Consider the following 115,343-nt stretch of genomic DNA (forward strand, 5'->3'; position numbering starts at 1 on the left):
CATTAGCGGAACCGCAAACGCCGTCGAAGACAAACCCATGCCCGCCCCAGCGATAAGAGCTGCCTGCCAGCTAAGGCCAGCGAGCATGGCGAGCCCGGCCAATACAGCACCACATAAAAGCACCTGGCACAGCCCAAGGCCGGCGATGTCTCGACGCATCGCCCATAACTGGCTGGGCTTCAGTTCGAGGCCGATTATGAAGAGGAGCAGCACGACACCTAATTCGGCCAGCGTCAACACGGAAGCGGGATCTTCGATCAGACCGAGTCCTGATGGCCCTACCGCTATACCGGCCGCCAGATACCCAATTACGGCTCCCAGTTTGAACAAGCGGGAGATCGGAACGGCGAGAACCGCCGCACCCAAGAAAACAAGCGGAGTAGCTAGGCTAAGACCGTGATGCGCGGCTTCCGATTCCATCATTGGTTTTCTCCTCGCCAAACTTAATTCAGGCCATTTGCGCGACAGTCGAAGGCGTCGACCTGTCTCGGCAAATTTCGTCATCCAGGCCTGCGTTGGGGTGGGCCCCAACGTGATGGAAAAAACGTGCCCAGATATCCTCGTCGCTAGGTAGCGGCGGCGGCTCGTGCCGCCGCTACTGTCCATCCGAGCGTAAGACCGGGCTTAGTTGGCGACCTCAGCGGCGGCTTTCTCCGGGTTGAAACCGTCATAGCTTTGGAAAACTTCCATGAAGCCCGGGACGGTTTCCTTACGAGCCCAATCGCGTTGGAATTCGCAGTACAACTGAACGCGGCTGGTCATCTTGCCGCCAGCTTGCTCAATGCGTCGGAGACCAGCCTCGTGGGCCGCGACCGAGGTACCGCCGACTGCGTCCACGGGGACGTATACCTCATAGCCTTCCAGCAGCGCGTCAAGCGCAGGGAACGCTAAGCACACTTCCGTCCACAGGGCGGTAACGATCAGTTTGCGGCGCCCGAGCGCTTTGACCGCCTGTTTGAATTCGACATCTTCCCAGGCATTAACTGTAGTGCGGTCGTAGGTCGGCAGGTGACCGAGGACGTCCTGCAATTGCTGGATCGGTGGCTTGTTAAGGCCGGACGAGACGTTCACCGTCGTATGAATGACCGGAACGCCATAGTTCATTGCAGCCTTTGCAAGGCTTGTGATGTTGAAGACCAGCTCTTCGCGCGGCATCGAGCGAATTGAGGAGACCTGAATCGGCTGATAATCAATTATAAGAAGAGCTGAGTTCTCGGGAGTGATGAGATGGTCGGTATGTGGGTTACGGATCGTTTCGCTTGTCATGGATAGCTATCCTGGTTGGTTGAAATGGAAAAACAGCTCGTGCCGAATTTCTTCAGGCGAATTCGGTCCAGATCGACATACACATATCGAACGGCTTAAAGCATATTTGCTCTTTAATCGTCGGGCCGTGTTCGGGCCCGAGCGGCTAAGATGTCGCGATTAGGTAAAATGAGGCATCACACGGCGCCCACTGCTCGGCGTAGCCCCAGGCTCGACAGTGTGAGCCCCAGAGTCCAGAACAGTGGGCCCGCTAGGCCGGGCCACATTGGAACGTAGCCTGGAATTAGCACGTAAAAGATGAAGCCCAAGTCGACCACACTAATGACCACAAGGTTTATCCACCACCCGCGAATGTCGTTACGCCAATTCAGAAAGACTGCGACGATGAGCGCGATGATTGAAAGCCACAGAAGATTCCAAGCGTCCTGCAGTACGCGACCTCTTGGCATTCCTTCAGCCATCGACTGGCCTAGCTGGTAGACAGACCAAGCGGCATGGAGGTGAAGCAGCGCCCAAATAACGTAAGCCACAGCCCCAGCTTGGGCGAGTCGAGAGGCGACGCTCACGGCGACACTTGAATTTGGCATGACATTTCCCTTGAATGAGGCTTGCTTCTCTAGAGGCGACGCTGACTGCGCACTGACGAGCAACCGCTGAATCCTGGCTGTCGTATTTTTCTCCGCGGTCAGCCTCCCCAAAACTGCCGCCAAACTACGTCAGTTTTGGTTCTCGAGACACTACCATCGCGAGCACTCACTGTTCTCTCTTGGAGCACATACCTTATTCGGCGAAGGGCCCGGAAATGAGCTCGAACTGACAGCCGCCGGACTGCTCTTCAAGGGAGCCTCCCTTACGAGCTGCCGTCTGACCCCGCGGCACATGTCACCAGTTATCGGCATCCACACTTACTGTTAGCTTGATTAACGATCAACCGGCCTTCAGAATCCATAAATGGCCGACCGATTTGAAGATATGCGAGCGTTTGTTGCCGTCGTCTCTGCCGGCGGATTTGCTGCGGGCGCGGACCGCCTAGGAGTGGTCAAGTCAGCGGTAAGTCGTCGAGTTCGAGATCTCGAGGACAGACTTGGTGCGAGGCTTTTTGACCGAACGACTCGCCGAGTCGAGCTCACAGAAGCAGGACGTGAGTTCCATGATCGGGCCGTCGAGCTTTTGGCGGGACTCGAAGAAGCAGAGGAAGCGGCATCGAGCGCAAGTAAGGATTTGCGGGGGCGCATTCGCATTGCAGCCCCGGTCTCGTTCACCTCGCATTGCCTAGCCCCAGCAGTAGGTCGATTCCTGGAACGCCATCCTGCCGTCTCGCTCTCTATCGACACCGATGATCGGACGGTCGACCTCATACGCAATGGTTTCGATCTCGCCATCCGCATCGCGCATCTTCCAGACTCCTCGCTTGTGGCGCGGCGGCTCGTTACTGTCCGGCATGTTTGCGTCGCCAGTCCGGCGCTACTTGAGCGTCTCGGCACCCCACAACGGCCTGAAGAGCTTTCTCGCTTTCCAGGGGTAACCTACTCGAACGTCGAGGAAGCTCATTATTGGAAGTTCACCGGCGACGTTGTGCCTTCAGTTACCAGTCGGCTTGATTTCGCTAACGGCGATGCCATTCGGGAAGCGGCCGTCGCAGGCCTCGGTGTGGCGGTACTTCCCACCTTCATTGCCCACGAGGCGGTTCGGCGTGGAGAGCTTTCGGTCGTTCTCGCTCAGCATATGAGACCACCGATGGCAATGTATGCGGTGCATCCATCGAGGCGTAACCAAAGCGCGCGGGCTCGGGCATTCATCGACTTTCTCGTCGAGACGTTTGGAGGTGAGCCGTTTTGGGATCGAGGCCTGATTGGCAATAAAAACGCTGGTCAGACATTTAGATAGCCGCAGCGCCGTCACTGCGACGATCAAGATGGCCGTAGCGCTTCTTCACTCAGATTTAAGTAATAAAGAGACGGTTTCTCATAGTGGCACGACCAGATACGCATCAGTGATGGATATCTTCTCCCGATATCTGCCGTTGTTCCCACCCTCATCGGCACGCGCCGGTTTTTTTAAGGGAATATTCCAGCCATCCATTGATTCCCGTAGCCTAGACGCCTGAAATTATGCTCACGATCCAACGCGACGCGTGAGTCCTGAGCACGCTGAGCGCGAGCAAATGGTTTGCGCGGTGGCCGCGGCTACTTCAGTCTAAATTAACTCTTCATCGCGCATCGCTCGTTGGGCCCCGACCTCTGCGAGCATTCGATCATGATGGGCCTTCACCGCGAGCCAGTCGGCCAAACCGCCTGGCCGCACGGTCGATGCCCAGCGAATCATCGGTACCGAACAAGCGTCGATATAGGTTCGGCTGTTTCCAACGATGCACGTTCACCCGAGGAGATGCGCTTCGAGTGAATCGAGACGCTTTCGCACAAGCATGGAACCAGCTGCTCGCACTTATGCGAGTGAGCTCTCATCGTTCGCTTTTTGTAGCGCTGGGGGCATGAAAATGGGGGAAAAAGCGGGATGGACATCACCCGTGAGGAACGACGACCAGCGCCCTAGATGGGCCTGTGCGAGCGGCGTCTCGTCGTCAGCCAGTGCCATTTGAGTAGGTGTGTGCCAAATACGCGAGGATTGCTGAGCATTGCGTCAGCAACGTGCCGTCACCGGCGTCCAAAGCTGGCACAGAACCGCATGCTCCTTTGTTGTCGTAGCTGCTGTTGAGAATGGGTATCTTGGAATCGAGTCCGGCCACTGCCTGGCGGTGATAGCCAGACACGTAGACAGTCCATTGCCCCTTTCTCCTTGTCGGTTTTCTCAGGAACGTCAGAACGTCCTCTTCTGGCCGATAGCCCCATAATGACAGGCAGAGCTCGACCAAAAGAGCGCTAGCGCTCGAAGAAGATTCTAAAGGCTCCAACCGCTTACTCGTTTCCATACGCACATTGCGCAGGCACGGTTTCCAAGTATGACGCGTACAACGGCTCCGAAAAATAGCCGATCATAATCGAGCAACAGCGGGCGCCATTTGAGCTAATCACTGCTGCTGCCCATAAGAATCCATCGTTGCCCCAAAGTATGGATATCGAACGAAAACTCCCAAAACACTGGGTAGGCTGGGTGACCTTTTGCAAGCCAGAATGAGGCTACGTTTTCGGCCTGATCGAGATTCACTGATTGGAACAAGGCTTCGGCTAAAGACAGGATTTCCGAGCGCTTAGTCAACAGATCCAGTGGCCCATAACCGCCATCGCCCGTGTGAAGCAGCAGCTCCAGTACCTGGCTTCTGGCACCCTCCACAGACACTGAGGTCGTATTACCCACGACACAATCTTTGGAAACAGAACTACGAAGGGCCTCTTCGAGAGTTTGGTTTATACCAAGAGGGCCGTAGGTATTTATCCAGACGGTATAGTTGTATCCCTCCAAGAGATGTTCGAGCCTGAGAACATCATCTGGTCTGGTGTCTATCACTATGTTCATGCTGGAACCCCAGGGGCGGCCTTGGGTGAGTACGCAGTTTACTGGGACCAATCCGGCTTGTTTGTGGTTGGTCTCTCCTGGGCCGAAAGCCGTCGTTTAAAACGTTTGAGTTCAGCACCAAACAGGCTGCATGCCAAGTCTGGTATAGCCCCATACACGAGGCGTTTCGCCTTCGATCGAAAACGAGATGTTGTGTTTTCTTAGCGTGGACAGCAACCAATCGAGCGAAACCGCTCTGAGTTCGATCCACTCGATTTCCGCTACCGGATGGATGTGGTAATGCCAGTCGCCATCCCAGTTTGTGCAATAGCCGCTCGGCGCTAAAACACTGTGCAGTCTGAATTCTGGTTGCATTTGCGGTGAGCGAAGCATTGCCTCGATCAGCTCGGCCCATTTGGTCTTATTCATCACTGACAAAATTGTGCCTGCAGCCAACAGCTTGTGAAGCTTCACCTTAGCAGCATCGTCGGGCTCGGGAAGTTGCTGCTTAAAATTCGTGCCCCTCATTGACTCGGCGGTTCCTTCTGCAGTTTGTCGAACGTCTCCAGCGCTGCGCGGAACTCCTCAAGGGAAAAGCTTACCGGCTGGTTTTCCGCGTTCCAGCGAGTAGAAATACCCACTTCCAGCTTGCCGGAAGCGCTCCAGCCGAAACGCCGCCAATGCACGGTGTCGCCGTCGATAACCTGTTCGACCATCAGCACGGTGCAGTCGAAGTCCATATCATCGCTGCACACCAGCAGTGGTACAAGGGTGGAACTGCCGTCCTCGCCGGGAATGAAGCGACGCCTGGCGAGGGCATCTTCTTCCTCATCCATTAACCACATTAAGGAAAGCCCAAGCAGGGCGACACTGGCGTCATTCAGGTGGGAGGCCAACCATTGCTCGATGGCCACATCGTCAATGGTCAACCACGCGCAAGTGCTGCGGGAGAAGGCCGCTTGATGGTAAGCGGCGTGGATGCGGTGATGCATGAACGAATCCGTCTGTTAATAGAGGAAGCCTAGCGAGCTATTGTGCCTATTTTCAATGCGCTCATGGGTAGCAATAATTTGGTTTTGAGCAGCCATTAATTTCCAGAAGCGTCGGGCCAATCTCGCAGAGAGATCGGGGGCAGACCACGGTTATAAAATTGTGGTCTGGCCCCGATTTTCACAAAGAATTCGACCCAGAGGAACTGACATTATTTTTTACGGCAAAAGACTTTGTCGGCATTTGCCAGGGCTGGACCTTGTTTAACGAGTGACCGCTTAGCATTAGCCTTCTGAGAGGCAGTTTCTGGCCGATTCTGTTGAAAAAGTCGGTTCTTCCAGACTGACGGGCAGTAATTGGCCGAAAGTGGTCGCTGCTAGGGTTCCAACCCAGCCCGGAGGATGTTTCTTGTTATATCCCTCCCATCTCTATTTTTGTGATAAAGACTGTGTTTTTCAGGGTTGTTACGCCAGGGTTATCCTGGGCCGTCAGCGCAATCCCTTGCTTTCGAACAGCTCCACGAGCCACTCCACGAAGACCCTCAAGCTTAAGAATCATTTGAGCACATCCCTCGGAGTATTTTCTCTCAGCACAAGTGCTTCATCTTCCTTCCTGCAAACTCTGAGTAGAACGTCGCTGGAGCCCCGCTATCTGGGCTCAAGTTTTCTTTCTCGTGGCCGCGATTGGCGGAAGAAATAAATAATTCACACAACTGTAATTGAAGTCGTCTGGCAAATGCCTAGCATGCCTCTCTTGTCGTGATATCAAAAAGCCACGACACAGGGATGAACATGTGCTTACTTATTACTGCGGCGAGGTTGTGCCTGGCTTTGCTGTGCCTCTCTCCGCTTACCCTTGCTCTCGCCGCGCCGACGCCCGGTGACACCGACCTGATCCGCGAGCGCCAGAACCGCTTGCTCGAAGAGCAACGCCGGCGTCTCGAGGAACTCAAGGACTTGCCAGGCAAGGAGGCGCAACCGGCCCAGCCGACGGCGCCCGCCGAGACTCGCTGTTTCACGATCAAGACCATCGAACTCAAAGGCGCCGACAGCCTGTCCGCCAGCGAGCGCGAGCAGTTGCTCAAACCCTACATCGGCCAATGCCTGGGCGTGCCGCAGCTCAACGAACTGCTCAAAGTCATCACCGACCATTACATCGAAAAAGGCTTGGTCACCAGTCGCGCCTACCTGCCGCAACAGGATCTGTCCGCCGGGCATTTGAGTGTGTTGGTGGTGGAAGGGCGTCTGGAAGGCCTGAAGGGCGCCGAGAACAGCCGGTTATCACCGCTGGAGCTGGCGATGGCGTTTCCCGGCAAGACCGGCGAGTTGGTCAACCTGCGGGAAATCGAACAACTGGTGGACCAGCTCAATCGCCTGCCCTCGAACCAGGCAAAAATGGAGCTGACTCCCGGCCAGAACGTCGGTGGCAGTGAAGTACAGGTGACCAACGATCCGCAAAAGCCCTGGCGTGCCGGCCTGTCCCGCAGCAACGACGGCCAGCGCAGCACCGGCGAGCAACAGTGGGGCACCAGCTTTGAATGGGACAGCCCGCTGGGGTTGGCCGACCAGTTGATGTTGCGCGGCGGTCACGACGCGATGACCGACCACCAGCACACCTCCAACAACGCCATGCTTTATTACAACCTGCCCTGGGGCTGGTGGAACTTCAGCTACACCTACAGCCAGAGCGAGTATCGCTCGCAGATCCCGGCCAACGGCTTCAACTTCAAGCAGACCGGCGACAGCCAGAACCATCAGCTGCGCGTCGAACGGGTGATTCACCGTGACGCCGTCAGCAAGACCTCCCTCAACACGGGCCTGGCGTACCTGCGCACCAACAATTTCATCGAAGACAGCAAGCTCGATGTCAGCAGCAATCGCCTCAGCGAAGGCCAATTCGGCATCAACCATGGCCGCCGGATCGGCAGCGCCTTCGTCAACCTGGACCTGGGCGTGCAGCAAGGCATCGGTGCCTTCGATGCCCAGGGTGATAACGACCCGGGCCCCGGCCAGGCCGACGCGCGTTACCGAAAATACACGGCCACCGCCAGCTACCTGCAACCCTTCAAGTTGTGGGGCGAGTCGTTCAGCTTCAGCAGCCTGATGACCGGCCAGCGCAGCGAAGACGTGCTGTTCAGCCCGCAGCGCATGAGCCTGGGCGGGCAGTCGTCGATTCGTGGCTACAAGGACCAATCGTTGTCCGGTGACAGCGGCGGCTACTGGCGCAACGACCTGCGCTGGAGCCGCCCGGTGACGCTGGAGTGGCTGCGCCCGGTGTTCGCCGAATACGGCACCAGCCTCGGTTATGACCAAGGCGTGATCCGTGGCGATCGCTACAACGACGATCAGCACGGGCGCATGTCGAGCAACTCGCTGGAGTTGTTTGCCCGTGGCGAGCACCTGAGCGCCAGCGTCACCTTCGCCCATTCCCTGGAACGCCCGGATGCTCTGACCGAGCGCGAAGCGCCGATCTACTTCCGCGTAGACGTATCCATTTAATCTGCTGCAACGAGACCCGATCATGGACGACCGCCAACACGCCTTCCTGGCCCGCCAACCTTCCGCTGCCCTGAAAAACCGCGAGCGGTTTCTCGGCATGCCCAAGCGCGGCCTGGCGTTCCTCTTGGCCAACGTCATGTTCTGGCAACCGATGTGGGCCCAGGCCGACGGCATCGTGGTCAGCGCCCCGGGCACCGGTTTGGACCGGGCCGGCAACGGCGTGCCCATCGTCAACATCGCCAAGCCCAATGCCAACGGTCTGTCCCACAACCAGTTCAAGGACTACAACGTCGGCAGCAACGGCGTAATCCTCAACAACGCCACCTCGCGCACCCAGACCACGCAACTGGGCGGGATCATCGTCGGCAACCCGAACCTCCAAGGCGCGGCGGCCACGACCATCCTCAACGAAGTCAACGGCGGCAACCCGAGCCAGCTGCGCGGCTACACCGAAGTGGCCGGGCAATCGGCCCACGTCATCGTCGCCAACCCCTACGGCATCTCCTGCAACGGCTGCGGTTTCATCAACAGCCCGAAAGTGACCCTGAGCACCGGTAAACCAATCGTAGAAAACGGTCGGCTGGATCGTTATCAAGTGGACCAGGGCAGCGTCGCCATCGAAGGCGCCGGTCTTAACGCGAGCAATGTCGATCACTTCGAAATCATCACCCGCAGCGCGAAAATCAACGCTGAGATCCAGGCCAGGAACCTGACGATTGTCGCCGGGCGCAACGACGTCAATGCCGACACCTTGAGCGCCACGGCCCGCGCCGATGATGGCAGTGCCAAGCCGGAACTGGCGATTGACTCGTCGGCGCTGGGTGGGATGTACGCCGGGGCGATCAAATTGGTCGGCACCGAGGCCGGCGTCGGGGTGAAGCTGGACGGCAAGTTGATTGCCAGTGGGGGCGACATCCAGCTCGATGCCAATGGGCATTTGAGCATGGTCGATACCTCGGCCAGCGGGGCGGTCAACGTCAAGGCGGCGAGTCTTGACGCGAAGGGGCCGGTCTATGCCGGCACGACCCTGAGCGCCCAGACCCAGGGCAACCTGACTAACCAACAAACCCTCGCCGCTCGGGATAGCATCACGTTGAATGCCGGTGGGCAGCTAACCAACAACGGCATTATCGAAGCCGGGGTCAACGCCGACACCACGCGCAATGCCACGGGTGACGTAAGCCTCACGGCACAAAGCCTGAACAACAACGGCAAGAGTATTGTTGCCAGCCATAACCTGACGGCGAATGTTGCGCAGACGTTGACCAACCAGGGCGGGACGCTGAATGGTCACGCCGGCGTGCAGGTTTCCACCTCGACCCTGGATAATCGCCAGAAAGGCCGGGTGCTGAGCCAAGGCGGACTGGCTGTCACCGCTAACCAGGTTTCGAACGCTCAGGGCGGCTTGATTAGTAGCGCCGACAACCTGAGCGTGAATGCCGGGTCCCTCAATAACAGCGGCGGTGAGCTGTCCAGTTCAACTGTTGGTACGGTACGGGTAGCGTCTTTGGATAACGTCGCCGGTTTGATCGGTGCCGGACAGAACCTGAGCATTACAGCCAGTGGCCAGTGGAACAATCAGGGCGGGCGTGTACTGGCCCAGAGGGATTTGCAGATTGGCGCGGCTGCGCTGGATAACAGCCAGCAGGGGGCGATGGTCAGTCAGGGTACGTTGGCCTTGACTGCGGGCACGCTGGATAACCGTCAGCAAGGCAAGGTGCTCAGTGCGGGGGCACTTACTGCACAGATAGCGGGGCAGATGCTCAACCAAGCCGGGCTTTTCAATTCAGGCGGCAATCTTCGGTTGACCACCGCTGCGCTGGATAACCGCAACGGTGAAGTCTCCAGTCTCGCGAATCTGACCTTGAATGGCAGTCAGGCGGATAACAGCGGCAACGGCCGGATCCTGGCAAACGGCGACATTACCCTGTCGCTCGACAGCTTCGACAATCAGCGAAAAGGCCTGGTTGCCGGGCAGCGCGATCTACAACTCAATGTCGGGCAGTTGGATAACAGCGATGCCGGCAGCGTGTATGCCAAGCGCAACCTCAACCTGGTCGTGACCAAGCAACTGAACAACAACCAAGGCGCGCTACGCGGTGACGGCACACTCACTGCGCAGGCGGCGAGCCTGGGCAATAACGGCGGCAGTATTTCCAGCGTGGGTGGTTTGAGTGTCACCAGCAGCGGCGCCCTGGCCAATCAGGGGGGAGCCTTGCTCACCGACGCTGGATTGACCCTGACCAGTGGCAGTCTCGACAACAGCCAGCAGGGTCGTATCGCTGGTAATGGTGTAGCGCTCAAGACGGGGGCTCTCGCCAACCAGCAGGGCGGGCAACTGACCAGTACCGGCGCACTCCAGCTCATGGCGAGCGAGGTGGACAACAGCCGCGCAGGCCGTATCGCCAGCGCCATGGCATTGACTGCAACGGTCACTGGCCTCGATCAACACGCGGGCGGTCAATTGTTCAGCGCCACTGATGTCAGCCTTGACCTGAACAGAGGGCAACTGAATAACAACGGTGGTTTGATCACTGCACCGGGCCAGTTGCTGTTGAAAAATCTCAACACTGTCGGCAACCAGGGCGGCGAAATATCCAGTGCCAAGGCATTCATCCTGGCGGCGCAGAGCCTCGACAATACCGGCGGCAAACTGGTCAGTGATCAAGGACTGAGCGTACGCATCGATCAGGCGTTGGCTAACGTTCGCGGAGTCATCTCCGGGCATGGCGTCGACCTGCGCGCGGCTCAGTTGGACAACACTGACGCCAGCCTCAGCAGCGACGCTGACTTGAACCTGCAACTGAGCGGGGCATTGCTCAACCGCAATGGCGAGCTGTCCAGCGCCGGTAACAGCATGATCAGCGCCATGACCCTGGGCAACGGTGGCGGCCAGATCACCGCCGATCAACGTCTGAACCTGACAATCAGCGGTGCCCTGGATAACCAGGCCGGTACGCTGGGGGCTGGACAAGGCTTGAGCGTCAGGGCCGAGAGCCTGGATAACCGCCAGGCAGGCAGTCTGGTGACGGACGGTAACCTCGACGTCACCCTCGACGGGCTGCTGAGTAACCAGGGCGGCGGCGGCCTGTTGGCCAAGGGCTTGATGAGCGTGCAAGGCCTGAGCCTGGACAACCGTGGGGGCCGTCTCTCGGGGCAGAATCTGCTGACGTTGCGCACGACCACGACGGACAACCGTGGCGGTGTCATTCGCGCCGACAAGGACCTGCAACTCTTCGTCGATCGGATGGACAACCGCCAACAAGGCTTGCTCACCAGCAAGGTCGGCATCGGTTTCACCGGTCAACGTCTGGATAACCAGGGCGGCTTGCTGAGCGCCGTGGGGTTGGTGCACTTGCAAGCCGGCGTCGTGTTCAATAACGCCGGGCGTATTGCCAGTCAAGGCGACCTGGTCGCCAATGTTGATGCGCTGACCCAGCAGAGCGGTGAACTGGTCGCCAAAGGCACGCTGACATTGACCGGTGCCTCGCTGGATAACAGCCAGGGTGGTTTGGTCGGGGCAACAAAAGCGCTGGAACTCAATGTTGGCAGCGTCGACAACCGCGCTGGCGAAATATCCAGTCAGGTCGATGTCGGTCTCACCGGCGATCAACTGAATAACAGTGACGGCGGCAAGGTGCTGGCGGGCACCGCGTTGGGGCTGAAGGTCGCGCGCCTGATCAATCAAAACAAGGGCCTGCTGTTTGGCAGCACCCTCAACCTGACCGGCACGCGTCTGGACAATGGAGGGGGCACGCTTGCCGGCCAGCGTGACCTGTTGATCAACCTGACGGCCGATTTGGACAACCGTGCCGGCCTGCTCAGCAGCGAAGGAACCCTGACCCTCGACGCCGCCAGCCTGGACAACGCCATGGGCAGCCTGTCCAGCGCGGCGGCGCTGAAGGTTGCCACCATCGGGGCGCTGAAAAATCAGGGCGGCTCGATCAATACCGACGCAGGGCTGACGCTAAATAGCGCCACCCTCGATAACCAAAACGGCGGCGTGCTGTTCGGCAAGGGCGCAACGCGGGTCACCACCGGCGCCTTCGACAACAGTCATGGCGGTCGCCTGAGCAGTGCCAACACCCTGGACCTGACTGCCGCCCAAGTGACCAACCAGGACACCGGCCGCATCGCCAGCGCCATGGCCTTGACCGCCTCGCTCACGGGCCTCGACCAGCAGGGCGGGGAGTTGTTCAGCAACACGGCGCTGAGCCTCGACCTGAACCACGGCCAGTTGAATAACCAACATGGCTTGATCAATGCTCCCGGCGCGCTGCTACTGAAAAATCTCGACGGTGTCGTCAACCAGAATGGGGAAATTTCCAGCGCCCAAGCCTTCACCCTCGACGCCCGGACGCTGGACAACAGCGGTGGCAAGCTGCTCAGCAATCAGGCGCTGACGTTGCGCTTGGCGCAATCACTGAACAACATCAACGGCATCATTTCCGCAGCCGCGTTGAATACCCGCAGTGCCAGCCTGGACAACACTGACGGCTTGATCAGCAGCCGCGATGAGCTGGACCTGCAAGTCGACAACAACTTCACCAACCATCAGGGCACCGTAGTCGCCGACGGCGATCTGCTGCTCAGTGCCGCCACGGCGGACAACAGCCAGGGCCAGATCGCCGGTAAAAAAGACCTGAGTGCGACCCTTGGCAGCTTGCAGCAGCAAGGCGGGCAATTGGTCGCCCAAGGCGATCTGAGCCTGGCCGCCAACAGCTTGGACAACCGCGCCAATGGCCTGGTCGGTGCGACCGGCGCGCTGGCTATCAAGGTTGGCAACATCGACAACCGCGGTGGCGAACTGTCCAGTCAAGGGGCATTGCGCCTGGTTGGTCAACAACTGGACAACAGCGACAGCGGGCAGATTCTCGCCCAAGGCACGTTGGCGCTGAAGGTCGATCAAATCATCAACCGCAACAAAGGCCTGCTCTCGGGCAAGGCCGGCGTTAGCGTGATCGGCACGGGACTGGATAACACCTCCGGCGCCGTGCTCAGCGCGAAGAGCATCGACGTCGACCTCGGTGCCTCGCTGGACAACAACCTGGGGCTGTTCAGCAGCGAAGGTTCACTCGGCGTTCGGGTGGGGAGCTTGATCAACACGGCGGGCAGCCTTTCCAGCGCCGGCACGTTGAGCGTGAACAGCATCGGGGCGATCAGCAACCAGGGTGGACAACTGATCGCCGACGCCGACCTCACCCTGCACAGCGCCAGTCTCGATAACCAGCGGCAGGGCAGCATCAGCGGCAAGGGCGCCGTGAGCGTCACCACCGGTCAGTTCAACAACAGCCATGACGGACAACTGACCAGCGCCAGCACCCTGAATCTCGACGCAGGCAAGGTCACCAACCAGGGCAATGGCCGGATCGGCAGCACCGGCGCCCTGACTGCCAATGTCACTGGCCTGGATCAACAGGGTGGTCGTTTGTTCAGCAGCACCCGCCTGGACCTGGACCTGCACAACGGCCAGTTGAACAACCAGAATGGCCTGATCAATGCGCCGGTTCTGGTGCTGAAAAACCTCACGGAAGTGACCAACCGGAACGGTGAAATTTCCAGTGCCCAAGCCTTCTCCCTGACGGCGGACCGCCTCGACAACAGCAACGGGAAATTGCTGGGCAACCAGAGCGTCACGCTGCGCATCGCTCAAGCATTGAACAACGTCAAGGGCCTGATCGCCGCTGCCAGCCTGGATGTGAAGGCGGGCGCCCTGGATAACAGCGGCGGCATCCTGAACAGCCGTGGCGATCTATCGCTCAAGGTCGACGGTGTGTTGACCAACAAGGGCGATGGCCTGATCAATGCGGCGCAGGCACTGGACATCAGCTCCGCCGATCTCGAAAACCAGGGCGGCCAAGTGCTCGCCGTTACCGAGCTGACGCTCAACGCGACGGCCCTGGTCAACAGCGGCAACGGCCTGATCAACAGTCAGGGTACGTTGAGCCTGACCGCCAACAGCCTGGACTCCAGCGACGGCGGCGAAGTGTCGGCCAAAGGCGATATCGGCCTGAACCTGAGTGCATTGACCCAGAACGGCGGTCGCCTGCTCGGCAATGCCGGCATCTCCCTCGACCTGGGCGGTGGTGACCTGAACAACAGCAGCGGTTTGATGACTGCCAAAGGACCGCTGACCATCAGCCGGTTGCGCGACCTCAATAACCGCCGCGGCGAAATCTCCAGCAGCCAGAGCTTCACCCTGGCTGGACGCACCCTCGATAACACCGGCGGCAAGCTGATCAGCAGCAACCTGCTCAGCCTCGACGGCAACAGCCTGCTCAATCAGAACGGCCTGATCTCTGGATGGCAAGGACTGCTGGTCAACGGTTCCAGTCTCGACAACCGCAACAACGGCACGCTCTCCAGCCGCAATGGAGACGTCGGCGTCACCCTCAGCGGGGCACTGCTCAACAGCGCTGCCGGTGCGCTGGTCGGCCAGAATAAACTCACTGTCAGCGCCGCCAGCCTGGATAACCGTGGCGGGATTCTTTCCAGTGGCAGCGACCAGACCCTGACCGCCACCGGCGGTTTGCTGAACAACGCCCAAGGCGGCTTGATCGACAGCGGCGCCATTCTGGTCATGAACGCCATGACCCTTGGTAACGCCGACGGTACCGTGAACGCGCAAAAAGCCTTGAACTTCACCGGCACCTCCCTGGATAACAGCGATGGCAATCTGATCGGTAACGCTGCTGTGACCCTGGACTTGCTCGGTGCCCTGACCAACACCAGCGGCAAGATCGCCAGTGTCGGCCCACTGCGGGTGGAGCGCGCCACGCAGATCAATAACCAGGGCGGCCAGATCGCCAGCCAGGGCTTGTTGACCTTGCTCACCAATGGCCTGGACAACCGCAATCGCGGCACCGTCGCGGCCAATGATTTGTTGGTCTTGAATACCTCCGGCGTAGTCCAGAACGACGCCGATGGCTTGATCTACAGCCAGAGCGGCGGCGTGGACATCGACGCGGCCAGCCTTACCAACGGCAAGGGTGTGGTGCAAAGCCAAGGGGATCTGAAACTCACCGTCGATGCGGACATCGATAACCAGAGCGGTAGAATCCAAGCCAAGGCCGGCGAATTAACTGTGGTGGGTCGCCATTTCGATAACCGTGGCGGCGTGCTCGCCAGCCTGCAAGGTTTGCTCACCACGCAACTGACCGGTGTGCTGAAAAACGGCTACGACCTGAACAACAACCGCCAGGGCGGCATCACCCAGGCCCAGCGCCTGAACCTGACCGCTCGGGGCGGCCTCGACAACTATGGCGGACGCATCTCCGCACAAACCGGCGACGCCATCGTCGTCACCCGAAACTTCGACAACCGCAACGGCGGCCTGTACGCCAAAGGCAAGGTCAACGTCACCGGTAACGATTTTGATAACAGTGGCGACAACGACGGCCAGATCGCCGGCAGCCAGATCGACCTGGACCTGACCGGCGCGATGAACAACCGGCTGGGCATTATCGAAAGCGACAGCACCTTGGCGATCAAGGCGGCGAGCCTCGACAACCAGACGGGTAAGTTGCGTGCGTTGGGTACCAGCGGCAAAACCAACTTCCAGATTGGTGGGCTGTTCGATAACCGCAGCGGTACGTTGGAAAGTGCCAATACCGATTTGAACCTCGGTGTAGGCAACTTGCTCAATGCAGATGGCAGCATCCTCCACGTAGGGAGCGGCAACTTCGGCGTCGCCACTACCAATGTCATCAACGCCGGTGGAGGTTTCGTCACTCGTGGCGCTTTGACCCTTAATGCTGATAGCTGGACCAACACCAGCGTCTTGCAAGCTGGCACGCTGAACGTCAACGTCAATAACTTCACCCAGACCGCAACCGGACAGTTGCTGGCGACGACTTCCTTTGTAGGCAGTGGCGGTACCTGGCGCAACGACGGGCTGATCGCCAGTGACGGCAGCCTGAGCCTGAACTTGGGCGGGACCTATTCTGGCAATGGCCGGGTCAGTAGTTTAGGCACGCTAGGCTTAACCGCTGGGCAATTGAACCTGGCCAGCTTGGGCAGCATTGCAGGTGGCGGGACCACCTCGGTAAGTGCCTCTGGCCAGTTGAACAGCTACGGTCGGATCACTTCCAGTGGTGCATTGACGGCCAATGTCGGTGTTTTGAATAACTATGGGACGCTGGGTAGCGGGCAGAACCTGACGGTCAATGCGCCTTCATTGCTGAACGATCATGGCTTGATCTTCAGCGGTGGAAACATGGCATTGCGGGTGACTGACTTCAACAACCGGTATGCCGATGTCTACAGCCTGGGTGGGATCGATATCGCTGCCGATGCTGCAGGCGGCAGGGCACGATTGGTTTCCAATCGATCTTCGACCATGGAATCGGCCGGGGATTTTTCGCTTTCGGCCACGACGTTTGAAAACACCAAGGATCGTTTTACATATACCTCGAGCAAAGTATCGGGCGCATTGAGTGTGGCTTGCCTTCGCGATTGCTGGAGCGATGAAAACGGGGAGAGAACCTTCCAGGGATCGGGGACATACGTGCTGACGGAGAACTTTGAAGCGACCGCTAGTGAGGATAGCGCGAGTTCATCGTTGACCTCTGGGGGAAACATACGGATAGCAGGAAGCAGGGTTTCGAATCTTTACAGCACGATTTCGGCGTCGGGGAATATTTCGATTACGGCTGATGATTTTCAGAATCAGGCGGCTCAGGTCGGGCCGTACTCCGTGAAAAGTACTTATGACGCTCAGGGAAACATGGCGAGCGTCGTGACCGATGATTTCTTTTTCTACAACCAGCGAAACAACCCTGCCTTTCCCGCCGTTGAATACGAATGGCATGGGGAAAACTACGGAGGAAGGCCTCGTGAGGTTAAACATTATCAGATGGTGCCTGTAGCCCATCTGGTACCCCAATCAGACAGCGCCTCCGGCGGCTATGTCGAGGTGTTCTGGTTCGATAAAAACTATGAGATTGAGACAGAGGCCTCGCTAGGAAGCCAACCCTATCTGATGTACGCCCGCTCAGGGCTGAATAACGACGATACCTATTTCCACTCCGGTTCGCTGTATGACAGGAACAATCTCGCGGACGCTCCAGCTTGGCTTAACTCAACGGCTCTGATCAGCCGCGAAGTTACTGGCACCCTAAGCAGCTCACCAGCCGTCATCCAGGCTGGAGGACAGGTATCGATCAACGCTTCTTCTTCCATTAACAACAGTCTCATCACACCATTCACCGCAGTAACTCAAGGCCGCGACAAGACATCCAATACAACTGTCTCCTCAACGTCCCAAGCGGTGTTCATACCAGCCAGCCTGCTGCCCCCCGAATTGCGTCAATCCCAGGTCAACCCCTTGGCCTTACCAGGCTTCAGTCTACCCACCGGCCAAAATGGGATGTTCCGCCTGAGCGGGCAGGGTGTTAGCAGTACGCTGGCTACCCAAGCGAATGTCGCTGCGCCAAACTGGACCTTTACCGGCGCCAGTGTTGCACAAGCTCAACGCAACCAGAGCGTGCCGGACGTTCAGGCCCGTGATATCCAACTGGGTACCGGTACTCAGGTTGCGGCAGCCAACCGTCAAGCGATAGCCGACGTCCGTCAAAGTACGAGCATCAACGGTAACGCATCGACCATCAGCGTCAGTGCACCCGGCGACGCAGGGGCCAATGGCACCCTCGCACCGGGACACATACCGAACTCATCCGGTATCACAGTTGTTGGTGGCGTGGGCGGATCGAACCTTGCGGGCCAACCTGCTGTAGTCGGCGTACTCCCTGCCTCTCTGCTGTCAACCACGGTCCCATCGACCGTTCTCGCACAAATGACCACGCCGGGTAGCCAGACGATTACCCGCGTCCAAGGTGTGCCGAGCAACGCCAACCAATCCAAGCCACAAAAATACCTTATCGAAACCAACCCGGTGCTGACCGAACTCAAGCAGTTCATGAGCTCGGATTATTTGCTGGCGAACCTTGGCTACAACCCGGATGACAGCGCCAAACGCCTGGGGGACGGGTTGTATGAGCAACGACTGATCCAGCAGGCCGTCCTGGCTCGCACCGGTCAGCGTTACATCGACGGTCAGACGACAGACGAAGGCTTGTTCAAATACCTGATGAACAACGCCATAACCAGTAAGGACGCTTTGAACCTGAGCCTGGGCGTCACGCTGACGGCCGAGCAAGTCGCGGCCCTGACCCACGACATCGTCTGGCTTGAAGAGCATGAGGTCAACGGCGAGCTGGTGTTGGTGCCGGTGCTCTATCTGGCGAACGCGAATCAGCGCCTGGCCGCTAACGGCGCCCTGATCCAAGGCAAGGATGTTTCGCTGATCGCCGGCAAGGACCTGACCAACTCAGGCACCTTGCGTGCGACCGAAAATCTGGCCGCTATTGCCGGCACTGATCTGATCAACAGTGGTTTGATCGAGGCGGGCAATCGCCTCGACCTTTTGGCTGGTAACGATCTGGTAAACAAGGCGGGAGGGATTGTTTCGGGGCGCGATGTCAGCCTCACCGCATTGAAGGGCGACGTCATCAATGAGCGCAGCGTCCATGCCTACGACTCAGAGGCCGGCCGCTGGGATCAGCATCGCGAGTTCCTCGACAGCGCGGGCCGGATCGAGGCTGCGAATGACCTGACAATCAAGGCAGGGCGCGATGTCGCCAACATCGGCAATACCTTGCAAGCCGGTCGAGATATGTCTATCAGCGCCGGTCGGGATGTCATCATTACCTCAGCCACCGAGCACAACACCGAGGAAAAAGGCAAAAACGACACCAAGGAGCAAATTACCCAATTTGAGTCACGCCTCATCGCGGGTCGCGACATATCGATCGACACCGGTCGTGACCTTACCATCGTAGCCAGCCAGCTCGAGGCCAAGCGTGACATCGCCATGGCGGCTATCGAAAACGTCACAGTGAGTTCGACGGCGGACGAAGAGCACTCGTTCTACAAGACTAAAAGAGTCACCGATCAGAAAGATCATGCTAGTCAAGTGCAAAGCTCAATCACTGCTGGGGGAGATGTAGGTATCTCTGCTGGTAAGGACATGGCGTTGATTTCGAGTCGGATTACGGCGGGTGATGAGGCGTATCTGGTTGCTGGTGGGGATTTGGAATTACTGGCGGCGCAGGACCGCGATTACTCACTTTACAGCCGGAAGAATAAAACTGGTTTCGGTACACGCACTCAACGAGACGAAGTTACTAAAGTCACCCACGTTGGAAGCGAAATCCGTACAGGAGGTGATCTCACCCTGGTTAGCAAGGGCGATCAACGCTACCAAATAGCTCAGCTGTATAGCGGAAATGACTTGCTGTTGAAAAGTGACGGTTCGGTGACCTTTGAAGGTGTAAAGGATCTGGATCAAGAGAGTCATGAAAAGAGCAGCACTGGCCTCGATTGGAACTCCATGAAAGGCAAAGGGCACACCGACGAGACGCTGCGTCAAAGTCAGTTGATTGCAAATGGCGGTTTGGTCATCAAAGCCGTCGATGGCTTGAACATCGATATCAAAGACATTGACCGGAACACCGTCAGCCAGACCATCGACGCCATGGTCAAGGCCGATCCTAAACTGGCTTGGCTCAAGGAGGCCGAACAGCGTGGCGATGTGGATTGGCGGCTGGTCAAGGAGACTCATGAATCGTTCAAGTACGGCAGCTCAAGCCTGGGGCAGGGCGCCATGCTGGCGATCGTCATTATCGTGACCGTTCTAACAGCCGGAGCCGCCAGTGCAGCTGTGGGGAGTGCGGCCAGCGCTACGGCGGGTTCAGGTACCGTCATGGCGGCAGGAGGTGTGGCATCCGCCTCAGCTGTAGCTGGAGGAGCAGCAGTTGGTTCGACAGTGGGGGCGGGCCTGGGAAATATGATGGCTTCCGCCGTGCTGACCTCCATGGCCAGCAACGCAGCGGTGAGTGTTATCAATAACCAAGGCAATTTAGGGGCGACGTTCAAGGACATAACCTCTTCGGAAGCGATGAAAGGCTATCTGACGTCCGCCGCTATGATCGGGGTATCTCCAGGGTATAACCCGGCAGCGCTTGGTTTTAACCTGCCCAGTCTTCAAGCCGTGCTGCTGAAATCAGCTTCTGATGCGTTCGTTAATACAGTCATTAACGGGGGAAGCTACACCGATAACCTGGGCAATGCTTTAGCGAGTCAGGCGAGCAATGTGGGGATGGCTGTTGGCTTCAAGATGGTTGGCGACTATTCGTTAGGGAAATACGAGGATGGAAGCATTCAGAAGGTTTTGGCCCATGCGTTGATGGGGGGACTTCTGGCTGAAGCCACGGGCAGCGATTTCAAAACGGGAGCCATGGCCGCAGGCGCGAACGAAGCTCTCATCAATGTGCTCAGCACCATGGTAGGCGGAAATAAACAACTGGAGTCGATGGCTTCGCAGCTGACAGGTCTTGTCGCAGCCGCCGCGGTGGGTGGCGATTTATCGAAGGGCGCCGAGATTGCGCAGTACGCGACTGCTTACAACCGACAGTTGCATTACGACGAGCAGAAATGGCTCGAAGAAAACGCCAAAGCGTTCGCACAAGATCAAGGCATAACTGAGCAGTTGGCGATGGAACGCCTTAGCCAACAGGCACTGAAGAACACCGATTATCTTTGGCGATCGGTTTTGAGCGATGGCGATGACGGTGACGCATTGGCGTTCCTGTCCGGCGCTGGCAAGACATTCGTAAACGATTTGGGAGAAAAACAAGCGCTGTTTACCGCGTCGGGGCAACAACTCTTCCGTCCGGAAATGTTCGCCGATACGGCGGACCCGGCGTTTTACAAGAAATTTGTACAGAGCGGCATCAGTCGAGAGCTGAGCGCGGGCCTTACAAAGGAGCTCAAGGACTCGGGTATCGCGATCAAGGACGGTGCCATCAACCTCTATGATGCTGTTAGAGAACATCCTGCGGCTGTAATGGGTGGTCTTTGGGAGGGCGTGAAAGGCCTCCCCCAAAGCGTAGTCGACAGTTTTCGCGAAGGCGGTAACGCAATTGGAGAAGGTGCAGCCGTTGCGTTAGAACCGGAACTGAAGGCCAAACTTAACGCGATCTATGGGCAGGACGTATCGACTGCACAGCAGGCGCTTCTGCTCATTCGAACAATTAGCGCTGTTTCGCTGGCGGGTACGGGTGGCAAGGTCGGAGGGAAGCTGACAGGAGCGGCAGCTGAGGCTGTGGGTAAGAAGCTTGATGAGATTTTTGAAGAAGCGGCCGGAAAGGCTCTGGAAAAAAAAGGTGGTGCAAAAGCGATAGACGACGACTCTGTGTCCTATGCTAAATGGTGGGACGATCTAGCACAGCCAAAAAACCTAACTGATAGAGAGGCTAGAGCTTGGTATCTATCTAAGGAAGCAGAAATTCCAGCTCGCATTAACAGTAGCGCCTCCTTAGAAGAGCAGGCGAAGCAGGCTTTTAGTATGAGAAATGATTTGAGATCAATGGCAAGAGAATTAATGTCTAATAGGACATTGGCTGACTCCTTGAGCAAGACTGACCCAAATAGAACTTGGAGCGAGATTGTGAATAAATATTCGAGTCAAGGCCTATCAGGAGATAAGCTATGGTCGAAGATTATAGAAAAATCCCAGTCTTCTCGATCGTCTGTTAATGATGGGATGGGGATGTAGAGTTATGGTTCGAATTTCTGAGTCAAGTTCTGAAACTAATAATTTTATATTTTTCGATGAGTATGAGGAGGAAAGGTTTGAGGAATTTGTGAGTCTTGTCTTGAGAACTCTAAATGTCAAAGAGGGCTCTCGTGAGTCTGGCCCATATTCAGTATTGGTTTCAGCTTGTTATGAGGGTAATAATTTGATTTTGACCAGCGGATCCTTCGAAGGGTGTTTTATTTCCATAGAGAAGAATGGAGGTGATTTGTCAAAAAAATTAATCAAGAAATTTAATCTGTAAGTTGATTGGTCCAAAAGCAACTAGTGCAGCTGAAGTACCGGCTACGTCTGCAATCGCACGGGTAGGACTGCGGGGAGCCTTTGCAGCGCAAGCCGGAATCCCTTGTAGTATGGTCGAATGTTTGGGGGGATCCATTGATGATATTCAGCAGTCGTTCAAGATAGACGTGCCGATCCCACATATGTACCGCTGAAAACTGGAACATCTGGTACGCGCAGGCGTACAAAATTGAGGGTGGCACAACGGGTATTAAAGGGGTTCAATATAGTCCAGCTACTGATGATGTATCAGTCAGGTTTTGGTGGAAATAAAAGATGAAGATATGTATGTCCCGACCGCGTTTCCAGTGGGGGTATTGAAATGAAGTGGGGGCGACTGCCTGGAGACGATAGGGATTTGCTATTTTGGGTGCTTTGGTTCGCTATAGGACACTACTCTGATTTTGGCTTGGACGAACTTTTGAAACGGCTCTCTACTTTGTCCGAAGGACTCGTGGGGGATCCTGGGTGGGAGTTTGAGTATGTTAAGGATGAAGGGGGCGGAGAATACTATAGCTTTTCAGCTGATTATGAATTTAGTGGGATAGAACCTAGCCATAAAAATTATAGCGTTGCAGTAGTTAGAGAAGCGATAAAAGATTCGTTGCTTGCACTCGCTAGCAAGAATCAAGCTAAAGTTGTTGAAGTGGCGGAGTTGATTCGCAAATACAAGTTTGACTGTGCGTAAGTTTGTCGTAGCTTAGTTTTGGTAAGAAATTCTGTCTTTTGAATCCCATAAATGTTAGGTCGCTATACGTTCTTTTTTTTTTTTTTTGGGGTGTCGCTGGGTGTTGTATTGATATTGACGGATTGCAACACCACTCCATACGATACGTCCACTATCTATTACGAGGGTGCGCATTTTTCGGCGCAGCTCGTCAAGGATCTGAAGGTGACCTCGGGACGGATAAATTTTATTCAGAGAAAATGGTTTGTTCAAGTTGTAGCAATATTGTTACTTAGTTTCGCGAACGATATCCTAATATTCAATTGAATGTATTTATCGTGGAGAAGTAATAGTGGCGTCCGATTTGGCTGTGGAAGAAATTTATTCGATAGTCTCTAGGGTTTATGAACAAGCTATATCTCATATTCGTCTTCGGCCAGAGCAAGCCTTTGCATATGTTCAAGATGAAACCGACTCTCTTTGCACGTCTGCAGATGTGGGTGTATTTGCAGTGCTGCAAACTGCGATATTTAGGGAGGGTATGAAGTATGGGGTAGAGCTGTCTAGAGAGAGTCCGTATGCGGAGGATATGTTAGAGGGTTTGGCTAGAGCCTATGAAAAATGCGGCCTCGATGATTTGGCAGAGGTTGGGCTTAAAGGGGAGCCGCTGGCAGAAATAATCGATTGTATGGAGCAGGTTAGGAGAAAATATCTTCTGCCTGGGTAAGGTGGTGCAAAACATACAGCAAAGTTTTTTGAACTTGCTACTGCAAATAATTTGGCGTTAGCTAGAGCGAAGGATAAAAGGCCTATCAGGAGATAAGCTATGGTCGAAAATTATAGAAAAATCCCAGTTTTCTCGATTGTCTGTTAATGATTGGATGGGGATGAAGAGTTATGGTTTCAATTTCTGAGTCAAGTTCTGAAACTAATCATTTTATATTTTTCGATGAGTATGCGGAGGAAAGGTTTGAGGAGTTTGCGAGTCTTGTCCTGAGAGCTCTAAATGTCAAAGGGGACTCTCGTGAGGCTGGCCCATATTCAGTATTGGTTTCAGCTTGTTATGAGGGTTATAATTTGATTTTGACTGACGGATCCTTCGAAGGGTGTTTTATTTCCATAGAGAAGAATGGAGGCGATTTGTCAAAAAAGATAATCGAGAGATTTAATCATAAGCTGATTGGTCCAAAAGCAACTGGTGCAGCTGAAGTACCGGCTACGTCTGCAATCGCACGGGTAGGACTGCGGGGAGCCCTTGCAGCGCAAGCCGGAATCCCTCAGGGGCATGCCTTTATAAAGGGCTTGGAATTGAGTTTTTATTCGGGTTGCTGATATTAAGGCTTGGGGTGAGGGACGATAGAACAGTGGAGAATGAGAGGTTTAAGGAGGTTTGTGGTGGTTGCTCGGTTTATAAGTAATAGCGTTGTTCTCCTATCCATTTCTTATTGCGCCAATACGCATGAGATCAACTACGTTTTTTTGGTTGATAATATTGAGATAAGGCTGGGAGGGGAGTTGCATGAGGCTGTTGGCATAAAGGGCATTAAGTGTAGCGTCGAGTTGGAGCAGTTTTTATTGGCGCTAATGCCGTTTGATCGAAACGTGTCGAAAAGACTTTGTTCAATGTCTTGGGCTTACGCCGAAGGTGATAGAGTTGATCTTCCAGTCCCTCTGGTACTATTAGAGCTTTAAGTCTAATGCGTCCGTTGGTGAGGTAAGATATTGTTCTTTGGTATGTTTCGTTGGCTAAGTGGAGGATCCGGTCTGGCCGAGTGATCGGTTGATTAATTGTTGCAAAATGAAAGGGTTGTATTTGTTAACAAAGCGTGTTTTCCGTCTGGAGGTGGAAATATAGTATGCATAGAAAATGTGACTTGTATCTATGTGCTGAGGTAGATGTGTCTCAAATTGAGATGCTGAGCCTATTTGATAAGAGCCTCCTTTTAAAGGAAGGCACGGTGCGCAGTGGCTATCTCTCTGTAAATATTGATAGGGTTAAGCTTGTTGCTATAGTTTCTGATCTGCGTCGGCAAAATGTACCCTGTTTTAGCGTCCCTGTTGAGTATAGGGATAGCAATCTTTCGTTTGAAACGGCATTTGAAATCGCAAAAAAATCTGCGGTGGAGCAAAATGCGATTGTGGGGCGTCTGGATCAGACGCGGTCTCCGCCCCTGTTTTGGTCTTTTAGCTTGACGTTCGTATCTATCTCAGAGAAGAAAGCAGGCGGGATGCTTATGATCGATCGTTTGGACGGCCACATTTGGAGTCTGGAGGAGTATGAAGAATATATGTATGACTACAATAACGTATTTTAATAGGAGCTTGGAGTCCGCGAGCTTTGTCAAGCTAACGATGTGTGCTGTCCGAATTTTTCTTTTGTTAATCATGAAATTTAGGTGTCGTATGCGCTTTTTTTTCTTAGGGTTGTCGCTGGGCTCAGCATTGATTTTATCAGGTTGCAATACGACTCCATACGATAGGTCCACTATCTATTACGAACGAGAGCAGTTTGCGGCGCAGCTCTCCAAGGATTTAGGGGTGGCTGATCTTGTTCTCCAGCACGGTCGCTGCTCTCTGATCGTTTCTACTCCCGATTCGAATACTGGCACCTACTATTTTTGCACCTATGCGCTGACAGCCAATAGGCTTTACGTACAGGGGTGGGATGCTAAAACGTTGAAATATGTTGAACTCGTTCAGATAGACGTAACGAATCTTAAGAAAATGTCTCTCTACACTTTTATACGGACCAAGCAGCTTCAGTTGACCGAAGAGAGACGACAGATCGCGCTCAGCGCCTCTATAGACGATGGCGGATACGTAGATGCGGAGGCTACGGAGCGGTTGTTCGATGCGATTAAAGCGAAGGGTGTGCCGGTCGCGAAAAGCGAAGGCCTGATAACGCCACCTGCTGCACCGGTGCCCATGATTATTCCTATCGTCATGCCCAAGTCATATCGGTGAAAAGGGCGGTTTCGCTGATGGGGGAGCGATGTTGAGTTAAGAAGGGAGACCATTTGAGCGGAGATACTCAGCTGGATACCAATGGCTCTTGATTACCTCGTACAGGAAGCACTTTTTAGCTCTTGATACCTACCGGGAACAAGTCCAGAATCAAGTCTTTGCCTGCCCCGGCAAGAAAAGAAACCTCTTATATTTCAACGAGTCGGACACCAGATGCGAGTCTCGTTTCCCGCTCCAATTATTTTTCTATAGACTTCCATTGAAGTATGTAGAAACCAAAGAAAGAGACTTCGGTCTCTTTTTTTGTTCCAGTAAAATCCATCCTGATACATCAATATCCACGATTTTTTAGTACATTTTTTAGTACATCAATTCGACGCTTGGTAAGTCAGTTTTTAGAGCTGCAGGGCACTCTGAATACTTTACAACACTCCTTCATCCTGTGAGTGGAGTTAGTACGATGGTCCTTACCAATACGGCGGTCCGGCACGCTAAACCTCACGCCAAAAACTATACCCTCCCTGACTTTGATGGCCTTGCGCTTTTCGTGAATACGAACGGCACCAAGAGCTGGCGCTTCCGCTTTTCTTGGGCGGGCAAGCAGCCCCGTATCAGCGTTTTCCGGTCAGCGACAGACCCGCTACACGGATTTGAGCGGTGGAAAAACTGATCAGGCTCGCCTAATCAGGTAGCCCTCTTTGAGCTTTGCTGGCTATTGCACGTTTTAACCATTGACTCACCAGGGTGTGGGGCGTGATCAATTGAGACGGAGCTTCAATCACTCTTCCGACTGTAGGTGAGTTTGTCTCTGCGTTATTCGCAGCGGGTGGAAGGGCACGGTCGAGAACTTGGATTGAATCTCACTCTTGATTGCAGGAGATTTGGGTTTGCGTTGACGCTGCTTTTCCTGCTTTCCTGCTTTCCTGCTTTCCTGCTTTCCTGCTTTCCCTGGTGAAGCTCACTAATGTGTACATGCAGTCCGCCACTCCCAATCTAGCGCGTGCTTAGGTCAACATGGTCGGGGCGGAAGTTAGATTTCGGAGATTTTTTAGGCATAACCAGTCCACTGGGCGAGCATGTCCGCAAAATGCTCAAAAGGAGTCGACGACTCGGTCGGTGCGTGCTCGCTCGTAGCGAGATGAGCCCTGCCGGCCTCCACGGGCAACACGACGCGTCATCATTACAATGGTTAATCATCGCCTAGCTGCTCTTCGGAACAGGCGGCTAATAGCCGGTTAGGGGCGCCAACGACGCCTTCAGGTCCGAAGTTTTATTTCAGGCGTCCCCTACAACGATGGCTCGTGACACCAGTTTGCAACGATCCTTGCTGCCGGCGAACCCTCCTTCGAGCGGAACGGGTTACTAGCCAGAAATGATTGATTTCTCAATATTGAGGATTTGGTCATTTGAGGATAACCTGTTCCTGCTTCACGACATGTCCTTCGGGCGGTCGGCCTCTCCCCAATAAGAAGAGCTCGAGATGAACAATAAGAACCCACCCAAGCAGCCCCCCCTTTTGGTTGATGTGTTAGTGGTTGGTAATGGCCCGGTTGGTGCAACACTTGCCGCGCTACTGGGGCGATATGGCGTCAGGACGCTGGTACTGGATAAGACCCACGACGTCGTACTCATGCCCAGAGCCATCGTCTTGGATAACGAGGCTCTGCGCATTCTGCAGTTGGCTGGCCTGGCCGAGGACGCCTTCGAGAAGGTCCTGATTCCTGAAGTCCGTATGCATTCACCGGTGCTTGGTCAGTTTTCTCGAGCCAATACCAGTGGCAGCCTCGACGGGCATCCGAAGCTTGTGACGTTCTACCAGCCAGATCTCGAGCACGCGATGCGAGCGCGATATGGCACTTTCGACTCAGTTAGCAGCATGGGAGGGATGGCGCTAGAAGGTTTCATTGAAGACGAGGAGGGTGTCACAGCTTCTGTGATCGGTGAGGACGGTCAAACCTACGCCATTCGAGCCAAGTATCTCGTAGGAGCAGATGGCGCCAGCTCCAAAGTTCGGACGCTGATAGGTCAAGATTTTCAGGGAAGCACCTATGCGGAGGATTGGCTCATTGTCGATGCCTGCAATCGGCATGACACGGCGATCAATCATGTTGAATTTCTATGCAATCCACAACGACCTACACCTCACATGCCTGGCCCAGGTGGACGGGAGCGATGGGAGTTCATGCTGCAACCCGGGGAAAAGCGTGAGGAAATGGAGAAACCCGAGAACGTTGCCAAGCTGCTGTCGCCTTGGTCATCCACCGAAGAAGTGCAAATCGAGCGCAAGGCTGTCTATCGCTTCCATGCGCGTTGCTGCAAGAGCTTCCAGAAAGGGCGGGCATTTCTCGTTGGCGATGCGGCTCACATCACGCCGCCTTTCGTTGGGCAAGGTCTGGTTACCGGTCTGCGCGATGCTGCCAACCTTGCGTGGAAGTTGGCCTGGGTGCTTCGCGGTCAGGCGTCCAGCGCTGTTCTGGCCTCCTACGACGCGGAACGTCGTCCCCATGCACAGCAAATGATCAACATGGCGAAACTGATGGCGCGCCTGGTGATGCCTCGCAATAAGCTGGCCGCTTTCTTTATTCATGGTCTGATGCGATCGCTGTCATGGACGCCGCCGACCCGGCGTTTTTTTGAAGAGTTGGACATCAAACCAAAAAACATTTTCAAGACTGGCCTGTTCCAGTGCCATCGCCGTGGTGACAAGCTGATCCGTGGCGGACTATTTCCACAGGCCTGGGTTCGGGATGCGAACCGCCAGTTCCAATTAAGCGACGACAGTCTCGGGGATCAACTCACATTGGTTGGGTTTGGCGTTGACCCGCGCACCTTGCTGGACCAACGTCATGTTGATCTTTGGGCCTCGGTGGGAGGCGTTTTCCTGCATATTGGTTCCCATGGACAATCAGGAGAACAGGGCTCAGCGTTCTTGGAGGACCTGAACAATGCCTTCCTGCCGCTGGCGAAGACCGGGACATTGGTGGCCGTGCGCCCTGACCGGATCATCATGCACCACAGCCCTGGGGATCAGGCTGCAAAGATGGTCGAAGAGTGCCTCGATGTGCTCGGGGTTGTTCGCGACTCCAACATCCAGGATCTTTCCACTAACATGCACATGTCCATCGGAATAAGAGCTTAGATATGGCGCCTTCCACCCAGCCCACTCCACCTACGGCCGAACCGCCTCTTTCCCGCGGCCATAAAAAGCGTGAGCGTACGCGTCGTGGGTTGGTGGATGCAGCACTGCGGCTGTTTTCTCGGAAAGAGTTGGGCGAGATCGCATTGCTTGAAGTTGCCGAAGAAGCAGACGTCTCTAACGGCACGATTTATAACTACTTCCGAACCCGCGACGAGATGGTTGAAGCAGTAGGTATCGCGATGGCGACTGAATTTTCAGACGCCGTCTCAAGCCTGAGTCAACACGTTCCTAGTGGCGCCGAGCGATTGGCAATTGGTGTCCGGATGTTCATTATCCGGGCGTCCAATGACCCTCAATGGGCCAGCGCATTGTTGAGAGTCTTCCATTTCGACCGTGCTATGCGCTCTAGGCTGGCGATTCATGTGCAAACAGATTTAAGGGCCGGGCTGGCCGAGGGCGTGCTTGCTTATGAAGAAGAAAGCACGGCCTTTGACCTGGTATTGTCGTGCACAATCGGAGCAATGCGCGCGGTGGTGGAGGGCAGGGCCGTAGTCGGCCATGATGCCCGTGTTGCCGAGATGATTCTAAAGGCGCTGGGCGCCGCTTCCACTAAGGCCAAGGAGATTGCCGAGGCAGCGTTGCCTGCCCCGCCATGACATAGCGAGACCTTGGTCAGGCTCGGTCAACCCACTCCCGATAAACTCGGGTCTGCCGGCGAGCCTTTAACTGGCTGGAGAGCAGCGTCACGAGTGGGGATGCCTTGGGATCGGTTGACCTGCCTTGGCTCAACAGCCCCAACTGTTTTTTGACCAAAGCGGCCGTTGCCATGGATGCCAATGCCTTGTGTTTCCAGGGTACAACAATCGGAGAGACATCCAATTCTCGCCCCGCCGCCCACTGGCCCGGTAGCTCAGGCTCGACAGCCAACGCCGTGGCCATTCCTACCATCGAAACCGACCCGCTCACCACTCGCTCAGCGACGGCTTTTCTACGCACACCACCAGTCACCATCAACGGCATGCAAGCAACGTCACCTATGCGCTCGGCGAATTCCAGAAAGTAGGCCTCACGGGCGAGGGTGCTGCCGTCGCGTGTCTGGCCTTGCATGGCCGGACTTTCGTAACTGCCACCCGATAATTCAACCAAGTCTACCGCCATCTCGTTCAGCATCCGCACAACCTTGGCAGCATCGGTTGCACCGAAGCCGCCTCTCTGAAAGTCGGCTGAGTTGAGTTTGACGGCTATGCAGAATGCCGGTTTGACCCGGCTGCGTATTTGCTCAAGGGTTAGAAGCAGCATACGCGCCCGATTTTCCAGGCTGCCGCCCCACTGGTCGAGGCGTCGATTAGTAAGCGGCGATAGGAACTGGCTAAAAAGATAACCGTGGGCGGCGTGAACCTGGACACCAGTGAAGCCGGCTTTTTCGGCTAACACCGCGCTATTGGCATAGCGCTCTATCAATATTTCTATTTGCAACTCGCTCAATGCCTCCGGCTGGGCAAAGGCCTTGGACAGTCCCGGGATGTTCAGTGCCACGGCAGAAGGGCCTCGCGCGGGTTGTCCCATCGCTGCGAGCAATTGGCGGCCGGGATGATTGATTTGCATCCAGGCTTGCGCACCACGGCTGCGACAGGTCTCGGCCCAATCCTTGAACCGACTCAGATAACGGTCATTTTCCAGCACCACACCTGCAGGACCCGTCAATGCGTACCGGTCGACCATTACGTTACCAGTGATGATCAATCCCGCGCCGCCTTGCGCCCAGCGCCGATATAGCGTCATCAACGCCTCCCCTGGCGCGTGGTCACTATCCGCTAGGTTCTCTTCCATTGCCGCCTTAGCAATCCGATTGGGTATCACAGCACCGTTGGGTAGCCGAAGCGGCTCGAACAGCTTTGAGCGAATCATGAGTAGCACCTTCGTCGATAAGTAGTCAGCCACCCCATGTCTTGAACTTTGTAAATTTTAGGGCAGAGCACCTTTAAATTGAACATGAGTGTTCAATTTAGTCAATCTGGGATTCACGCTGTAACGCGTTTATCTACGAGAAATATAGAGATGCGTGGAGATTTCACGGCAGTCTCGAATATCCACAGCTGCAACTGGACGAAGAGGGGTTGACGAAAAATGAACACGAGTGTTCAATTGACCCATCGGTGTACTGGAGATTGAATATGGAAACCCTGAATCCGACCCAACGTCGCATTCATCAAGCAGCCTTTCGCTTGTTTGCTGAAAGAGGCACCACGCAGATCAACATTCTTGATCTCGCACAAGAAGCGGGCGTGGCCCGCGGAACGGTGTACAGCAATATCAAAAACATCGAGAGCCTGTTCGAAGCGGTCGCCAGCCACCTTGGCCGAGAGATGCATGAGCGTATACGCAAATGCGTTCACAGCCTTGACGATCCGGCGCAGGCGCTTGCCTTTGGTATTCGTTTTTTTATTCGACGAGCCCACGAGGAGCCTCAGTGGGGAGCTTTCCTGCACCGCTTCGCCAGCAGCCATGCTTCCTTGCGTGAGATGTTTGCAAGCCAGGCGATGACAGACCTTCTCAGGGGTATGGCCGGTGGTCGCTACACCTTCCGGCAGGAGCAATTGGTGGGGGTCGTGACGCTGATTTCCAGCAGTGTCCTAGGCTCGATTTTCCTGGTGTTGGAAGGACACCGGACGTGGCGTGACGCCGGTGCCGATAACGCAGAGCTGGTGCTTCGGGCCTTAGGTCTGCCTCCCGAGGAGGCGCGAATGTTGGCAACTCAGGAGTTACCGGCGCTGCCCACGCTCGACTAGCGCTTTTCCCAATGAATGACAGCCCTTCAGGCAAGGGGGTGACGGCAAAGCTTTGCCCAAGAAAAGATTGTGGAGAATAAAAATAATGACCCGCACAGACGTCGTGCCCTTGTTGGCAACACCGCAGCCCGCCCGCCATCCACACCCCACGGTGAAGGCGCAATGCCTGACGCATTTGATCTTTGAAAGACCGGCGTTGGACAAGACCGCGCGCTTTCTGACGGACTTCGGTTTGACTGTCCTTGAGCAAACCGAAGGCACGCTTTATCTGCGCGGGACTGAACCTACGGCTTATTGCTATCGCGTTCATCGAGCCAAACAGGAGCGCTTCATCGGCATCGGACTGAGCGTCCAAACCCTCGAAGACCTGAACCGCCTTGCGCTGGTTCCTGGCGCCTCGTCAGTCGAAAATCTCTCGCATCCCGGCGGGGGGAGATGCGTCAGACTGACGGATCCTTCCGGCTTCGTCGTTGAAGCGGTCCACGGCCAGACCTATGCCCAGACCCTCCCGCACAGGGCCGCGTTACCGCTAAATCTGGCGCTGGAACACGCTCGTATCAACGCGACTCAACGGCCACCGATTGAGCCGCCACAAGTGCTCAGGCTGGGTCACATTGTCATTGAGGTGGCCGATTATCAAGCAACCTGTGCCTGGTACACCGAGCATTTCGGACTCATCCCAAGCGATGTGCAAGTCTTATCCGACGGCTCGCCCGTTGTCAGCTTTCTGCGTCTAGACCTGGGCGAAACACCGGCCGACCATCACACGCTGGCAATAGCCCAGGGGTTTATGGCCGCCTACAGCCACAGCGCCTTTGAAGTTGTCGATGCCGATGCGGTCGGCATGGGGCAGCGGGTGCTACAGGAGCGGGGCTGGAACCACTCCTGGGGCATCGGTCGCCATATCCTTGGCAGTCAGATCTTCGATTATTGGCAGGACCCCTGGGGCGACAAGCATGAGCATTACTGTGATGGGGATGTTTTTACCGTGACTCAACCTTGTGGGGTCCATGCTGTAAGCGCCAAAGCAATGGCCCAGTGGGGGCAACGCATGCCAAAGCGTTTTACGCGGCCGCGAATGAGTCTGCCCAACCTGCGCATGTTGTTCCGCAACCTCAGGCGTAGCCCGGATGTCACCTTGCGCAAGCTCGCTAGCCTATTGCGAATGTTTGCCTAGGGTAGTCGCCTAGCCGCCGCATTCCTCTCGAAGGCGAGTCAGCCTACACATGCCACAGCGCACCGACCTACCGAAGTCCCAGGAGTAACCCCCAATGTCTGCTGTAAACGTTGTTCGCTTCCTATATCGCAATGGCATCCACTGGGGCGTGATACGCCAGGGTCGTATCACCGTGGTGCCGGGCCATTTTGAAACCACCGGCGACTTTATCCGGCATAACGACATTGATGATCTTGCCCGGCTGAGCACAACGGAGCTGGCTGAGTCAGAAGTAGAGTTGCTATCTCCCGTCACCCGAAATCAACAATTCGTTTGTCAGGGCGCCAATTACCGGCAACACATGATCGAGTCCGGGATGGATCCCGACGTGAAGAAATTCAACATGATTTTCACCAAGGCGACCAGCTGCCTGGTGCCGGCGCACAGTGATCTTGTCAAACCACGCGAGGTGCGCTTTCTCGATTATGAGATCGAACTAGGGCTTGTCATGCGAAGCGACATCAGCGCCAGGGTCAAGGTAGATGAAAATAATCTGCACCAATTCATCGCTGGCGTCGTGATCGTCAACGACTACTCTGCGCGGGATATTCAGATCCCCCAGATGCAGTTCTATAAAGGTAAAAGTTTCCGCACGTTCGGGCCTGTTGGTCCTTACCTCTGCCTGCTACGCGCCGAACAAATGGGTTACCTACGGAATCTGGAACTGCGCCTGACGGTAAACGATGAAGTCCGTCAGTGCGACTCCACGGCAAACCTGGTGTTTGGGCCGGCGGAAACCCTTAGCGAATTGTCAGGCGTTCAGGATTTTGCTGCAGGCGACCTGATAGCCACCGGAACGCCCGCGGGCTGCGCGTTAACCGTACCGTCGCCGGCCAAACAGCGTATCGCGGCCTTATTGCCCGAGGCGACCAAGTGGAAAATGTTTCTCAAGGCACAAGAAAGCCGAACTCAGTACCTCAAGGCTGGCGATATCGTCGAGGCACGCATTCGTAGCGCCGACGGTGTGGTCGACCTGGGCATTCAGCGCAACCGTGTCGTGGAGCAAATCTGATGCCTATCCAAACCCTCGACGATATTCATGCATTGGAATCCGTACCGCTCGTTGAACGCGACCTAGCCCCGAACACGTATGAAGCGCTGCAGCGTTGTGCGCAACGTAATCCGCAAGCCTCCGCATTAAGTTTTTTTGTCGACGCCGCTGACTTCACCCATACCCATGAGTGGAATTACGCCCAGCTCTTCGCCGAGATCACCCGTGCGGCCAATGCCTTCCATGATCTGGGTATTGTCCCGGGCGAGGTGATAGCGTTTGTTCTGCCGAATTTGCCTGAAACTCATTTCACAATATGGGGAGGAGAGGCGGCGGGCATCGTCATGGCAATCAATCCGCTGTTGGAGGCCTCGCAAATAGCCGATCTGTTGCGTGCCGCCAATGCCCGTGTAGTCGTGACGCTCGCGCCCATGCCAGGCAGTGACCTCTGGCCGAAAATCGCCGGTCAGCTCAATCGTCTTCCTGACCTCAGGCACGTTGTCTGGGTGAGCATGGAGCCTTACGTCAACCACCAGTTCGGTGCTGCCTTGCGCACCATGGCCATGCAGGAACGGGACCTACATAAACAGGTGCTCATCCACAACGATCTGCGCGCATTGATGATGTTCCAACCAGCCGACACGCTAAAAAGCGGCCGAAAAATCAGTGAGGACGAAATTTCTTCGTATTTCTGTACGGGAGGCACTACAGGCCTGCCGAAAATTGCCGCACGCACACACGGCTCGGAAGTTTTCAATGCTTGGGCAATGGCCGCCCAGATGCAACCACGAGAAAGTGGCCAAGTGCTTTTCTGCGGGTTGCCGCTGTTTCACGTCAATGGGCAACTCGTCACTGGTCTTATGCCATGGACCCAAGGGGATCACGTCATCCTAGGCACGCCCCAAGGATATCGGGGGCCGAAGGTCATCGAGCGATTCTGGAACATGGTCGAGCATTTTGGCGTGAATTTTTTCTCGGGCGTGCCGACCTTTTACGCCGCTCTACTGCAACAGGATCCAGGCGATAACGACCTGAGTAGCCTCAACTACGCCTTGTGTGGGGCGGCGCCGATGCCGGTCGAGCTTTTTCGTGAGTTCGAACGGCGGATTGGCGTTCGCCTGCTTGAAGGATATGGCCTCACCGAGGGCGCTTGCGTGTCTTCTGTCAATCCACCCCAGGGCGAGCGACGTGTGGGCTCCATTGGGCTGCGTCTGGTCTATCAGGACATGCGCGCCGTCGTGCTGGACGCACAGGGTAAGTACCTGCGTGATGCCGATCTGGAAGAAGTAGGCGTCATCGCCATCCACGGACCCAACGTGTTCCATGGCTATCTGGAACCCAGTCATAACCTGGGTGTATGGATCGAGATCAATGGGCAGCGCTGGTTGAACACTGGAGACTTAGGTCGCCAGGATGCTGACGGCTATTTCTGGCTTACAGGTCGCAAGAAAGAATTGATTATTCGTGGGGGGCACAACATTGATCCCAAGCAAATCGAAGAGGTGTTGCAGGCACACTCGTCGGTCGAACTGGTAGCGGCCGTCGGCAGTCCCGACGCCTACGCTGGCGAGATACCGGTCGCCTATGTGCAACTGCGCCCAGGGCACTGCTGCACCGAAGATGACTTGATGCAGTTCGCCAACCTGCGTATCAGCGAACGTGCCGCCATGCCCAAGCGAATCGAATTTTTGGAGTCGCTGCCGTTGACACCGGTTGGCAAAATCTTCAAACCGGCGTTGCAACAGCGTGAGATCTCGCGAGTGATTTCTCAAGAGATCCAGACGGCCGGGTTGACCGAGGTCACGGTCCAAATCGTGCAGGACAGTCGCCGCGGGATTGTCGCTCGCATTTCCGCAGGTTTACAGCGCGAAGTCTTGGAACCGCGAATAGGCCGCTACAGCTTTCAAGTTGAATGGACGGAGTAATCGGCCGTTCGCGATAAAGCAGTGCCTTTTTTAGTTATTGATCGAAAATAGCGAAGGTTTAACTAGATATTTGGCTGCCTTAAAAAAGGGCCGGCGGGTGTCTTTACGTCTGAAAAAATAAAAACTATGTGTGCGCTATTCCAAAAACAACAACTACAACAACAAGAGCAGTCCTAATATGAACTATAAAAAGGTCGAAAAACGCTTAGCTCTATCCAATAAAACGCTCACAACAAGCACGTTGATACTTACGGTCATCGGTTTTTCCAACGGCGTCTTGGCGAACGGCCTTGCCGTGAACGAACAAAGCGCAAGTGGCGCCGGGACAGCTTATGCGGGTCGTTCATCCTCGGCTCTGGATGCCAGCACGATTTATGGAAATCCAGCCGGGTTGACGAAGCTTAAACGTAGCGAAGTCAGCGGCGGGGTCGCCGTGTTCGATGTTAAGAACGACATAAGCGATGCCCAGGGTGGCGCCTCCGGAACAAATAAGGGCAACTTCGTACCCATGGCGCCGGTGCCGTTTGGCTATCTTTCTACGCCCATTAGTGAAGACCTTTCCGTTGGCCTTGGCCTATATGTTCCGTTTGGTCTGGTCAATGATTCTGAAAGCACTTTCCAGGGTCGGTATCAGGGATCCTACAGCGACGTCAAAGTCGTCACCTTACAGCCGACCATTGCTTATCGGATCAATCAATATGTTTCGATTGGTGGTGGCCCCACCATCAATCGCTTTGATGCCGAGCTCCAGAACGATTTGGCTACCGGCGCTTTCAACGCTGGCAAAGATACCACTATTAAAATCGACGGAACGGACACTGCGCTAGGTTATAACTTAGGATTATTGGTTGATCTAAACCCGGCAACGTCGTGGGGTATCACTTACCACTCCAAGGTCAACTACCACCTCAAGGGCCATACTACGGTCAGCGATTCACCTGGTTTCCTGGGCCTCAATGGTAAATACGACGCGAAGCTGGACATTACGCTTCCCGAATCCGTTGACACGTCCATAACCCACCATTTCAACGAGCGCTGGACTGGTTACCTAGGGGCGACCTGGACGCGTTGGAGTCGGATACAACAAATCGAAACTGAAACCAACGTCTCGGGAGCAGGCAATGCTGGCAGCTTGGAGAGCTTGAGCGAACCATTGAACTGGCGAGACACCTGGTCCGCAGCAGTTGGCGGTTCCTACCAGCTCACACCGCAATGGGTATTGCGTGCCGGATATGCCTATGACCCTTCGCCTTCACATAACGCAGACAGAAGCGTGCGGCTGCCCGTCGGTAACCGTAAGTCGGTCACTTTGGGGGCAGGCTACTCACCGAACCCTAACGTCACGATTGATGTCGCCTATGGGTATGTGTGGGAAAGCACCGCATCAGTCAATAAAGCCAACGCTTCTGGAGTGCAGCCCGAATATTCAGCCAAATTCGACAATAGTGCGAATGGCTTGGTCACTCAGATGACCTATCGCTTTTAACGGGCCAACACCGCAAGCGCGAGAGCTGTTCTAGTCGAGGCACTCTATTAATCCGTAGAAGCGGTCGGCGCGAGCTATAGCGGCCTAGGCTGTTCAGCTTCTCGCTCCTTTGTATGAGGTCAGGGTTTGCGCCAATCCATTGCGAGCATTGTTGCGTCTGATGACGACTTGCTCTTCTTAGTGCACAACCACGATATCTGCAGTAGCGCGGCGCCACTGCTCTTCAACCCGCGCATCGTCCGCGCGATAGCCCATTGCAATTACCAGAGGAACCACCGAACCCCGAGGGAGATTAAGCAATTTGGCAACTTGAGCGGCAGAAAAACCTTCCATCGGACAGGTATCTATTCCTTTTGCCGCGGCTCCGAGCATGAGCGTCTGAGCAGCAAAAATGGCGTTGCGCGCCGCCCATTGTCGACCACCGATATGACCCACAGGTACAAGGGATAAAGTGGGGCGAAACAATGCTGCGAGAAGCACAAGGGGCGTCCACAGAGATGACGCCCCAACACCGAGAATCTTCTTAAACATCCCTGTCTGTTTGCGATAGTAAGCCTTCGAGTCCTGTCCCAGCGCCGATGAGCGCTCAACATGCTCCAACTGCGCTTTGGCGGTGCGCATACCCAATGCAGGACTTGCCACAATCACGATGAAGTCTGCCGCCGACGCAGCCGCTTTCTGCCCATTGCAGGAAGCAGCTAATCTAGCTTTCAGGACAGGGTCCCGAATCCAATGCAGCTCATAGGGCTGCATGTTCCCACTTGAGGGGGCATACGCTGCTTCAGCGAGCAGAGCATAGATTTCTGGTTCCGGAATTAGCTTCGGTTTGAATTTACGAATCGCCCTGCGAAAGCGATTAGCCGCTTGAAAGGCGTCCCAAGGGGATACTCGGTCTTTTGCGTTCATGTTCTAAAGGTCTCGAGAAGGTGAAAACGTTGTGTTTTCATGTCTCAAATCGTAAGTTAAAGCTTACGTTTTAAAAACTCACGTTCTGGAGCTTTCCATGAGCAACAGGCAATCGGCTGTCAAACCCAGGAAAATCCCGGCTCAGGCGAGGTCCCGCGCGACCGTCGAGGCGATTATTCAAGCTGCTACTTACATTTTGACCAAGGTAGGCTGGGAAGGTCTGACGACGAACGCAATTGCAGAGCGCGCAGGCGTCAATATCGGTTCGCTGTACCAATTTTTTCCAAACAAGGAGGCGGTAATAGCTGAATTACAGCGCCGTCACGCTGCCGCGACCCGTACAGATTTACTAGATGTAATCAACTTGCTGCCGCAACAGCCATCCCTAAGAGATGCGCTTACCCTAATTGTGGAAATGATTGTTACCGAGCATCGAATCGCACCGGCCCTTCACAAAGCTATCCACGAGGAGTTGCCCCATACCGTACGGCACATGGCAGAGGATCAAGAAGGACTTCAAAGACAATTCTCCCAGGTGCTGAAGCCCTTTATGACGAACGTTCCCGATCCAGAGCTCTCAATCTATCTAATGGGAATTGCGGCCCATGCAATAATCCACACGGTGACGGCAGATAAGCCTGACTTGCTTGGCAATCCAACGTTTGTCGAGGAGGTGGTGACTTTGCTTGAAAATTACCTTTGTAGAACTCAGCTCGAAATTTTGTAGGTGGGGTGAAGCGACGCGATGGCCATTGAGGGCGGAAGGAGTTTAGGATTTGGCGCCGGAGTCTCCTATTCAGGAAAATTGGTGAGCAGCTTGAGAGGAGAGTGACTGGGCGGGCCAGGGAAAGAGGGGGCACCCACAGAAGCGCCCTGTTTGGCCCTTGATACCCTTCTAAAGTAGACCGGCGTGTTGCCTTTCTCGAATATTGGCTAACGGCTAGATGACATTGCTCTTACCTTGATGAGCCAGCCGTCCTTAGTCCGCTTCTATCTTTCTAAGATTGCCATGGCTGCCATCGAAAACGTCACAGTGAGTTCGGCGGCGGACGAAGAGCACTCGTTCCACAAGACTGAGAGAGTCATCGATCAGAAAGATCATGCTAGTCAAATGCAGAGCTCATCACTGCCGGGAGATGTGGGTATCTCTGCTGGTAAGACATAGCGTTGATTTCGAGTCTGATTACGGTGGGTGACGAGGCGGCGTATCTGGCGCGCGTTGAGCCGCACCATCTGGCATAGCGTGCGCCCCAGCGGCGGATCTTGAATCAATGGCGTAAGGCAGACACTCGGCGTCAGTGCGTTGCGAGCAGGTCAGGCAAGAAAAGCGTTAAGGCGGTGGAGCGTCATAGCCGGGCTGGCGTAGGATGGCGCCTGCGTTTCACTCCCTGACTTTCCCTGAATAAGGTTCGAAATCATGCGGCGTATGATCTTGCTGATCGGTGTACTACTAAGCTTTAACGTGGTGGCGCAGGATTCAGCTCAATCAAAAGTTCTGAATCAACCCAAGGATTCAAACCAACCGGTGGTGAAGTGGACCCTGCTGGATCAGAACGATAAGGCGTATACCTTGAACGACAGCGCTCAAGTGCTGTTGATAGCGCGCAGCATGTCGGCCGCAGAGTTGCTGGATGCGGCGATGGAAGGTCAACCGGAGGGCTACCTGGAAGCGCGCCACATTGTGTACGTAGCGGATATCGAGAAGATGCCTTCACTGATCAAGATAGTGGCAGTACCGGCCATGCGTTCGGCCAAATACAGAATCATGCTGGACCAGGACGGCAGGGTTGCCAGCCGCTATGGCGGCGACCGGGATACCGTTCAGTGGCTTGCTTTGAACAATGGCGCGGTCGTCAGTGAGCAGCGTTTTGCAGACGCCGAAAAATTGAAACAAGCAATTGCCGAGCGGGCCAAGTAAGCCCTACGGTCTTGCGCTACGTTGTCGCAGCGCTTTTTCGAAGATCATCCGCATATACCCGATGATCATTGGAGAAGGGCCGTAGACTTCCCGCAAATGGCTTTCGGCGTTGACGAGGTGAGCCTTAAGCTGTTCGCGGACTTTCTGCTCGCCGTAAAGCGCAACGAACGTCGACTTGCCCTCGTCCTTGCCTTGATCCTTGTCGCTGTCCGGGCAATGATCCCTGAGATCGTCATACATCTGGAACGCCTGACCTAGCTCCATGGCGAAGTTCTGCAGGATCGGGCGTGTGCTCGCTTTTGCATCACTGATCAGCCAGGCCATGTCCATGATCGCGCTAAACAATACCCCCGTCTTCAGGTTGTTGGTCAGCGCAATTTCCTCGGGGCCCCGGTTTTGCTGGCCTTCACGTAAATCCTTGAACTGGCCCTTGACCAGCCCCTGCATGCCTACGGTATTGGCCATGACCGCCACCAGTTGCATGCGGATCGCCGGGGTCAGATCGCTAATTCCGGCAACAACCCCGAATGCGCGGCTGAGCAGGGCAACGGCGGCAAGAATCGCCACGTCTTCGCCAAACTTCAAATGCACGGTCGGACGCCCACGGCGTAATCGCGCGTTATCCATGCACGGCATGTCGTCCAGCACCAGTGACGCTGCGTGGATCAATTCTACGGCGCAGCCCAGGTCCAGTGCCTGATCGCCGCCGTGTCCCAGGCCTTGCGCAGCGAGTATCAACAGAATCGGCCGCATGCGCTTGCCGGGCGCCAGCGTGGAGTCACGCATGGCAAGCGCGACCAGATCCCGCTCGTCGTTGCTGCTGGGCAGCAATTGGTCCAGACGCTGTTCAATAGCCGCGCGCACATCTTTCAGGAGTTCGGTAAACCCAAATTCGACGGTTGCGTCAGGCTCGATTGCCATCGGTCTTGACCTTTGCTTTAAGGGTGATCAATGAAGGGTGATCAGCTTGCTGGCTGGCCACGTGATGCGTCTTAAACTCTGAACGACTTTGAATAACCAGTGCCTCAGTTATAGTCATTATTGTACGTAACTTGTACTAGCATCCTAATTTTGTACAACCTGGCTCAACACAATGACCACGCGCGCCGCAAAATGATTCAACCGAATTGGAGCTTCCATGACTGAGCACCCCCTGAGTCGGAGAAAGGATGATCATCTTAATATCGTGCTGGATGGCCGTGGCGTGCGCCATAACCCACGACAGGGTGGCGGCAGCGGGCTGGATGCCTTTCAGTTCGAGCACTGTGCGTTGCCAGAGCTGGACCTGGACGGCATTGACCTCACCAGCGGGCTGGTTGGGATCCCCCTCAGAGCGCCCTTGCTGATCAGCTCCATGACCGGTGGGGCGCAGCGTTCTGCAGCGATCAACCACCATCTGGCCGAGGCCGCCCAAGAGCTTGGTATCGCCATGGGCGTAGGTTCGCAGCGCGTCGGGCTGCGCAGCGGCAACGATCAGGGCTTGACCCGTGAATTGCGGCGGCTGGCTCCCGATATCCCGTTGCTGGGCAATATCGGCGCGGCACAGCTCTTGGAAAGAGATGGCCAGGAACTGGCGCGCCGCGCCGTGGAGACCTTGCAGGCGAACGCTTTGATCATCCATCTGAACCCGTTGCAGGAAGCCGTTCAGGCCGAAGGTGATCGGGATTGGCGAGGTGTGCTGGATGCTATCGGATTGACCGTGCAAAGTGTCGGCGTGCCGGTGATCGTCAAGGAAGTCGGGGCGGGCATATCGGCGTCGGTGGCGGTGGCCCTGGCGGACGTCGGGGTCCGCGTGATCGACGTGGCAGGCGCCGGCGGCACCAGTTGGGCGGCGGTGGAAGCTGAGCGCGCCAGCAGCCCCGCCGATAAAGAGGTGGCGATGGCTTTTGCCGATTGGGGCATATCGACGTCCACCAGCCTGGTCAGCGTGCGTGAGGCGTTGCCCGGCATCACGCTGATTGCATCCGGCGGCATTCGTAATGGCGTGGATGTAGCCAAGGCGCTGTGTCTGGGGGCTGACCTGGTGGGGCAGGCGGCGGGAGTGCTGCGCAATGCAACGGTATCGACAGCGTCGGTCATCGAGCACTTCAACATCATCATAAAACAGCTGCGCATTGCCTGTTTTTGTACGGGCTCGGCAGATCTGGCGGCATTGCGTCAAGCCAGATTACACTCGTCGATTCATCGCTCATGAGCCATTTCGGCGTGGTGGCCCCGGCTTTCCATAGCCACTTCCAGGCCTTTCAGGCGCTGGCGGTAGAACTGTTGAATCGTGGGCATCAGGTCACGTTCTTCCAGCAGCCCGACGCGCGCCGTTGGCTGGGTGATCCGCGTATCGGTTTTCATGCGACGATTGCTGGCAGCCATCCGCCGGGCAGCCTGGACGCTTCGTTGCAGCGCGCGGCCAGCTCGAATAACCCGCTGACTTTGCGGCGGGTCATTGCCGATATGTGTGCAACCACAGACATGCTGTGTAAAGAATTACCCGCAGCGCTGGCTTACAGACAGGTCGATGCGCTGCTCTGCGATCAGATGGAAGCTGCCGGTGGGCTGGTCGCCGAGGCCTTGGGCCTGCCTTATGTCTCGGTGGCTTGCGCGTTGCCGGTCAACCGCGAGCCTGGCTTGCCGCTGCCGGTGATGCCGTTTGCCTACGGCAGCGACGAACGTAGCCTACGCATGTACGCCGGTAGCCAGCAGGTTTACGATTGGCTGATGCGACCCCTGGGAGACGTGTTGCGAGGTGCATGTCGACAGCTTGCCATCGAGCCTCGCGATGCGCTGCATGAATGCCTTTCACCGCTTGCCCACATCAGCCAGACCCTTGCAGGATTTGATTTTCCTCGTACGCAGCAGCCCGCGCATTTCCATGCCGTCGGACCGTTGCGCCTGCCTTTTTCGAGTGCCGGGCAACCTTCGCCAGGCGGCGAAGCTTTTGAGTGGCAGATTGATAAAAATCGACCCTTCGTCTTTGCCAGCCTGGGCACCTTGCAGGGCGGGCGCCTGGGTATGTTCCGGCGGATTGCAAAGGCCTGCCGCCGCTTGGACGCGCAGCTGTTGGTCGCCCATTGCGGCGGGCTCGATTCGGCCCAGGAACGCATGCTTCTCGAGGGTGGCGCGACCTGGGTCACTGCGTTCGCCCCCCAGCAAGCGGTGCTTGAACACGCCGATGTAGTCGTGACCCATGGAGGTCTCAACACCGTGATGGATGCCATTGCCACCACTACGCCGATGCTCGTCATGCCCATCGGTTTTGACCAGCCGGGGGTGGCGGCGCGTGTCAGCTACCGAGGCCTGGGCCTGAAGCTAAACCGCTGGGCGAGTGCCGCCACCATTGCTGATGGGCTGGCCCGGCTGTTTGTTCTTCCACGAGAGCCTTTGCAGCGGATGGCGGCTGAGTTGCAGCACGCCGGTGGCACCCGCAAAGCGGCTGACATCATCGAGGCGGCGGTGCGCAGCGGTCAACCTGTGCTGACGCAGGCGGTGGCATGATCTATGACCTGATCCTTGCCGGTGGTGGCCTGGCCAATGGGTTGATCGCGTGGCGACTCAAGCAGTTGCGCCCTGAGCTACAGGTGCTCTGCGTTGAAGAGCAAGCCCGGATCGGTGGTAACCATACCTGGTCCTTTCACGACTCGGACTTGACGCCAGAGCAGCATCAATGGATCAGGCCCTTGGTGGTGAAAACCTGGCCCGCCTACGATGTGCATTTCCCGGGGCGTTCGCGTCGGCTGAACAGCGGTTACGCCAGCATCACCTCGGAACGCTTTGCCCAAGTGATCGAACCCGCGCTCAGCGAAGGGGGGCGGGCAGGGTTGCGTGTGGCACAGCGGATTGAGCAGGTCACCCCGACCTCGCTGTTGCTGGAGGGCGGCGAGCAGTTGCAGGCCAAGGCCGTCATTGACGGGCGTGGCGTCCGGCACAGCGAACACCTGGTGCTGGGTCAACAGGCGTTTCTGGGCCAGGTGCTGCAGCTACAGGCCCCTCATGGGCTGGACGCGCCGATTATCATGGACGCCCGGTTGGCTCAAAGGCAGGGCTATCGTTTCGTCTACGTCTTGCCGTTTTCAGCCGACACGGTGCTGGTGGAGGACACCCACTATGTTGACCGCCAGAGCTTTTCTTCAGAGCAACTGCGCGAGCATATCCGTGATTATGTGCAAGATCGCGGATGGACGATTGCTCGCTGCCTGCGCGAAGAGCAAGGCGTGTTGCCGATCACCCTGGCAGGCGACTTTTCCGGCTTCTGGCGCGAGGCGGCCGGCCAGCCGCGTTCCGGTTTGCGAGCCGGTTTGTGCCATTGCACAACGGGTTATTCGTTGCCCCTGGCGGTTCAACTGGCGGACTGGTTCGCCCGCCAACAGAACCTGCAAGCGGACGCCTTATACCTTGGCATTCGCGCATTCGCCGAGCAGGCGTGGCGGCGCCAGGGGTTTTACCGTTTGCTTAATCGCATGCTGTTCCTGGCAGGCAAACCCCAGGACCGCTGGCGGGTGATGCAGCGTTTTTACGGGCTGCCCGAGGGGCTGATCAGGCGTTTCTATTCGAGCGACAGCACTTTGCAAGACAAGCTCCGGGTGCTGATCGGCAAGCCGCCTGTTCCCATCAATGAGGCCATGCATGCGGCACTTCGCTGCCTGCCTCGGCATTACAAGGATCGAGCATGACCCAGGGAAAAAGTGCGATTGTGATCGGCGCCGGCTTTGGTGGCCTGGCACTGGCAATCCGGCTGCAGGCGGCGGGTGTGCAAACCACCTTGCTGGAAAAACGCGACAAGCCCGGCGGCCGCGCCTATGTGTATCACGACGAGGGATTCACTTTCGATGCCGGGCCGACAGTGATTACCGACCCTACGGCCATCGAAGAATTGTTCGCAGCGGCAGGCAAAACCATGCGGGACTACGTCGAGATGCTGCCGGTCTCGCCGTTCTATCGTTTGTGCTGGGAGGACGGTACGCAGTTTGACTATGCCAACGATCAGGCCGAGCTGGACCGTCAGATCACCAGGCTCAACCCCAAGGATGTAGAGGGCTACCAGCGGTTTCTGGCGTACTCCAGGGCGGTCTTTCGCGAGGGTTATCTCAAGTTGGGCGCCGTGCCGTTCCTGTCGTTTCGGGACATGATCAAGGCCGGGCCGCAGCTGGCTCGGCTGCAGGCGTGGCGCAGCGTCTACTCGATGGTTTGTGAGTTTATCGAAGACGAAAAGCTGCGCCAGGCGTTTTCGTTTCACTCTCTGCTGGTGGGCGGCAATCCGTTTGCCACCTCATCGATCTACACCTTGATCCATGCGCTGGAACGCGAATGGGGCGTGTGGTTTCCCAAGGGTGGTACGGGGGCGCTGGTGCATGGGCTGGTCAGGCTTTTCGAAGACATCGGCGGGCGTGTGGAGCTCAATGCCGATGTCGTCAGCATCGAGGTGCAAGCGGGCAAAGCCAGCGGCGTGCGCTTGAAAAACGGTCGCCTGCTGAACGCGGACTGCTTCGCTTCCAATGCGGACGTGGTGCATACCTATGAGCAATTGCTGGGCGGCCATGCCCGTGGCATCAAGGAAAGCGCGCGCCTCAAAGGCAAGCGTTTCAGCAATTCCCTGTTCGTCATCCATTTCGGCCTCAAGCGGCCGCAACCCCAGCTTCAGCATCACACGGTCTGCTTCGGGCCGCGCTACCGGGCGTTGATTCACGAGATATTCAATGGCGTTGAGCTGGCTGAGGATTTCTCGCTCTACCTGCACGCTCCCTGCGTCACGGACCCGAGTCTGGCCCCGCCGGGTTGCTCCAGCCACTACGTACTCTCGCCGGTTCCGCATCTGGGTAACGCGCCCATCGACTGGGAGGTGGAAGGCCCACGCTACCGGGATCGGATTTTCGCGTATCTGGAGAAACACTACATGCCCGGCTTGCGGGACGATCTGGTGACCAGCCGGATTTTCAACCCGAATGATTTTCGCAGTGAGTTGAATGCGCATTTGGGGTCGGCGTTTTCACTTGAACCGGTCCTCTGGCAGAGTGCCTGGTTTCGGCCTCATAACCGCGACGCGAGCCTTGGCAACGTGTACCTGGTAGGCGCGGGCACTCATCCCGGTGCGGGCGTGCCCGGTGTCATCGGCTCGGCAAAGGCCACGGCAGGTTTGATGCTGGAGGATCTGCATTCATGAGTCGCGATGCAGATCAGCACCGGGTCCTGCTGGAGCACGCCGAACGCAGCATTGCCGTGGGCTCGAAGAGCTTTGCCGCCGCCTCGCGTTTGTTCGACCCCTCGACCCGGGCTAGCGCCGTGATGCTTTATGCGTGGTGTCGGCATTGCGATGACGTGATAGACGGCCAGGAGGCGGGGCATTCGGCGACCGTGTTGAGCCAGTTTGACATTGACCGGCGCCTTGCCGACCTTACCGCTCAGACTCGGGCGGTGTACGCCGGGTTGCCTGCGCAGCACCCAGCCTTCGCAGCGTTCAGAGAGGTGGTGGCCAAACATCGCATTCAGGAGCGCTATGCCCTGGAGCATCTGGCGGGTTTTGCGATGGATGTACATCAGCGCCGTTATCAGAGCGTCAACGATACCTTGGACTACTGCTATCACGTGGCTGGGGTCGTCGGGCTGATGATGGCCCAGGTCATGGGTGTTAGCGACCAGAGGACATTGGACCGAGCCTGCGATCTGGGCATGGCGTTTCAATTGACCAACATTGCCCGCGATATCGTCGAAGACGCTGCCGTCGGCCGGTGCTATCTGCCACGCGACTGGCTGGATGAGCTTTCGATCCCCGAAGCGTCACTCGCCGACGTTCAGTATCGGCCCGGCCTGGCCATTCTCGCGCAACGGCTGGTGCAGATGGCCGAGCCTTTTTACGCCAGTGCCGAGGCGGGATTAAGCGCACTGCCGTGGCGTTCTGCGTGGGCGGTGGCGACTGCGTCGGGTGTCTATCGGCAGATTGGCATCAAGGTCGTCAGGCAGGGCGAGCATGCCTGGGACACGCGGGTGTCGACCTCAAAGGTCGACAAATTGCGGCTGGTGCTCAGAGGCCTATACCGCGCCGTTACTGCTCGCGGGCGTCACTGGCCCGAGCGTTTGCCGAGCCTGTGGCAACGTCCGGATCATTCTTGTGAAGAGGCCCACCATGCAGATCGCGCAACTGAGCCCGAAGCGCAGCGGTAGTTGGGGCATAGAGGAAGCCGAATGAGACACAGCGGTCCTTGCCCGACACCGCATGGTGCATCAAGTGCGCTTGATACAGACGCTTGAGATAACCGGTGCGAGGGACGTATTTCAACGGCCAGCGTTTGTGGACTAGCCCATCATGGGCCAGAAAGTACAAGAAACCGTAAGCCGTCATCCCGGCCCCTATCCATTCCAGTGGGCGGATGCCCTGTGTACCAAGCGCGATCAGCACGATGGCGAACAGCGCGAACACGATCGCGTACAGGTCGTTTCTCTCGAACCAGCCGGTGCGGGGTTCATGATGGGATCGGTGCCAGCCCCAGCCCCAGCCGTGCATCACATATTTGTGCGCAAGAAATGCAAAACCCTCCATACCGATAAGGGTCGCGAAAAATACCAGTGCGTTTGTCATCAGGCGGTTCATCTGAGCAAAGACACAGCATCGGACTGCGCCGAGGCGGTGAAGGTTCTAACATCTGACAGCGCGATGCTGGCCCCTGTAAAGGGTAAATTTCAGCTTGATATCACGACCATTTTCCCACTGCATGGCAAAGCAGGCGGGTTCCTCACGCTTGCACTCAAGCCGGCAACAGGCTGTGTGTAGCGATCTAATGATTCCGGACATCCATTTAGGCGAGAATGCTCGCCAGCTAGAGGTGTCAGGTAACCAAACAACGTCGTTCCTTTCAGTGATTCAAACGCGAGCCGCAGGCATTGTGCTCGATCAAGGCGATAGCCATATCGAAGCCAGCCGCTCACTTGGTGTGGTCTAGCTGGCGTTGCGCCGCTGGGTTAACCAGCTTCAGCAGGAGCGCACCGGCGTTAATCCTAAGAGTAAAGCACTGACGCTTAGGCGCGTACGACCGCGGTAACGTCCTCGCGCAGTCTTCAATGAAACAGGCAGTTATCAAAAGCTACTCTGGCATCGCCTCTTATTTCGTCCGCTTCTGATTGGCTGATGATATTGCAATGCACGTAACCGCCTAGCATCGCCATCAATTGATCATAGCGAAATAGTGTGGCTCCATGACCCAATAATATGGCCTGAATTTCTGCTTCCGCGTACCGCATGACCTTGTGGTGGAGACGTTCGTCATTATTCATATCTGTCTCCTAATGTCCTTCCACAGTGGACTTACAAAATCATTCTTGCGGTGCTTACGGATGAACGGTAGTCCACCGCTACCACCCAACTGCGCGCGAGGCGCAACGTCCTTTGCGCGTGTTGGTTGTGGTGATGCCGTTAGGCCAATGAATAGGCATTATGCCGTAGAGCCGAAGCGATGAGAGCCCTGCACTGGCTGCGGTGCTGCATCAACGCCTCCTGGGCGAGCGCGATCTTCATTTCGCCCATGTGCGTCAGGCCAGTGCGCGGCCCGCGTCTGTGGGATCAATGGGAATTCCGAAGGCATGACGACGGTGACCAACAAGCCGACCGCAACCAGCAGGCATGAGACAACGCAAACTGGGCGGCGAAGAGCGCAGGGCGGTCTTCGGCATGGGCGGAACGACGCGGCAGCCGGCCACTCGGGGTCTGTGCCAACGAATAACTGTTCAGGCCGGGCGCTTCCAGTCCGGTTGGCTAGGGGTAGAAGGATTTGACGCTGAATCCCGCCTTCTTGGTCCTTGAAACACGCCGAAAACAAGTCCAAAATTAAGTCTTTTCCTGCTCCGGCAAGGAAAGAAACCCCTTAGATTTCAACGAGTCGGACACCAGATACGAGTCTCGTTTCCCGCTCCAAGATTCAGAAAAAGCCACTCAGATGAGTGGCTTTTTTTTGTGCCTGTGTCTCGTCCTGAATAAGGTTTACACCTTCTGACCTATCCTCAGGAGGAACCAATGGAATCAGGAAAAAGGCGCAGTCAGCGTGACTACACGCTGGGCTTTAAATTGGCGATCGTCGATCAAGTTGAAAAGGGCGAACTGAGTTATAAAGAGGCTCAACGGCGTTATGGGATTCAGGGTCGGTCGACTGTGTTGGTGTGGTTACGCAAGCATGGACGGCAGGACTGGAGTCAAGGCGCCTCCATTCGTGCCCAGAGGAACCGACCGATGGCCGAGCCAAATTTGCCGCTGACACCAGAGCAGCGAATCAAGGAGCTGGAAGAAAAGCTGGCCCTTGCCAACCAGAAAGCCCAATTTTTTGAAGCTGTCGTTGACGTGCTGAAAAACGATTACGGTGTTTCTGTCGTAAAAAAGCGATCCGGCAAGTCCTCACCCAAGGGCAAATCGAAGGCCTGAGCATTACCAGGGCTTGCCAGTTTCTAGGCATCTCTCGGCAGGCCTACTACAAGCGCAATCGAGCTTACGACGCACAAGCCAGACATACGCAAAGAGTGCTGGGATTTGTGTTGGAGACTCGTCTTGAAATGCCCCGGTTGGGCACTCGTAAGCTGCATGGCCTTATGCAAGCCGAACCTGAACTGACGCGAACGGTAGGTCGAGATCGGTTGTTCGATATCTTGCGAGACCATCGACAACTGGTCCTACGCAAACGCGCTTATCACAAGACTACCGATAGTCATCATCGCTTCCGTCGACATCCGAATCGGCTCAAACCCGGCCCTGACCAAGTCACTGCCACGGGTCCTGAACAGGTATGGGTAGCAGATATAACCTACTTGCCTACCGAACAAAGCGTCGTTTATGTGAGCCTGGTCACTGATGCGTTTTCGCGCAAAATAGTCGGCCATCATGTGCATGAAAGCCTGCATACCGAGTCAGTCATCCAGGCAATGACCAAAGCCCTTCGGCATCGGAGAAGCAATCAGCCGCTGGTACATCACTCTGATCGGGGCTCGCAAGGCGGATTCAACCGGTCGTCGCAACACCTTGATCGAGGTGTTTATGGGACGACCCGCAGGATGGATGCAAAAATTGACGGGCCGGGGAGCGATGCGTTCTCCAGGTGCACCCTCACTTCGTAATGAGATCGAGCGGCTATTTTGGGTGCAGATTGCAACAGGCATCACTAGCGAGAAGGCAGCACATTCCGTTGGCGTATCAACAGCGGTAGGTACACGCTGGTTCCGTCATCGAGGCGGGATGCCATTATTCATGTCGAACCACATATCAGGACGATACTTATCGTTTGCAGAGCGAGAAGAGATTGGACTGCTTCGAGCACAAAGTGTTGGCATTCGTGAGATTGCCCGTCGCCTTGGACGAAGCCCATCGACAATTTCACGGGAGCTAACACGAAATGCTGCTACCCGCTGCGGTCGGCTTGAATATCGAGCGTCAGTAGCGCAATGGAAGGCAGAACTGGTGGCCAAGAGGCCGAAACCAGCGAAACTGGTCACTAACCCGAGACTGCACCAGTACGTACGCGACCGCCTTGAGGGCAAGGTTCAAGATGCCGATGGTCGTGAGATTTCTGGGCCTCGGCAAGCGCCCTTCAAAGGCCGAAATAAACCGCATCGCAGTGACCGTAAATGGGTCAATGGCTGGTCGCCTGAACAGATTGCCAACCGGCTCCAGATCGATTTTCCGGGTGATGAATCCATGCGCATCTCTCATGAAGCCATATATCAGGCGCTCTACATTCAGGGGCGAGGAGCTCTCAAGCGCGAGCTGGTGAGCTGCCTGCGCTCAGGACGAGCATTGCGCGTGCCGAGAGCCAGAGCGCAGGCCAAAGCGTGGGCACACGTCAGCGAGGACGTCATGATTTCCAGTCGCCCTGCTGAGGTAGAAGATCGGGCTGTACCTGGGCATTGGGAGGGCGACCTGATCATCGGTCTGAACCGTTCTGCGATTGGAACTCTGGTCGAGCGCTCAACTCGATTTACCATGCTCGTCCATCTGCCTCGCGAAAAAGGTTATGGGCTAATTCCCCGCACGAAGAACGGCCCGGCGCTGGCTGGCTATGGGGCTGTTAGTATGGTCAACGCATTGAAGAAGACGGTGACTGATCTTCCCATCGAGCTGTGGCGATCTTTGACCTGGGATCGTGGAAAGGAACTATCGGATCACGCTCGATTTACCATCGAGTCCGGAGTAAAGGTTTTCTTTGCTGATCCACATAGTCCATGGCAGCGCGGCACGAACGAAAATACGAACGGCCTTCTACGGCAATACTTCCCGAAAGGCACTGACCTCTCTCGTTGGAGTGCCCAAGAAATACAGGCGGTAGCTCACGTACTTAACACTAGACCTCGAAAAGCACTCGGCTGGAAAACACCTGCCGAAGCACTGAATGAATATCTAAAATCCGTACAACAATCCAGTGTTGCGACGACCGGTTGAATCCGCCCAATACTGCTCTGATCTCTACCAGAGGCTGCATGCCAAGCACGGCATCAAATGCTCGATGACTGATGGCTATGACTGCTACCAGAACGCCCTAGCGGAACGGGTGAATGGGATTCTGAAAACGGAGTTTCTTTTACACCGTCCCAAAGACCTTGCCCAAGCCAAGCGCATGGTCGAGGAGTCGATAGAAATTTATAACCGTAAGCGACCTCATTTGTCTCTGAAATACAAAACGCCCGATGCGGTGCATCGGGCGCTTCGAGATGAAACAGGTGTAAACCTATTTCAGGACTAGACACCCGTCAAAAGCACGCAAAAAAAAGCGATTGACCTTAAAGTCGACTTCAATCTTAAGGTGCCTCATACCCAGCTGAGGACCGCTCCATGAATGTGTTCGACACCCTGATGCTCCCCAACGGTTCGACCATCAAGAACCGAATCGCCAAAGCCGCCATGGAAGAAAACATGGCGGACGCCGACCAGGCGCCCTCCGATGAACTGATGCGTCTTTACCAGGCGTGGGCCGACGGCGGTGCCGGCCTGCTCATCACCGGCAACGTGATGGTCGACGGCCGCGCCATGACCGGACCGGGTGGCGTGGTGTTGCAGGATGATCAGCCGCTGAACAAGTTCAAGCACTGGGCGCGTATTGGCCGATCCGGCGGGGCGCAGTTCTGGTTGCAGATCAACCACCCAGGTCGACAGATGCAAGCCAACCTCGGGCAAAAAACCTGGGCGCCGTCAGCTGTGCCGTTGGCACTGGGCAACATGTCCAAGCGTTTCGCCACGCCTCACGCCATGCCCCCTGGTTTGATTGAAGAGGTTATCCAGCGCTTCGCGAACACTGCACGCCTTGGCGAACAAGCCGGATTCACTGGCGTGGAAATCCACGCCGCCCATGGTTATTTGTTGAGTCAGTTCCTTTCGCCGCTGACCAATCAAAGGACGGACGAGTGGGGCGGCTCTCTGGAAAACCGGGCGCGGTTGTTGCTCGAAGTCGTCAAGGCGGTCAGGGCTGTGGTTTCGGCGGGATTTGCAGTAGCAGTCAAACTCAATTCCGCCGATTTCCAGCGCGGAGGGTTCACAGCCGATGACGCCAAAAGAGTGGTCGGGCTGCTCAACGACCTGGGGGTGGACCTGGTGGAATTATCTGGCGGCAGTTACGAAGCCCCCGCCATGCAGGGTGAGGCGCGTGATGGGCGTACCTTGGCCCGTGAGGCTTATTTTCTCGAGTTTGCCCGTGAGATCCAGACCGTCGCCAAAATGCCGGTGATGGTTACCGGTGGCATACGTCGACGTCCGGTTGCCGAAAGCGTCGTGCAAAGCGGTGTGGCCATGGTGGGCATCGGTACGGCGTTGGCCATCGATCCTCATCTGCCGCGTGACTGGCTGCAGGGCAAAGACAACGCCCCGCAATTGCCGCCGGTCACTTGGAAAAACAAGACCCTTGCGGCCTTGGCGAACATGGCGGTGGTGAAGTTTCAATTGCACAAACTGAGTCGGGCCAAACAGCCCGATCCGAGCGTGTCACCGTTGCGTGCGCTGATCCTGCAGCAGCTCGCCCTGGCATTTCGCACGCGTCAGTATCGGCGTTGGGTGGAGAAACGTTCGATGTGAGTTGATGTTTATTTAAAGCTTGATGAGCAAAGGTGGGAGGCCACTTTTGCTGGTGAATTGCAATGGGACGATTCTGGCCGGAAGCGTTTAGTCATGAAAGCTCCTATCGGCCCGAAGCGGACGGTCACTCTCAGCCGTATATCTCAGCTGTCTGTCAGGCGGTACAGTGCCTGGGCATGGGATGCCGTTAACCCGGCACGCTCGAGATTTCGGCGGCTCTGGGAGCTGGCCAGCGCGGTCGCAGCGATCCAATGATAGCCATGCTTCTTTGCTTGCTCTATTCGTTGAGAAATCAGCGCTCGGTGGTAGCCGTGGCCCCGGGCATCCTTTCGTGTTGCCGCCGTTCCGAGGTAGGCAACGCCATTGCTGGCCAGATACATCGAAGCCCCTGCTACCACTATCCCTTCCGCTTTCAATACGTAGATTTTCAGACGTCCGTCAGGCACCGGCCCTACAAAGGAAGCCTGATTCAGAAGCCGATGCTCCGGCTTGGTATGAAAGCTACCCGCATGCACTTCTGCGAATAGATCCAGAGTCTTCGACGTGACCTCTTCAATTTCGAATGAGTGACGACTCAAAACCACCTTTTCAATGGCACAAGCTAATTGCAAATGAGTCCAGCCCCTCAAACGCTCAAGCCGTGCTTCGCCCACAACAACGTATTGCTCCAACGCCGAAGATTTCCCAATAAGAGGAATTACAGTCGATCGCTCCGCTGACTCATTGAGCAGATTTAACACTGCCAAGGGATTGCTGGTGATGTCACCATAAATGCGGTTGAACATTGGGCTTGGCGATGCGTTCACCTGAAAACACGGAAAGTCCGCGTTGAAAAAAACACGCGCGCCATAAGGATTTCCGCTTATTTCTGCCAGGTTCTCAACGCGCGAACGTAGATACTCGCTTTCTGCGGCCTCAATCTTGTGAGCAAGCTCAACATCCATGTTCGTCATCCTTTTCTAAAAACTCCAAGAGAGGTGAAGCACGTCGAACAATACGCTTGCGTCCAGGTACGTACCAGTGCCTGGCTCAGTTTCACTGCTGCTTTGGGTCGATTACTGCCCTTCGTGACAGGCTGCAATCGGCCAAGAGCAGTCGTTCAGGACAGTGCAACGGCTGATCTTTGCCTCCGCGAAAGGAATGACTGAGGTATCTTGTCAAGCTGCCGATCCGCTTGAGACTCCAAGGAAGCCAATGCTCAGTTCACTCGTTTCAAATGGTCAGGTACAAGCGGCTGATCGCTCAGAACTGATGGCCCCCTGGTGGAGTTTCACGAAAACAGTCTTGGCTGCTACGGCCCTATCGTTGGTGCGTGACGGGCTGGTCGGATTGGACCACCCTGTTCTTGGTCAGCCTTTTACGCTACGCCAGTTACTACGGCATGAGGCCGGTCTGCCTGATTACGGAGAACTTGCGGAGTATCACTCCGCCGTTAAAAATAGTGAGCCAGCCTGGCCGGCCGATGAAATGATGCAACGCCTTGACGGTGCTCGACTCCGATATAGTCCCGGAAACGGTTGGCGTTACTCGAATGTCGGCTACCTGCTTGTCGGCAGGCTAATTGAACGGCTGACTGATCTGAAGCTTGATGAAGCGGTAATTCAACGGACACTTTCTCCTCTGGGCTTATTGGGCGTTCGCTTTGCAAAAACGCGAGCAGACTTCCAAACGACCCACCTTGGAAGTTCCTCAAATTATGATCCTGCCTGGGTTTACCACGGCTTGTTGATCGGCCACATTTCGCACGCAGCGTTATTTCTGGATCGACTCTTTTGTGCAGACCTGCTCCCCACGGACTTGCTTCAGGAAATGCAAAAAGCACGAACATTGGGCGGCCCGATTCCCGGTCGCCCTTGGATCACGCCGGGCTATGGCCTTGGCGTGATGCAAGGGTCGATTGATGGCGGGTATTCGCTATGCGGGCACACCGGGTGCGGACCGAGCAGTGTCATTGCTGTCTACCGTCTCTGCGACGGCGACGCATCGGCTTGTTGTGCTGCTTTTGACGTGGGGTCCAGTGAAGGCTTCGTCGAAGCCATCGTCGTCGAGCAGCTCATGCAAGTTCTGCGTCAGAAGAGCTGACTGCATTAAACGCCTTTTGGCGTCGGTCAAAGGATTTGCCGAATGACCGCCTTGGGTCGAAAGACGTCTTTCGGTAAAGACATCGGGACGTCGCTACGCCCCGCGCGGACCGGGTAGCAGAGTGGCGATGGGAGTCGCCTGATTCGTTGCGCGTTTGTTAGGTCATCGTCACTCTGGAAGCGACGATTTTTTGAGCAAATTGAAGTGGACATTGAGCGTCTGTTAAAAAAGCGGCAACTGAACGTGCAAGAGCAAAATGCTCTTGTGGCCCACAGACTCATGGTAACCGCCAAAGCTTGGTTGGCCAGAGGGATTCCCCTCGCCTTAAAAAACTATAGCGAGTCGAAAGGCATTAGATGGTCAGAAACCGTCGTATTAGATCTTGAGGTCGACTTTCCCGGTATGCCCAGCCTTTATGGTCTTTTGCTCACTCACGCAGAGCGGTTCATAGAGTTTGAAATTGATACCGATAACACTCACAGGTACGTGGAATCGGTAAGTCAATGGGAGGATGTTTCTGCTAATCAGGACTACGCGCCCCGCAAGCGCGGCACTGGAAAGGGCTTCGCAGCAATTGCTCTTCAGGTCAGGCGCGAACTCCTATGCGGCTTGTAGGTGTGGATCACAGAACCTGAGATTCGATTGTTGATCGGAAGCTGCTTTTGCGCCGATTTCTTCCGGCAACTGGTGTCCTCTTTGGGTCGGTAGCTGCCGCTTGCGTGCGCACAGTCCGCACATCAAGATCCCTAGCAACTCAGAAGCTTCGTACCCAATTAGGGAGGACTGACCGCCAATGGAGATTCAACGGGTTACGCACATGCCGTCACAAATTTATGCCCTTGAGAAAGAGGCTGTGGCAGAAGGTTTCAGGTTTATCACTCGGCTGACTTCGGAATGGTATTCAGGCACCAATTGCTTCGATGCGCCAGGCGAATGCCTAATGGCAGCGTATCTAGACCGGCAACTGGTGGGCGTTGGAGGTCTGTCTGTTGATCCGTTCACGCATACCCGCATAGGAAGGCTGCGGCGTGTTTATGTAACTCCTGCGTCACGGGGGCAACAGATTGGCAGGCGACTGGTTAGCGCCTTGCTTGCCCACGCCGCTTTGCACTTTCAAGGAGTGCGTCTTTACACCGAAACTTCTGAGGGAAGCACTTTTTACCTGCGCTGCGGCTTCACACGAACTCAAGACGCCCATGCGACTCACATCGTGCAGCAAAGAAGCCTCTGACTCTGGCAGCTTTCGGCCAAATGCAGCCACTCAGGTTCCGATGTTTTTCCAGCGCAACGTGCCCAAAAAACGGACACCGATCGCCACGTATTTGCCTAAGGCCTAGCCCCTGAGTAGAATGCGATTAATTATCAATCATGTACTTGCCGGGATTCCGATGCGCAGCGATGAAACGCTAGGTAACGCAGATCTAGGGCTGCTCTATCGAACCCACCACTCGTGGTTACACGGCTGGCTTGTCCGACGCATTGGATGTCGCGATAACGCAGCAGATTTGGCGCAGGACACCTTCGTACGTCTGCTCAAATCCCGCCAGTCCAGCCCCTTGCGCGAACCACGCGCCTATTTGAGCAGTATCGCCCGCGGACTGATGATCGATCAGTATCGTCGTCGTGAACTCGAACGTGCCTACCTGGAAAGCGTCACGTTGCTGCCTCAGCACGAGGTCCCCTCGGAAGAAAGCCGGCTGTTGATTCTTGATGCGCTCGAGCGCATAGACCGCATGCTCGGTATGCTGAAACCCAGAGTTCGCCAGGCATTTTTATTTGCCCGACTCGACGGTCTGACCTGCGCGCAAATAGCCGAAAAGCTGGGTGTTTCCCGTGCGACGGTGGAACGCGACCTGGCCACGGCCCTGCAGCACTGCTATCGCTTGCGTTATGTCGAGGCATGAGCCGCAGGCGCTCGATCCGGCCATTGTCGAGCAGGCGATCCAATGGCTGGTGCGCCTTCGCTTCAATCAAGCCGATGAACAAACACAGCGCACTTTCGAGCACTGGCTGCAGCAGTGCCCGGAGCATGTGTTGGCGTGGCAGCGTGTGGAAACGCTTGGGGATGAATTTTCAGGCGTGCCAGCTCAATTGGCCCGACAAACCCTTGAGGGTACCCATCATGGAATGCGGCGGCGGGAAAGCCTGAAGCTGCTGGGCCTATTGGCTACTGTTAGCACCGCAGCCTGGCTCGGCCGGGACTATACGCCCGTACCTGCCATGCTTGCGCAGCAGCGCAGCAGTACCGGCGAGCAACGACGCTTCCAACTCGATGATGGCAGCCTGATCCAGCTCAATAGCGATAGCGCCGTCGACAGCGATTTCGACGCCCAGCGACGCCTGATAATCCTGCGACGTGGTGAAATCATCGTGAATGTCGGCGCGGATCGACACTCGCCTCAAGCGCGACCGTTCTGGGTGCAGTCACGTGACGGGATCATGCGCGCTCAGAGTTCCCGCTTCCTGGCACGCGAGCTGGATGATGGCACTCTGGTCTCGGCTCAGGAAGGATCAGTCACGGTTTTCCTCGGCTCCAGTCAAACTCCTGCGAGCCGCAGCGTCCAGGCAGGAAGCCAGCTGCTGTTCTCATCAAGTGGCACCCGAATGTTCAGGGACAACGGCCTGGATCTATGGAGCTGGGGGGACGGGGTGATCAGTGCGCGCAATATGCGCCTCAATGATTTCATCGTGGAGTTGTCGCGTTATCGCCCCGGGGTGCTGCGCTGCGCCGAAGAGGTCGCTGATCTTCGCGTTTCCGGCACCTTCCAGCTCGCCGACAACGATCAGGTCCTGGCATTGGTCGCGCAGTCACTGCACTTGAACATTGATTATCGAACCCGTTATTGGGTCACCGTTACCGCTGCCACCTGAGCCCCCAAAAAAATTGTGCTAGCTGAAAAATAATGAGGTAGCTTCTCATTCTCGTTCGACCTCTAAGGAAGGCCGGAATACAGGCCAGTCTGCCGATGTCCTTTCTTGGAGCGAGAAAATGAGTTCGTCCCCTGTTTCACAGCGCCATCCATTAAATCGTGCCTTGCACGCTGCGATTTTGGGTTTGATCGTAAGCAGCTATGCATTGCCATCGCTGGCGCAAACATCGAGCGCTGACCACAGCAACCCAGTCAAGCAGTGGAACATCGCTGCCGGCCCACTGGCGCCGGCGCTTGACCGCTTTGCGCGCGAGGCTGGCATCAGTCTTTCCTTCGACGCGTCGAGTGTCGCGAACCGCACCACTGCTGGCGTGAATGGCACGCTCGATACGTCGGCAGCGCTGTCATCGTTGCTGCAGGGGAGCGAATTGCAAATCGAACAGCAGGGCCCGAATGCCTATCTACTGCTCCCTCAACCAAAGCCCGCCGGCCCGCTGGAGCTCGACGCAACGGACGTCGAGGAATACCGCCTTGCACCCCTTATCATCAATGCCAAGGTCAGGGTCAGTGCCGACGACGACGCCAACTCGGTAGTTGCCAAGGAGCTCTGGGTTGGCGGCAAGGTGGCAACCAGCATTCTCAATACACCGGCATCGGTGTCGGTTGTTACCAACAAGGAAATGGAGCAACGCAGCGTCAGCACCACGGAAGAGGCGCTGCAATACACGCCGGGCGTGATCAGTGATTTCTATGGTACGGATGACCGCAACGACTATTTCCAGATCCGGGGCTTCCAGGCCACCACTTACCGTGACGGCTTGACCCTGAGTTCGATGCGCGGCGTACGCGAAGATCCGTTCGCTTATGAACGCATAGAGATTCTGCGTGGCGCCAACTCCACGCTGTTTGGCCCAGCGGACCCGGGCGGTTCGGTGAATTTCGTGACCAAACAGCCGCGCTTCGAGCAGTTTGGCCAAGGCTACGTGACCTACGGTTCGTTTGACCATGTGGAGACAGGCATCGATGTGGGGGATGCGCTGAACGACGAGAAAACCGTGGCTGGCCGCTTTACTGCCAAAGGCCAGAACAGCGACCGCGAATACGACCACTCACAGGACGACAACCGGTTGGTGATGGGTGGCCTCACCTGGGCACCCACGGATTACACGTCAGCCACCGTGATTCTGGACTATCTGAAAACTGAAAGTTCGCCCAACAGTGGCGGCTATCCGCTGGACAAAGAGTACGACCGCAGCAAGTTTTATGGTGAGCCCAGCTACAACTTTCACGATGTCGAGCGCACCAGCCTCAGCGGTAACGTCACCCATGACTTCGACAACGGCTTCGTACTGCGCAGCAATCTGCGTTACAGCAAATTGACCGATGATTTCGGCTACGTTTACCTCAGCGACAGCGCCGGACGTGTCGGTACCACCGTTGACCGGTATTTGTTTGGAACGGACACTGAGGCCGACCAGTTCAACGGCAATCTGATGCTGCAATACGATGCCCGCTTCGAGAACATCGACAGCAGCAGCCTGGTGGGCGTGGAGTACCTCGATTCGACCACCAAGGAAAGCTCGGTCTACGCCCTGACGACCCCGATTGACATTAAAAATCCTGTGTTTACTGGCGTCCCAGGCTCAATCACGCCGTATGCCGTCAACAAGCGAGACGCGACCACCAAGGCTGTTTTCCTTCAGCAGAACCTGTCGTTCTACGAGCGTTTCATCGTCACTGCGGGTATGCGCAACGACTCGATGGACCTCACCAGCAAAGGCTTGCAAGCCACTGAGAAGGACAACTTCTCCGAAACCTCCTACCGAGGTGCGTTGACTTATATCGTCAACGACGAGGTGTCCACCTATGTGAGCATGGTGGAATCCGTCTCGCCGCCTCAGGTTGGCGTAACACCGCAGACGGGCAGGCAGTACGAAGTGGGCGTGAAGTATGCGCCGATGGGGATGGACGCACTGTTCTCCGCAGCCGTTTATGACTTGACCCAGGAAAACGTCACCATCGCCGTGGTGCTGCCGAGCGGCATCATCGAGCAACAGACGGTGGGCGAATCGCGGGCGCGTGGCCTCGACCTGGAGGCCAAGGCGCAGGTGACGCAGAACATCAGCCTGATAGGCGGCTATTCCTATATGGAGTCCGAGGTACTGCGCGGTTCGTTGTACGACGGCAGCTCCCTGAAGGGTAATGAGTTCTCCACGGCGCCCAAGCATTCCGCTTCGCTCTGGAGTTATTACGACGTGCCCGGTACTGATGTCAGCGTTGGCTTGGGTGCGCGCTACGTCGGCTCTTATTACTTCGATGCAGCCAACTCCGGCAAAAGCGATGGCACCACGCTGTTCGACGCCGCCTTCAACTACGAGATCGCCAAGGGCACCGACCTTGCGGTGAACGTCAGCAACCTGCTGGATGAGCAGCACGTGGTCGGTTCCGGCACAGCGAACTTCTACAACCCGGGTCGCGAGATTACCGCCAAAGTGAGTTACAACTGGTAAGCAGGCGTGTAAGGCCTTCAGTCGCGATTGCGGTATTGGACGGGTACCCACTCATACCTGCCGGCTTCGCGCCTGATGTGGCCTATGCCCGGAAATGGCAAGTGAGCGACTGCTGACAACCGTTGCTCACTCGCGGCAGCCTCAAATTGTCGTAATCGCTGGGCGCGAGCGGCGTTCTGATTGACGTCGAAGGTTATTGTCACCTCCGGCCGTGAGAACTGGATGAGGCCGACATGCATGATGTCGCCCCAGAAATCGATGCTCTCGCCTTCGCTTGTGACCCGAAAAAAGCTGTGGCCCGGCGTATGTCCCGGCGTGGGAATGGCGGTGATACCCGGGAGGATTTCGGATTCGGCTGCGAATGGCTTCAGCTTGCCTTCGCGCTGGTACGGGCCAACCGTCTTCAGCGCTTGCTCCAGATAAGCCGGCGTTAACCCCTTGTCCAGGTTGGCGCGGTCCAGGAAGAAGTCGACGTCGGCCTGGCCCACGTGGATGGTCGCATTGGGAAACATCATCTGGCCGCCGCGTGTCAGGCCGCCGGAATGATCGGTATGGATGTGGGTAATCAGCACATCGGTGATCTGCGCCGGCTGGTAGCCCGCAGCCGCCAGGCTTTCGGGTAGCTTGCCGCCAACGTTACCGAACAATTCACCGGCACCGGTATCGATCAGAACTACATGTGAACCAGTATCGACGAGGTAGGCATTGATAGACGTCTCCAGCGGGTTGCGAGCAAATCCGCGTTGCAGCATTGCGTCGATCTGCTTTGGGCTGATGCCTCTAAGCAGCGGATGTAGATCGAGGGGCAGCGTCCCGTCGCTTAGTGCGGTGATGCGGAACTTGCCCAGAGTGAAGGCGTAGATGCCTGCGAGTGCAGGTTTATGGGGCGGTGCCGTCGTTGCGGTCGACGTCTGTGACGCTAGCGCTGCGGTGGGCGACGGTGAGTAGGTTGCACCCGTGACTAGGGCGGCTGTCAGTAGGGCCGCAAGATGGAACCGCGCGTGGTTATGCATGATGAGTACCTTTGTGAGTGTAACCATCGGTGATCGCTGGGATAAAGGTAGATGAAGCGCGTTCAGTGTGAGGCACCGCGTACGCCTTAGCCGCTAGCCAGTACCGGCTGTATCTACGACATGCTTAGGCTTCATAGCGAAATATTATATGCGTGACGCATGCATTTTGCCAATCGCTGATATATGCTTCGAGCACATATCGGCAATCGGAGAATCTCATGCAGCACATCACGAGCGTCACCAGCAGCCAGGCTGCTCTCACTTCCAGCATTTCGAGACTCGAGAACGTAAGTCGGGCAATTGTCTTGTCCGGCGTTGTTCTTCCCCTGCTAATGATTGGTCTACTCAAGTTCACGCAGATCGAGGTGCAGGTACTCATACCCCTGATCAGTGGCACCCCATGGCTGGCCTGGCTTTATCCAGTTCTTGGCGAAGCCGGTACCTCGTACTTATTAGGTGTAGTCGAGATACTGACTGCATTGCTGCTCATCGCTTCACCCTGGTCTGCTCGAGCAGCTATCGCAGGTGGGTTGTTAGCATCGCTGACCTTCTTTACGACCATTTCCATGATGTTGGTATTGCCGATATGGGAGGCCGGATCGGGAGGTTTTCCATGGCTGAACTTCCTGGGCACGTTCCTGATAAAAGACGTTGCGTTGTTAGGGGTGAGCCTGGTGATCCTCACCGAGGGGCTGCAGCGTATGCTGCCCACTCTAGCGGCTAATCAAAATAGGGTTCCAATACACTCTCAATCCAAGTCATGAAGGCCCGGACGCGTTGGGAAAGGTTACGCCGATGCGCGACTACGAGCGACGCCGACAGCGGCTCTGGTCGTAGATCGGGCAGAATTTCCACCAGATCGCCGCTTTTGATGTGGTGCGCAAGGGCCAGATAACCGGCCTGAATCAGTCCAATCCCCGCCAGGCCCGCAGCATGATAGGTCTGCACGTTATTCACTTGCATCGCCCCTGGCAATGCAAGTGATGCGTAGCTGTCTCCCTCCGGATATTCCCAACCAGCGAGTCGGGCGCCGAGTGTCGGCGTGTAATGAACCATCTGGTGACCCTGGATGAGGAGGTCGTCGAGTGTTTGCGGTATGCCGTACTTTGCCAGATAGCCTGGACTCGCCACGTTCATCATGCGCAGTTTGCCGAGCGAGCGGGCGATCAATCTGTCGTCCATGATCGGCCCGAGACGAATCACGCAATCAAACCCTTCTTGAACCAGATCGACACGGCGATCCGTGCTGGATAGTTCCAGCTCCAACTCAGGATTGGCCTTGAGTAGTTGCGGCAGAGCGGGAATCACGACGGTCTTTGCCAACTCAGTCGGCATATCTACGCGCAATCTCCCCCTCAGAGGGGCGCCGCTGTTCGCGAACATGGACTGCACGTCCTGAGCTTCGGCCAGCAGGTCACGCGCACGTGCATAAAAACTACGACCGTCTTCGGTCAATTGCACGCTGCGTGTTGTTCTGTGCAGGAGGGTCGCGCCCATGTCCCGTTCCAGCTCACGAATCACCGTCGACACCCGTCCCTTCTGGATTCCCAGGCTTTCAGCGGCACGCGTGAAGCTCATCATTTCCGCAACGCGGGCAAAAATCAAAAGTGCCTGAAGATTGGGCATTGTTCACCGATTGGATAACAGTGTGTTCGGATTCGGATGGTTTATAACTAATTTTGGACTCAGTAGAGTAACTCTCAGGTTGTCAACAACTCCAGAACTTGTAAGGGAGCACTCATGAACTCAACTTCCACGCCAATCCGAACGGTCATCATTTATCACTCAGGCTATGGCCACACCGTACGAATGGCAGCTGCCGTCGCCGAAGGCGCTGGCACCGACTCTGTATTGGTTGCAATCGACCCCGAGGGCAATATTCCCGAGGATGCCTGGCAAACACTCGCAGACGCAGACGCAATCGTCTTCGGTTCGCCTACCTACATGGGCGGCCCTAGCTGGCAGTTCAAGAAATTCGCGGACGCCTCTTCCAAGCCCTGGTTTGAAGGCGCATGGCAAAACAAGATCTTTGGCGGCTTCACCAATAGCGCGAGCATCAACGGCGACAAGCTCAATACTCTTGAGTATTTCTTCCTGCTCTCTGGGCAGCACGCCGGGATCTGGGTTGGTCTGGACATCAAACCAGCGAACGTCAAGGCGTCGAAACGCGACGATTTGAACCGCATGGGTTCTTATATCGCGCCCATGGCGCAGACGCCGGCGGATGCCTCTCCTGACGAGATGTCATCGGGAGATCTGGAGACCGCGCGTCTGTATGGCGCGCGCGTCGCATTGATTGCCGGACAGTTCCGAGCCGGTAAATCTCAGTCTGTCTGATGTCCACTCGCGCCGACGATACTGGCCCGCTGCTGTGCTCATTTTCATCCATCGATCTCGAAGGAGAAGTCATGAAATACAAGCGACTTGGCCGTACGGGCCTGTATGTATCCGAGCTGTGCCTGGGCACGATGACGCTCGGTGGTAATGCCAACGCGGGTATGTGGTCTGCAATCGGCGCGGTTGAACAGGGCGAAGCCAACAGGTTGATCGCCGACGCTCTGGCGCAAGGGATCAACTTCATAGACACCGCCGATATTTATTCTTTCGGTCAATCGGAGCGCATGCCAGTTCTTGCGCCCAAGAACCCATGGTCTGATTTGGTTTTCAGCCCAATTGTTTGGATATAGCGCAAGGCCTGCTCGGCGAGCGTGCTCTTGTTGGCAGCGTGCAACTCGAAGAACTTGCGCCGCGCATGGGCCACACAGCCGATGTCGGTCACCCCGAGTTCGAAGCTGGCTTTGTAGCCACCAGAATCATCACAGACCAACTTGCCCTTCCAGTCTTAGAGATGGCCAGTGCAGGGATTTTCATTCAACGCATCTGCGACTGGACAATTCGTGCAGGACGCAGGGTCGCACAATCTACACACTGAATAGCCTTGATCGAGATCATTCACCAGGCCGTTGAGTAGCTTTTCGGTTATCCGTCCGAGGATTTCGCGCTCATCCGGATCAAGCACTTCCAAAACACGAGCTATACGTTCATGGCGGACCGCTAGCACGGCAGCACAGTTCGCATTTCCTGCGGTAGTAAGGTGGAGCGCAACGGCACGCCGATCAGCGTCTGCTTGTCTACGTTCCACTACACCCTGGGTGACCAGCCTATCAACCAGGCGCACGGCTCCAGGATGAGACAATCCCAAGGCTCGCCTCAAACGCTCTATGGACATGCCTGGCTCGTGACCGAGCAAGGCAATAGCCGCAGCTGCCGGACCAACTTCCGGAGCTTGGTCTTGAGTGCCTTGGTGGATAGAGTCAGAAATCGCCAGCGACAGCGCCCCAACTATGTTTTCGAGTTTCATATCGTTCATGAGCTAAATATGTGTGCATCGCGCATGGAATGCAAGATTTTCAGATGAGAAGGGCCCGTCTTGGGGGAAAGCCACGGGTTCTTTCTTATCAGTATCTCCATTGCTCAGCGACTTTTAGCTATCGCATCGACATTCTTGTTTCCAAGGACTGGCCTGGCCTTCGCATCGCCTTCTACGATGAAAAAAATAGAACGGTCAGCCTTTCAGTTGTGGCCGTCGGTTTTTCAAATTTATTACATCCTTGGAACGCTTCTTCCGGCACGGCCACTCAGGTGTGAGGATGTCGCCGCTCATACCGGGGTCATTCGCATTCATCTATCTGCCGATGCCAAGAGGACAACGCCATGGATACGATTAATGTAGGTGCAAGCCGCGGGCTGACCCGTGAACCTGATGAGATACAGCAGGAAACAACACTGCGGGCCTCTCACTCTCCGGTCCTCGGCGATATCGGGGTAGCAATGCGCACGCGGCTTCATAACCATTTCGAGGCTCACCTTGAAACACAAGCTGACTCCGATCAACCCGCTGCCCCTGCTTCAAGCGCCCGCAACGCGGAGCTGAACGCCATTCGCGATGACCGTGCCCAACGGCTGGAGGCCGGGGGTTATACCGTCCATGACATGGAGAAGGCGGAAAAAAACGCAGCCAGGGCCGACAGATTGTTTGCGTCGATAAAGTCAGGGATGGGGGGGACACCCTTTGCGGCGCTGACCGAGGCCGGTAATTTCAAACCGTCGATCCTCCAGGTAGCGGGCCAGCATGCCAATACGGTACGCCAAGCGGCTATAGAGAACGCCATGTCATGCTTGTACGCCGGTATGGCGGATGCTGCCGGTAACAAGACGATCGCGGGCTTCAAGCCTGGTTATTACCTTAAGCCCGAGAGCAATACACTGCATCCGGCGCTCCAAGCATCGGTGGCGGAAAAGCTGCTGGCGTTGGACAAAGGTCCATTGCGCAATGCTTTCGACGAAGCTAATAAATGGCTTACCGGGTTTGCTGTACGTAACACTGCAATGTACGCATCAACGCTTGCCATGACGGCTGCTGGCAGAGAGGAACTGGATGCAATCCTGCAACCCGCCCTACGACCGGTCACGGCTATCATCGTGGGTATTGCAATCGAGCATTACAATGTGAGCCGTGATCGCAGTAACCATTTGGCTGACCCTGCAATGCTCTATGGTCGTCGAGATGCTGTACCGGAAGGGCAGGCTCATAAGCCTATTGATCAAGATACCGAATGGCTGGATGACTTCGAGACCTTAAAGGATCTCGATGCCACTGCCCTGGTCAAGATGGTCTCCACGCGGCTGGGTGAAGGCGCGGCCACGGCGCTGAATGCGGTCATCAGTGGCGATGCCTTGAAAGAGATAGTAGACCCGGTCAGTGTTGTAGGAAATGGTCTGCTGATTGGCGGTTTTTCTGCAATGGGCGCGGCTACAACCGCCACAGCCAACCTGGCGAAGTCCACGGAGCTGGGAAAAATGGCGGCTACCGCAGCCTCGGAGGGCGTAAAAAACGTATTGGGTACCCTGGCTTTCGGGCTGTGGGCAGCTGGCGCCTCGCTAGGTGGATCAGTGCCGAAAAAAGCCACCGCTGCTGTCGATGCCCATGTACCAAAAGCGGTAGAAGGGGGCGCAGATGCAGCGGGCAGGGTGGCGGTCAAGGGCGGTGAGCTTGCGCTCAAGACATCGCTCACCGGCGCCAGATTTGCCAAAGAGACAGCGGTGTCAGCGACCAACCACACAAAAAATGCAGCTCAAGCGGTAGGGGATGGAGTCACTAGCGTTGCCAGCGCCATTGGCACCACCTCCCAATCAGCCTGGAATAAAAGCGTTGGAGCCCTGAGGCAACGCTCCGCGGCCACCCCTCAAAGCCAGGCCGCTCAGGGGCAGAGCATACCCATGCAGCCGCTCGCGGGTACGCAGGTCCAGGCATCTTCCTCAGCACCTGCGCGTCCGACTACCCAGGATGACGGAGATATCGTTTAGCAGCCTTTCCTTGTCGCTCACTTCAGTTTTCCTTGATGTCCAGGGATCGGACATTTCAAATGATTACTTACGACCCAAAGCGAACGATCTCCCACGTCTACTTTCTATTGAACCTGAATGGCCTCGAATTCGAATTGGCGTTAGCATTTCATTCATCCGGCTTAAAAGCCTGTTTTTTTTAGATCAGGGTCACATCGTGGAAAAGCTAAAACGCCTTCAAAGCGGAATCGAAGGGCTCGACGCTCTGCTTAACGGAGGGCTGGTCGCGGGTGCTTCATACATAATTCAAGGTCGTCCAGGTTCGGGCAAGACGATCCTCGCCAATCAGCTTGGATTCCATCACGTGCGTAATGGAGGCCGTGTTTTAGTCGCCACACTGCTGGCCGAGTCGCATGACCGTCTCTTTCAGTTTCTCTCTACCCTGAGCTTTTTCGACTCATCCAAAGTGGGCGCTGAAATCCAGTTCGTCAGCGCATTCGATACGTTGGAAAATGAAGGTCTCGATGAAGTAGTAAAACTGCTTCGGCGTGAGATCAGTCGGCAGAAGGCTACGGTCATGGTCGTCGACGGTTTGCTCAATGCGCGCTCCAAAGCCGATTCGCCTATCGACACCAAGAAATTCATCCTGGAGTTGCAAGGCCACGCAGCGTTTGCCGGATGTACCGTACTGTTCCTCACCAGTTCACGGCTTGACGACGGTAGCCCAGAGCACACGATGGTTGATGGTGTGATCGAAATGGGAGAGGAGCTGTTCGGCACTCGTTCCGTACGACGTATACAACTACGCAAGACGCGAGGCAGCAGCGCACTGACCGGTCTTCACGAATGTGAAATCACTGATGACGGCCTGGTTGTCTATCCGCGTCTCGAGAGCCTGTACAGCCGTCCTTCCTCGTCCGACAGTGCGGACATGACGCGTATCGCCAGTGGGATTGATTCACTCGACGATATCTTGGGCGGAGGACTGCATAGCTCCAGTGTGTCTCTGGTCATGGGGCCCTCCGGGATCGGCAAGACCACGCTGGGTCTCAAATTCCTGGCCAAGTCCACACCTGATGCCCCAGGCTTGCATTTTGGGTTCTATGAAAGTCCACAGCGGCTGCGCCTGAAAGGATCCTCACTGGGCATCGACATCGAAGCCATGGAGGAGAGCGGGGCGTTGAGCATTGTGTGGCAGCCAACCACCGAAGGGCTGCTGGATGGACTCGGCTCAAGACTGCTGAGCATCGTCAAGGAAAAGGGTATCAAACGCCTGTTCATCGACAGTCTGAGCGGGATGACACGCGTTTCGACAAATCCGGGACGGATTACCGATTTCTACAGTGCGCTCATGAATGAGCTGCGCTCCAGAGGCGTTACGGTATTTGCATCCTGGGAAATGCGCGACCTGTTCGGTTCCGAGGTCAGCTCACCGAACTCCGACCTGTCGAGCATCGTGGACAACCTGATGCTGATGCGTTTCTTTGAGAATCGCGCTGAACTAAGCAGGACGCTTTCCATTCTTAAGGTACGAGATAGCTCCTATGACCCCTCGCGATTCGAGGTGGTGATTCGTGATCAAGATGTTTTCCTGAAAAAGGCTTTGAGGAATGAACCTTCAGTTGCCACTGAGTCCTTGCCTGGTTCGATTTCATAAGTCTTTGAGCAGGTTGAAAAATTAACATGACCACCATCCTGGTCGTCGACGACGAGTATCTGATCGCTGACATCCTCAGCTTCGCGCTGGAGGATGAAGGCTTCATGGTCGTAAAAGCCAGCAATGGTCGAAAGGGACTCGAAGTTCTTGAAAGGGAGCGTCCAGCGTTGATTGTTACCGACTTCATGATGCCCGTCATGGACGGCTTGGAGTTCGCCACGGCTGTGCGAGCACTTCCGTCCGTCAATCGTTTGCCAATCATCCTCATGAGCGGTGCTCAGGCGCACATAGGTATGCAGAGATCGGATTTGTTTGATGCAGTCCTGCCAAAGCCATTCGAGATAGGCGCCATCATCGCAGAAGTGAAAAAGCTCTTGTCTGCGCAGTAGTTCGTTCCGGTAGGCGTCACGAGAGCGAGTCTATCGAGTGCCCACCGATGCCCAGCGTGGGCTGCATGATTTTTTGAGGAGGTGCTAGAGGACTTTCACGGCCCGGCCGATGAACTGCACCGGCCCTGTGGGTTTTCCGGTCGGCGAGCCATTGACACTTTCAAGAGTCAGTTCAAAAAGTTGATGGGGCTCCAACGGCGGTAATTTATCGAGCGGGACCGACAGCGTTTGTCCAGGCCGGACCAAACCCAGGGATACCGGCGCTTTCCAGTCGTCCGCCTTGGTCCAGAATTGCAACGCTTTATCGCTGGGGACCTGAGCCACCGCCAGCGGTATAAGTTGAATCTCCTTGGAGTCGGTCGCTTGAATGACCCATCCAGGTGCCTGGTTTTGCGGCGCTACCAGCACCACCAGGTAAGTGGTTGGGCTGACCGCGGTCGTGCGCGTCAGTAGCAGCGTTCCCAGCAGCAATGTTGCAACGATGCCTGCCCCGGCGAGCCCGCGCCATAACGGAAGAAAATCCCACAATGATCTCGACCGTGGGGCATTCGGCGCTCGCTGGCCATGACCGTCCAGGCTGTTCTGGATACGCCTCCAGACAAGGGGCCCAGGTGTTTGCGGTTCTGCCTGCTCAGTCAAGGCCGCAAGGCGCTGCTCCCAGGCATCGACCGCGTCGCGCAAGGCGGGTTCGTGCGCCAGACGCTGTCGAACCTGCTTGCGCTGATCTGCCGGCAATGTCCCCAGCACATATTCGCTCGCCAGTTCTTCGATGTTTTCGGGGAGATCATCCTCTGCGCTCGTCGTCATCCCATGCACTCCCGCAACGCCACCAGACTACGTTTGATCCACGCCTTTACGGTTCCCAGCGGTGCGCCCACTTTTTTCGATATTTCGGAATGTGAATAACCGTCCACGTACGCATGAAGTATGCAGTTGCGCCGGGCCGGCTCCAATCGTTCAAGGCAGGCATAAATACGACCTGAACGAGTCAGGTACTCAAACGTGTCGCTGTTGGGCGCGTCAACGGACGCCAAAGCGTCCGAGGCCATTTCACTGTGCTCGTCGAGCTGAATTTGCCTGGCGTTGTCGCGCACGACATTGAGGGCCAGATGTCGGGTTATGCTGAATATCCAGCCACGGGCAGAGCCTCTGGTCGGATCGAAACTGGCGGCGCGAGTCCATATCTTGATAAAGACGTCATGGAGGATGTCTTCCGCCAACGCCTTATGGCGCACGATTCGCTGAGCAACGCCCATCACGCGTGCGCTTTCCTGATCGTATAAGGCGCGCAACGCCTGTTGGTCGCCTTGGGCGCATGCCGCAAGGTGGGCTTCATAGTCGAAGTAAGGTTCGGGCAAGGACAGGTTTCCAGCCATTGGCAGCAACATGACCCCAAGCCCGGAGGCAAGGGGGTATTCATGGGAGAAGAGTAGCCGACTTTGCCCTGACCACTGGCCGTCGAGCGTGATCTATTGGGCAGCCCAGAATATATAGTCGGCTTGATACTTCACTGTCTCACGCTTTCCTTTGTTGGCGCTGGAGCATTCGGCCATCGGCGCTACGCCACCCTTCACGGCCAGCCGCTGGATGTAACTGACCCCGCTCATTGCGCCTTTCCCTTCGGCGGGGTTGGCCTTGACCAACTGCAAGGGGAGGTCTTTGGGGCTGACCGATGCGACCGCCAATTGGGTTCCGGTGATTTTGGAACCGTCGTTGGCTTGCCATGTTGCAGGTGGTCCGAAATAAGTGCCGATAGCCTTGCCGCTTCGGTCGTTCAGCAGCGCTTTCGGGCCGATGAAGAACCATTCTGTCTGCCCTGTGGCATTGGCCTTGTCACGGCATTCATAAGTGATTTCTCCGACTCCTGCAGTTTCGAGCGCGACCTTGTGCCCGGCCGGGACCTTGATGCTTTCAGGCAAGCCTGCTTGCGCGTAAGCAGCAGGCATCGCGACGAACAGGCAACTGGCAGTCAATGCAGTACCGACAATGCGGAACAATCGTTTAGCGTTCATACAAGCTTCTCCTGAGGATTTGATCAGCGCAGCGGTTCATGGCCGCTACATGTACTACCCTCTGGAACGCGGACTGGATGCACTTGGCTGAATAAAAATATCGACGGCCGTTTCAGCGGGGCTCGCAAGGCCGGCAGTCGGTCATGTCGGGCCTGCCTGTTCAGGTTTTTGCTACGCGGTCGATACCTAGGTAAATGGGCGATCAGTGCGTGACTGCCGATGCCGCCATCAGGAGTCTCGTCACCTGGACGATTCACCCTCGTTTTCAATGGAATGGGCATGTCCAGGAATAACCCGCTTTTTGCACTGCTGTTACTGTTCGCGTGCCCTGTCGGGTGGGCGGGGGTGGCCAAGCTTGATGTGGCGATGCACGAAGGCACAGGCCAGCGGCTGCCCGACGCGGTGGTCACGCTGCAAGGCCCGATCGGTGCGCCGTTGGCGCCTCCCGCCGCCAATATGGATCAGCGCAACCAGCAATTTGCGCCCCATGTGCTGGCGGTGCACACCGGCACCCCGATCAAATTCCCCAACAGCGACAACATCCGCCACCAGGTCTACTCGTTTTCGCCGGCGAAGCGCTTTGAGTTGCGCTTGTACGAGGGCACCCCCTCCGAGCCGGTGCTGTTCGATAAGCCCGGCGTGGTGGTATTGGGCTGCAATATCCATGACCGGATGCTCGGCTACGTCTTTGTCACCGACGATCCGCGTTTTGCCGTCAGCGATGCCCAAGGCAATGTGGTGCTGAACGATTTGCCAGTCGGCGAGTACCGCGTGACGCTTTGGCATCCCCGGCTCAAGGGGATGCAACCAATCGATGCCGGTTCTGTGAAACTTCCTGCGACCGGCCTCAAGCAGAATTACACCCTGACGCTGGAGCCTTTACCTGAGCAGCCCGCAACCGCTCCGGCTTCGAGTGCCTTCGGCGATACGTTCAAGCGAGCGGCTCGTGAAACTGCGCAATAGTTTCCAGGCGCAAGTCGCAGCGGTGATGATCCTGTTGTCGCTGGGGGTGATCGGCGTGTTGTATTTCAGCGTCAATGCGGCGACCCGTTCTGCGGTGCGTAGCCAGTCCGAGGCGCAGTTGGACGTCGGTACGCGCGTCTTCGAGCGGCTGCTGGAAGTGCAGGGCCGACGCTTGGCCGATGGCGTGCAGTTATTGGCGGCCGACTTCGGCTTTCGCGAAGCGGTGGCCAGCCGGGATGCTGCAACCATCCGTTCAGTGCTGGTCAACCATGGCAAGCGCATCAATGCCAGCGACATGATTCTGCTGAGCATGGACGGCGAGGTGCTCGCCAGTACCCTCGACAACATGCCGGAAGGTTCATTGTTCCAGTACGATGGCGCGCTGCGCCTGGCACAACGTGCGCGCCAGGCCATGGTAATCGTACCGTTGCAGGGTAAACCGCATCTGTTGGTGGAAACGCCCGTACTCGCACCTCTGCCTGTTGCCAGGGTGGTGATGGGTTTCAGCATGGACAAGGCCTTTGCCAGTGAGTTGCGCTCACTCACCAACCTTGAGGTTTCGTTTCTTGCCGTTGATCAACAACGGCCTGGTGAGCTTGTCAGCACGCAACCAGACGTTCTGCGCGGGCCTGTCTCCAGCTTGATGCTCAACTCGTCCAACCGCAACAGCGCGGTACTGACGGAGCACTTGGATCGCAATTTCCTCAGTCAGTTTCTGCTGCTGGCTGACGGTTCGAACGAATACGATGGGCAAGTAATAGCACTTCTGCAGAGTCCGCTGGACGTGGCCATGCAAGCGTTTGCTCCGCTGGACGAAAAAATCCTGGCGATTACCCTGGTCGCACTGATCGCCTCGTTGGTCGGCGCTTTGCTGTTGGCACGAGGTGTGTCGCGTCCGGTCAAGTCACTGGCCCTCGCGGCGGAGCGCATCGGTCAAGGCGATTATCAGACCCCCGTGGTATTGGAGCGGGAGGATGAACTCGGGGTGCTGGCCAAAGCCGTCAATTCGATGCAAAGCGGCATTGCCGAGCGGGAGCAGCAGCTGGCCCACAACGCCCTCCATGACCCCGTCACTGGCTTGCCCAACCGCGCATTGGCCATGGAGCGCCTGGGCAGTGCAATTGCCGCCAACCGGCCGATTGCCCTGATCTGTATGGGCATCCATAACCTGCGGGCCATCAACGAAACGGTCGACCCCGAAACGGTCGACCGGCTGCTCCGTCAGACCGGCCAGCAAACCCAAGCCCTGTTGCACCCTGGCGACACCGTGGCGCATCTGATCGCCGAGGAATTCCTGGTTCTGCTCGACGGGATGGACAGCGATGCGGCGGTCGCCTTGGCGGACAGGTTGCAGCAAGTATTGCTCAAGCCCCAGCACATCAACGGCCACGACCTGGCCCTGGACTGCAGGCTTGGAATAGCGGCCTACCCGGCGGATGGGCAAAGCGCGCAGACCCTGCTGGAACGCGCCTCCATCGCCATGAAAGACGCGGCGCAGATGCCGGGTCATCTACAGATTTATCAGCACGGACGTGATTTGGCTCACCGCCGCCAGATCGCCCTGATTCGAGACTTGCGCCACGCGGCGAACAACGGTGAGCTGCTCCTGCATTACCAGCCCAAGATGGACATTCTGAAGAGTCATGTCCGCCAGGCTGAAGGCCTGTTGCGCTGGCAGCATCCGCAACTGGGCCCGATCTCTCCAGCCGAATTCATTCCCTTGGCAGAACGGACCGGAAGCATTCAGGCGCTGACCCACTGGGTGATCAACGAGGGCATGCGCCAGCTCTCGGAGTGGAATGGGCGAGGGTTACGCTTGCAACTGTCATTGAATATATCCGCCGAAGACCTGATCAGCGACGATCTGCCTGGTCGGGTCGTGGTGTTGCTGCGCACGCATCGGCTGCCAGCCGAGCAGCTGGTGTTTGAAGTCACCGAGAGCGCTGTCATGCGCGAGCCCGAGCGGGCCTTGAAGAACCTCCATCTGTTGCGCGATTGCGGCATCAGTCTGTCGGTGGATGACTTCGGTACCGGCTATTCGTCCTTGGCGCACCTCAAGCGACTGCCGGTGCAAGAGTTGAAAATCGACCAGTCGTTCGTCCGAGACCTGCATGACACCAGCGAAGATGCGGTAATTGTCCGCTCGACCATCGAAATGAGTCATAACCTGGGGCTCAAGGTAGTTGCCGAAGGCGTTGAATATGAACACAGCCTGAGATTACTCGAGCGTTGGCATTGCGATACCGCGCAGGGCTACCTGATCAGCCGACCGCTGACCGCCGCGGCGTTCGAGGCCTGGGTGGCGTTGCCTTTGAATCTTCATTCTTCGCTGGTTCATTGAACATCATGAGTTCACGTTTGTGGCTATCGATCGCCTGTTGCACAGGACTTGCCCTTCAGGTCGTTTCTGCCGACGGCGGGCGTTTGATCGCGACCGGTGGCGCCAGCAGCCTGGAGGGTGCCGCCGGCGGCGGAATCACGCCGTGGGCAGTGCTGGCCGGTTACGGCGAAAAAAACGAGTGGGGGGCGACTGCGTTCGCGACCTCGGTCAATCTGCCGGATTATCGGCTGGATGTCGCCGGGCTGGCCGTGGCCTACGACAACCGGGTCGAGCTGTCTTTTGCCCGGCAGCGTTTCGACCTGGGTTCGTTGGTGAACAAGCTGAACCTGCCCGACGATAACCTCGGCCAGGACATCTTTGCCATGAAGGTGCGTTTGTTCGGTGACGTGATCTACGACGATTTGCCGCAGGTTTCCCTTGGTCTGGAGTACAAACACCAGAACAACTTCCTGATCCCGAGCCTGGTCGGCGCCAGGCGGAACAGCGACACCGAAGGCTATCTGGCTGCCAGTCGGTTATTCATGGGCGGGGCGTTTGGCTACAACCTGCTGCTCAATGGCAGCCTGCGCTACAGCCGTGCCAATGAGCTGGGGTTGCTCGGGTTCGGCGGTGACCGTCGCGATACTCGTAGCGTGCTGAAGGAGGGCTCCCTGGCGGTGCTGCTCAATCCGCGCTGGGCACTGGGCGTCGAGTATCGGCAGAAACCGGACAACCTGTCCTTTGCCGGGGAAAGTGACTGGGCTGATCTGTTCGTCGGTTACTTTCCCAATAAACATCTGTCGGTGGTGCTGGCCTACGCGCGGCTGGGCGAAATCGCGACGCTCGACCGCCAGAACGGCACATATCTTTCGGTGCAGGGGAGTTTTTGATGCGCATTGTCCTGCTGGTGCTGATCGGGCTGTTGAGCGCCTGCACACAACCCTTGTCCAGGGACGACTCGCTCTATCAAGACCTCGGCGCACAGGCCGGGATCACCCGGATCGTCGAGGGCATGCTGCTGAACATCGCGGGTGATGAACGTATCGTAGAGCGCTTTCGCAAGATTGATATCGAGCGGCTGCGCGACAAATTGATCGAGCAATTTTGCCTAGAAACCGGCGGCCCCTGCATCTACACCGGTGACAGCATGGCCGAGAGTCACAAGGGGCAGAACATCAGCCGCAGTGATTTTAATGCCTTGGTTGAAGACCTGATTGCTGCAATGGATGAACAGCGTGTTCCGGTGCCGGTGCAAAATCGGTTGATCGCACGGCTGGCACCGATGCGCGGCGAGATCATCGAGAAGTAAGGGGTTCAATCCGTGTTTTAAGCCAGACCTGTCTTGGGCTTTCGTCAGACGCCGGGAACGACCCGCTGCGCCTGTAAGTCTACCTGTATCTACTCATTGGCAAGGTACAGCGCAATGGATAAGACAATCACCGTGGATCAGCTGGCTACCACCGACCTTGGACCATTCAACGAGATATGGCTCGGTGGGACTCATACCCAGCTATGCCTATGGCGTGGTGCCCAGGTTTTCACCCACGAAATGCTCAGCGAGGGCACCCATGATCAGAATGTCCAGCGCCTGTGCTTGCAGTGGGTCGACCTTGACGATCAGGCCGCAGTGGCCAGCGTCGAGCTGATCGCCCGCGAACGGCTGAACAAGATGGGGAAGGAGGGCGAGTTTTATCCGGCTGAGGAAGCGGACACCCATCAATAGTCACCCTGCAAGGTCGGCCAGTCATGAGGGCCTCAGTACGTCAAATGAGGATCTGTTGATTACGGCGCGCTAACCAGGGTGGCTGGCACCGAAGCGTCATTAAATGTTACTGCGCACGTTCGTCCGGCAGGCGCTTCCTGCGACCGGTGAGCATGGATAACGGCAAGTTGTCGCGGACCTGGATACTTTCAAAAACGGCTGCCAGCACATGCACGCACACCAGGCCGAGCAGCGTGTTGGCGGCGGTTTCGTGCAGTTGCAGCGGCCAATCGGCGCCCCAGAGGGCATCGACTTCCTGCATCAGGAAGCCGCTGATGCCGATAATCAGCAATGCCAGCAACATCGACAACATCACTAGCGCGCCAATTGGCGAATGGCCCAGGCGGTGTTGTGGCCGACCGTTGAGCAGCGAGCGCACGTGGGCACCCAGACGTTTTGGTGTAGGCCAGAAGTCCGCCCACCGTGCGCTGCGTGGTCCGACAAATCCCCAAACCGTTCGTACCAGCAGCCAGGCCATGGCGTAATAGCCCAGCCAGACGTGCCAGTCGTCGCCTGCTTCGTTGAAGAAGTAGTTGGCGACAAAGACCCCGGCGATGGACAGATGAAACAGTCTCACCAACGGGTCCCACAGGCGTAAGGATTCGCCTGGCATCAGCCTTTGATCTCGGTCTTCACGGCTTTGCCGGTGACCGGGTCATGGTAGATTTCGACCTTGCGCTTGTCCTTGTCGAAGCCGTAGATCTCGTAGCAGTTGCCATCGGTCACCTTGAACTTGCTGATCTCGTAGCCTTCGGCCTTGAGCTTGTCCTGGAAGGCTTTTTCGTCTTGCCATTGCGAACGCTCCGCGGTGGTGCATTGCGGACCGGCGACAGCCAGGGGGCTGGCGATAATCAGGGACAACAGGAGAATTTTGCGCATGGAAAAGCTCTCAGCGGATGTGGGAGATTGCACAGTGCAAAACCAACCTTAGGGCAACCTTAGTTGGCAACGAGTCGTAACATTTTGCTGAAATGCCCCCGGCCAGAACTCGGCATGATGCCGCCGATTCCTACAGAGATTTTGCCATGCGCCTGCTCCTTGTCGAAGATGACCGTGCCCTCGGCCAGGGAATTCGCGTAGCCCTGGGTGCCGAAGGCTACACGCTGGACTGGCTGCAGGATGGCGTCGCGGCCCTGCACGCCGTGCGCAGCGAAAGCTTTGACCTGTTGCTGCTCGACCTCGGCCTGCCACGCCTCGACGGCCTCGACCTGTTGCAGCAACTGCGCGCCGAGCAGCACGATTTACCGGTGCTGGTACTCACCGCCCGCGACGGCACCGCCGAACGCATCGCCGGGCTCGACGCTGGCGCCGACGACTATCTGGTGAAACCCTTCGACGTCGAAGAACTCAAGGCCCGCGTGCGCGCCTTGCTGCGCCGCAGCCAGGGCCGTGCGCAACCGATGCTTGAACACGCCGGCGTCAGCCTTGACCCGGCCACTCAGCAGGTGCGCTACCAGGATGCGGACGTCATCGTCACCCCCATGGAATACCAACTGCTCCACCAACTGATGGTGCGCCCCGGCAAAGTGGTGACCCGCGAGCGTCTGTCCCGCGCGCTGTACGGCTGGCAGGACCGCGTCGAGAGCAATACATTGGAAGTATTGATCCACAACCTGCGAAAAAAGTTATCCAGCGAGCTGATCCGCACCGTGCGCGGCGTCGGCTACGTACTGGCGCTCAAACCATGACCTCCGTGCGGGCGCGCATCCTAATTCCTGTATTGGCCCTGATCCTGTTGGGTGACGCCCTGATCAGCTGGCTGGTGCTGCGCGATAGCCACCAGGAAATAGAAGAAGTCTACGACGCCCAACTGGCCCAAAGCGCGCGGCTGCTGCAAGGCGTGCTGCGCCAACGCGACCCCGGCGAAGCTGACTGGGACCGCCTGTACCAGGCCTTCGACCAGGCCATGAGTCGTGTCGGTGAAAACGGCGTTGCCCATCCTTATGAAACGCGCTTGACCTTCCAGGTGTGGCGCAGGGATGGTCAGCTACTGGTGCGCTCCGCCGGCGCACCGGTGCTCGATGCGTCGCTGGCCACCCTGGGTTCCCACGACATCGTCGATAACGGCAACGACTGGTGCGCCTTTCTCCTCGCCGACCCTGAACAGGACCTGCTGATCTGGGTGGGCGAGCGCGACGACATTCGCCAGGACCTGATCCAGCGCATCGTGCGTCATACCCTCTGGCCCAGCCTGATTGGAGTGCCGCTGCTGGCGCTGTTGATCTGGCTGGTCATCGGTTGGGGCCTCAGCCCCTTGCGGGCCATGGCCCTTTCTATCCGTGGGCGCACCACCGAGACTTTGCAGCCGTTGCATCTCAAGCCTCTGCCCAGCGATCTTGAGCCCATGCAAACCGCGCTGAATCGCCTGTTGGACCAGGTGGATGATCTATTGGCGCGCGAGCGCCGCTTCATCGCCGACGCCGCTCACGAGCTGCGTACACCCTTGGCGATCCTGCGCATCCATGCCCAGAACGCGCAAACCGCGGGGACCGAAGAACAGCGGCGCGAGGCGCTGCATTTCCTGGTCAACGGGGTCGATCGCGCCACCCGCATCGCCAGCCAGCTCTTGACCATGGCCCGCATCGAACCGCAACTGAACAACCCCGTGTATCAGCGCGTGCAACTCGCCGAACTGGTCCGTGAAGAATTGGCCGAACTCACGCCACTGGCCATGGAAAAGAACGTGGAATTGGTATTGGAGTGTGATGAAGCGTGTTGGCTGCAAACCGAACCGGTAGCACTGGCCATTGTCCTGCAGAACCTGGTGACCAATGCCCTCAACTTTTCTCCACCAGGGAGCGAGGTGGCTGTGGTGGTGCGCAAGGACGAGGCGGGCAGGGTCCGCTTGAGGGTTGAAGACGCCGGCCCGGGGATCGATGAAGGGGAAATCGCAAGGCTGTTCGAGCGCTTTTACAGTCGCGGCAATGCCAATGGCGCGGGCCTGGGATTGGCCATCGTGCAGATGGTGACAAACAAGATTGGCTGCACGTTACGCCTTTACAACCTGGCGGGCGGTGGCGTTTGTGCGGAACTTTGTCTGAACCGTGACCTTGCAAGCCCGACCTCGAACGTTTGACTCAAGGGTTGGCTTCGCAGCATGCGGGCGTAGAAGTGTCAGGCGCGTATCAAGAGCCGATGCCAGTCATGGCATCGGTTCTTGTCTCTCGCTCAGGCGTGCCAGCGCCTAGGCCAAGCGTGTGTGGGCCAACTCATCGATCAAGTGCCGCTGAAACGCCGCAAGCGCCTCCTTCGGTTGCTGCAGTTGGACAAATTCCAGCATGGGATCGGTGACAGCAGTCCTCACGCCCGCCAGTTCCTCAAGGGTCGCCAGCCCGCAAAACGGTACATACGCTTCTGAGTATCCACCTTCGTGCACCAGGACGAGACGGCCCTGGCACAAGCGCTCGGCGGCTTTACGCACGAGGCAGGTCATCTGCCGGAACGAGTCGCTGTGCAACAGCATGCGGGCCAGCGGGTCGACGGCGTTGGCGTCGTAGCCGCAGGCGACAATGATCAATTCGGGCTCGAAGCGCTCCACTGCCGGGATCACGATGCGTTCCATCGCGTACAGGTAGGCCTCATGGCCGCTGCCGGGCGGCAGCGGAATATTGATGTTCGCACCCAACCCCGCGCCACGGCCGCGATCAGCCTCACCGCCGTAACCTGCCGGGAAACAACCGTCCTGGTGCAGTGAGATAGTCAGCACGTCACCACGCTCTTCGAAGATCGATTGTGTGCCGTTGCCATGGTGTACGTCCCAGTCGATCACCGCGACGTTGCCCAGGCCACGGCGGGCTTTTGCGGCTTCAATGGCGATGGCAATGTTGGCCAGGAAGCAAAAGCCCATGGCGCTGTCGGCGAGGCAGTGATGGCCCGGCGGGCGCGACAGGGCGTATGCGTTGTCGGCTTCCCCGACGAGCACGGCATCGACCGCGGCGATGGCCAACCCGGCAGAGAGCTTGGCTATTTCATAACTACCAGGCCCGATGGGCGCGTGCGGCCCCAACTCACCGCCCCCGGCATCGCTCATCGTCTTGAAGCGCTGCAGGTAACCGGGTGTATGAACCCGCAGCAGATTTTCATCGGTCGCCGCGTTGGCGCTGCGTACCTGCAAATGACGGGTCAGGCCGGAAACGTCCAGCAGGCTCTTCAGGCGGCGTTTGGTTTCCGGCGATTCAGCGTGGCCCGCAGCGGCAGGTGGTTGTACCCATCCTCCCACCGGCAAGGTCAAGGCATGCAACCCGGCGCTGTGCCAGAGGCTGAGTTCATCGAAGAAAAATGCACTTTTTCGGCTCATCGTCTTTCCATTTTCTTTAGGGTAATAAGGCCACTCATGCGTTTGGGCGGCTGCCGAGCATCAACGCCAGGGAGAGCAGGGTGATGCACGTCCCGCCGATCAGCAGCGATTGGAAGCCGCCGCTGGCTTCGATCAGCCGGCCCGCCACTGTCGGGCCGATAGCCAGGCCACCGCCAATCACCAGGTTGGAGGCGTTCATCAGTTTTCCGGAGCGGTCGAGGTCGGCCAGGCAGGCCAGAATCAGCGGCAGGATGAAGGTCCAGGTGAACTTGAACAGCAGCGCCGCCACGGCAAATTGCATGATTTCGGGTTGACCTCGCAGCAACAGCACCGAACCGGCCATCAGTGCGTAGCCCAGCAGCAACAGCAGCAAGCGTGGCAGTCGGTCGCCGATCAGTGAGGCACAGCCCGCTCCGACAATGCCCATCACCGTGGCGAGCGCCAGAACCTTGCCACTAGACTCGGCGGAGATACCTGCCTGGGTGGCGATGGAGCCGATAAAGGTCCACACACCGCCCAGGCAAATGTAGAAACTCAAGACCCCCAGAATGCCCAGCGCGGCTTTCCACAGCGAGGCGACGGCGACATGCTCGGCGGTTGTTTCAGCCGATGGGCTGCCTTGCGGAAAAGAGCGGGCGAGTGGCAAAAAGACCGTCATCAACCCTGCGAGGATCACGTAGCACGCCGATAGCCCGAAGTGTTCGAAGAGCCGAGGCAGGATGCTCAAACCGATCGCCCCGACGACCAGTTGCCCCAGCACCCATAACCCATAGACGCGACCGGGATTGGCTGTTGACGCGGCGCTGGACAGGCAGATGATCATCAACGAACCGCCCGCCAGGGCACTGCAAAAGCGTAACGCCAGGAGTATCGAGTAGTCGGCAGCAAGCACTGATAAAAGGTTTGCTGCAATGAACACGACACCCGCCAGCAATGCGGCGCGGCGCCAGTCGATACGTTTCAGCCACCACAGGGCGGGCAGGGTGGCCAGGCTCATGGCGCCAAGTTCGGTGGAGAAAAGGTCGCCGATCTGTGACGGGCTCAACTGCCATTGAGTCGCCAGTTGCGCCGCGATGGCCGGTGCGGTCATGAGAATGGTCGGGGTGATGGCGGCGAACAGCACGATGGCTGCCAGCAGCGCCCGTTCAGATGATGCGCGCAAACGCTCATGCACCAGCGGTTGGGTCTGGGTGTTCATGGGGAAACTCCGATGAATGAATTCAGAACACGTGGACCAGACGCAGCAGTGCGTCGGCGCCGTGATAGCCGTTATCGGTAGCAACGTTCTGCGAAAGGCCGAACATCACCTGGTTCTGTTTATCCAGCCAGTGGCCGACCTCGAAGCCCACCTGGGTGTAGCGCTTGTGAGTGTCATCGATGCGCTGATCGTTGATCCGCAGTTCGCCGCCATCTGCGTGGATCAGCCGCAAAGCCCCGTAGGTGCTTTGCGTAAAGTCGTAGGACGCGAAGGCCTGCAGGCGATACAGCGGGTCCTGTTTCAGCTCGCTGCCAAAGTAATCGTCGTTCTTGCCGTAGAGCTGGGCTTCGAGGTTCGCCTCCAATACCCATTTTTCGCCGATGCCCTGGGTGTAGTTGTAAACGAAGGTCGCGCCCCAGCGATTGGCGCCGGGCGATACGTCTGGATTTTTGCCGTGGTATTCGCCAATCGGCAGGGTGATCAGGGTCAGCAAGCCGCTATAGGTGCGTGAGGCGGGGTCATTGATGATGAACAGCGTGCCGCCAACCTGAGGGTCGCCAAAGCCGCTTTCCCCGGTGTGTTGGCTGGCACCTGGCAGGCGTGCGTTGATGTCGGCAAAGGGCACGATGAACTGCGGAGTGCACAGGGTGCCGCAGACGTCGGTGAAAAATACCTGACGGTAAGCCATGGCGTTGACCTTGAGGTCGGCCTTGCCGGTGCTGTCGGCCGGGCCGTGAAAGTCGTCAGCGCGGCTCGCTGGCAAATACACCACGCCCAGGTTGGTGCCTGAAGGCGCGCCGAAAAAATCCCGGGCATTGAGGTCGGCGGCACTGGCGTGCAGGTTCGACAATCCACCGATCAGGGCCAGTGCGGCATTGCGCGTGAAAGTCTTGGCCATTGGCATTGCATCTCTTCTTTGAGTTGTTGTGCGGCGAATGGCTCGCCTGTCGATGGCAGAGGGGCAAAAAAAGGACAAAGGCGTCCCGTGGCCGTCAAAACGACAGCGAAAAATTCAGCGCAAGTCAGCGGTGCGGATCAGTCGGGTGGGGCATGCAGTAGATGGGCGATACGGGCCTTGTCCTTGACTCCGAGCTTGCTGTAGATCGCCCGGATGTGGTGGCGCACGGTGTTGGGGGACATGCCCAGGTCGCGGGCGACTTCCTTGTAGGTCTTGCCTTCGCCGAAACCCTGGGCCACGGCGTTTTCCCGTGGGCTCAGTTGCATCAGCACCGTGCGGCTGCGAGCGGCCAGCAGGAGCAGGTCGCCGACCGTCGATGCCTCGATCTGCAAGTGCTTGCCTTCATAGCCGTCAGCGTTCATCGCCACCGGCAGGCAAGGGCCGGTCCAGTCCGGCCACTCGCTCAACAGCAAGTCGACGAAGCCACGTTCCGCGCAGTGCAGGGTGCCGCGTTGGTCGCACACGGCGAGCGCGAGGTTGCGCGGATGCGTGAGGGCTTCGCGCATCGCCACCAGGGTGCGAATCTGATTGGCGGATACCGCCGCCACCAGGTGCAACATGAGATTGTTCAGCAACAGGCAGTCTTGCTCGGTGAAGCGTACCGCGTCTGGGGCGCGATAGAGTGCGAGGTGGTCGCTGAGGTGGGTTTGCGGGTCGATGTACACCACGCACAGCAACTCGCCGATGGCGTACGTCTGGCCGAGCCAGTTAAGCCCGGAGCCGCTGGCAGGGTTGCGCATGTCGACGATGACCGCTCGCCCCGGAACATCGTGGGCCCTGGCGACAGTCACATCGATATGGCGAATCGACTGCCAGTCGGACAGGTAGCTGCGGGGCAGTTCATGTAGATAGGAGCTGTGTTCTTCAGGCAGTCCGTCAACCAACGCGCCGCGGCCCCACCAGGCGCTCTCGAAGGGCAACAGCTGGCTGATGCAGCTCAGCGCCGCTTCGTGGAAATGCTCGATGTCCTTGTCCTGCGCCAGGCGCTGGAGCTCCAGTGTCATTGCGCTGAAGGCCTCAAGGAGGCAGGCGTGACCATGATCATGACGGCTCATTCGTATGTACCTCTATGCGACGTTCTTATTGTTTTCGTCACGAAGTCATTGAGGGCCGGAACGTCGTTTGGACGCGGGCAGGGCCTGTGAGCGATTATTGGCCCACTAAAGCAAGACTGCCATCCTACAGATGCATGATAGTGCCTGGCGGGAGCTCTTCCTCGGCTGGCAATTTAGTGAACTTTTACCCTGCGAATTTTTCCACTGCTCAGAGGTTATGCGAGGGCATGACGCTCGGATGAATCTTGCGAAAAAAATCCCCCTGGCAGAGCCTCAAATGACAGTGAACCGGTCACAACCCAAGCCCTCTTTGCGCCGTGCCATCACGGGGCCGATGCTGTTTCTGTTCATCCTGGGCGATGTACTGGGCGCTGGCGTTTATGCGCTTGCGGGTACCATCGCCGGAGAGGTAGGCGGGGCGATCTGGGTGCCGTTGTTGATCGCGTTGTTCTTCGCCATGTTGACGGCAGGTTCGTACGCCGAACTTGTCTCGAAATATCCTCACGCGGGCGCGGCGTCGGTGTTTGCCGAAAAGGCTTTCAAGTCACCGCTGATATCGTTCCTGGTTGGTTTTTGCATGCTCGCCGCGGCGGTGACCAGCGCGGCCGGTCTCTCGCTGGCCTTCGCGGGGGACTATCTTGGCGCATTCATCCACGTATCACCCCACGTTGCTGCGCTGATTTTCCTGCTGGTCGTTGCCCTCTTGAATGCGCGAGGGATCAAGGAATCTCTGGGGGCGAATCTGCTGATGACCGTGATCGAGCTGTCAGGGCTGATGTTGGTCATCGTTGCTGCGGGTTACTTTTTCAGTTCTGGCGAAGCTGAACTGGCAAGGGCGCTGGAGTTCAAGCCTGGGGTCAGTCCGATGCTGGCGGTGTTGGGCGCGGCGTTGCTCGCGTTCTATTCGTTTGTCGGTTTTGAGACGTCCGCCAATCTCGCGGAAGAAATCAAGAATGTTCGCAAGGTATACCCACGGGCCTTGTTCGCGGCGCTGGTTACCGCAGGGGTGGTTTACATGGCTGTTGGGGTCGCCGCGTCTTCAGTTTTGCCAACGGAGAAACTGCTTGCCACATCGGCCCCATTACTCGAAGTGGTTCGGGCTTCCGGGCTCGACATTTCGCCTCGCCTGTTCGCTTTTATCGCGCTCATCGCGGTGGCCAACGGAGCGCTGCTGACCATGATCATGGCCAGTCGACTCACTTATGGAATGGCCAATCTGGGGCTGTTGCCAGATGTCCTGGGACGGGTCCTGCCGCATAGGCGCACACCGTGGGCGGCGATTATTGCAACGACGCTCGTAGCCATCGCACTGACGCTGACAGGAACGTTGGCGACCTTGGCGCAAACCGTTGTGCTGCTTTTACTGTTCGTGTTCCTCAGCACCAACATGGCCGTGCTGGTGTTACGCAAGGACAAGGTTGCAGAAGAACATTTTCAGGTTCCCACCTGGGTACCCTGGCTGGCGATCCTGTCTTGCCTCTTATTGCTGAGTCAGCAAGAGTGGGGTACGTGGCTGCGAGGCGGGGCACTTATCCTAGTGGGGATGCTGCTGTATGTCTTTGCCCGAATGGCTGTGCCGGCTGTTGTAAAACCAGACTAGACAACGGCCGCACCGCAAGCAGACGCGCCTCGTGCAGGAGTGGATCACCTACACCGATTGCGGACGAGGCTCCGATACACGCGCTCTTGGCCACAGCAGCGCGGCCAGGCCAATGGCATAGACCACTGCAAACAGCACGTAGGCGATTCGGCTGGAAAACAGCTGTGGCGTCTCTGTTGGCAGTGGCGATACACCGAGCCCGAACAGAATAACGAAGGTGATAAGCCCGCCGCCGAATATCTTGCCAGTGGCGTTGCCGATGGCGGCTTTGCCGGCAAACAGCAGGCTTACCAGCAACAGGATCAGCGCCACCAGCCACAGGGTCGGGCGCAGTTCAAACAGCGTGAAGGCCACGGACGCCGCCATTCCGCCTAGCAGGTTGACCAGCACCAGGCCAAGGGCTGTGCGGCTGCTCATGCCCAGGGAAAACTGGCTAAGCAACGAGGCCACCGTGATCGGGACGACGATCGCCGTGGCCAGCCGTGGGTCGCTCAGGCACAGGGCAACCATGGTCAGCAGAATTGTCGCGCTGGCCATGGCCTGGCGAATCACCAGCGTCTGCTCGTGCGGCTGGGCGGAGGCCTCCTTGGCATATTCACCAGCAGGGTCGGGCAGCAGCGCATGGGCGCCCCAGGCCAGCAGCAAACCCAGGCCGACCGCCTTGACCAGTACCAGCACAATGGACTCGCCCAGATCGCTCTGCGCGATATCGAGCATCGGCACCACAATGGCGATCACCAGCATCAGCGCTGGTCCCGCGCCGCCAGGTTGCCGGCCTTGCGCGGTAAAACAGGCGAGATAAAACAGCCAAAGCAGCGGCAGCAATATCCATGGCCGCTCACCGAACATACCCGTCACACCCACCAGCAGCGCGCCGGTGAGCATACTCACCAGCAACGTTATCAACCCTTGAGACAGCGCTGGCGCGCGGCGGCTGGCCAAGAGGAACTGGATGGCGAACAAGGGCGCGAGAAATGGCAGGATGTCGCCCAGGACCAGACCCGCGCACAAGCCCACGGTCACTGCCAGAGCGACACGCAATCCCTGGCGTTTGATCCGCAGCAGCTCAAGCTCGGCCTGCCCGTCAATTGACATAGTTCAGCCAGGCGCCCAGGCGTGTCATGAATGCCCCCAGTGCGTTAGTCATGGGGTTGTCATCGGTATAGATCACCACGCTCACCTGCGAGCCGTAACGCGGGCCGATCGGGTGCGGTTCCTCCACTATCAGGCGTACCGGAAAGCGCTGCGGGTCGCGCACCCAACCACTCTGGTTGCGCACCGAGGGCAGGGCCGAGTTGCTGCTGCCCTGTTGCGCGACACCCCAGCCGACGCTTTCAACACGGCCTTTGAACACACGGCCCGGCAATACATCGAATACCAGTTCCGCCGGATCGTCGGCCTGCACATGTTCCAGGCTGTTTTCCTTGAACGCGGCAGACACCCATACCGTGCCCCTATCGATGAAGGTCAGTGCCGGTTGGCCGGCGCTGACGACCTGACCGACCGCGAGCTGGAGATGGGTGATCACGCCGTCGGCGGGTGCGATGACTTCGGTGCGGACCAGATCGAGCCGGGCTTTTTCCAGCGCGGCCAGGGCTTGCTTGAACTGCGGGTTGTCGTTGCCTTTGGGCCCCAGTTGCTGGCGCGCCCGTTCCAGGTCGGCCTGGGCCTTGCTCACGGCCGCCTCGGCGGAGCCCAGCGAGGCTTTCGCTTCATCCTGGCGGGCGGCGGCGAACACGCCACGCTCCACCAGTTGATTCACCCGTCGGGCTTGCTCGCGAATGTTGTCGCGCTGCGCTCGCGCCGACACCAGCTGCGCCTGGGCGGCATCCACCGAGGCGGTGCTGGCGCCCACTGCCTGGCCGGCTTCCTCCAGCCGTGCCTCTGCCTCGCTGACGACAAGTCTGTAGGGCTGCGGGTCGATACGAAACAGCACCTGGCCGGTCTTCACCCGGGCATTGTCGAGCACCGTAATTTCTGTCACACGGCCACCCACCTCGGCAGCCATTTCCACCACATAGGCTTGCACCACGGCTTGTGACGTCGAGGGCGTGCGGCGCTCCATGAAAATCGAGAGGGTGAACAGCACGGCGATCAACACTGCAACGCCCAGGGCAATGCGCCTCAGCGGATTGGCTGGCGCAGGCTTTTCAGGAAGCGGTTCGGTTTGTAACTCAGGCTCGACGGAACTGGGCGAATCGGGCATATCGGCACCTGCAAGTCATGGCCATTGAAGAAATACTGATAGCGCGCCGGGGCGGCGATCCGGGCGTTGCCTCAGATCGCGTCGGCGGTGGTGACCCGAGCGGAGCGGATAAAGAGCGCGCGCAGTTTCTCCCAGAAATTGCCCCCCAGGACGAAGAAGCTGCCCACCAACAGTGCATCGGCAAGCAGTTGCAACGCCCAGCTATTCGGACGCAGGCCGGGTGCGAAGGCATCGACATAAGGTTCAAGAAAAGAACACACCAACGGCAGGCAGAACATCACCAGGCCAATACGGTGGCGGGTGACGCTGACCTCCTGCTCGGCACTGGGTACAAGGCCCGACACATAACCGAACACCTTCTGCTTGAGCTCTTGAAAACCTGCCTTGCCCATCACCGCGATGACCAGCAGCAACAGCACCTTGTTGATGATGAACAGCGCGCCGGTGATCGCCGCAATGGTGGAGCGGGGTACATCCGCAGCCGCCGCCAGCGGCACCAGCAACCATAACGTGAGCATCAGGCAAAGAATCGCGATGCCTGCCTTGAAGCGCCATTTCGCGGACTTTGACGTGGTCGGAGGCTGTACCGTGCTCATGCTGCCTTACCTTTCTTTGAGTTGTTATGGCTTATGGTCTGGAGCGAAACTGAGCTTAGCAGCTGGATTGTCAACGCATTCAGCGCTGTTGGTATTTTCTGCGCAGGGGCCGAATCTGTTCATGCGTGAGATACAGCTCAACCTCACATCCGATGCTGCTCCAGCAGAAAGTCCACAAACACCCGTACCCGCGCCGGCATCGCCGCACCCCCCACGAAGACTGCATGGATCGGCTCCCGGTCTCCGGGGTTCCAGGCATCCAGCAGCGATACCAGATCGCCGCGTTGCAGATCCTCGGCCACGCTGAACTCGCCGATACGGGCGATGCCAGCCCCTAACCGTGCGAACTGTGCAAGCGCCTCGCCACTGCTGCATTCGATGTTGCCGCTGACCTTCAGGGAAAACTCTTTGCCGTCGCGGGTGAACGGCCAGTTGGGTTCGGCGCGACGGAAGTTGAAGCGCAGACAGTTGTGCCGCAGCAGGTCTTCCGGTTCCCGAGGGGTGCCGTGTCGTTGCAGATACTCGGGAGAAGCCACCACCACCTGGCCGGTGTCGCCGATCCTGCGGGCGGTCAGCGGGCTGTCGGGCAGGTGGCCAAACCGCACCGCCACATCGGCCTGGCCGCCGAGAATGTCGACCACTTCGTCGCCAAGGGTGAGGTCGACAACGATGTTCGGGTAGCGGGCGCTGAATGCGGCCACCAGAGGAACGATGGTCTGCCGCCCATGGCCGAGGGCGGCACTGACCCGCAAACGGCCCTTGGGCACGCCCTGGTCGGCGATGGCCTCTTCGACCTCAGCCATGTCGGCGAGGATACGCCGGGCTGCGCGCAGGTAAGCCTCGCCTTCGGCGGTGAAGGTGATCGAGCGGGTGGTGCGCAACAGCAGGCGGGTGCCGAGCCGTTGTTCGGTTCGCGCGATGATCCGACTGACCGCCGAAGGGGTCAGCCCCAACACACGCGCTGCGGCCGACAAGCTGCCTTCCTGCGCCACCGTGGCGAACATAGCCATTTCACCTGATCTGCCGTTGAAGTCCATTTGTGCTCCGTACGCAAAGGTGCTTGCCAAAAATGCTATCTACCGCTTGCAAAGGCCGAATCGTAGCATCTGCGGCATAGATAAGGAGGCTTCCCATGCGTATCAATCCACCGCTTGTCGCACTCGCCATTGGTGCCTTTGGCATCGGCGTTACCGAGTTTGCCCCCATGGGCATGTTGCCGGGCATCGCCGCGGATCTCGGCGTTTCCATTCCCGCCGCGGGTCTGTTGGTCAGTGCCTACGCCCTGGGCGTGCTGCTCGGCGCGCCGCTGATGACCTTGACCACCGGCAGAATTCCCCGACGCTATCTGCTGATCGGACTCATGGCGATTTTCACCCTGGGTAACCTGATGTCAGCGCTGGCGACCGATTACTACAGCCTGATGGTTGCCAGGGTGGTGACCTCACTGAACCACGGTGCGTTTTTTGGCGTCGGCTCCATCGTCGCCGCCAGCGTGGTCGCCCCGGAAAAACGTGCCGGGGCGGTCGCGGCCATGTTCATGGGCCTGACCCTGGCGACCATCGGCGGTGTGCCGTTGGCGGCCTGGTTTGGCGATTTGTTTGGCTGGCGTACCGCGTTCTGGGGAATCACCGGATTGGGCGTAGTGGCTATGGCCGCGTTGTGGTTCGCGCTGCCCAACCTGCCGGCGCCGCAGAGCAGCGGGGTGCTGGCGGAAATTCGGGTGCTGGGCCGCGGCCCGGTGCTGGGGGCGTTGGCCCTGACCGTAGTCGGCTCGGGCGCGATGTTCACGGTATTCACTTACATCGCTCCGATCCTGACCAGCGAGACCCATGCCTCTAGTGCCTTTATCACGGCCATGTTGGTGCTGTTCGGCGTGGGGCTGACCCTGGGCAATATGTGGGGCGGCAAGGCCGCGGATCGCTCGATAGACCGCACCCTGATCGTTTCGCTTAGCGTGCTGATTCTCGTCTTGCTGGCGTTCACGGTACTGATGCGCTGGCCGCTGCCGGCCGCGGTTGCCATCCTCATCTGGGGTATCGCCAGTTTTGCCTTGGTACCGCCGTTGCAGATGCGCGTGATGGAGGCCGCCAAGGACGCGCCCAATCTGGCTTCGGCGGTGAATATCGGTGCCTTCAATTTCGGCAACGCGATTGGTGCGGCGCTGGGCGGCGCGGTGATCAACGCGGGGTTGGGTTACCCGGCGATTTCCCTGGCCGGCGCGGCAATGGCGGGTCTGGGGCTGCTGATGGTGCTGGCTTTTGCCTGGCGTGCCCGAGGGGTTGCGGCTGCGGCGTTGTGAAGGTGGCGCGATCAGGGGGCTCGGCTGGCTGAAATCCTCCGTGGCCGCGCGAAGTGGGCACGTTGGGACTATGCTCATTGCCACTACCGTCGTTGCACGGGTTTCAGTCGCCGCCAAGGAAAGGAGTCTGTACGTGTCTGATACTTCATGCCCGGTTCCATTATTGAAATGGCCCTTGATCCACAGCGTCCTCTGGCGCTTCGCCGGTTGCGTGACCGGGCTGGCGATGCTTGCCGCCCATCCAGCCCAAGCGGCCGACGGCGGTGTCGCCGGCGGCTCTACCGCAAGCTATAGCATTGCCTTCAGCAACTCATACGCAGGCAGCGATTTTCGCAAGGTGATGGTGCGCAACTGGCAGGAGATCGCGCTCCAGGCGCAGAAGGATGGGTTGATCCGCGAGGCTCCGGTGGTCAGCGCCAACAACTCGGCGTCGGAACAAGCGGCCCATATCCAGGACATGATCGTCAATGGCGTGAATGCCATCGTCGTCCTGGCCGCGTCCGATACGGCGCTGAACGGGGTGATCCGCGATGCCTGCAATGCCGGCATCGTGGTGGTGGTCATGGCCAGCCTGGTCAGCGAAAGTTGCGTTTATACCGTGGATTACAACTGGTCCGCCATGGGCCGCGTGGAGATGGATTACATCGCCGAGCGCCTCAAGGGCAACGGAACGCTGCTGGAGATCCGCGGCATTGCCGGCGATGCCACCGATAAAAACATCAGCGACGGCATTCGCAAGGCCGCCAGCGACTATCCGGGCCTGAAGTTCGCCAAGACCGTGTATGGGAACTGGACGGCTTCCGTCGCCCGCAAAGAGGTGGCGCTGGCGCTGCCGTCGCTGCCGAGCATCGATGCCGTGGCGACTCAAGGGGGCGACGGTTATGGCGCGGCCATGGCGTTCAAGGCGGCGGGACGGCCTCTACCGATCATCGTGATGGGCAATCGTCAGGACGAACTCGCCCTGTGGAAACAGGAGCGCGATGCCAATGGCTACGAGACCGTCTCTGTTTCTGCCTCCCCCAGCGTTTCGCAGGCAGGTTTCTGGGTCGCCCAGCAGATTCTGGCGGGCAAGCAGGTGCCGAAGTTCGTCGAAGTGCCGCTGGTGCGTATCGATGCGAAAGACCTGGACGCCTGGCTCGCGACCATGCCGGTGGGCGGCGCCGCCAATCCTTTTTACAGCCAGGCTTCCGTAGCCGCGATGATCGACGCGGCTAACAACAATACGGCGCCGCCGGCGACGCCTTTGCCGGAGGTTACGAAGCAGTAGTGGCGGGGGAGTGGGGAGGCGCAGCGCCATGGTGACATTCAAGCCCGTCACCGACAGGCCCATTGCCGTCAGGATCGGGCTGGCGGTCGCCGCGCTGGTGTTCCTGATGCTGGCGGTGTCGCTGGTGAACCTCTACGGCTTGCGAGGCATGGTCCGCGCGGTGGATTCCGCCAGCCATTCGGCGGAGATCCTGGCCTCGGTCAACGGCGCCACCGGGCGTGTGGAAAACTTCATCGCCACCCGCGATTCTGAGAGTCTGTCCCAGGCCGAAGGCATGGTGGCGACGGCGATCGCCGGCCTCAGCGCCATTCCGGCGGCCGAGGCGCAATCGCTCAAGGGCAGCCTGGAGCGGCTCGCCGCAGCGATCACTGCCTTGCGCGCGGCGACCCTGACCATGGATGGCGAAACGGAGAACATGACCGCCCACTACGGGCGGATGCGAGAGGCGACGATCCTCGTCGAACAGGGCATCGCCGATGGCCTGAAGGGGCTCGATGCCCGCACCGCCGGGCACGAGGCGCGGGTGAGCAACATCGAAAGCGCCCACCGCATCCTGGATGTCCTGCGCAACGGCGAACGGATCATCACCGGCTATGTGGCCAAGATGTTGGTAGCCGGGGATGCGGCGGCCGCCACCGCGGCGCGCAACGCCTGCGCGGCGCTCCTGCCGGTGGTCGAACAACTGCGCGAGGTGATGGTGGCGCCGCAGGAAACGGAGATCCTTGACCAGTTGGCGGCGGCGGTCGCTGCTGCCAGCGTCGCGGTAGAGCACCTTGGCGAGGCCCCCAGAGTTCAGGGAGACGAAGCTTTGCGGCAGCTCGCCGCCGTCGGGGATGCGGCCGGGCGCCTCGAGGCGATGCTGGCTGACGCGGATGGGCTCGTCGGCCACGACGCAAGCGATATTCAGGCAGCGACCGGCTTGCTGCACAACGCCGCCGCGTTATCCAAGCGTTTCGCCGAGCGTGTCGCCACGCTGGAAGCGCAGACCTTGTCGTTTCGCCTGTCACCGTCGGCCGAAACCGCCCGCTCTGTCGGGCTGATTCTCGACGAGCTCTCCCGTCTCGCTCGGGTTCTGCCTTCGTCCGTAGGACTGCAAGCCAAGGCGACGCCCCTGACGGTCAGTGAACAGATTGCCGGCTACCGGGCGGCCTTCGCCAGGTTCCATCAGGCGAGCAATGCCTTGAGCGCGGCGCGCGACGAGGTTCGCAACGAGGCACGGAGCGCCGGCCTGTTGGTTGCGCGCTTTGCGGGTGAAGCGCGCTCCGACGCCTTGGTCCACAACGATCGCGGCATGCTTGCGACGATAGTTGCGGGCACCGTCGCCGTCCTGCTGGCTGGTGCCATCGCCTGGAGCACGTCACGATTTGTCGCGCAGCCCATCGTGGCCCTGGCCTCGGTCATGCGCCGGCTTGCGGCCGGCGACCTGAACGCCGAGATGGCCAGCGCCGCACGCGGTGATGAGATTGGAATCATGACCCGCGCCGTACGGGTGTTCCAGGAGAATGCCCTGCGCATCCGGGTGCTGGAGGCCGAGGCCGAGGCCGAGCGACAGCAGGTCCAGGCCTCTTTGGAGCGAATGGTCGCCGAACGGACCGACACGTTGCACCAACAGACCGACATACTGGAGGCGCAGGCCGTCGAACTCATTCAGGCGCGCAACCAGGCCGAGACGGCCAACCAGGCAAAGAGCGATTTTGTCGCCACGGTCAGCCACGAACTGCGCACCCCCCTGACCCTCATCCTCGCGCCCCTGGAACAGCTCTCGGCGGCGAACACCCCGCCAGCGGACTGGCGTGTGCAGGTCGAACGTGCCCAACGCAACGCATTGCGCTTGATGAACCGGGTGAACGACATCCTCGACTTTTCCAAGGCCGAAGCTGGCAAGTTCGAGCTGTGTCCCTCGCCGGTTGATTTGAACCAGGCGGTGGGGGTGCTGGCCGAGGACGCCGCCATGGTCGCCGAGGGCAAAGGCTGCACCTTGACTTGCAGCATCGATCCCGCGCTCGGCACGGTGTTTCTGGACCCCCGGCACTTCGAGAAAATCCTTCTCAACCTGGTAAGCAATGCCATCAAGTTCACGCCCGGCGGCGGCACCGTACACCTGGCAGTGACGCCGATCGAAGGCGAGCGATTTGAGTTAGCGGTGCAAGACTCGGGAATCGGCATAGAGCCGGACAAACTCCCGCTGTTGTTTCAGCGTTTTTCCCAGATCGACAACTCCGCCACGCGCCATTACAGCGGCACCGGCATCGGTCTCGCCCTGGTCAAGGACCTGGCCGAACTGATGGGCGGCGAAGTTGGCGTCGACAGCGAGCCTGGACGGGGTTCGCGCTTCTTTGTCCGGCTTCCGCTGGGGGCTGAGCAGAACACCCTGCCGACCGAAGCCAGCCATATGCTTGAGCGATCATCGGCGGGCACAACCAGTACGATGGAGCAGCGCCACCTGCGTTTTGACGATGGCCGCCAGGGCAGTCGCAACGACCTCGCTTCGACGCAAGGCGCAGACGACGAGCCGCATCCGGAACATGCCCTGCGATCCAGAGTGCTGGTGGTGGACGACAGCCCGGAAATGCTCAGCTATCTCAGCGAGCTTCTGCAAAACGACTACATCGTCGCCACCGCAACGGATGGAGAGCAGGCCTGGGCACTGCTGCAGCTTCGACCCATCGACGTGATCGTCTCGGATGTGATGATGCCCAAGCTCGACGGTTTCGGCCTGACCGCCAGGATCAAAGCCAGCGCCGGTTTTGCCCATCTGCCGGTAATCCTGGTGACCGCCCGCGGCGGTAGCGAGGCCTGCATCTCCGGGCTGGAAAGTGGCGCCGACGACTATATCGCCAAACCCTTCTCGCCGCTGGAGCTCAAGGCTCGCGTACGCGCGGCGCTGCGCATGAGCCAGGTGCAAAGCGAACTGCAGGCAAAATCCCGTCAGGCGGGCATGGCCGAAATCGCCACGACTGTGCTGCACAACGTCGGTAACGTCCTCAACAGCGTGAACGTATCGGCAGAGCTGGTCAGCAGCCAGATGCGCACCTCCAAGGCCCAGGGGCTGGGCAAGGTGGCGCGACTGATGAGCGAGCACGTCCACGACTTGAGCGATTTTCTGACCACGGACAACAAGGGAAGGATGCTGCCCGATTACCTGCTCAAGCTGGCGCAAGTGGTGACGGAAGAGCAGCAGGGCATCATCGAAGAGCTCGGGCAGCTCATCAAAGGCATCGACCATATCAAAACCATCGTCGCAGCCCAGCAGTCCTATGCCGTTGCTGTCAGCATCGTCGAGACAGTACCGGTCCCTGAACTAATCGATGATGCCTTGCGCATGAGTGCCGGATCACTGGCACGCAAGGAGGTGACGGTGGTCAAGGACATTGCCGACTTGCCCCTGCTGTCGCTGGACCGGCACCGGATGCTGCTGATTCTGGTGAACCTGATCCGCAACGCCAGGCAAGCGCTGGATGGCGTGAGCGATCGCAGCCCCCGGATCACGTTCTGCGCGTCCCTTGTCGACGGATCAGCATTGCGTATCACGGTGGCCGACAACGGCAACGGGATTGCGCCAGAGCACCTGGCGCGGATCTTTTCCCATGGCTTCACCACTCGCAAGGACGGCCACGGTTTCGGCCTGCACAGCTGCGCGCTCGCCGCGCAGGAAATGGGCGGCAGCTTGAGCGTGCACAGCGACGGGGCCGGGCAGGGCGCGACCTTTATCCTTGATATTCCCGTTGATGCTGCGCTGAGCGGTGCTTGAACATCGCGTCGTCAACGACACCGAGGCGGCGCTGTTCGCTACGGTTTCCAGACCTCGACGTCGTGCGCATCCACCGCCGATAGGCTCAGGACCTGAGCGGCGTTCCAGTGTGGGAGCGAGCTTGCTCGCGAACGCGGAGTATCGGTCGATGAACGTATTGATGTGATGGTCTGTTCGAGATCCAGGCGGACCCGCCCGGGCCACGGTCCAGAGAGTCCCGTTTGCGCTTCAAACTGAGAACCCGTGGCGAGGGAGCTTGCTCCCGCTGGGCTGCGAAGCGGCCCTAAAACCTGCCCAATACTGAGTATCAGGCACACCGCACCCCGCCGGTCACGAGAGCTTGGTAGTAAACGCCTGCAAGCCCAGTTTCACTGCGGGCCGGGCTTCTATCAACGCCAGCCAGCGCGCCATGCGGGGCAGCTCCCGCCAATCAATTTGGTCTCGCACCGATCTTGCAAACGTAAACGCAGAAATATCGGCCATCGAGAAGCTAGCACCCGCCATGTACCCGTCCTCTAGAAATGCCTCTGCCGCCATCAGATGCTCCAACGCTCTTCGGTTCAGTGGCGCGGAAGCCGCTTGTTGCCCGACCTGACATAGAAAAAAAGCGCCGTGGCTTGGGGCGATAACATCTGTAACGAAATAATAGAACCGGTCATAGACCCTATAACGTTGGGCGCCCGGCTCTTTGGGCGATAGACGGCCAGGGGCCTGTTCGTCAGCGTACTGAATGATTGCGTTTGATTGATTGATGACCAGGCACGGTGAGACGCTGTGATCCACAAATGTCGGAACCTTACCTGACGGGTTAAGTGCCAGATATTCTGGAGCACGCTGATCGCCTGATGTCAGGTCAAGACACCTCGGGATAAATTCCATGCCCGCTTCAGCCAGGGCAATGGCAGCTCGCAGGCTGTTCCCCGTTGATGCGCCATGAAGCTCTCGTACCTCAGACATGACAAGGCCTCGTTAACTGGGCGGAGAATGAGTCCACCAGGGATGACGACTCTGGGAAATCGGCACCTACCTGGATGGGGAATGGCGCTGAGTAAAGCTCCGGTGCCGCAAATCACACTTGACTGATGTGCATTTACACATATGATGGGCGTCATGAAAAGCCCCCATGGCGCCGACCTTTGTCATTGCCTCGCCGCCAGACGCCACGCGCGTCTGCTGACCCGCCTCTACGACCGGCACTTGTCTGCCGTAGGTCTTACTGTCTCGCAATTTTCCACGCTCGCGTTGATCAACCAGCATCCTGGAATCCTGATCGCCGAATTGGCGGAAGTCATGGTCATGGAACGAACCACACTGGTTCGGGCGCTGAAGCCATTGCAGAGCGAAGGATATGTCGCCAACCGTGCTGAAGGGCCTCGTTCTGCCATCAGGCTCTCGGTCTCAGCGAAAGGACGAGCGAAGTTGAAAGAGGCCGAGCCTCACTGGGAGACTGCGCAACGTGAGCGTGAGGATCAAATCGGTGAGGCTTCGGCTGTACTGATTCGTAACTCGCTTCTTGAGGAAGTGGTAGGCAAGTAATTTTTTTGCATGTTTGATGTGTAATTGCACATGCGATTTCTGACCCGAAACGAGGAAGTACTCATGAATGCTTTTCCAAGAATCCCATCTCAAGGCGCTGTCGATCCAGCGGAGCGAATCAGCGCGATCGATTTCGTGAACAGGCTCAATTGGTGGTTTGAAACGTGGGACGTGGAGGCGATGGTCGATGCCTTCCTACCAGACGCTGTGGCCTACCACTTCCATGGCACCATCAGCGGCCACGAGGAGATTCGGCAGTTCTTCAGGAGGGACTATCCCTATCTGATCCCTGGCGTCAGCCGACACGCCACCAACCACATTGTCGATGCTGATGAAGACGGTGTGGTGGTGCGCTATCAGAATCTACTGGTGCGCTACGCGATGCCAGAGTCGGCCGCGATGCTGGGAGATGGCGAAGCCATCGACAGCCCTGATGATTTACCGGCTATCTGGCTGTTCTCGCCGATGATGGACCGCTTGCGTCGAACCGAACATGGCTGGAAGGTCTTCGAGCGTTACATAGGGGGATCATCCATCAACACGAGGCTCAACCCGCCGACAACTGATCCTGCCGAGCTTGCCGAGTACATGCCCCAACTGAAACAAGCGTAAATCAGTCATCCTCGAGCTGGAGAGAGCTTCGTTCCACCGGCAGCGAGCGTTCGCGCATCGCTGCCACAACCAAGGCATGACGAGCCCCGCGGACCTAGGGCAACAGACCAGCCGAGCGATACGTCGCGATTGTTCTGTCAAAGACACTGATGTCAGCACGTCCCCGGGCGATCAACTGAGCGCCCTCTACAGCCGCATAGATCGCCAGCGCCTGTTCCTGTCGTTCCTCAAGGCTCAGCTGTGGCCGACAAACCGACAACACCTCCGTCAACCACCGCACGTTCAGTTCGGTAAAACCGTCAACTTCTGTCCTCACCTCTGGCGGCAAGTCATCGTATTCGGCAGACATGATTCCGCAAAGGCACATGCGATTGTCGTTGACCAGAGCCATGCGAAAGATGTCGGTGTAGCCATTCATCCATACAACCAGGTCTTCGGAATGGGCGCGTAAGCCAGCAAGGTATTCAAGCCCATCCTCGGTGTAACGTTTGGCCAAAGCCGCGCCCAAGTCGCCTTTGGTAGGGAAGTGATAGTGGATGCTCGCGCTTTTGATGCCGACTTGCTTGGCGAGCTCACGAAAGCTCAAGCCGTTGTAGCCCCGGGTCTGCACCATCTTTCGGGCAGCCGTCATGATCGTTTCTCGTGTATCCGTTGTCACAAATTCATCTCCCTATCGATAGATAGACATTGACAGTGGGAATATCGCTGCCGTAGCTTATACCTATCGATAGGTAGATAGATAGCTAAGGAGCTCGTATGAAGGTTTTTGATATCCCCGGTTTTCCCAATCCACTGCGCATACGTATTGTTCTGGCCGAAAAAGGTCTGGGCTCGCAAGTAGAGTTCATCAAGGTCGACCTACCCGCTGCGGAACACAAGCAACCCGCGTTCCTGGCGATTAACCCGTTGGGTACCGTTCCGGTGCTGCAACTGGATGACGGCACCCACATCAGCGAATGTACCGCAATCACCGAGTACCTGGACAATCTGGACGACAACCCGATTCTTACCGGCAAGACGCCGAAGGAAAAGGCCGTCATCCACATGATGCAAAAGCGGGCGGAGTCCGAGCTGGCGGATCCGGTCGGCTATTACTTCCATCACGCCACGCCGGGGCTCGGTGCCGCTCTGCAGCGCTACAAGAGTCCTGAATGGGAAGGCCGTATCGAGTGGGGCAACCGTCAGCGCGACAAAGCGGTTGCCGGCATGCACTATTTCGATCAGGTCCTGCGTAGCCAGCCATACATCGCTGGCGAGCAATTTTCCATGGCCGACATCACGGTGTATGCCGGGCTGATCTTCGCCGGTTTCGCCAGTATTGCGATCCCCGATCAGTGCACCGCGCTCTTGGCCTGGCAGGTGAAAGTGCAGCAACGCCCAAGCGTAAGAAATCCCGCCTGATCCTTGCTGCGCCCGGACTGGTAACCAGTCGGGGCGCACGCCTTATTGGAGCGCAGGGAAGCAAGGCGTCATAGTCCTGGATCCAGATCCATGACCGCGAGTTCGGACTGTTGTCATCAACTACCCTGAGCGGTCTTGAAAACCCCACTGAGAATAAACGCATAGCGCTCCGGTCGGATGTAGAACGTCGTGCGGTCGCAGCAGCGACCGTCGGCAAAATACGAGGTGCGCTCCATGACCAGCAGCGCCGCGCCGCGTTTTACTTGCAGCGCCTTGGCCAGGCTTTTGTCGGCTTCCTGCGCACGGATTGCCAGGTCGGCGCGGGTGACCGCGAGGCCAGTGATTGACTCGAGGATGGAATAGATCGGCTGATGTTCGACTTCACTCCAGGCAACGTCGGCCAACTCCGCCGGTAAGTGACTGCGTCCCAGAGCAATGGGTTCGTCATCGACGAAGTGCAGGCGCTCCAGCAGCAGGCAGTCGTCTGCTGCTTCAAACAAACCTCGCATGGTTTCCGGAACAGGCAGCAGGGCATGGCTGAGCACCCGCATGCTCGGTTGCAGCCCTTGCAGCAACAACGCCTCATGAAAACTTCGCAACGCATCCAGGCCGTGGCGTACCTGTTTGGCTGCGACGAAGGTGCCTTTGCCTTGCTTGCGTTCCACCACGCCGTCGTCGCTGAGCTTGCCCACCGCCAGGCGAACCGTGACGCGGCTCACCCCGAACCGCTCGCCCAACTGCGCCTCGGACGGCAGCTTGCCGCTGGGTTCATAGTCGCCGCGCTGGATTTCCTCCAGCAGTTGATGGGCAATCTGTTCGTAGAGTGAGGTGCTGCTGTCGCGAAGAATGGAGGTGGACACTGTCAGCTTCCATGACCTTGAGTGGGGGCAGGGCGCCTTCACTTCTAAGGTTATAAAAATAGGTTATTGGGACTACTTGTATTAATACGTATTATGTCAGGCATTGCCATTGTAAACGACCTGACGACACTTGCCATGCTCAAAACCCTCCCGCGCCCACAGCTGCAAGCCGATGCCCTGACAGTTGCTGATATCAGCTTCCGTTACCCCAACGGGCATGCAGTGTTTTCCTCGTTCAGCCTGAACGCCAAGCCCGGTGAATTCGTCGCGATCCTCGGTCCATCCGGCTGCGGAAAAACCACGCTGTTGAATCTGCTGTCGGGTTTCATGCAGCCGCAGGCTGGCCAGATCACCATCAACCAGACAGCGGTGCGGCCGGAGCGTTCGGAGCTGGGTTACGTGTTCCAGGCGCCGCAATTGTTTCCCTGGTTGAGCGCGTTGGAAAACGTCCGTTTCGGTCTGCGGATGAGAGCCAGCATCGACGCATCGCAGCAGCGCGAACGGGCCTTGCAGTACCTGCGCCTGGTCGGCCTGGAGAGCGCGGCGCATCGGCTGCCGCACCAGCTTTCTGGTGGCATGCAACAGCGCGTCTCTCTGGCCCGGACCCTGGCCCTGGAACCCAGCGTGTTGCTGATGGACGAGCCGTTCGCCGCGCTCGATGCCATCAGCCGCAACAGCATGAACGAAGAGACACTGCGCATCTGGGCCGAACTGGGCCAGACGGTGCTGTTCATCACCCACGACATCGACGAAGCGGTGTTTCTGGCCGATCGGGTCATCGTACTGAACATTGCCCCCGCAGGGATTCACAGCGAACTGGAGATCCAGCTGCCGCGCCCCCGAACGAACCTTAAGACCCGCCGCCTGCCGGCGTTCCTCGATTACCGCAATGAATTGATGACGCGCATCGCCCAGGTGATGAACACGGGCGACGCGACCATTTACCCCACCCCTCGACTTGAGCTGACAGCATGATCAAACGTTCGCTGCTTGCCCTTACCTTGTCCGCCGCCACGTTGGCCGGCAGCGCATTCGCCGTGGCCGGCGAGGCGAAACCCTTGCGCGTGGGTTACGTCTTCGCCATGGCCAACGCTCCGGCGCTGATCGCTGAGAAACAGGGCTACTTCCGTGACGAGGGCTTGAATGTCGATCTAAAGGCGTTGGGCGATGGCCCGGTGATCCAGCAGGCCTTGGCCGCCGGTGAACTGGACGTGGCTTATGTCGGGACCCCGCCGGTGTACCAGTGGTTTTCCCGTGGGCTGCAAAGCCGGATCCTGGCGAAGGTCAATTACGGCCAGGCCGCGGTGACTGTCGATGCCAAGAGTGCGATCAGCCAGCTGGAAGCGCTCAAGGGAAAAAAGCTCGCCGGGGTCAAGAAGGGCAGTGGCATGGATGTGCTGCTGCGCGGTTATGTGCTGAAGGAAAAGGCCGGGCTCGATCCTGACAAGGACCTGGATATCATCGACATGCCGCCGGGCAACATGAACGCCGCCCTGGAACGCGGCATCGTCGATGCGGCGTTTTCCTGGGAGCCCTTCGTCAGCCAGTCGGTGCTGCGCGGTTCGAGCCGGATCCTGCTCGATGTCAACCAGGCGCTGCCCCAATACCCGTGGTACGTGGTGATTGCCTTGCCGAAAACCTTGCAGGAGCGCCCGGACGACGTGGTGAAGCTGCTACGTGCCCATCGCAAGGCGATCGCCTTCCTCAATGAACACCCCGCCGAATCGAACCGGCTCATCGCCGAGGCTTTCAAGCTCGAAGCGGTGCAGGGCATTGACGGCAAGACCATCACGCCGGAGGCCATCGTCGCCCAGGCGCGGACCCGGCTGGGCTGGTCGGCGGACTTGGAGGAGTCGGACATCCAGTTCATCCAGCGCCTGATGAATTACTCCCATGCCCTGGGTTTTATCGACACCACGCTCAAGACCGAACAGATCGTGGATACCTCCTACCTGGAAAAAGCCGCGTACTGAGCCCGTCATGTCCTTGCCAAAGCCGAATTGGGGATGGGCGTCGCTGCCATTCCTGTTGTTGATCTGGATCGCCCTGGCGAGCCGCTTTCCCACCTACATCCTGCCGCAGCCATGGGACGTTGCCCGTGAGGCGCTGCGCTGGCTGGGGGACCGTTCGCTGTGGCAGCACCTGCAGGCCAGCGTGCTGGAAGAACTGGGTGGTTTTTGCGCGGCGGTAATCGTGGCGGTCTCGCTGGGGACGGCCGCTGGCCTGTCCTCGCGTTTTCGCGATTTCATCTCGCCGCTCAACAGCCTGTTCATGGCCATCCCGCCGATTGCCTGGGCGCCGCTGATCATGATCATTTTCGGCCTGGGCTATGTCTCCATCGTGCTGGTGATTTTCATTGCCGCGATGTTCCCCATGGCGGTGACGATCCAGGAGGGCGTGCAAAGCATTCGCGGCGGTGAAGTCCGTGCGGCGCGAACCTTGGGCGCCAACGCCTGGCAGCTGTTGGCCCATGTCTATCTGCCGGCCTCGTTGCCGTTCGTGACCGCCGCCTTGCGCATCGGCTTCAGCCAGGGCTGGCGGGCGCTGGTCGCGGCGGAAATGATCGGAGCCTCCCAAGGCATCGGCTGGATGGTCTCCACCGGCGGGCAGATCGGCAACAGCAGTCAGGTGCTGCTGGGCATCGTCGTGATCGGCCTGATCGCCTGGCTCATGGAAAGCTTCGTGTTCCGGCGCATCGAGCGTCACTACCAGAAATGGCGCGTGCAATAAGCATCGCCCCACGTATTCGAACCCTTCAGTGGACCACTGCACGAGGTGTCATGTGAGTAACGTTTTCGATCCACGCGAAGCCGGGCACTACATCGCCCCGCAAGGCCTGTACGAGCGCAACAAGAAACGTCCATTCCTGGGCAGCGTCCACTGCGACCGTGACACGCTGGTCGCCGGGCAGTGGGATGAAATCACCCTGGTCTATGAGGTCGGTGGCAGTGGCCTGGCCGACGGTGCGTGGCTCAAGTTGGCCTTCAAGTTCTACTCGGACTGGGCCTTGTTCCAGACCTCGAACCCGGCCGGTCCCAACTATGTCAGCGCCGAATACCAGGCCGGTGAGTTGGTCCCCGGCCAGAGCCAGGCCACGGTGCAGCACTTGAAAGTGCGCTTCGACCAGAAGGGGCATGAACGGCCGTTCCAGAAAGCGATCATCATCGACATCATCGACGGCTACCTGAACCCAGGAGATAAAGTCATCATCCGCCTGGGCGATCGACGCCAGGGCGGAGCAGGGACACGGGCGCAGAGTTTCGTCGAGAAGGACTTCCGTTTCCGCCTGTTCATCGACCCGTTGGGCAGCTCGAAATTTGCCGAGGTGCCGGGCGATCCCTTGCTCGACATCGTGCCGGGGCCGGCGCAGCGTGTGCAGGTGATCGTGCCGCGATTGGTCAGCGCCGGCGAGGCATTCGACGTGCTTTTGCGGGTGGACGATGCCTGGGGCAACACCTGCCGAAACCTGCCGCTCAAGGGAGTGCTGACCTTGGTTGACCCGGAGGGCGGCGAGCGTCAACAGCCGTTCACGCTGGCCTGCGAAGGTTGGGCGACGGCCCGTATCGAGGCGCTTGATCTCGGCGCCGTGGGTGAGTGGCGTCTGTCCGCCGAGGTGGCGGCACCTTTTGTCCACGGCGCCCAGGCCTTCGTCACTGTCGACTCGGCCGGTACCGCGCTGCGCCCGCTCTACGCCGACCTGCATGTGCACTCGGATGACACGGTGGGCACCAACGACACCCTGTACAACCTCAGCTACGGTCGCGATGTCGCCGGGCTCGATGTCCTCGGCTACACCGCCAACGACTTCAACATCACCGAGCAGCGCTGGGACCAGGCGGTCAAGCTGATCCATGAGCTCAATGAGCCAGGCCGATTCGTGTGTTATCCCGGTACGGAATGGTGCGGTAACTCCTGCGCCGGTGGCGACCGCAACGTCGTATTCCTTCACGACCGCAAACCCGAATTCCCCTTCGACAATCAGGGCCGACTGGTGCGCTCCTTCGAATGGAACGAGTTCACCGCCGGCACCATCAAGCCGGGTGCCTGGCCGGTGGACGAGTTGTATGCCGCCTATGCCAAGGACCCCGAAGGCCATTTGATGATGCCCCACGTCGGCGGCCGTCGGTGCAACCTCGACTGGCATCACCCGGAGCTCGAACGGCTGATCGAAGTCGGTTCGGCCTGGGGCCAGTTCCATTGGGTCTACGCCGAAGCGCTGCAGCGTGGCTATCGGGTCGGCGCCGCGGCGAACAGCGACGAGCATCAAGGCCGCTGCGGTGGTGGCGTTCCAGCGACGGCGGTGTTCGGCTCCCGTGGCGGGCTGACCGGGGTGGTCGCCGAGGCTTTCGACCGCGCCAGTGTCGGCAAGGCCCTGCGCGCCCGTCGCACCTTCGCCACGACCGGCGAGCGCTCGTTCGCCAGCCTGCGCCAGGGCAAGCACTTCATGGGCGAAGTATTCACCGCCGATTCGAATGCCATTCTGGATTATCGACTATTGGGCGAGGCGGGCTGGGAGCAGGTCGATCTGTTCGACGGCGACCAACTGATCTGGTCACGCAACCTGCACCAGGAACTGGGCTACAGCGCACAACGCATTCGCCTGCGCCTGGGCGGCGCACGGATCAAGGATCGCTATCGCGGGGCCTATTGGACCGGCGAAATCCGCATCACTGGCGCAGTCATCAACGGCTTTCGCGCCCTGGGCCTCGATCATCCCGAGCAGACCGTATGGCGCAAGGACGCAACGGTCCTGGCGTTTCGCACCGACACCAATGGCGATACCGACAGCATCGAAATCGACCTGTCGCAACTGGCCGGCGCCACGCTGCAGATCCACAGCCGTATCGACAATTACGTCAAGGTTGGCGACCCGTCCGAACCGCAACCTTACGTACACGCGCCGACAGTGGTCATGGAACTCTCCGGCGAACAATTGCTGGCGCAATCGCAAGTGGTCGAAGTTTTGCCCGGCGCGGAATTGAAAATGTCCCTGGAACGGATGACCGCTGCGCCGTTGCCCCGTGAGTTGCAGGGCAGCATCGAACTGGCGCGGTTGGGGCTTGAAGCAGGACGAGAGCACCCGTTGTTCATCTGCGCCCGGCAGCGCGACCAGTCACGGGTCTGGACGTCTGCGTTATTTCTTGGCCTGCGATAGCATGAGCGGGCCCACTGTGGTGGGCCCGCTAAGTCAGTGCTGGACGACTCCCTTGGCTAGTCGGCTGTCCGGTTCAGTTGCCGATCCCGAAATTGCGAATGCAGAAGGCAATAGCCCGGTTACAAGGCTGAGCATTTTTAAATGCCATGAGCTGTCTCCTTGGTTAAACCGCGCAACGGAACTGGCCGTTTTGGCGGTGTAATGAGGAGGCAATTGGTTAGAGTGCGCTCTAAGTCAAGCGGTGAGGGCTAATAAGGAGCTACGTTCAGCGCGCCGGCGCTCCCAAGGCCATGCAACGCACATTTAAAATAACATTTTATTATTAAGGACTAATACATCATCCTCAGAAAAGCGCCCCGCATAAAACTGTACCTTAGGATACGCCTGGAATAACTGAACAACTGCGCGGAGCAAATCCCGCCGTGCTTGATAAGTTTGGTTTTCAGCATCCAATACGTCTGAATTAGTGCGTTCGCCACCAATTACGCTCTTGCGCAGCGCCGCGACAAGGTCAAAGCCGTCAGTAGCGCTCTGACGCAGTAAATGAATTCGCTCCATGCTGGTAATGCAAGTTCGGTAATGTTTCTCCAGTAGGAATTCGATGTTATTGCTTTTGTCGTCTAGGTCGTAACGCGCTCTTTCCAGTTGGTTGTGTGCGCGTCGTGTAGCGTAATGACTTGATCCTCCGCTGAATATAGGGACCGAAACCTGCAGGCCAATGGTGTTGCTGTTATAATTGCGCCCACTATTAATTGTGCTATCAGAGTCGATTCTATCGTGTGTCGCAAAAAGTAAAACGCGAGGCATAAATCCCGCTCTTGCTTGCTGGATGCTCAGTTCATTATGATGAATCGTCAAGCGTGCGGCTTGAACGTCCGGGTTCTGCTCGAAAGCATCGCTCTGCAAGGTCTTTATATCCACGCCTTGCAAGAATAACTGTTCCGCATATAAGTCAATAGACATCAATTGTGATGCCTGAACCCGTTCGCCCAAGAGCGTTGATAGTTCTTTAAGTGCATCTGCTAGTTGGTTGTCGTAATCCACCAATTGAGCACGGATTGTGCCCAGCTGTGCACGTGTTTCCAAGATATCTATACGGGTGCCTTCCCCCCGCGCCAAGACAGTCTTGTTGTCATGTAATATGTCCTGATAGGTGAGCTGTTGATGACGAGTCATCTTAAGTAAGTCACGTGCCAATATTACGTTTAGGTAGGCGTCAATCAACGAAATCGCTTGCTGCTGAAGCTGCAAGCGATACTCGATTTCAGCGTACTCAGCACGCACTTTTCCCATGCGGTAAGTGCTAATTGCTGAATAATCAAAAAGCACCTGCTCGATGTTCAGGCCAGCTCTCTTTCCAAAGAAGCGATCTTGAACAGTATGGTCTCGGTTGAGTGGGTTGGATTGTTCTACTCGCTCCGACCTTTCTGTTCGATTGCGAATATAGTTAATTGACACCTTGGGTAACAGGGCAGCGCGAGCAATATTCTTCTCATTCAGGCCGGCATCACGAGATGCCTTTGCTGCATATGTCTTCGGGTTGTTGAGCAGCATGCTCTCGTATGCCCTTACCAGGTCAAGCTTTGCTCCACTATCTGATCCCCCATCTATCGATATCGACTCTATTGGCTCAGGTAGATTTCTGGGCACGAATTCCGCTTGTCCGGCACTCGGCCAGCCTCCCATAAATATTAGGGCAAGATGCGTAAAAAAGCATACTCGATTACGTCGTGCTCGACATGACCAGAGTCTTCTCTTCTGGCGAAGGTCTCTAAATAAGTTAGTTTGGTTCTTCATTATTTCCAGTTCTGTCGTTTATTTCTCTATTAACGCCAGGCGAGTACGATCTCGTAGTGGCTTGAGCAAATATGCCATCAATGTACGCTCGCCAGTTTTAATGAAAGCGGTTACCGGCATGCCTGGCATCAATAAAAGTCCTGGAGAGATTTCCTGCCCTTGAAGATTATTCACATTAATTTCTATACGATAGTATGGCTGATTTTTTGAATCCTCCATCCTGTCAGCAGATACCGTCTTTATGGTGCCGATCAATTTAGGTGTGGTCGCGCGACTGAAGGCCATGAATTCCAGCTCCACCTGCAGGCCACTATGGATCTTATCTATTTCCGTCACAGGCAAACGTCCTTCTACCGACAGCGGCTCGTTCAGAGGTACGATGTCCATCAAACGGTCTCCTGCATTTACCACACCCCCACGGGTAAATACTGATAGACCTGCCACGATACCAGCCGTTGGAGACACGATTTTCATATTTGCTACATCGTATTGAGCAGTATCCAATTTCAATAGCAAATCCGCCATGTATATGCGAGTGTCATTCAACTCGGCGCGCAATTCTTTTTGATGACTGGCGCGCTGAGAAGCTAATCGTGCCTTTGACTCGTTTATACTTTCTTTTAATGAGCCTAAACGACCCTGATCATCTGCAATCAAGCCGAGCAGCTGAGAGTATTGGCGCTCTGCTTCCAAGAAACGATTTCGTGCCAGCAGTCCCTCATCTACTAGAAGCCGTTGACTTTCAAGCTGCCGATCAAAACCCCGGCGTTGTTCTTGACGTGATTGTAGGATGCGTTGCACGCTGCTAATTTGCTCGCGTGTGCCGCGCATTGCGGCCTCTATCTCGTCAAATATAGCCCGCTGAGTACCTAGGCGGCTGTCGAACAGCTCCTGCTGAGCTCGAATAATTTCATCTATTTGTATATTATTTCCCAGGTCGCGTAGCAATTTTTCGTCAAAACGAACCTCTGATATTCCATCTCGTTCGGCCATCAAGCGGTTCTTGGCGGCCAATTTACTGAAATATTGAAGCCTTAATGAATTATATTGATTCAAGGTAAAGGTTGAGTCCAACTCAACCAGGAGCTGACCTGCTTGTACGCGATCCCCCTCCATAATATGAATTTTTTCTATCTTGCCTGCTGCTAGTGGCTGTACTGATTTGCGGTTTCCGCTAACTATAACTTTTGCTTCTATGCTTACACCTGCATCTAAGGGAGCCAAGAAAGCCCACCCCAAAAAACCGATTACTCCAAGTAAAATGACAAGCCATCCTAGGCAGGTATAATATCTATCGTGCTTAAAAGGTGGGTTTTCTTTACCGTAAGGCGCATTCATCGAGTGAGCTACCACGTTTTTTATATAAGCAGAAGAATATTTTTGATTGGCTGATGGTCATAGAGCTGAAGCTTTAGAGTTTCTCTGTTGATACATTGGTTTTTTTGGCAGTTAACTGCATCCTCGTCATAACTTCAGTCGGTGGCCCAAAGTCAATTTGCAAGCCAGCTTTCAGCACCAGCATCTTGTCCGCCTGAGTTGCGACGCTGGTTTTGTGTGTAATTAATATCAAGGTGGTGTTGGCTTGTTTCATTCGATAAATGGCTTGTGCTAACGTTGCTTCACCCGTTTCATCCAGATTCGCATTAGGTTCATCCAATACAATTAAGCATGGGGCGCCATAAAGTGCTCGTGCCAACCCTATTCTCTGACGTTGGCCGCCCGATAGGCCTAGACCACTCTCGCCTAATTGAGTTAGATAGCCTTCTGGTAGCTGAAGAATCAATTCGTGAACTCCAGCCATTTGTGCTGCGGCTATGATTTTATGTTCATCTACGGTATCGAAACGAGCGATGTTTTCAGCCACCGAGCCAGAGAACAGTTGTACATCCTGGGGTAAATAACCGATATTTTTACCGAGCATTTCAGGCTGCCACTGTTCCATTGGCACGTTATCCAAGCGCACCTTGCCACGCAGTGGCTGAAGAGCATTTACTAGGCTACGCGCTAGGGTACTCTTGCCAGCCCCGGAGGGGCCCACAACAACCAAGGTCTCTCCCGGCTCCAACTTGAAATTTATGTTTTGTAGCAAAATATGAGTTCTGCCAGATGCAGCTACTATCAATTGATCAACGATTATGGCCCCTGAAGGTCTAGGGAACGTCATGCCCGTACTCTTAAGTGGAAATGCCTCTAATAACTGACCGAGACGGTGCCGCGCCTCCTTCACATTAGTCCAACTCCTAGAGGCACCAATTATTTGATCAATAGGTGATAGCGCTCTACTTAGTAGTACGGAGCCAGCGATCATCATGCCTGGTGTCATCTCGTGCTGTAGAACCAGCCACGCGCATAGACCCAGGCCTAATGACTGCATGACCAATCTGAGTGTTTTATTACACCCTTGTATTGTTGTCATGCGAACATAGGCGAAACTTTGCTCGCGGACATAAGATTGATGCTGTAAGGCCCACTGACGTCGAAGACTGGCAAGCATGCCCATACTAGCGATCACCTCAGGATTGCGTAGGTTGGCATCAGCGCTGCGGATCGACGCAATCATCATTTCTCCCGCTTTTTTTAAATGCACGCGACTTATTCGCTCATTTAGCCAGCCTAATGCCAGTAGTATCAGAGTGCTGCCCAGCGCGAAGTATCCAAGCGTTGAGTGGAAATAGAACATGGCCAAAATGTATATAGGAGTCCAAGGTGCATCAAATAACGCCAGTAACCATTGCCCTGTAATAAATTGGCGTAGCTGCTGCAAGTCTTCTAGGGGTTGTGCTGCATTGCGCTTGCCGGTTTTCAGATTAGCATTGAATGCAGCATCGAAGACGCGCGGGGCTAACTTTTCATCAAATCCCACGCTCAGACGCCATACCAATAAACTTCGCACCCAATCCAATGCTCCGACAAACAGATACATCATCAAGACAATCAGCGTCAGCATCCATAAGGTCGTCTCATTTCCAGAGGCTAGAACTCGATCATACAATTGCAGCATATATATCGTTGGAGATAGCATTAAGATTGCTATCACGCCTGAAAATACACCGACATGAAAGAGCGTGCCTCGATAGGTCAATAATACCTCTGTAAATTCGCTGCTTTCGGCATTTGATGTCTTGAGTTTTTTTATATTCATTGCATGCTCGTCGTATGCAACTCTCTTCTTCGAAAATCTCAAAAAAAGCCCCGCCGAAGCTGGGCTTTTTTTAAAGAGGTGTGCGGTTATTCAGAAGATCTTATTATACGATTGTTGAAAACGGAAATTTCGAAGAAAGAGGTTCGTGAGATACATCTACAATCTTTCCGCCCACAGCCTCTGCTATTACTTTGGCGCGCATCGCTCCTGATTCAGGAAGACTGAGGTCGCCTATATATCCGGCGAACTCACCGGAAATTGTGACTACGCCGGATTTATAGATTGTGGCAACAACCTGGTTGCCTTTCATAACAGTTTGAACCGCATTCTCGGGGTCGTTGTCAGCAACAAAGCGAATTTCACCTCGTTCTATCGCTTCCGCCTTGCGAACGCTTTCATCAATCTCCCGTAACCTACGAGCGAAATCATCAGTCACTTTCACTGGCGAAAGATTCATGTCTGCAATGCTGCGCGACATATTTGTCGTTAAACCTATGCCTTTTGAAATGTCCATGTAATATATCTCCTTCTGTTTAAATATGCCTGTCGCTGGAAAGTCACACCAATACCAAACTATGCAGAGAGGATTCGGTATACGAAGTTTCGTCAGGAATCAATAGTTGGGACAGGTCAAATTTGGCGCCAGTGCTGTCAGCCAAATATTCAATATTGGTGTTTTCATCATTCAAGTAGAAGTCTTGAATGATGACGCCGTGCTGGATCGATCCATTTTCGTCCACGCCTGCCGATGTAAATAACAGTAGATCATTGCTGGAGGCGAGGTGCTGAAAATAGATATCGTTAAAAGTTGCGTTGGTAAATTTAAGAGTGTCAGTTCCGTCGCCGTAGCCCGCGATTCCGGCTGCCGTGAGACCGTCATTGATGATGTCAATCCCGGAGTTCACGGAATAAAGATAATCATCATTGCCGTAGTTGCCATGTAAACGATCATTGCCGGCGCCACCAGATAACAAGTCGTTTCCAGCTCCGGTAGCATCGAGGGTATTGTCTCCGACGATAAAATCGTCTCCATCCCCTCCATATAACTGGTCAGATCCCTCGTTGCCGATTACCATGTCGTTTCCAGCATTGGCGTATATCACATCATTGCCTGTTCCTGCTTCAATGATGTCATGGAAATTACTTCCATGTATGGTGTCGTTTCCTCCGAAACCATACATGAAAGAAGCTTCAATAGCCGACAAGTTATTGTCGCTGTTGTCGCCCTTAACAATAGCCATTGCCATAGTTATCTCCTGAAAATATATAAGTTTCGTCCTTAAGCGCCGTATGGAATTCCTGAGCGCCTACGAATGCTAGCATGTGACTTGCACATCGTGAAACATTATTCGTCCAGTTACAAAGGTATTGCTGGGTATGTAACTTCTAGGGTCTGTAAGAAACTTCCGATAAACCCAATCGTTGCCCCTAAAATGCTGAGACTTTGTAGAATTTGCACCATCAACGGAAAGGAATTATGTGATGACAAAGTGTTACGAACTGTCGGATGAGGCCAGGGATGTAGGTCTCCGAACTCTTCATCGAAACCCATGGCCGGGGGCGGCCTCGCTTGAACGACCGATGGATGCTGACAGTAAAAGGCGGTAAGAGGGGACAGCCTTATCTTCAGCAAATGAATCTGTCGCCTTTTCTGCAACAGCAGCGTCTTTCAGCCCGGGCGTGATTTCAATGAGTAGGCTATGGTTCAAGCGGGCGCGTGTCTTGACGTGCGTGAATAGCAAATCAAAATAAGGATAGGTTATGCACTCATCCGCTATTTTTGGTGTGGCTGCGGCTGGTCGCTCGCTGCTTCTCTCCCTCGGTCTGCTCGCTGCGGGTATCACCGCGAGCGCATGGGCTGAGGATTATCCCCACGCCCAGGAACCGATTGGCACCGTGGAGCAGATCTATGACGGCGCCATGCTCCCCGATCTGGCGGTCAGTACCTACCGCAACATCGACCGGCTGTTCCCTACCCACAGGATCAAAGCCGGCGATCACCCGTATGCGCTGCCGAAATCAGACAAACAGTTGCCCAACGTTCGCTTCACTGTCGGGGACAAAAAGTACGACCTGTATGACTTCGTCGCGCTGGACAGCATTACGGCGATGCTTGTGCTCAAGGACGGCAAGATCGTGTTCGAGACCTACCAGCGAGGCAACACCGAGAAAACCCGATGGATGTCGATGTCGATAGCCAAGTCCATCACCTCCACGCTGGCGGCTGCAGCGATCAAAGACGGCCTTATCAAGAGCCTTGATGCGCAAGTGGTGGATTACGTTCCCGAGCTCAAGGGCAGCGCCTACGAAGGCGTGACCGTGCGCAACGTGCTGATGATGTCTTCGGGCGTGAAGTGGAACGAGACCTACACCGATCCGGCGTCCGATCGTCGCGCGCTACTCAAAGCGCAGATATCGCAGAAACCGCGTTCGGCCATGGCTTTGATGGCAAGTTTGCCGCGAGCAGCCGAGCCTGGCACGGCCAACACTTACAGCACTGGCGAAACGCAGGTACTCGGCGAGATCGTCCGTGGCGCTGTGAAGATGCCGCTGGCCGATTATCTATCGCAGAAGATCTGGCAGCCGTTCGGTATGGAGAGTGATGCCCGGTGGTGGCTCGATTCGCCTGACGGCGTGGAAATCGGTGGCAGTGGTATCAGCGCCACGCTGCGCGATTATGGACGCTTCGGGCTGTTTTTCATGAACGGCGGCAAGATCAATGGCACCTCGATTCTGCCCGAAGGCTGGGTCAAGGAGGCGACGCTGCCGACCACCCTCAAAGGCGGCAAGTCCCTGGACTACGGTTATATGTGGTGGACGGCGTGGACCGAGCCGTCGGTGAAAGACGGCGCCTATTCGGCGGTCGGAATCCAGGGCCAGAACATCTACGTCAACCCTGCCAATAACGTCGTGATTGTCACCTTCGGTGCCCAGCCCAAGCCGGTTGACAAAGAGCCGATCGACCCGATGGTATTCTTCGATGCCGTGGTGGCTGCGTTGAAGTAAATTCGCGCATCGGATGACGTTAAGCTTCGCGGCGCGGAAGAACAACTGCGGGGAGTAACGAAGAGCGGCCTGTTCCGTTGGATGACATTCCCGCGTCAGGAGTGCTAACTGCCTAAGACAAAACTATCCAGGCTTGCGTTTCACACTAGGGAGTCAGCCACTCCGATCAACTGAAAGAGATCCTCCTCCAAGGGCTCGGCGAAGATGATGTTCAAGTCACGGTAACCGGAGTGATCCCCTGCCAGGCTCAACTCGAATCGAGCCCCGGATGCATCGGCTTCGTAGCTCTTCAAGTAAGTCAGGTTCTTGGCCTCATTAAAAACCACGTCCAACGTGCCGTTGTAACCATTTCCCAAGCGGGTAAAGCCCAAGGCGGACAAGTCGATCGTGTCTTCACCCGCGGTATAGTCAATCAGGCGATCAGTGTGGTTTTCGGTGGCGGTACGGTAGCTGTCGCTCAATGCGTCGAACCGGAACACATCGTTGTTGCCGCCACCCGCCAATAGGTCCCGACCATTTCCGCCGGCCAATACATCATTCCCGAGTGCGCCATTAAGGCGATCATCGCCTGCGAATCCTTCGATGATTTCGCCTCGAGCGTTGCCTTGTAAACGATCAGCCCCTTCGGTGCCCACCAGTCTGGCTTGTTGAAACAGGACGTTGGTTTCATCCAGCGTCTGGCCCAGGTTACCGTCGAAGATCACTTCGAAGCGTTCCCCATCCGCGTTGGCCTCGAAATTCTTGAGATAGGTCCGGGTCCCGCTTTCATTGACGCGTATCGCCAGCGTTCCGTCATATCCATTGCCCAGCCCGAGGAAGCCGAGGGAGGAGAGGTCGATCGTATCGGTGCTGGGGTCGAAGTCGGTGATTCGGTCGCTATGGGCCGTGGTTGCGGTTCGGTAGCTGTCTGCGGCTGACTGATAACGGAACGTATCGGCCCCGGTGCCACCCGTCAGCAGGTCACGACCTTGCTGGCCATCGAGCAGATCGTCACCGGCCCCGCCAGAGATCGCATCGTCGAACGAGGCGGTACCGAGCAGGAAGTCATCCTCGCGGCCACCGTCAAGGTGGTGATAGCCATCGTCGGGATTGCCAAAGCCGAGGTCCAGGCTACCGTTGGGGTTCAACTGGACCAAGGCGGCCAGATAGCCGTCCGCGCTCGTTCCTTGGCTTCCACCAATCAATAGCTTGCCGTTGGCCAGCACGATCATGTCGGCGACTGCGAAAGGAGCGCTTTGCGAGCCCCAACTCACCTTACCCTGATCACCGAAACCGGTGTCGAGCGAGCCGTCGGCATTGAGGCGGATGACGCTCGCCACGCCGCCCGAGGCGCCCGCCAGCAGGATTTTGCCGTCATCCTGGATGACGAGGGCGTCTGGGTGAACATCCAGGGCGAGGCTGCCCCCGTTCGCAAAGCTGCTGTCCAGAGTACCGTCCGGGTTGAGGCGGGTCAGGGTATCTCGCCCGGTGACCAATACCTTCCCGTCTCCCTGCAGCGAAACGTCGATCGCGCTGCTGGGTTGAATGCCGACGGACGCTGGCAAGTGCAGGACCCCAGCCTCGCCGAAAGACGAGACCAGCGTCCCCGTTGCGTCGAAGCGAGCGATATGGATCTCCCCGGAGGGATACCCGGCGCTTGCGAAAAAGCTGCCGTCGCGTTGTACGGAGAACGACGCTTGCTGGCCTAGATCTTCATTCCAGTAGAAAGGCACCGTCGCGGTGCCGCCATTCCCGAAACTGGTATCAAGGCTGCCGTCAGCCAAGGTACGGCTTACGCCCGAAACCCAGGCATCGCCCACTTTCACGTAGAGCGCCGCCAGGTAGCCCCCTCCCGGCTGCACCGCAGCGTTACCACCGTCCTCGATATCGAGCGACACAGGGAGGAGCGACTTGCCGTCTCCACTGAAGTTGCGATCCAGGCTACCGTCGGCATTGAACCGGACCAGGCTGCCGGTAAAGCCTGAATCTTCTTCGCCTCCTAATCCCAGGCGACTATAAGCGCCAAGCCAGATGGCACCGTCCGGATCGACCGTAATACCTGCGACGGTGTCCGAGCCCCATAAAGTCGTGATTACCATGCCGGTGTTCCGCGCAGCTGAAGCGGCGGGCGAAATGCTCTGACTCATGTCCATGCCTCCGGTAGCTATCTGGCGCCGAAAACTATAGACAGGGCTCAATCAGGTTGCCAGGTGAGCTGCGCAATTGGACGTACCCCGAAGCGGATCACCGGATGACCGCCAGCCTGTCCGTCAACCCGTCTTCAGGACTGCATCTTCTCCTTGCGATTTTCAGGGGGTGGGCAACTTCTATCATCCCCAGTCTGCCCAACCGCTTTGCTGAGATTCACTACGAGCAGGCCGACAATAGTCAGGCTTGCGCCTAGCAGAAATCCGAAGCTCGTTTGCTCTCCGAGCCACAGATAACCCATCAGTACGCCAAACAGCGGACTCATGAAGGCCAGCACTCCAAGACGAGCTGCGAAGTAGCGGCGAAGCATCCAGAACCAGATCAAGTAGCT

General features: G+C 57.2%; 92 protein-coding genes and 8 pseudogenes (2 of these 100 cut by a window edge). 62 read left to right on the forward strand and 38 right to left on the reverse strand.

Annotated elements, in window-relative coordinates; all coding sequences use genetic code 11:
- Together M1E16_RS10815 and M1E16_RS10820 are read right to left on the reverse strand one after the other, a co-directional pair.
- A protein-coding gene (locus M1E16_RS10815) for a monovalent cation:proton antiporter-2 (CPA2) family protein (RefSeq protein WP_458129870.1) crosses the window boundary here: on the reverse strand, nt 1–423 show its 5' end (the start). The gene continues 1,326 nt to the left of window position 1, outside the view; the window shows 423 of its 1,749 coding nt (coding positions 1–423); it begins with the start codon at nt 421–423; the stop codon falls past the left edge of the window.
- Between the two features lie 201 nt (nt 424–624).
- The gene (locus M1E16_RS10820; protein WP_434652425.1) at nt 625–1,266 is read right to left on the reverse strand and encodes a hydrolase; all 642 of its coding nucleotides are present in this window, start codon (nt 1,264–1,266) and stop codon (nt 625–627) included.
- A 951-nt stretch (nt 1,267–2,217) separates the two neighbouring features.
- On the opposite strand from M1E16_RS10820, the gene M1E16_RS10825 reads away from it, so the two are divergent.
- Nucleotides 2,218–3,153: a LysR family transcriptional regulator gene (locus tag M1E16_RS10825; protein WP_458129871.1), complete on the forward strand. Its 936-nt coding sequence runs from the start codon at nt 2,218–2,220 to the stop codon at nt 3,151–3,153.
- 1,137 nt (nt 3,154–4,290) lie between these two features.
- On the opposite strand, the gene M1E16_RS10830 is transcribed toward M1E16_RS10825, so the two are convergent.
- The 3 genes from M1E16_RS10830 to M1E16_RS10840 all read right to left on the reverse strand — a co-directional run bounded on the left by M1E16_RS10830 (nt 4,291) and on the right by M1E16_RS10840 (nt 5,711).
- The gene (locus M1E16_RS10830; RefSeq protein ID WP_458129872.1) at nt 4,291–4,740 is read right to left on the reverse strand and encodes a hypothetical protein; all 450 of its coding nucleotides are present in this window, start codon (nt 4,738–4,740) and stop codon (nt 4,291–4,293) included.
- Nucleotides 4,741–4,851: 111 nt separating this feature from the next.
- Nucleotides 4,852–5,247 carry a DUF6678 family protein gene (locus M1E16_RS10835; protein WP_458129873.1) on the reverse strand — a complete coding sequence of 132 codons (396 nt, stop codon included), beginning with the start codon at nt 5,245–5,247 and terminating at the stop codon, nt 4,852–4,854.
- Nucleotides 5,244–5,711, reverse strand: a complete 468-nt coding sequence (locus tag M1E16_RS10840) for a hypothetical protein (RefSeq protein WP_153838023.1) — start codon at nt 5,709–5,711, stop codon at nt 5,244–5,246. Before M1E16_RS10840 ends, M1E16_RS10835 begins: the two co-directional genes overlap by 4 nt.
- 789 nt (nt 5,712–6,500) lie before the next feature.
- Between M1E16_RS10840 and M1E16_RS10845 the strand changes: the two genes are divergently transcribed.
- The 10 genes and pseudogenes from M1E16_RS10845 (at nt 6,501) to M1E16_RS10890 (ending at nt 29,569) form a co-directional block, all read left to right on the forward strand.
- Entirely contained in the window at nt 6,501–8,207 is a 1,707-nt protein-coding gene (locus tag M1E16_RS10845; protein ID WP_458129874.1) for a ShlB/FhaC/HecB family hemolysin secretion/activation protein, read from the forward strand.
- Nucleotides 8,208–8,229: 22 nt separating this feature from the next.
- Nucleotides 8,230–21,822: a two-partner secretion domain-containing protein gene (locus tag M1E16_RS10850; RefSeq protein ID WP_458129875.1), complete on the forward strand. Its 13,593-nt coding sequence runs from the start codon at nt 8,230–8,232 to the stop codon at nt 21,820–21,822.
- A gap of 730 nt (nt 21,823–22,552) precedes the next feature.
- Nucleotides 22,553–22,831: a hypothetical protein gene (locus M1E16_RS10855; protein WP_458129876.1), complete on the forward strand. Its 279-nt coding sequence runs from the start codon at nt 22,553–22,555 to the stop codon at nt 22,829–22,831.
- Nucleotides 22,832–23,162: 331 nt separating this feature from the next.
- On the forward strand, nt 23,163–23,537 hold the full coding sequence (locus M1E16_RS10860; RefSeq protein ID WP_458129877.1) for a hypothetical protein: 375 nt from the start codon (nt 23,163–23,165) through the stop codon (nt 23,535–23,537).
- A 170-nt stretch (nt 23,538–23,707) separates the two neighbouring features.
- Nucleotides 23,708–24,142 carry a hypothetical protein gene (locus M1E16_RS10865; RefSeq protein WP_458129878.1) on the forward strand — a complete coding sequence of 145 codons (435 nt, stop codon included), beginning with the start codon at nt 23,708–23,710 and terminating at the stop codon, nt 24,140–24,142.
- A 524-nt stretch (nt 24,143–24,666) separates the two neighbouring features.
- Nucleotides 24,667–25,125: a hypothetical protein gene (locus tag M1E16_RS10870; protein WP_458129879.1), complete on the forward strand. Its 459-nt coding sequence runs from the start codon at nt 24,667–24,669 to the stop codon at nt 25,123–25,125.
- 88 nt (nt 25,126–25,213) lie between these two features.
- Complete coding sequence (locus M1E16_RS10875) at nt 25,214–25,774, forward strand: hypothetical protein (protein ID WP_458129880.1); 561 nt, start codon at nt 25,214–25,216, stop codon at nt 25,772–25,774.
- A gap of 460 nt (nt 25,775–26,234) precedes the next feature.
- A pseudogene (locus tag M1E16_RS10880) lies at nt 26,235–26,393 on the forward strand (Arm DNA-binding domain-containing protein); the annotation flags it as partial.
- Nucleotides 26,394–27,254: 861 nt separating this feature from the next.
- A complete protein-coding gene (locus M1E16_RS10885) occupies nt 27,255–28,913 on the forward strand; it encodes a bifunctional 3-(3-hydroxy-phenyl)propionate/3-hydroxycinnamic acid hydroxylase (protein ID WP_458129881.1) in 1,659 nt (552 codons plus the stop codon).
- Nucleotides 28,914–28,915: 2 nt separating this feature from the next.
- Complete coding sequence (locus M1E16_RS10890; RefSeq protein WP_434577295.1) at nt 28,916–29,569, forward strand: TetR/AcrR family transcriptional regulator; 654 nt, start codon at nt 28,916–28,918, stop codon at nt 29,567–29,569.
- Nucleotides 29,570–29,585: 16 nt separating this feature from the next.
- Here the strand turns inward: M1E16_RS10890 and M1E16_RS10895 are convergent, their stop codons facing one another.
- Entirely contained in the window at nt 29,586–30,821 is a 1,236-nt protein-coding gene (locus M1E16_RS10895) for an NADH:flavin oxidoreductase/NADH oxidase family protein (RefSeq protein WP_434575551.1), read from the reverse strand.
- Between the two features lie 266 nt (nt 30,822–31,087).
- On the opposite strand from M1E16_RS10895, the gene M1E16_RS10900 reads away from it, so the two are divergent.
- The 5 genes from M1E16_RS10900 (at nt 31,088) to M1E16_RS10920 (ending at nt 37,320) form a co-directional block, all read left to right on the forward strand.
- Nucleotides 31,088–31,702 carry a TetR/AcrR family transcriptional regulator gene (locus M1E16_RS10900; RefSeq protein WP_434575553.1) on the forward strand — a complete coding sequence of 205 codons (615 nt, stop codon included), beginning with the start codon at nt 31,088–31,090 and terminating at the stop codon, nt 31,700–31,702.
- A gap of 85 nt (nt 31,703–31,787) precedes the next feature.
- Entirely contained in the window at nt 31,788–32,879 is a 1,092-nt protein-coding gene (locus tag M1E16_RS10905; protein WP_458129882.1) for a VOC family protein, read from the forward strand.
- Nucleotides 32,880–32,973: 94 nt separating this feature from the next.
- Nucleotides 32,974–33,930: a fumarylacetoacetate hydrolase family protein gene (locus M1E16_RS10910; RefSeq protein ID WP_458129883.1), complete on the forward strand. Its 957-nt coding sequence runs from the start codon at nt 32,974–32,976 to the stop codon at nt 33,928–33,930.
- Entirely contained in the window at nt 33,930–35,834 is a 1,905-nt protein-coding gene (locus M1E16_RS10915) for an acyl-CoA synthetase (protein WP_458129884.1), read from the forward strand. Before M1E16_RS10910 ends, M1E16_RS10915 begins: the two co-directional genes overlap by 1 nt.
- Before the next feature lie 178 nt (nt 35,835–36,012).
- On the forward strand, nt 36,013–37,320 hold the full coding sequence (locus tag M1E16_RS10920; RefSeq protein ID WP_458129885.1) for an outer membrane protein transport protein: 1,308 nt from the start codon (nt 36,013–36,015) through the stop codon (nt 37,318–37,320).
- 177 nt (nt 37,321–37,497) lie between these two features.
- Here the strand turns inward: M1E16_RS10920 and M1E16_RS10925 are convergent, their stop codons facing one another.
- Nucleotides 37,498–38,226: a nitroreductase family protein gene (locus M1E16_RS10925; RefSeq protein ID WP_458129886.1), complete on the reverse strand. Its 729-nt coding sequence runs from the start codon at nt 38,224–38,226 to the stop codon at nt 37,498–37,500.
- Nucleotides 38,227–38,323: 97 nt separating this feature from the next.
- Between M1E16_RS10925 and M1E16_RS10930 the strand changes: the two genes are divergently transcribed.
- Both M1E16_RS10930 and M1E16_RS10935 read left to right on the forward strand, forming a co-directional pair.
- Nucleotides 38,324–38,953 (forward strand): TetR/AcrR family transcriptional regulator, encoded by a 630-nt coding sequence (locus tag M1E16_RS10930; protein WP_434577286.1) that lies wholly within the window; start codon nt 38,324–38,326, stop codon nt 38,951–38,953.
- Nucleotides 38,954–39,643: 690 nt separating this feature from the next.
- Complete coding sequence (locus M1E16_RS10935; RefSeq protein WP_458129887.1) at nt 39,644–40,144, forward strand: hypothetical protein; 501 nt, start codon at nt 39,644–39,646, stop codon at nt 40,142–40,144.
- A gap of 3 nt (nt 40,145–40,147) precedes the next feature.
- Here the strand turns inward: M1E16_RS10935 and M1E16_RS10940 are convergent, their stop codons facing one another.
- Entirely contained in the window at nt 40,148–41,065 is a 918-nt protein-coding gene (locus M1E16_RS10940) for a polyprenyl synthetase family protein (protein WP_458129888.1), read from the reverse strand.
- Between the two features lie 217 nt (nt 41,066–41,282).
- Between M1E16_RS10940 and fni the strand changes: the two genes are divergently transcribed.
- The 5 genes from fni to M1E16_RS10965 are packed head-to-tail and all read left to right on the forward strand — an operon-like array spanning nt 41,283 to nt 47,293.
- On the forward strand, nt 41,283–42,338 hold the full coding sequence (fni, locus tag M1E16_RS10945) for a type 2 isopentenyl-diphosphate Delta-isomerase (protein ID WP_458129889.1): 1,056 nt from the start codon (nt 41,283–41,285) through the stop codon (nt 42,336–42,338).
- Entirely contained in the window at nt 42,335–43,633 is a 1,299-nt protein-coding gene (locus tag M1E16_RS10950; protein WP_458130309.1) for a glycosyltransferase, read from the forward strand. The genes fni and M1E16_RS10950 overlap by 4 nt, the downstream gene beginning before the upstream one ends.
- Nucleotides 43,630–44,808 carry a lycopene beta-cyclase CrtY gene (gene crtY, locus M1E16_RS10955; protein WP_458129890.1) on the forward strand — a complete coding sequence of 393 codons (1,179 nt, stop codon included), beginning with the start codon at nt 43,630–43,632 and terminating at the stop codon, nt 44,806–44,808. Before M1E16_RS10950 ends, crtY begins: the two co-directional genes overlap by 4 nt.
- A complete protein-coding gene (locus tag M1E16_RS10960) occupies nt 44,805–46,295 on the forward strand; it encodes a phytoene desaturase (protein ID WP_458129891.1) in 1,491 nt (496 codons plus the stop codon). The genes crtY and M1E16_RS10960 overlap by 4 nt, the downstream gene beginning before the upstream one ends.
- Entirely contained in the window at nt 46,292–47,293 is a 1,002-nt protein-coding gene (locus tag M1E16_RS10965) for a phytoene/squalene synthase family protein (RefSeq protein WP_458129892.1), read from the forward strand. The genes M1E16_RS10960 and M1E16_RS10965 overlap by 4 nt, the downstream gene beginning before the upstream one ends.
- Here the strand turns inward: M1E16_RS10965 and M1E16_RS10970 are convergent.
- Nucleotides 47,175–47,720, reverse strand: a complete 546-nt coding sequence (locus tag M1E16_RS10970; RefSeq protein ID WP_434577271.1) for a sterol desaturase family protein — start codon at nt 47,718–47,720, stop codon at nt 47,175–47,177. The genes M1E16_RS10965 and M1E16_RS10970 overlap by 119 nt on opposite strands.
- Nucleotides 47,721–47,985: 265 nt before the next feature.
- Between M1E16_RS10970 and M1E16_RS10975 the strand changes: the two are divergent.
- Nucleotides 47,986–48,144, forward strand: a pseudogene (locus M1E16_RS10975) (transposase); the annotation flags it as partial.
- 40 nt (nt 48,145–48,184) lie between these two features.
- Here the strand turns inward: M1E16_RS10975 and M1E16_RS10980 are convergent.
- Nucleotides 48,185–48,400, reverse strand: coding sequence for a hypothetical protein (locus M1E16_RS10980; RefSeq protein ID WP_434577269.1), 216 nt, complete (start codon nt 48,398–48,400; stop codon nt 48,185–48,187).
- 736 nt (nt 48,401–49,136) lie between these two features.
- Between M1E16_RS10980 and M1E16_RS10985 the strand changes: the two are divergent.
- The 4 genes and pseudogenes from M1E16_RS10985 to M1E16_RS11000 form a co-directional block, all read left to right on the forward strand.
- Nucleotides 49,137–50,101: pseudogene (locus tag M1E16_RS10985) on the forward strand (IS3 family transposase); the annotation flags it as partial.
- A 64-nt stretch (nt 50,102–50,165) separates the two neighbouring features.
- A complete protein-coding gene (locus M1E16_RS10990) occupies nt 50,166–51,542 on the forward strand; it encodes an IS30 family transposase (protein ID WP_458129893.1) in 1,377 nt (458 codons plus the stop codon).
- A gap of 4 nt (nt 51,543–51,546) precedes the next feature.
- Nucleotides 51,547–51,843 (forward strand): annotated as a pseudogene (locus M1E16_RS10995) (integrase core domain-containing protein); the annotation flags it as partial.
- Between the two features lie 89 nt (nt 51,844–51,932).
- The gene (locus M1E16_RS11000; RefSeq protein ID WP_458129894.1) at nt 51,933–53,165 is read left to right on the forward strand and encodes an NADH:flavin oxidoreductase/NADH oxidase family protein; all 1,233 of its coding nucleotides are present in this window, start codon (nt 51,933–51,935) and stop codon (nt 53,163–53,165) included.
- A gap of 143 nt (nt 53,166–53,308) precedes the next feature.
- On the opposite strand, the gene M1E16_RS11005 is transcribed toward M1E16_RS11000, so the two are convergent.
- The gene (locus tag M1E16_RS11005; protein WP_434652310.1) at nt 53,309–54,109 is read right to left on the reverse strand and encodes a GNAT family N-acetyltransferase; all 801 of its coding nucleotides are present in this window, start codon (nt 54,107–54,109) and stop codon (nt 53,309–53,311) included.
- Between the two features lie 250 nt (nt 54,110–54,359).
- Between M1E16_RS11005 and M1E16_RS11010 the strand changes: the two genes are divergently transcribed.
- The 6 genes from M1E16_RS11010 (at nt 54,360) to M1E16_RS11035 (ending at nt 60,627) form a co-directional block, all read left to right on the forward strand.
- Entirely contained in the window at nt 54,360–55,247 is an 888-nt protein-coding gene (locus M1E16_RS11010) for a serine hydrolase domain-containing protein (RefSeq protein ID WP_458129895.1), read from the forward strand.
- Nucleotides 55,248–55,451: 204 nt separating this feature from the next.
- Entirely contained in the window at nt 55,452–55,862 is a 411-nt protein-coding gene (locus M1E16_RS11015) for a hypothetical protein (RefSeq protein WP_434652269.1), read from the forward strand.
- A 178-nt stretch (nt 55,863–56,040) separates the two neighbouring features.
- Nucleotides 56,041–56,478: a GNAT family N-acetyltransferase gene (locus tag M1E16_RS11020; protein WP_434652267.1), complete on the forward strand. Its 438-nt coding sequence runs from the start codon at nt 56,041–56,043 to the stop codon at nt 56,476–56,478.
- Between the two features lie 157 nt (nt 56,479–56,635).
- Complete coding sequence (locus M1E16_RS11025) at nt 56,636–57,151, forward strand: sigma-70 family RNA polymerase sigma factor (RefSeq protein WP_434605091.1); 516 nt, start codon at nt 56,636–56,638, stop codon at nt 57,149–57,151.
- On the forward strand, nt 57,138–58,118 hold the full coding sequence (locus tag M1E16_RS11030; RefSeq protein WP_458130310.1) for a FecR domain-containing protein: 981 nt from the start codon (nt 57,138–57,140) through the stop codon (nt 58,116–58,118). The genes M1E16_RS11025 and M1E16_RS11030 overlap by 14 nt, the downstream gene beginning before the upstream one ends.
- 118 nt (nt 58,119–58,236) lie before the next feature.
- The gene (locus M1E16_RS11035) at nt 58,237–60,627 is read left to right on the forward strand and encodes a TonB-dependent siderophore receptor (protein WP_458129896.1); all 2,391 of its coding nucleotides are present in this window, start codon (nt 58,237–58,239) and stop codon (nt 60,625–60,627) included.
- A gap of 17 nt (nt 60,628–60,644) precedes the next feature.
- Here M1E16_RS11035 and M1E16_RS11040 read toward each other — a convergent pair whose 3' ends face one another.
- Nucleotides 60,645–61,640, reverse strand: a complete 996-nt coding sequence (locus M1E16_RS11040; RefSeq protein ID WP_434652261.1) for an MBL fold metallo-hydrolase — start codon at nt 61,638–61,640, stop codon at nt 60,645–60,647.
- Nucleotides 61,641–61,858: 218 nt separating this feature from the next.
- Between M1E16_RS11040 and M1E16_RS11045 the strand changes: the two genes are divergently transcribed.
- Nucleotides 61,859–62,404, forward strand: a complete 546-nt coding sequence (locus M1E16_RS11045; RefSeq protein WP_434674127.1) for a YkgB family protein — start codon at nt 61,859–61,861, stop codon at nt 62,402–62,404.
- On the opposite strand, the gene M1E16_RS11050 is transcribed toward M1E16_RS11045, so the two are convergent.
- A complete protein-coding gene (locus tag M1E16_RS11050) occupies nt 62,361–63,266 on the reverse strand; it encodes a LysR family transcriptional regulator (RefSeq protein ID WP_434568855.1) in 906 nt (301 codons plus the stop codon). The two genes, M1E16_RS11045 and M1E16_RS11050, sit on opposite strands and share 44 nt — an antisense overlap.
- 114 nt (nt 63,267–63,380) lie before the next feature.
- Here M1E16_RS11050 and M1E16_RS11055 point away from each other — a divergent pair, with 114 nt between their 5' ends.
- Together M1E16_RS11055 and M1E16_RS11060 are read left to right on the forward strand one after the other, a co-directional pair.
- A complete protein-coding gene (locus M1E16_RS11055; protein ID WP_434624377.1) occupies nt 63,381–63,977 on the forward strand; it encodes a flavodoxin family protein in 597 nt (198 codons plus the stop codon).
- Between the two features lie 161 nt (nt 63,978–64,138).
- A complete protein-coding gene (locus M1E16_RS11060) occupies nt 64,139–64,327 on the forward strand; it encodes an aldo/keto reductase (RefSeq protein ID WP_458130311.1) in 189 nt (62 codons plus the stop codon).
- Here the strand turns inward: M1E16_RS11060 and M1E16_RS11065 are convergent.
- A pseudogene (locus M1E16_RS11065) lies at nt 64,312–64,479 on the reverse strand (IS66 family transposase); the annotation flags it as partial. The gene M1E16_RS11060 and the pseudogene M1E16_RS11065 sit on opposite strands and share 16 nt — an antisense overlap.
- A 3-nt stretch (nt 64,480–64,482) precedes the next feature.
- Complete coding sequence (locus tag M1E16_RS11070; protein ID WP_434694635.1) at nt 64,483–65,001, reverse strand: MarR family winged helix-turn-helix transcriptional regulator; 519 nt, start codon at nt 64,999–65,001, stop codon at nt 64,483–64,485.
- Nucleotides 65,002–65,039: 38 nt separating this feature from the next.
- Between M1E16_RS11070 and M1E16_RS11075 the strand changes: the two genes are divergently transcribed.
- The 4 genes from M1E16_RS11075 (at nt 65,040) to M1E16_RS11090 (ending at nt 69,032) form a co-directional block, all read left to right on the forward strand.
- Nucleotides 65,040–65,288 (forward strand): hypothetical protein, encoded by a 249-nt coding sequence (locus M1E16_RS11075; RefSeq protein ID WP_458129897.1) that lies wholly within the window; start codon nt 65,040–65,042, stop codon nt 65,286–65,288.
- 66 nt (nt 65,289–65,354) lie between these two features.
- Nucleotides 65,355–67,007, forward strand: a complete 1,653-nt coding sequence (locus tag M1E16_RS11080; RefSeq protein ID WP_458129898.1) for a RopAA-2 — start codon at nt 65,355–65,357, stop codon at nt 67,005–67,007.
- Between the two features lie 193 nt (nt 67,008–67,200).
- Nucleotides 67,201–68,643 (forward strand): ATPase domain-containing protein, encoded by a 1,443-nt coding sequence (locus M1E16_RS11085; RefSeq protein WP_434605097.1) that lies wholly within the window; start codon nt 67,201–67,203, stop codon nt 68,641–68,643.
- 26 nt (nt 68,644–68,669) lie between these two features.
- Nucleotides 68,670–69,032 carry a response regulator gene (locus M1E16_RS11090; protein ID WP_434624371.1) on the forward strand — a complete coding sequence of 121 codons (363 nt, stop codon included), beginning with the start codon at nt 68,670–68,672 and terminating at the stop codon, nt 69,030–69,032.
- Between the two features lie 84 nt (nt 69,033–69,116).
- On the opposite strand, the gene M1E16_RS11095 is transcribed toward M1E16_RS11090, so the two are convergent.
- The 3 genes from M1E16_RS11095 to M1E16_RS11105 form a co-directional block, all read right to left on the reverse strand.
- A complete protein-coding gene (locus tag M1E16_RS11095; RefSeq protein ID WP_458129899.1) occupies nt 69,117–69,839 on the reverse strand; it encodes an anti-sigma factor in 723 nt (240 codons plus the stop codon).
- Nucleotides 69,836–70,420 (reverse strand): sigma-70 family RNA polymerase sigma factor, encoded by a 585-nt coding sequence (locus M1E16_RS11100; RefSeq protein WP_458129900.1) that lies wholly within the window; start codon nt 70,418–70,420, stop codon nt 69,836–69,838. Before M1E16_RS11100 ends, M1E16_RS11095 begins: the two co-directional genes overlap by 4 nt.
- Nucleotides 70,421–70,501: 81 nt before the next feature.
- Complete coding sequence (locus M1E16_RS11105) at nt 70,502–71,044, reverse strand: DUF3455 domain-containing protein (RefSeq protein ID WP_458129901.1); 543 nt, start codon at nt 71,042–71,044, stop codon at nt 70,502–70,504.
- A gap of 279 nt (nt 71,045–71,323) precedes the next feature.
- Here M1E16_RS11105 and M1E16_RS11110 point away from each other — a divergent pair, with 279 nt between their 5' ends.
- The 5 genes from M1E16_RS11110 (at nt 71,324) to M1E16_RS11130 (ending at nt 76,050) form a co-directional block, all read left to right on the forward strand.
- Nucleotides 71,324–72,007 (forward strand): methylamine utilization protein, encoded by a 684-nt coding sequence (locus M1E16_RS11110; RefSeq protein ID WP_434624363.1) that lies wholly within the window; start codon nt 71,324–71,326, stop codon nt 72,005–72,007.
- Nucleotides 71,991–74,348, forward strand: a complete 2,358-nt coding sequence (locus tag M1E16_RS11115; RefSeq protein ID WP_458129902.1) for a putative bifunctional diguanylate cyclase/phosphodiesterase — start codon at nt 71,991–71,993, stop codon at nt 74,346–74,348. The genes M1E16_RS11110 and M1E16_RS11115 overlap by 17 nt, the downstream gene beginning before the upstream one ends.
- A gap of 5 nt (nt 74,349–74,353) precedes the next feature.
- Nucleotides 74,354–75,217 carry a DUF3034 family protein gene (locus M1E16_RS11120; RefSeq protein WP_458129903.1) on the forward strand — a complete coding sequence of 288 codons (864 nt, stop codon included), beginning with the start codon at nt 74,354–74,356 and terminating at the stop codon, nt 75,215–75,217.
- On the forward strand, nt 75,217–75,636 hold the full coding sequence (locus tag M1E16_RS11125) for a group I truncated hemoglobin (protein ID WP_458129904.1): 420 nt from the start codon (nt 75,217–75,219) through the stop codon (nt 75,634–75,636). The genes M1E16_RS11120 and M1E16_RS11125 overlap by 1 nt, the downstream gene beginning before the upstream one ends.
- Nucleotides 75,637–75,750: 114 nt before the next feature.
- The gene (locus M1E16_RS11130; protein WP_458129905.1) at nt 75,751–76,050 is read left to right on the forward strand and encodes a hypothetical protein; all 300 of its coding nucleotides are present in this window, start codon (nt 75,751–75,753) and stop codon (nt 76,048–76,050) included.
- A gap of 106 nt (nt 76,051–76,156) precedes the next feature.
- Here the strand turns inward: M1E16_RS11130 and M1E16_RS11135 are convergent, their stop codons facing one another.
- Both M1E16_RS11135 and M1E16_RS11140 read right to left on the reverse strand, forming a co-directional pair.
- Nucleotides 76,157–76,702 (reverse strand): cytochrome b/b6 domain-containing protein, encoded by a 546-nt coding sequence (locus M1E16_RS11135; protein WP_458129906.1) that lies wholly within the window; start codon nt 76,700–76,702, stop codon nt 76,157–76,159.
- On the reverse strand, nt 76,702–76,968 hold the full coding sequence (locus M1E16_RS11140; protein ID WP_048722823.1) for a PepSY domain-containing protein: 267 nt from the start codon (nt 76,966–76,968) through the stop codon (nt 76,702–76,704). The genes M1E16_RS11135 and M1E16_RS11140 overlap by 1 nt, the downstream gene beginning before the upstream one ends.
- Nucleotides 76,969–77,114: 146 nt before the next feature.
- Here M1E16_RS11140 and M1E16_RS11145 point away from each other — a divergent pair, with 146 nt between their 5' ends.
- Both M1E16_RS11145 and M1E16_RS11150 read left to right on the forward strand, forming a co-directional pair.
- Nucleotides 77,115–77,777, forward strand: a complete 663-nt coding sequence (locus tag M1E16_RS11145; protein WP_305495225.1) for a response regulator — start codon at nt 77,115–77,117, stop codon at nt 77,775–77,777.
- Nucleotides 77,774–79,165 carry an ATP-binding protein gene (locus M1E16_RS11150; RefSeq protein WP_458129907.1) on the forward strand — a complete coding sequence of 464 codons (1,392 nt, stop codon included), beginning with the start codon at nt 77,774–77,776 and terminating at the stop codon, nt 79,163–79,165. Before M1E16_RS11145 ends, M1E16_RS11150 begins: the two co-directional genes overlap by 4 nt.
- A gap of 108 nt (nt 79,166–79,273) precedes the next feature.
- Here M1E16_RS11150 and M1E16_RS11155 read toward each other — a convergent pair whose 3' ends face one another.
- From M1E16_RS11155 to M1E16_RS11170, 4 genes are all read right to left on the reverse strand, one after another.
- Nucleotides 79,274–80,386 (reverse strand): class II histone deacetylase, encoded by a 1,113-nt coding sequence (locus tag M1E16_RS11155; protein WP_458129908.1) that lies wholly within the window; start codon nt 80,384–80,386, stop codon nt 79,274–79,276.
- A gap of 34 nt (nt 80,387–80,420) precedes the next feature.
- Nucleotides 80,421–81,584 carry an MFS transporter gene (locus M1E16_RS11160; protein WP_458129909.1) on the reverse strand — a complete coding sequence of 388 codons (1,164 nt, stop codon included), beginning with the start codon at nt 81,582–81,584 and terminating at the stop codon, nt 80,421–80,423.
- 22 nt (nt 81,585–81,606) lie between these two features.
- The gene (locus M1E16_RS11165) at nt 81,607–82,488 is read right to left on the reverse strand and encodes a transporter (RefSeq protein WP_458129910.1); all 882 of its coding nucleotides are present in this window, start codon (nt 82,486–82,488) and stop codon (nt 81,607–81,609) included.
- 131 nt (nt 82,489–82,619) lie between these two features.
- A complete protein-coding gene (locus tag M1E16_RS11170; RefSeq protein WP_458129911.1) occupies nt 82,620–83,597 on the reverse strand; it encodes a helix-turn-helix transcriptional regulator in 978 nt (325 codons plus the stop codon).
- Nucleotides 83,598–83,874: 277 nt separating this feature from the next.
- Between M1E16_RS11170 and M1E16_RS11175 the strand changes: the two genes are divergently transcribed.
- Complete coding sequence (locus tag M1E16_RS11175) at nt 83,875–85,197, forward strand: APC family permease (RefSeq protein ID WP_434697997.1); 1,323 nt, start codon at nt 83,875–83,877, stop codon at nt 85,195–85,197.
- Between the two features lie 48 nt (nt 85,198–85,245).
- Here the strand turns inward: M1E16_RS11175 and M1E16_RS11180 are convergent, their stop codons facing one another.
- From M1E16_RS11180 to M1E16_RS11195, 4 genes are all read right to left on the reverse strand, one after another.
- Complete coding sequence (locus M1E16_RS11180; RefSeq protein ID WP_458129912.1) at nt 85,246–86,292, reverse strand: DUF2955 domain-containing protein; 1,047 nt, start codon at nt 86,290–86,292, stop codon at nt 85,246–85,248.
- The gene (locus M1E16_RS11185) at nt 86,282–87,403 is read right to left on the reverse strand and encodes an HlyD family secretion protein (protein WP_434624335.1); all 1,122 of its coding nucleotides are present in this window, start codon (nt 87,401–87,403) and stop codon (nt 86,282–86,284) included. Before M1E16_RS11185 ends, M1E16_RS11180 begins: the two co-directional genes overlap by 11 nt.
- Before the next feature lie 71 nt (nt 87,404–87,474).
- Nucleotides 87,475–87,999, reverse strand: a complete 525-nt coding sequence (locus M1E16_RS11190; RefSeq protein WP_458129913.1) for a transporter suffix domain-containing protein — start codon at nt 87,997–87,999, stop codon at nt 87,475–87,477.
- Between the two features lie 143 nt (nt 88,000–88,142).
- Nucleotides 88,143–89,036 (reverse strand): LysR family transcriptional regulator, encoded by an 894-nt coding sequence (locus M1E16_RS11195; protein ID WP_458129914.1) that lies wholly within the window; start codon nt 89,034–89,036, stop codon nt 88,143–88,145.
- A 95-nt stretch (nt 89,037–89,131) separates the two neighbouring features.
- On the opposite strand from M1E16_RS11195, the gene M1E16_RS11200 reads away from it, so the two are divergent.
- From M1E16_RS11200 to M1E16_RS11220, 5 genes and pseudogenes are all read left to right on the forward strand, one after another.
- Nucleotides 89,132–90,298, forward strand: coding sequence for an MFS transporter (locus M1E16_RS11200; protein ID WP_305495217.1), 1,167 nt, complete (start codon nt 89,132–89,134; stop codon nt 90,296–90,298).
- Nucleotides 90,299–90,524: 226 nt separating this feature from the next.
- Entirely contained in the window at nt 90,525–91,565 is a 1,041-nt protein-coding gene (locus tag M1E16_RS11205; protein ID WP_458130312.1) for a substrate-binding domain-containing protein, read from the forward strand.
- Between the two features lie 1,399 nt (nt 91,566–92,964).
- Nucleotides 92,965–93,858, forward strand: a pseudogene (locus tag M1E16_RS11210) (sensor histidine kinase); the annotation flags it as partial.
- Nucleotides 93,859–94,167: 309 nt separating this feature from the next.
- Nucleotides 94,168–94,455: pseudogene (locus M1E16_RS11215) on the forward strand (response regulator transcription factor); the annotation flags it as partial.
- Nucleotides 94,456–95,022: 567 nt separating this feature from the next.
- Nucleotides 95,023–95,316, forward strand: a pseudogene (locus M1E16_RS11220) (ATP-binding protein); the annotation flags it as partial.
- 330 nt (nt 95,317–95,646) lie between these two features.
- Here M1E16_RS11220 and M1E16_RS11225 read toward each other — a convergent pair.
- Nucleotides 95,647–96,273 carry a glutathione S-transferase family protein gene (locus M1E16_RS11225; protein ID WP_458129915.1) on the reverse strand — a complete coding sequence of 209 codons (627 nt, stop codon included), beginning with the start codon at nt 96,271–96,273 and terminating at the stop codon, nt 95,647–95,649.
- A gap of 153 nt (nt 96,274–96,426) precedes the next feature.
- Between M1E16_RS11225 and M1E16_RS11230 the strand changes: the two genes are divergently transcribed.
- Together M1E16_RS11230 and M1E16_RS11235 are read left to right on the forward strand one after the other, a co-directional pair.
- The gene (locus tag M1E16_RS11230) at nt 96,427–96,852 is read left to right on the forward strand and encodes a MarR family winged helix-turn-helix transcriptional regulator (protein ID WP_458129916.1); all 426 of its coding nucleotides are present in this window, start codon (nt 96,427–96,429) and stop codon (nt 96,850–96,852) included.
- 63 nt (nt 96,853–96,915) lie between these two features.
- Nucleotides 96,916–97,464, forward strand: coding sequence for a nuclear transport factor 2 family protein (locus M1E16_RS11235; protein WP_305495213.1), 549 nt, complete (start codon nt 96,916–96,918; stop codon nt 97,462–97,464).
- Between the two features lie 94 nt (nt 97,465–97,558).
- On the opposite strand, the gene M1E16_RS11240 is transcribed toward M1E16_RS11235, so the two are convergent.
- The gene (locus M1E16_RS11240; protein ID WP_458129917.1) at nt 97,559–98,095 is read right to left on the reverse strand and encodes a TetR/AcrR family transcriptional regulator; all 537 of its coding nucleotides are present in this window, start codon (nt 98,093–98,095) and stop codon (nt 97,559–97,561) included.
- Between the two features lie 125 nt (nt 98,096–98,220).
- Here M1E16_RS11240 and M1E16_RS11245 point away from each other — a divergent pair, with 125 nt between their 5' ends.
- Nucleotides 98,221–98,865 (forward strand): glutathione S-transferase, encoded by a 645-nt coding sequence (locus tag M1E16_RS11245; RefSeq protein ID WP_458129918.1) that lies wholly within the window; start codon nt 98,221–98,223, stop codon nt 98,863–98,865.
- A gap of 116 nt (nt 98,866–98,981) precedes the next feature.
- Here the strand turns inward: M1E16_RS11245 and M1E16_RS11250 are convergent, their stop codons facing one another.
- Nucleotides 98,982–99,725, reverse strand: a complete 744-nt coding sequence (locus M1E16_RS11250) for a GntR family transcriptional regulator (protein ID WP_458129919.1) — start codon at nt 99,723–99,725, stop codon at nt 98,982–98,984.
- Nucleotides 99,726–99,860: 135 nt separating this feature from the next.
- On the opposite strand from M1E16_RS11250, the gene M1E16_RS11255 reads away from it, so the two are divergent.
- From M1E16_RS11255 to M1E16_RS11270, 4 genes are read left to right on the forward strand one after another with little or no spacing between them, the layout of a single operon-like run.
- On the forward strand, nt 99,861–100,700 hold the full coding sequence (locus M1E16_RS11255; RefSeq protein ID WP_458129920.1) for an ABC transporter ATP-binding protein: 840 nt from the start codon (nt 99,861–99,863) through the stop codon (nt 100,698–100,700).
- Nucleotides 100,697–101,698, forward strand: a complete 1,002-nt coding sequence (locus M1E16_RS11260; protein ID WP_458129921.1) for an ABC transporter substrate-binding protein — start codon at nt 100,697–100,699, stop codon at nt 101,696–101,698. Before M1E16_RS11255 ends, M1E16_RS11260 begins: the two co-directional genes overlap by 4 nt.
- Before the next feature lie 7 nt (nt 101,699–101,705).
- Nucleotides 101,706–102,455: an ABC transporter permease gene (locus tag M1E16_RS11265; protein ID WP_458129922.1), complete on the forward strand. Its 750-nt coding sequence runs from the start codon at nt 101,706–101,708 to the stop codon at nt 102,453–102,455.
- A gap of 52 nt (nt 102,456–102,507) precedes the next feature.
- Nucleotides 102,508–104,880: a hypothetical protein gene (locus M1E16_RS11270; RefSeq protein WP_458129923.1), complete on the forward strand. Its 2,373-nt coding sequence runs from the start codon at nt 102,508–102,510 to the stop codon at nt 104,878–104,880.
- A gap of 303 nt (nt 104,881–105,183) precedes the next feature.
- On the opposite strand, the gene M1E16_RS11275 is transcribed toward M1E16_RS11270, so the two are convergent.
- The 5 genes from M1E16_RS11275 to M1E16_RS11295 form a co-directional block, all read right to left on the reverse strand.
- Entirely contained in the window at nt 105,184–106,434 is a 1,251-nt protein-coding gene (locus tag M1E16_RS11275; protein ID WP_458129924.1) for a TolC family outer membrane protein, read from the reverse strand.
- Between the two features lie 261 nt (nt 106,435–106,695).
- Nucleotides 106,696–108,015 (reverse strand): HlyD family type I secretion periplasmic adaptor subunit, encoded by a 1,320-nt coding sequence (locus M1E16_RS11280; RefSeq protein ID WP_458129925.1) that lies wholly within the window; start codon nt 108,013–108,015, stop codon nt 106,696–106,698.
- Nucleotides 108,016–108,088: 73 nt separating this feature from the next.
- Nucleotides 108,089–109,819, reverse strand: coding sequence for a type I secretion system permease/ATPase (locus M1E16_RS11285; RefSeq protein WP_458129926.1), 1,731 nt, complete (start codon nt 109,817–109,819; stop codon nt 108,089–108,091).
- 103 nt (nt 109,820–109,922) lie between these two features.
- On the reverse strand, nt 109,923–110,333 hold the full coding sequence (locus M1E16_RS11290; RefSeq protein WP_458129927.1) for a hypothetical protein: 411 nt from the start codon (nt 110,331–110,333) through the stop codon (nt 109,923–109,925).
- 43 nt (nt 110,334–110,376) lie between these two features.
- Nucleotides 110,377–111,066 carry a calcium-binding protein gene (locus M1E16_RS11295; protein ID WP_458129928.1) on the reverse strand — a complete coding sequence of 230 codons (690 nt, stop codon included), beginning with the start codon at nt 111,064–111,066 and terminating at the stop codon, nt 110,377–110,379.
- Between the two features lie 514 nt (nt 111,067–111,580).
- Between M1E16_RS11295 and M1E16_RS11300 the strand changes: the two genes are divergently transcribed.
- Nucleotides 111,581–112,825, forward strand: coding sequence for a serine hydrolase domain-containing protein (locus tag M1E16_RS11300; protein ID WP_458129929.1), 1,245 nt, complete (start codon nt 111,581–111,583; stop codon nt 112,823–112,825).
- Between the two features lie 140 nt (nt 112,826–112,965).
- Here M1E16_RS11300 and M1E16_RS11305 read toward each other — a convergent pair whose 3' ends face one another.
- Nucleotides 112,966–114,951, reverse strand: coding sequence for a M10 family metallopeptidase C-terminal domain-containing protein (locus M1E16_RS11305; RefSeq protein ID WP_458129930.1), 1,986 nt, complete (start codon nt 114,949–114,951; stop codon nt 112,966–112,968).
- A 134-nt stretch (nt 114,952–115,085) separates the two neighbouring features.
- Nucleotides 115,086–115,343, reverse strand: the final stretch of a protein-coding gene (locus tag M1E16_RS11310; RefSeq protein ID WP_458130313.1) for a DMT family transporter. The gene runs 669 nt beyond the window's last position; the window shows 258 of its 927 coding nt (coding positions 670–927); the start codon falls outside the window, past its right edge; its stop codon occupies nt 115,086–115,088.

Source organism: Pseudomonas sp. Z2-11 (assembly GCF_054161305.1).

What these genes read in the sequence shown, in the direction of transcription:
- M1E16_RS10820 (WP_434652425.1), bottom strand. Translation starts at nt 1,266, where the DNA reads ATGACAAGCGAAACGATCCGTAACCCACATACCGACCATCTCATCACT.
- M1E16_RS10825 (WP_458129871.1), top strand. Translation starts at nt 2,218, where the DNA reads ATGGCCGACCGATTTGAAGATATGCGAGCGTTTGTTGCCGTCGTCTCT.
- M1E16_RS10830 (WP_458129872.1), bottom strand. Translation starts at nt 4,740, where the DNA reads ATGAACATAGTGATAGACACCAGACCAGATGATGTTCTCAGGCTCGAA.
- M1E16_RS10835 (WP_458129873.1), bottom strand. Translation starts at nt 5,247, where the DNA reads ATGAGGGGCACGAATTTTAAGCAGCAACTTCCCGAGCCCGACGATGCT.
- M1E16_RS10840 (WP_153838023.1), bottom strand. Translation starts at nt 5,711, where the DNA reads ATGCATCACCGCATCCACGCCGCTTACCATCAAGCGGCCTTCTCCCGC.
- M1E16_RS10845 (WP_458129874.1), top strand. Translation starts at nt 6,501, where the DNA reads ATGTGCTTACTTATTACTGCGGCGAGGTTGTGCCTGGCTTTGCTGTGC.
- M1E16_RS10850 (WP_458129875.1), top strand. Translation starts at nt 8,230, where the DNA reads ATGGACGACCGCCAACACGCCTTCCTGGCCCGCCAACCTTCCGCTGCC.
- M1E16_RS10865 (WP_458129878.1), top strand. Translation starts at nt 23,708, where the DNA reads ATGGTTTCAATTTCTGAGTCAAGTTCTGAAACTAATCATTTTATATTT.
- M1E16_RS10870 (WP_458129879.1), top strand. Translation starts at nt 24,667, where the DNA reads ATGCATAGAAAATGTGACTTGTATCTATGTGCTGAGGTAGATGTGTCT.
- M1E16_RS10875 (WP_458129880.1), top strand. Translation starts at nt 25,214, where the DNA reads ATGCGCTTTTTTTTCTTAGGGTTGTCGCTGGGCTCAGCATTGATTTTA.
- M1E16_RS10885 (WP_458129881.1), top strand. Translation starts at nt 27,255, where the DNA reads ATGAACAATAAGAACCCACCCAAGCAGCCCCCCCTTTTGGTTGATGTG.
- M1E16_RS10890 (WP_434577295.1), top strand. Translation starts at nt 28,916, where the DNA reads ATGGCGCCTTCCACCCAGCCCACTCCACCTACGGCCGAACCGCCTCTT.
- M1E16_RS10895 (WP_434575551.1), bottom strand. Translation starts at nt 30,821, where the DNA reads ATGATTCGCTCAAAGCTGTTCGAGCCGCTTCGGCTACCCAACGGTGCT.
- M1E16_RS10900 (WP_434575553.1), top strand. Translation starts at nt 31,088, where the DNA reads ATGGAAACCCTGAATCCGACCCAACGTCGCATTCATCAAGCAGCCTTT.
- M1E16_RS10905 (WP_458129882.1), top strand. Translation starts at nt 31,788, where the DNA reads ATGACCCGCACAGACGTCGTGCCCTTGTTGGCAACACCGCAGCCCGCC.
- M1E16_RS10910 (WP_458129883.1), top strand. Translation starts at nt 32,974, where the DNA reads ATGTCTGCTGTAAACGTTGTTCGCTTCCTATATCGCAATGGCATCCAC.
- M1E16_RS10915 (WP_458129884.1), top strand. Translation starts at nt 33,930, where the DNA reads ATGCCTATCCAAACCCTCGACGATATTCATGCATTGGAATCCGTACCG.
- M1E16_RS10920 (WP_458129885.1), top strand. Translation starts at nt 36,013, where the DNA reads ATGAACTATAAAAAGGTCGAAAAACGCTTAGCTCTATCCAATAAAACG.
- M1E16_RS10925 (WP_458129886.1), bottom strand. Translation starts at nt 38,226, where the DNA reads ATGAACGCAAAAGACCGAGTATCCCCTTGGGACGCCTTTCAAGCGGCT.
- M1E16_RS10930 (WP_434577286.1), top strand. Translation starts at nt 38,324, where the DNA reads ATGAGCAACAGGCAATCGGCTGTCAAACCCAGGAAAATCCCGGCTCAG.
- M1E16_RS10935 (WP_458129887.1), top strand. Translation starts at nt 39,644, where the DNA reads ATGCGGCGTATGATCTTGCTGATCGGTGTACTACTAAGCTTTAACGTG.
- M1E16_RS10940 (WP_458129888.1), bottom strand. Translation starts at nt 41,065, where the DNA reads ATGGCAATCGAGCCTGACGCAACCGTCGAATTTGGGTTTACCGAACTC.
- fni (WP_458129889.1), top strand. Translation starts at nt 41,283, where the DNA reads ATGACTGAGCACCCCCTGAGTCGGAGAAAGGATGATCATCTTAATATC.
- M1E16_RS10950 (WP_458130309.1), top strand. Translation starts at nt 42,335, where the DNA reads ATGAGCCATTTCGGCGTGGTGGCCCCGGCTTTCCATAGCCACTTCCAG.
- crtY (WP_458129890.1), top strand. Translation starts at nt 43,630, where the DNA reads ATGATCTATGACCTGATCCTTGCCGGTGGTGGCCTGGCCAATGGGTTG.
- M1E16_RS10960 (WP_458129891.1), top strand. Translation starts at nt 44,805, where the DNA reads ATGACCCAGGGAAAAAGTGCGATTGTGATCGGCGCCGGCTTTGGTGGC.
- M1E16_RS10965 (WP_458129892.1), top strand. Translation starts at nt 46,292, where the DNA reads ATGAGTCGCGATGCAGATCAGCACCGGGTCCTGCTGGAGCACGCCGAA.
- M1E16_RS10970 (WP_434577271.1), bottom strand. Translation starts at nt 47,720, where the DNA reads ATGAACCGCCTGATGACAAACGCACTGGTATTTTTCGCGACCCTTATC.
- M1E16_RS10980 (WP_434577269.1), bottom strand. Translation starts at nt 48,400, where the DNA reads ATGAATAATGACGAACGTCTCCACCACAAGGTCATGCGGTACGCGGAA.
- M1E16_RS10990 (WP_458129893.1), top strand. Translation starts at nt 50,166, where the DNA reads ATGCAAAAATTGACGGGCCGGGGAGCGATGCGTTCTCCAGGTGCACCC.
- M1E16_RS11000 (WP_458129894.1), top strand. Translation starts at nt 51,933, where the DNA reads ATGAATGTGTTCGACACCCTGATGCTCCCCAACGGTTCGACCATCAAG.
- M1E16_RS11005 (WP_434652310.1), bottom strand. Translation starts at nt 54,109, where the DNA reads ATGGATGTTGAGCTTGCTCACAAGATTGAGGCCGCAGAAAGCGAGTAT.
- M1E16_RS11010 (WP_458129895.1), top strand. Translation starts at nt 54,360, where the DNA reads ATGCTCAGTTCACTCGTTTCAAATGGTCAGGTACAAGCGGCTGATCGC.
- M1E16_RS11020 (WP_434652267.1), top strand. Translation starts at nt 56,041, where the DNA reads ATGGAGATTCAACGGGTTACGCACATGCCGTCACAAATTTATGCCCTT.
- M1E16_RS11025 (WP_434605091.1), top strand. Translation starts at nt 56,636, where the DNA reads ATGCGCAGCGATGAAACGCTAGGTAACGCAGATCTAGGGCTGCTCTAT.
- M1E16_RS11030 (WP_458130310.1), top strand. Translation starts at nt 57,138, where the DNA reads ATGTCGAGGCATGAGCCGCAGGCGCTCGATCCGGCCATTGTCGAGCAG.
- M1E16_RS11035 (WP_458129896.1), top strand. Translation starts at nt 58,237, where the DNA reads ATGAGTTCGTCCCCTGTTTCACAGCGCCATCCATTAAATCGTGCCTTG.
- M1E16_RS11040 (WP_434652261.1), bottom strand. Translation starts at nt 61,640, where the DNA reads ATGCATAACCACGCGCGGTTCCATCTTGCGGCCCTACTGACAGCCGCC.
- M1E16_RS11045 (WP_434674127.1), top strand. Translation starts at nt 61,859, where the DNA reads ATGCAGCACATCACGAGCGTCACCAGCAGCCAGGCTGCTCTCACTTCC.
- M1E16_RS11050 (WP_434568855.1), bottom strand. Translation starts at nt 63,266, where the DNA reads ATGCCCAATCTTCAGGCACTTTTGATTTTTGCCCGCGTTGCGGAAATG.
- M1E16_RS11055 (WP_434624377.1), top strand. Translation starts at nt 63,381, where the DNA reads ATGAACTCAACTTCCACGCCAATCCGAACGGTCATCATTTATCACTCA.
- M1E16_RS11060 (WP_458130311.1), top strand. Translation starts at nt 64,139, where the DNA reads ATGTGGTCTGCAATCGGCGCGGTTGAACAGGGCGAAGCCAACAGGTTG.
- M1E16_RS11070 (WP_434694635.1), bottom strand. Translation starts at nt 65,001, where the DNA reads ATGAAACTCGAAAACATAGTTGGGGCGCTGTCGCTGGCGATTTCTGAC.
- M1E16_RS11075 (WP_458129897.1), top strand. Translation starts at nt 65,040, where the DNA reads ATGCAAGATTTTCAGATGAGAAGGGCCCGTCTTGGGGGAAAGCCACGG.
- M1E16_RS11080 (WP_458129898.1), top strand. Translation starts at nt 65,355, where the DNA reads ATGGATACGATTAATGTAGGTGCAAGCCGCGGGCTGACCCGTGAACCT.
- M1E16_RS11090 (WP_434624371.1), top strand. Translation starts at nt 68,670, where the DNA reads ATGACCACCATCCTGGTCGTCGACGACGAGTATCTGATCGCTGACATC.
- M1E16_RS11095 (WP_458129899.1), bottom strand. Translation starts at nt 69,839, where the DNA reads ATGACGACGAGCGCAGAGGATGATCTCCCCGAAAACATCGAAGAACTG.
- M1E16_RS11100 (WP_458129900.1), bottom strand. Translation starts at nt 70,420, where the DNA reads ATGTTGCTGCCAATGGCTGGAAACCTGTCCTTGCCCGAACCTTACTTC.
- M1E16_RS11105 (WP_458129901.1), bottom strand. Translation starts at nt 71,044, where the DNA reads ATGAACGCTAAACGATTGTTCCGCATTGTCGGTACTGCATTGACTGCC.
- M1E16_RS11110 (WP_434624363.1), top strand. Translation starts at nt 71,324, where the DNA reads ATGTCCAGGAATAACCCGCTTTTTGCACTGCTGTTACTGTTCGCGTGC.
- M1E16_RS11120 (WP_458129903.1), top strand. Translation starts at nt 74,354, where the DNA reads ATGAGTTCACGTTTGTGGCTATCGATCGCCTGTTGCACAGGACTTGCC.
- M1E16_RS11125 (WP_458129904.1), top strand. Translation starts at nt 75,217, where the DNA reads ATGCGCATTGTCCTGCTGGTGCTGATCGGGCTGTTGAGCGCCTGCACA.
- M1E16_RS11130 (WP_458129905.1), top strand. Translation starts at nt 75,751, where the DNA reads ATGGATAAGACAATCACCGTGGATCAGCTGGCTACCACCGACCTTGGA.
- M1E16_RS11135 (WP_458129906.1), bottom strand. Translation starts at nt 76,702, where the DNA reads ATGCCAGGCGAATCCTTACGCCTGTGGGACCCGTTGGTGAGACTGTTT.
- M1E16_RS11140 (WP_048722823.1), bottom strand. Translation starts at nt 76,968, where the DNA reads ATGCGCAAAATTCTCCTGTTGTCCCTGATTATCGCCAGCCCCCTGGCT.
- M1E16_RS11145 (WP_305495225.1), top strand. Translation starts at nt 77,115, where the DNA reads ATGCGCCTGCTCCTTGTCGAAGATGACCGTGCCCTCGGCCAGGGAATT.
- M1E16_RS11150 (WP_458129907.1), top strand. Translation starts at nt 77,774, where the DNA reads ATGACCTCCGTGCGGGCGCGCATCCTAATTCCTGTATTGGCCCTGATC.
- M1E16_RS11155 (WP_458129908.1), bottom strand. Translation starts at nt 80,386, where the DNA reads ATGAGCCGAAAAAGTGCATTTTTCTTCGATGAACTCAGCCTCTGGCAC.
- M1E16_RS11160 (WP_458129909.1), bottom strand. Translation starts at nt 81,584, where the DNA reads ATGAACACCCAGACCCAACCGCTGGTGCATGAGCGTTTGCGCGCATCA.
- M1E16_RS11165 (WP_458129910.1), bottom strand. Translation starts at nt 82,488, where the DNA reads ATGCCAATGGCCAAGACTTTCACGCGCAATGCCGCACTGGCCCTGATC.
- M1E16_RS11170 (WP_458129911.1), bottom strand. Translation starts at nt 83,597, where the DNA reads ATGAGCCGTCATGATCATGGTCACGCCTGCCTCCTTGAGGCCTTCAGC.
- M1E16_RS11175 (WP_434697997.1), top strand. Translation starts at nt 83,875, where the DNA reads ATGACAGTGAACCGGTCACAACCCAAGCCCTCTTTGCGCCGTGCCATC.
- M1E16_RS11180 (WP_458129912.1), bottom strand. Translation starts at nt 86,292, where the DNA reads ATGTCAATTGACGGGCAGGCCGAGCTTGAGCTGCTGCGGATCAAACGC.
- M1E16_RS11185 (WP_434624335.1), bottom strand. Translation starts at nt 87,403, where the DNA reads ATGCCCGATTCGCCCAGTTCCGTCGAGCCTGAGTTACAAACCGAACCG.
- M1E16_RS11190 (WP_458129913.1), bottom strand. Translation starts at nt 87,999, where the DNA reads ATGAGCACGGTACAGCCTCCGACCACGTCAAAGTCCGCGAAATGGCGC.
- M1E16_RS11195 (WP_458129914.1), bottom strand. Translation starts at nt 89,036, where the DNA reads ATGGACTTCAACGGCAGATCAGGTGAAATGGCTATGTTCGCCACGGTG.
- M1E16_RS11200 (WP_305495217.1), top strand. Translation starts at nt 89,132, where the DNA reads ATGCGTATCAATCCACCGCTTGTCGCACTCGCCATTGGTGCCTTTGGC.
- M1E16_RS11205 (WP_458130312.1), top strand. Translation starts at nt 90,525, where the DNA reads ATGCTTGCCGCCCATCCAGCCCAAGCGGCCGACGGCGGTGTCGCCGGC.
- M1E16_RS11225 (WP_458129915.1), bottom strand. Translation starts at nt 96,273, where the DNA reads ATGTCTGAGGTACGAGAGCTTCATGGCGCATCAACGGGGAACAGCCTG.
- M1E16_RS11230 (WP_458129916.1), top strand. Translation starts at nt 96,427, where the DNA reads ATGAAAAGCCCCCATGGCGCCGACCTTTGTCATTGCCTCGCCGCCAGA.
- M1E16_RS11235 (WP_305495213.1), top strand. Translation starts at nt 96,916, where the DNA reads ATGAATGCTTTTCCAAGAATCCCATCTCAAGGCGCTGTCGATCCAGCG.
- M1E16_RS11240 (WP_458129917.1), bottom strand. Translation starts at nt 98,095, where the DNA reads ATGACGGCTGCCCGAAAGATGGTGCAGACCCGGGGCTACAACGGCTTG.
- M1E16_RS11245 (WP_458129918.1), top strand. Translation starts at nt 98,221, where the DNA reads ATGAAGGTTTTTGATATCCCCGGTTTTCCCAATCCACTGCGCATACGT.
- M1E16_RS11255 (WP_458129920.1), top strand. Translation starts at nt 99,861, where the DNA reads ATGCTCAAAACCCTCCCGCGCCCACAGCTGCAAGCCGATGCCCTGACA.
- M1E16_RS11260 (WP_458129921.1), top strand. Translation starts at nt 100,697, where the DNA reads ATGATCAAACGTTCGCTGCTTGCCCTTACCTTGTCCGCCGCCACGTTG.
- M1E16_RS11265 (WP_458129922.1), top strand. Translation starts at nt 101,706, where the DNA reads ATGTCCTTGCCAAAGCCGAATTGGGGATGGGCGTCGCTGCCATTCCTG.
- M1E16_RS11275 (WP_458129924.1), bottom strand. Translation starts at nt 106,434, where the DNA reads ATGCTGCTCAACAACCCGAAGACATATGCAGCAAAGGCATCTCGTGAT.
- M1E16_RS11280 (WP_458129925.1), bottom strand. Translation starts at nt 108,015, where the DNA reads ATGAATGCGCCTTACGGTAAAGAAAACCCACCTTTTAAGCACGATAGA.
- M1E16_RS11285 (WP_458129926.1), bottom strand. Translation starts at nt 109,819, where the DNA reads ATGAATATAAAAAAACTCAAGACATCAAATGCCGAAAGCAGCGAATTT.
- M1E16_RS11290 (WP_458129927.1), bottom strand. Translation starts at nt 110,333, where the DNA reads ATGGACATTTCAAAAGGCATAGGTTTAACGACAAATATGTCGCGCAGC.
- M1E16_RS11295 (WP_458129928.1), bottom strand. Translation starts at nt 111,066, where the DNA reads ATGGCAATGGCTATTGTTAAGGGCGACAACAGCGACAATAACTTGTCG.
- M1E16_RS11300 (WP_458129929.1), top strand. Translation starts at nt 111,581, where the DNA reads ATGCACTCATCCGCTATTTTTGGTGTGGCTGCGGCTGGTCGCTCGCTG.
- M1E16_RS11305 (WP_458129930.1), bottom strand. Translation starts at nt 114,951, where the DNA reads ATGAGTCAGAGCATTTCGCCCGCCGCTTCAGCTGCGCGGAACACCGGC.